The 115,343-nt window shown below is 66.2% G+C and carries 101 protein-coding genes and 1 riboswitch (2 of these 102 cut by a window edge); of the genes, 27 read left to right on the forward strand and 74 right to left on the reverse strand.

Translation table 11 applies throughout. The annotated features are described in order from the left end of the window. The 9 genes from hisI to hisD all read right to left on the reverse strand — a co-directional run. Positions 1-286 carry the 5' portion of a phosphoribosyl-AMP cyclohydrolase gene (gene hisI / locus RND64_RS12935; protein WP_331436077.1) on the reverse strand. 113 nt of this gene lie to the left of the window's left edge, so 286 of the gene's 399 nt are visible here — the first part of the coding sequence; the start codon lies at positions 284-286; its stop codon lies off the left edge, out of view. A 4-nt stretch (positions 287-290) separates the two neighbouring features. Next, the gene (gene hisF, locus RND64_RS12940; protein ID WP_267625419.1) at positions 291-1,091 is read right to left on the reverse strand and encodes an imidazole glycerol phosphate synthase subunit HisF; all 801 of its coding nucleotides are present in this window, start codon (positions 1,089-1,091) and stop codon (positions 291-293) included. Beyond that, the gene (locus RND64_RS12945) at positions 1,088-1,954 is read right to left on the reverse strand and encodes an inositol monophosphatase family protein (protein ID WP_331436078.1); all 867 of its coding nucleotides are present in this window, start codon (positions 1,952-1,954) and stop codon (positions 1,088-1,090) included. The genes hisF and RND64_RS12945 overlap by 4 nt, the downstream gene beginning before the upstream one ends. After that, positions 1,951-2,694 (reverse strand): bifunctional 1-(5-phosphoribosyl)-5-((5-phosphoribosylamino)methylideneamino)imidazole-4-carboxamide isomerase/phosphoribosylanthranilate isomerase PriA, encoded by a 744-nt coding sequence (gene priA, locus RND64_RS12950; protein WP_049698196.1) that lies wholly within the window; start codon positions 2,692-2,694, stop codon positions 1,951-1,953. The genes RND64_RS12945 and priA overlap by 4 nt, the downstream gene beginning before the upstream one ends. A 103-nt stretch (positions 2,695-2,797) precedes the next feature. After that, positions 2,798-3,064, reverse strand: coding sequence for a hypothetical protein (locus tag RND64_RS12955; protein WP_331436079.1), 267 nt, complete (start codon positions 3,062-3,064; stop codon positions 2,798-2,800). After that, positions 3,061-3,702, reverse strand: a complete 642-nt coding sequence (hisH, locus tag RND64_RS12960; RefSeq protein ID WP_049698198.1) for an imidazole glycerol phosphate synthase subunit HisH — start codon at positions 3,700-3,702, stop codon at positions 3,061-3,063. Before hisH ends, RND64_RS12955 begins: the two co-directional genes overlap by 4 nt. Continuing rightward, the gene (gene hisB / locus RND64_RS12965; protein ID WP_005208453.1) at positions 3,699-4,322 is read right to left on the reverse strand and encodes an imidazoleglycerol-phosphate dehydratase HisB; all 624 of its coding nucleotides are present in this window, start codon (positions 4,320-4,322) and stop codon (positions 3,699-3,701) included. Before hisB ends, hisH begins: the two co-directional genes overlap by 4 nt. Beyond that, on the reverse strand, positions 4,319-5,479 hold the full coding sequence (locus RND64_RS12970; protein WP_331436080.1) for a histidinol-phosphate transaminase: 1,161 nt from the start codon (positions 5,477-5,479) through the stop codon (positions 4,319-4,321). The genes hisB and RND64_RS12970 overlap by 4 nt, the downstream gene beginning before the upstream one ends. Continuing rightward, entirely contained in the window at positions 5,476-6,813 is a 1,338-nt protein-coding gene (gene hisD / locus RND64_RS12975; RefSeq protein ID WP_049698200.1) for a histidinol dehydrogenase, read from the reverse strand. Before hisD ends, RND64_RS12970 begins: the two co-directional genes overlap by 4 nt. A 241-nt stretch (positions 6,814-7,054) precedes the next feature. On the opposite strand from hisD, the gene RND64_RS12980 reads away from it, so the two are divergent. The 3 genes from RND64_RS12980 (at position 7,055) to RND64_RS12990 (ending at position 11,839) form a co-directional block, all read left to right on the forward strand. After that, positions 7,055-8,998 carry an HNH endonuclease signature motif containing protein gene (locus tag RND64_RS12980; protein ID WP_082943102.1) on the forward strand — a complete coding sequence of 648 codons (1,944 nt, stop codon included), beginning with the start codon at positions 7,055-7,057 and terminating at the stop codon, positions 8,996-8,998. 296 nt (positions 8,999-9,294) lie between these two features. Further along, complete coding sequence (locus RND64_RS12985; protein WP_049698562.1) at positions 9,295-9,792, forward strand: MarR family winged helix-turn-helix transcriptional regulator; 498 nt, start codon at positions 9,295-9,297, stop codon at positions 9,790-9,792. Positions 9,793-10,051: 259 nt separating this feature from the next. Further along, complete coding sequence (locus RND64_RS12990; protein ID WP_197494590.1) at positions 10,052-11,839, forward strand: MDR family MFS transporter; 1,788 nt, start codon at positions 10,052-10,054, stop codon at positions 11,837-11,839. 163 nt (positions 11,840-12,002) lie between these two features. On the opposite strand, the gene nadC is transcribed toward RND64_RS12990, so the two are convergent. Together nadC and nadA are read right to left on the reverse strand one after the other, a co-directional pair. After that, entirely contained in the window at positions 12,003-12,899 is an 897-nt protein-coding gene (nadC, locus tag RND64_RS12995; RefSeq protein WP_049698563.1) for a carboxylating nicotinate-nucleotide diphosphorylase, read from the reverse strand. A 4-nt stretch (positions 12,900-12,903) separates the two neighbouring features. After that, positions 12,904-13,962 (reverse strand): quinolinate synthase NadA, encoded by a 1,059-nt coding sequence (nadA, locus tag RND64_RS13000; RefSeq protein WP_049698564.1) that lies wholly within the window; start codon positions 13,960-13,962, stop codon positions 12,904-12,906. Between the two features lie 225 nt (positions 13,963-14,187). Between nadA and RND64_RS13005 the strand changes: the two genes are divergently transcribed. Together RND64_RS13005 and RND64_RS13010 are read left to right on the forward strand one after the other, a co-directional pair. Continuing rightward, positions 14,188-14,712 (forward strand): response regulator transcription factor, encoded by a 525-nt coding sequence (locus tag RND64_RS13005; RefSeq protein WP_049698202.1) that lies wholly within the window; start codon positions 14,188-14,190, stop codon positions 14,710-14,712. 97 nt (positions 14,713-14,809) lie between these two features. Then, positions 14,810-15,592, forward strand: a complete 783-nt coding sequence (locus RND64_RS13010) for an NUDIX hydrolase (protein ID WP_049698203.1) — start codon at positions 14,810-14,812, stop codon at positions 15,590-15,592. Here the strand turns inward: RND64_RS13010 and RND64_RS13015 are convergent. The 6 genes from RND64_RS13015 to RND64_RS13040 form a co-directional block, all read right to left on the reverse strand. Continuing rightward, positions 15,576-16,196 (reverse strand): DUF2567 domain-containing protein, encoded by a 621-nt coding sequence (locus RND64_RS13015; RefSeq protein ID WP_235434300.1) that lies wholly within the window; start codon positions 16,194-16,196, stop codon positions 15,576-15,578. The two genes, RND64_RS13010 and RND64_RS13015, sit on opposite strands and share 17 nt — an antisense overlap. Then, positions 16,193-16,468 (reverse strand): biotin synthase auxiliary protein BsaP, encoded by a 276-nt coding sequence (bsaP, locus tag RND64_RS13020; RefSeq protein WP_049698205.1) that lies wholly within the window; start codon positions 16,466-16,468, stop codon positions 16,193-16,195. Before bsaP ends, RND64_RS13015 begins: the two co-directional genes overlap by 4 nt. A gap of 156 nt (positions 16,469-16,624) precedes the next feature. Then, positions 16,625-17,683 carry a biotin synthase BioB gene (gene bioB, locus RND64_RS13025; protein ID WP_049698206.1) on the reverse strand — a complete coding sequence of 353 codons (1,059 nt, stop codon included), beginning with the start codon at positions 17,681-17,683 and terminating at the stop codon, positions 16,625-16,627. Next, complete coding sequence (bioD, locus tag RND64_RS13030) at positions 17,680-18,432, reverse strand: dethiobiotin synthase (RefSeq protein ID WP_049698207.1); 753 nt, start codon at positions 18,430-18,432, stop codon at positions 17,680-17,682. The genes bioB and bioD overlap by 4 nt, the downstream gene beginning before the upstream one ends. Further along, entirely contained in the window at positions 18,429-19,598 is a 1,170-nt protein-coding gene (locus RND64_RS13035) for an 8-amino-7-oxononanoate synthase (RefSeq protein ID WP_049698565.1), read from the reverse strand. The genes bioD and RND64_RS13035 overlap by 4 nt, the downstream gene beginning before the upstream one ends. 44 nt (positions 19,599-19,642) lie before the next feature. After that, positions 19,643-20,944 carry an adenosylmethionine--8-amino-7-oxononanoate transaminase gene (locus tag RND64_RS13040; protein ID WP_049698208.1) on the reverse strand — a complete coding sequence of 434 codons (1,302 nt, stop codon included), beginning with the start codon at positions 20,942-20,944 and terminating at the stop codon, positions 19,643-19,645. 134 nt (positions 20,945-21,078) lie between these two features. Here RND64_RS13040 and RND64_RS13045 point away from each other — a divergent pair, with 134 nt between their 5' ends. The 4 genes from RND64_RS13045 to treY all read left to right on the forward strand — a co-directional run bounded on the left by RND64_RS13045 (position 21,079) and on the right by treY (position 29,289). After that, on the forward strand, positions 21,079-21,642 hold the full coding sequence (locus tag RND64_RS13045) for a TetR family transcriptional regulator (RefSeq protein ID WP_049698209.1): 564 nt from the start codon (positions 21,079-21,081) through the stop codon (positions 21,640-21,642). Between the two features lie 200 nt (positions 21,643-21,842). Next, positions 21,843-24,044 carry an acyltransferase family protein gene (locus tag RND64_RS13050; protein ID WP_049698210.1) on the forward strand — a complete coding sequence of 734 codons (2,202 nt, stop codon included), beginning with the start codon at positions 21,843-21,845 and terminating at the stop codon, positions 24,042-24,044. A gap of 158 nt (positions 24,045-24,202) precedes the next feature. Beyond that, positions 24,203-26,869 carry a glycogen debranching protein GlgX gene (gene glgX, locus RND64_RS13055; protein WP_049698211.1) on the forward strand — a complete coding sequence of 889 codons (2,667 nt, stop codon included), beginning with the start codon at positions 24,203-24,205 and terminating at the stop codon, positions 26,867-26,869. Continuing rightward, positions 26,866-29,289 carry a malto-oligosyltrehalose synthase gene (treY, locus tag RND64_RS13060; RefSeq protein ID WP_049698212.1) on the forward strand — a complete coding sequence of 808 codons (2,424 nt, stop codon included), beginning with the start codon at positions 26,866-26,868 and terminating at the stop codon, positions 29,287-29,289. The genes glgX and treY overlap by 4 nt, the downstream gene beginning before the upstream one ends. Here the strand turns inward: treY and RND64_RS13065 are convergent. The 9 genes from RND64_RS13065 to RND64_RS13105 all read right to left on the reverse strand — a co-directional run bounded on the left by RND64_RS13065 (position 29,254) and on the right by RND64_RS13105 (position 38,991). After that, the gene (locus tag RND64_RS13065; protein WP_049698213.1) at positions 29,254-30,189 is read right to left on the reverse strand and encodes a hypothetical protein; all 936 of its coding nucleotides are present in this window, start codon (positions 30,187-30,189) and stop codon (positions 29,254-29,256) included. The two genes, treY and RND64_RS13065, sit on opposite strands and share 36 nt — an antisense overlap. 120 nt (positions 30,190-30,309) lie before the next feature. After that, positions 30,310-31,482 carry an MlaD family protein gene (locus RND64_RS13070; protein ID WP_049698214.1) on the reverse strand — a complete coding sequence of 391 codons (1,173 nt, stop codon included), beginning with the start codon at positions 31,480-31,482 and terminating at the stop codon, positions 30,310-30,312. Further along, the gene (locus RND64_RS13075) at positions 31,470-32,642 is read right to left on the reverse strand and encodes an MlaD family protein (RefSeq protein WP_414651968.1); all 1,173 of its coding nucleotides are present in this window, start codon (positions 32,640-32,642) and stop codon (positions 31,470-31,472) included. Before RND64_RS13075 ends, RND64_RS13070 begins: the two co-directional genes overlap by 13 nt. A 104-nt stretch (positions 32,643-32,746) precedes the next feature. Then, positions 32,747-33,880, reverse strand: a complete 1,134-nt coding sequence (locus tag RND64_RS13080) for an MCE family protein (protein ID WP_082938076.1) — start codon at positions 33,878-33,880, stop codon at positions 32,747-32,749. Further along, positions 33,874-34,854 (reverse strand): MCE family protein, encoded by a 981-nt coding sequence (locus tag RND64_RS13085; RefSeq protein ID WP_049698568.1) that lies wholly within the window; start codon positions 34,852-34,854, stop codon positions 33,874-33,876. The genes RND64_RS13080 and RND64_RS13085 overlap by 7 nt, the downstream gene beginning before the upstream one ends. Positions 34,855-34,862: 8 nt before the next feature. Further along, positions 34,863-35,897, reverse strand: a complete 1,035-nt coding sequence (locus tag RND64_RS13090; RefSeq protein ID WP_049698215.1) for an MCE family protein — start codon at positions 35,895-35,897, stop codon at positions 34,863-34,865. Further along, positions 35,894-37,243: an MlaD family protein gene (locus RND64_RS13095; RefSeq protein WP_049698216.1), complete on the reverse strand. Its 1,350-nt coding sequence runs from the start codon at positions 37,241-37,243 to the stop codon at positions 35,894-35,896. Before RND64_RS13095 ends, RND64_RS13090 begins: the two co-directional genes overlap by 4 nt. Positions 37,244-37,253: 10 nt before the next feature. Continuing rightward, positions 37,254-38,120: an MlaE family ABC transporter permease gene (locus RND64_RS13100; protein ID WP_049698217.1), complete on the reverse strand. Its 867-nt coding sequence runs from the start codon at positions 38,118-38,120 to the stop codon at positions 37,254-37,256. Between the two features lies 1 nt (position 38,121). After that, positions 38,122-38,991: an MlaE family ABC transporter permease gene (locus RND64_RS13105; protein ID WP_152930027.1), complete on the reverse strand. Its 870-nt coding sequence runs from the start codon at positions 38,989-38,991 to the stop codon at positions 38,122-38,124. Positions 38,992-39,207: 216 nt separating this feature from the next. On the opposite strand from RND64_RS13105, the gene treZ reads away from it, so the two are divergent. Then, positions 39,208-41,139: a malto-oligosyltrehalose trehalohydrolase gene (treZ, locus tag RND64_RS13110; protein ID WP_083444343.1), complete on the forward strand. Its 1,932-nt coding sequence runs from the start codon at positions 39,208-39,210 to the stop codon at positions 41,137-41,139. An 18-nt stretch (positions 41,140-41,157) separates the two neighbouring features. Here the strand turns inward: treZ and ilvA are convergent, their stop codons facing one another. Beyond that, entirely contained in the window at positions 41,158-42,561 is a 1,404-nt protein-coding gene (gene ilvA / locus RND64_RS13115; RefSeq protein WP_082938075.1) for a threonine ammonia-lyase IlvA, read from the reverse strand. 160 nt (positions 42,562-42,721) lie between these two features. Between ilvA and RND64_RS13120 the strand changes: the two genes are divergently transcribed. Beyond that, a complete protein-coding gene (locus RND64_RS13120; protein WP_049698219.1) occupies positions 42,722-43,729 on the forward strand; it encodes an SMP-30/gluconolactonase/LRE family protein in 1,008 nt (335 codons plus the stop codon). Here the strand turns inward: RND64_RS13120 and RND64_RS13125 are convergent. From RND64_RS13125 to lspA, 5 genes are all read right to left on the reverse strand, one after another. Further along, on the reverse strand, positions 43,690-43,968 hold the full coding sequence (locus RND64_RS13125; RefSeq protein ID WP_049698220.1) for a hypothetical protein: 279 nt from the start codon (positions 43,966-43,968) through the stop codon (positions 43,690-43,692). The genes RND64_RS13120 and RND64_RS13125 overlap by 40 nt on opposite strands. A 176-nt stretch (positions 43,969-44,144) precedes the next feature. Further along, entirely contained in the window at positions 44,145-45,824 is a 1,680-nt protein-coding gene (locus RND64_RS13130) for an NAD-binding protein (protein ID WP_049698221.1), read from the reverse strand. 22 nt (positions 45,825-45,846) lie between these two features. Further along, the gene (dnaE, locus tag RND64_RS13135; protein ID WP_082938074.1) at positions 45,847-49,392 is read right to left on the reverse strand and encodes a DNA polymerase III subunit alpha; all 3,546 of its coding nucleotides are present in this window, start codon (positions 49,390-49,392) and stop codon (positions 45,847-45,849) included. A gap of 224 nt (positions 49,393-49,616) precedes the next feature. Next, positions 49,617-50,543, reverse strand: coding sequence for an RluA family pseudouridine synthase (locus tag RND64_RS13140; protein ID WP_049698222.1), 927 nt, complete (start codon positions 50,541-50,543; stop codon positions 49,617-49,619). Then, complete coding sequence (lspA, locus tag RND64_RS13145) at positions 50,536-51,144, reverse strand: signal peptidase II (RefSeq protein WP_049698223.1); 609 nt, start codon at positions 51,142-51,144, stop codon at positions 50,536-50,538. The genes RND64_RS13140 and lspA overlap by 8 nt, the downstream gene beginning before the upstream one ends. A gap of 39 nt (positions 51,145-51,183) precedes the next feature. Here lspA and RND64_RS13150 point away from each other — a divergent pair, with 39 nt between their 5' ends. Continuing rightward, positions 51,184-52,173: a hypothetical protein gene (locus RND64_RS13150; RefSeq protein ID WP_197494585.1), complete on the forward strand. Its 990-nt coding sequence runs from the start codon at positions 51,184-51,186 to the stop codon at positions 52,171-52,173. 107 nt (positions 52,174-52,280) lie between these two features. On the opposite strand, the gene RND64_RS13155 is transcribed toward RND64_RS13150, so the two are convergent. Both RND64_RS13155 and RND64_RS13160 read right to left on the reverse strand, forming a co-directional pair. Then, complete coding sequence (locus RND64_RS13155; protein ID WP_049698224.1) at positions 52,281-52,817, reverse strand: hypothetical protein; 537 nt, start codon at positions 52,815-52,817, stop codon at positions 52,281-52,283. 116 nt (positions 52,818-52,933) lie between these two features. Then, positions 52,934-53,068, reverse strand: coding sequence for a hypothetical protein (locus RND64_RS13160; protein ID WP_268760660.1), 135 nt, complete (start codon positions 53,066-53,068; stop codon positions 52,934-52,936). Between the two features lie 23 nt (positions 53,069-53,091). Here RND64_RS13160 and RND64_RS13165 point away from each other — a divergent pair, with 23 nt between their 5' ends. Next, a complete protein-coding gene (locus RND64_RS13165; protein ID WP_049698225.1) occupies positions 53,092-54,042 on the forward strand; it encodes an asparaginase in 951 nt (316 codons plus the stop codon). Between the two features lie 18 nt (positions 54,043-54,060). On the opposite strand, the gene RND64_RS13170 is transcribed toward RND64_RS13165, so the two are convergent. Further along, positions 54,061-55,521, reverse strand: a complete 1,461-nt coding sequence (locus RND64_RS13170) for a DNA polymerase IV (protein ID WP_235434327.1) — start codon at positions 55,519-55,521, stop codon at positions 54,061-54,063. Positions 55,522-55,616: 95 nt separating this feature from the next. Then, the gene (locus tag RND64_RS13175) at positions 55,617-56,078 is read right to left on the reverse strand and encodes a nitroreductase/quinone reductase family protein (RefSeq protein WP_049698226.1); all 462 of its coding nucleotides are present in this window, start codon (positions 56,076-56,078) and stop codon (positions 55,617-55,619) included. A 116-nt stretch (positions 56,079-56,194) separates the two neighbouring features. Here RND64_RS13175 and RND64_RS13180 point away from each other — a divergent pair, with 116 nt between their 5' ends. After that, positions 56,195-56,911, forward strand: coding sequence for a TetR/AcrR family transcriptional regulator (locus RND64_RS13180; RefSeq protein WP_083444344.1), 717 nt, complete (start codon positions 56,195-56,197; stop codon positions 56,909-56,911). A gap of 23 nt (positions 56,912-56,934) precedes the next feature. Here the strand turns inward: RND64_RS13180 and ileS are convergent, their stop codons facing one another. From ileS to RND64_RS13290, 22 genes are all read right to left on the reverse strand, one after another. Then, entirely contained in the window at positions 56,935-60,123 is a 3,189-nt protein-coding gene (gene ileS / locus RND64_RS13185) for an isoleucine--tRNA ligase (protein WP_331436670.1), read from the reverse strand. Positions 60,124-60,585: 462 nt separating this feature from the next. After that, entirely contained in the window at positions 60,586-61,575 is a 990-nt protein-coding gene (locus RND64_RS13190) for a hypothetical protein (protein ID WP_049698228.1), read from the reverse strand. Positions 61,576-61,607: 32 nt separating this feature from the next. After that, entirely contained in the window at positions 61,608-62,459 is an 852-nt protein-coding gene (gene wag31, locus RND64_RS13195; RefSeq protein ID WP_049698575.1) for a DivIVA-like cell division protein Wag31, read from the reverse strand. 356 nt (positions 62,460-62,815) lie between these two features. After that, positions 62,816-63,142: a YggT family protein gene (locus RND64_RS13200; RefSeq protein ID WP_049698229.1), complete on the reverse strand. Its 327-nt coding sequence runs from the start codon at positions 63,140-63,142 to the stop codon at positions 62,816-62,818. Positions 63,143-63,277: 135 nt separating this feature from the next. Further along, on the reverse strand, positions 63,278-63,997 hold the full coding sequence (locus RND64_RS13205) for a cell division protein SepF (RefSeq protein ID WP_049698230.1): 720 nt from the start codon (positions 63,995-63,997) through the stop codon (positions 63,278-63,280). 94 nt (positions 63,998-64,091) lie between these two features. Then, complete coding sequence (locus RND64_RS13210) at positions 64,092-64,835, reverse strand: YggS family pyridoxal phosphate-dependent enzyme (RefSeq protein ID WP_049698231.1); 744 nt, start codon at positions 64,833-64,835, stop codon at positions 64,092-64,094. Next, a complete protein-coding gene (pgeF, locus tag RND64_RS13215; protein ID WP_235434301.1) occupies positions 64,835-65,572 on the reverse strand; it encodes a peptidoglycan editing factor PgeF in 738 nt (245 codons plus the stop codon). The genes RND64_RS13210 and pgeF overlap by 1 nt, the downstream gene beginning before the upstream one ends. 5 nt (positions 65,573-65,577) lie before the next feature. Next, entirely contained in the window at positions 65,578-66,750 is a 1,173-nt protein-coding gene (gene ftsZ, locus RND64_RS13220; protein WP_049698232.1) for a cell division protein FtsZ, read from the reverse strand. A 432-nt stretch (positions 66,751-67,182) separates the two neighbouring features. Beyond that, positions 67,183-67,848: a cell division protein FtsQ/DivIB gene (locus RND64_RS13225; RefSeq protein ID WP_200903222.1), complete on the reverse strand. Its 666-nt coding sequence runs from the start codon at positions 67,846-67,848 to the stop codon at positions 67,183-67,185. A 32-nt stretch (positions 67,849-67,880) separates the two neighbouring features. After that, a complete protein-coding gene (gene murC / locus RND64_RS13230) occupies positions 67,881-69,368 on the reverse strand; it encodes a UDP-N-acetylmuramate--L-alanine ligase (protein ID WP_049698577.1) in 1,488 nt (495 codons plus the stop codon). Between the two features lie 89 nt (positions 69,369-69,457). Then, the gene (gene murG / locus RND64_RS13235) at positions 69,458-70,795 is read right to left on the reverse strand and encodes an undecaprenyldiphospho-muramoylpentapeptide beta-N-acetylglucosaminyltransferase (RefSeq protein ID WP_049698234.1); all 1,338 of its coding nucleotides are present in this window, start codon (positions 70,793-70,795) and stop codon (positions 69,458-69,460) included. Positions 70,796-70,840: 45 nt separating this feature from the next. Beyond that, positions 70,841-72,658 carry a putative lipid II flippase FtsW gene (gene ftsW, locus RND64_RS13240; RefSeq protein ID WP_290723280.1) on the reverse strand — a complete coding sequence of 606 codons (1,818 nt, stop codon included), beginning with the start codon at positions 72,656-72,658 and terminating at the stop codon, positions 70,841-70,843. Then, positions 72,655-74,229, reverse strand: a complete 1,575-nt coding sequence (gene murD / locus RND64_RS13245) for a UDP-N-acetylmuramoyl-L-alanine--D-glutamate ligase (RefSeq protein WP_049698578.1) — start codon at positions 74,227-74,229, stop codon at positions 72,655-72,657. The genes ftsW and murD overlap by 4 nt, the downstream gene beginning before the upstream one ends. 5 nt (positions 74,230-74,234) lie before the next feature. Then, complete coding sequence (gene mraY / locus RND64_RS13250; protein WP_049698236.1) at positions 74,235-75,332, reverse strand: phospho-N-acetylmuramoyl-pentapeptide-transferase; 1,098 nt, start codon at positions 75,330-75,332, stop codon at positions 74,235-74,237. 82 nt (positions 75,333-75,414) lie between these two features. Then, entirely contained in the window at positions 75,415-75,828 is a 414-nt protein-coding gene (locus tag RND64_RS13255; protein WP_049698237.1) for a hypothetical protein, read from the reverse strand. 29 nt (positions 75,829-75,857) lie between these two features. Then, the gene (locus RND64_RS13260; protein WP_049698579.1) at positions 75,858-77,471 is read right to left on the reverse strand and encodes a UDP-N-acetylmuramoyl-L-alanyl-D-glutamate--2,6-diaminopimelate ligase; all 1,614 of its coding nucleotides are present in this window, start codon (positions 77,469-77,471) and stop codon (positions 75,858-75,860) included. A 145-nt stretch (positions 77,472-77,616) separates the two neighbouring features. After that, positions 77,617-79,551 (reverse strand): peptidoglycan D,D-transpeptidase FtsI family protein, encoded by a 1,935-nt coding sequence (locus RND64_RS13265; RefSeq protein ID WP_049698238.1) that lies wholly within the window; start codon positions 79,549-79,551, stop codon positions 77,617-77,619. A 21-nt stretch (positions 79,552-79,572) separates the two neighbouring features. Beyond that, entirely contained in the window at positions 79,573-80,490 is a 918-nt protein-coding gene (locus RND64_RS13270) for a hypothetical protein (protein WP_049698239.1), read from the reverse strand. Next, entirely contained in the window at positions 80,487-81,497 is a 1,011-nt protein-coding gene (rsmH, locus tag RND64_RS13275) for a 16S rRNA (cytosine(1402)-N(4))-methyltransferase RsmH (protein ID WP_049698240.1), read from the reverse strand. Before rsmH ends, RND64_RS13270 begins: the two co-directional genes overlap by 4 nt. A gap of 224 nt (positions 81,498-81,721) precedes the next feature. Further along, on the reverse strand, positions 81,722-82,165 hold the full coding sequence (gene mraZ, locus RND64_RS13280) for a division/cell wall cluster transcriptional repressor MraZ (protein ID WP_005176306.1): 444 nt from the start codon (positions 82,163-82,165) through the stop codon (positions 81,722-81,724). 657 nt (positions 82,166-82,822) lie between these two features. Further along, positions 82,823-83,212, reverse strand: a complete 390-nt coding sequence (locus RND64_RS13285; protein ID WP_049698241.1) for a DUF3040 domain-containing protein — start codon at positions 83,210-83,212, stop codon at positions 82,823-82,825. Between the two features lie 274 nt (positions 83,213-83,486). Continuing rightward, on the reverse strand, positions 83,487-84,005 hold the full coding sequence (locus RND64_RS13290; protein WP_049698242.1) for an SAV_6107 family HEPN domain-containing protein: 519 nt from the start codon (positions 84,003-84,005) through the stop codon (positions 83,487-83,489). Between the two features lie 358 nt (positions 84,006-84,363). On the opposite strand from RND64_RS13290, the gene RND64_RS13295 reads away from it, so the two are divergent. From RND64_RS13295 to RND64_RS13305, 3 genes are all read left to right on the forward strand, one after another. After that, positions 84,364-85,041, forward strand: coding sequence for a GNAT family N-acetyltransferase (locus RND64_RS13295; RefSeq protein ID WP_049698243.1), 678 nt, complete (start codon positions 84,364-84,366; stop codon positions 85,039-85,041). Between the two features lie 47 nt (positions 85,042-85,088). Continuing rightward, positions 85,089-86,666, forward strand: a complete 1,578-nt coding sequence (locus RND64_RS13300; protein ID WP_235434303.1) for a phytoene desaturase family protein — start codon at positions 85,089-85,091, stop codon at positions 86,664-86,666. Between the two features lie 107 nt (positions 86,667-86,773). Continuing rightward, entirely contained in the window at positions 86,774-87,769 is a 996-nt protein-coding gene (locus RND64_RS13305) for an LppM family (lipo)protein (protein ID WP_049698580.1), read from the forward strand. 36 nt (positions 87,770-87,805) lie between these two features. Here the strand turns inward: RND64_RS13305 and RND64_RS13310 are convergent, their stop codons facing one another. Further along, complete coding sequence (locus RND64_RS13310; protein ID WP_083444324.1) at positions 87,806-88,792, reverse strand: methylenetetrahydrofolate reductase; 987 nt, start codon at positions 88,790-88,792, stop codon at positions 87,806-87,808. Between RND64_RS13310 and RND64_RS13315 the strand changes: the two genes are divergently transcribed. Together RND64_RS13315 and RND64_RS13320 are read left to right on the forward strand one after the other, a co-directional pair. After that, positions 88,793-89,944 carry a polyprenyl synthetase family protein gene (locus RND64_RS13315; RefSeq protein ID WP_049698246.1) on the forward strand — a complete coding sequence of 384 codons (1,152 nt, stop codon included), beginning with the start codon at positions 88,793-88,795 and terminating at the stop codon, positions 89,942-89,944. Positions 89,945-89,946: 2 nt separating this feature from the next. Further along, on the forward strand, positions 89,947-91,482 hold the full coding sequence (locus RND64_RS13320) for an alpha-(1->6)-mannopyranosyltransferase A (RefSeq protein ID WP_152930029.1): 1,536 nt from the start codon (positions 89,947-89,949) through the stop codon (positions 91,480-91,482). Here the strand turns inward: RND64_RS13320 and RND64_RS13325 are convergent. Further along, positions 91,451-91,816 (reverse strand): Rv2175c family DNA-binding protein, encoded by a 366-nt coding sequence (locus RND64_RS13325; RefSeq protein WP_064864524.1) that lies wholly within the window; start codon positions 91,814-91,816, stop codon positions 91,451-91,453. The two genes, RND64_RS13320 and RND64_RS13325, sit on opposite strands and share 32 nt — an antisense overlap. 132 nt (positions 91,817-91,948) lie before the next feature. On the opposite strand from RND64_RS13325, the gene RND64_RS13330 reads away from it, so the two are divergent. Continuing rightward, the gene (locus RND64_RS13330) at positions 91,949-93,154 is read left to right on the forward strand and encodes a protein kinase domain-containing protein (protein ID WP_049698582.1); all 1,206 of its coding nucleotides are present in this window, start codon (positions 91,949-91,951) and stop codon (positions 93,152-93,154) included. A 52-nt stretch (positions 93,155-93,206) separates the two neighbouring features. On the opposite strand, the gene RND64_RS13335 is transcribed toward RND64_RS13330, so the two are convergent. After that, complete coding sequence (locus RND64_RS13335) at positions 93,207-94,628, reverse strand: class II 3-deoxy-7-phosphoheptulonate synthase (RefSeq protein ID WP_049698248.1); 1,422 nt, start codon at positions 94,626-94,628, stop codon at positions 93,207-93,209. Between the two features lie 72 nt (positions 94,629-94,700). Then, positions 94,701-95,192, reverse strand: a complete 492-nt coding sequence (locus RND64_RS13340) for a polyadenylate-specific 3'-exoribonuclease AS (RefSeq protein ID WP_049698583.1) — start codon at positions 95,190-95,192, stop codon at positions 94,701-94,703. Positions 95,193-95,278: 86 nt separating this feature from the next. Here RND64_RS13340 and RND64_RS13345 point away from each other — a divergent pair, with 86 nt between their 5' ends. Beyond that, the gene (locus RND64_RS13345) at positions 95,279-96,616 is read left to right on the forward strand and encodes a glycosyltransferase 87 family protein (RefSeq protein WP_049698249.1); all 1,338 of its coding nucleotides are present in this window, start codon (positions 95,279-95,281) and stop codon (positions 96,614-96,616) included. Between the two features lie 49 nt (positions 96,617-96,665). On the opposite strand, the gene RND64_RS13350 is transcribed toward RND64_RS13345, so the two are convergent. The 6 genes from RND64_RS13350 to RND64_RS13375 form a co-directional block, all read right to left on the reverse strand. Then, a complete protein-coding gene (locus RND64_RS13350) occupies positions 96,666-97,385 on the reverse strand; it encodes a lysophospholipid acyltransferase family protein (protein ID WP_049698250.1) in 720 nt (239 codons plus the stop codon). A gap of 163 nt (positions 97,386-97,548) precedes the next feature. Further along, a complete protein-coding gene (locus tag RND64_RS13355; protein WP_049698251.1) occupies positions 97,549-98,544 on the reverse strand; it encodes an ROK family protein in 996 nt (331 codons plus the stop codon). A gap of 16 nt (positions 98,545-98,560) precedes the next feature. Then, complete coding sequence (locus RND64_RS13360; RefSeq protein ID WP_083444345.1) at positions 98,561-99,037, reverse strand: hypothetical protein; 477 nt, start codon at positions 99,035-99,037, stop codon at positions 98,561-98,563. 79 nt (positions 99,038-99,116) lie between these two features. Beyond that, a complete protein-coding gene (locus RND64_RS13365) occupies positions 99,117-100,298 on the reverse strand; it encodes an ArsA-related P-loop ATPase (protein ID WP_049698252.1) in 1,182 nt (393 codons plus the stop codon). A gap of 20 nt (positions 100,299-100,318) precedes the next feature. Beyond that, positions 100,319-100,756 (reverse strand): SRPBCC family protein, encoded by a 438-nt coding sequence (locus tag RND64_RS13370; RefSeq protein WP_049698253.1) that lies wholly within the window; start codon positions 100,754-100,756, stop codon positions 100,319-100,321. Continuing rightward, positions 100,756-101,163: a hypothetical protein gene (locus tag RND64_RS13375; RefSeq protein WP_200903223.1), complete on the reverse strand. Its 408-nt coding sequence runs from the start codon at positions 101,161-101,163 to the stop codon at positions 100,756-100,758. The genes RND64_RS13370 and RND64_RS13375 overlap by 1 nt, the downstream gene beginning before the upstream one ends. Before the next feature lie 147 nt (positions 101,164-101,310). On the opposite strand from RND64_RS13375, the gene RND64_RS13380 reads away from it, so the two are divergent. Further along, complete coding sequence (locus tag RND64_RS13380) at positions 101,311-103,113, forward strand: AMP-dependent synthetase/ligase (RefSeq protein ID WP_049698585.1); 1,803 nt, start codon at positions 101,311-101,313, stop codon at positions 103,111-103,113. 48 nt (positions 103,114-103,161) lie between these two features. On the opposite strand, the gene RND64_RS13385 is transcribed toward RND64_RS13380, so the two are convergent. The 4 genes from RND64_RS13385 to RND64_RS13400 all read right to left on the reverse strand — a co-directional run bounded on the left by RND64_RS13385 (position 103,162) and on the right by RND64_RS13400 (position 107,749). Continuing rightward, entirely contained in the window at positions 103,162-104,280 is a 1,119-nt protein-coding gene (locus RND64_RS13385; RefSeq protein WP_049698255.1) for a glycosyltransferase family 4 protein, read from the reverse strand. Positions 104,281-104,292: 12 nt separating this feature from the next. Next, a complete protein-coding gene (locus RND64_RS13390) occupies positions 104,293-105,801 on the reverse strand; it encodes a peptidase MA family metallohydrolase (protein WP_049698256.1) in 1,509 nt (502 codons plus the stop codon). Positions 105,802-105,813: 12 nt separating this feature from the next. Then, positions 105,814-106,893 (reverse strand): C40 family peptidase, encoded by a 1,080-nt coding sequence (locus RND64_RS13395; protein WP_414652002.1) that lies wholly within the window; start codon positions 106,891-106,893, stop codon positions 105,814-105,816. 154 nt (positions 106,894-107,047) lie between these two features. After that, positions 107,048-107,749: a C40 family peptidase gene (locus tag RND64_RS13400; RefSeq protein ID WP_049698257.1), complete on the reverse strand. Its 702-nt coding sequence runs from the start codon at positions 107,747-107,749 to the stop codon at positions 107,048-107,050. Between the two features lie 15 nt (positions 107,750-107,764). After that, positions 107,765-107,949: riboswitch (cyclic di-AMP (ydaO/yuaA leader) on the reverse strand. A 658-nt stretch (positions 107,950-108,607) separates the two neighbouring features. Between RND64_RS13400 and RND64_RS13405 the strand changes: the two genes are divergently transcribed. Continuing rightward, on the forward strand, positions 108,608-110,416 hold the full coding sequence (locus tag RND64_RS13405) for a DEDD exonuclease domain-containing protein (protein ID WP_200903224.1): 1,809 nt from the start codon (positions 108,608-108,610) through the stop codon (positions 110,414-110,416). Continuing rightward, positions 110,413-110,691, forward strand: a complete 279-nt coding sequence (locus RND64_RS13410) for an Lrp/AsnC family transcriptional regulator (RefSeq protein WP_005176218.1) — start codon at positions 110,413-110,415, stop codon at positions 110,689-110,691. Before RND64_RS13405 ends, RND64_RS13410 begins: the two co-directional genes overlap by 4 nt. A gap of 19 nt (positions 110,692-110,710) precedes the next feature. Here RND64_RS13410 and trpD read toward each other — a convergent pair whose 3' ends face one another. Together trpD and RND64_RS13420 are read right to left on the reverse strand one after the other, a co-directional pair. After that, a complete protein-coding gene (gene trpD, locus RND64_RS13415) occupies positions 110,711-111,775 on the reverse strand; it encodes an anthranilate phosphoribosyltransferase (protein WP_049698588.1) in 1,065 nt (354 codons plus the stop codon). Positions 111,776-111,880: 105 nt separating this feature from the next. Beyond that, complete coding sequence (locus tag RND64_RS13420; protein WP_049698258.1) at positions 111,881-112,393, reverse strand: hypothetical protein; 513 nt, start codon at positions 112,391-112,393, stop codon at positions 111,881-111,883. Between the two features lie 159 nt (positions 112,394-112,552). Here RND64_RS13420 and ctaE point away from each other — a divergent pair, with 159 nt between their 5' ends. The 3 genes from ctaE to qcrA form a co-directional block, all read left to right on the forward strand. Continuing rightward, positions 112,553-113,167: an aa3-type cytochrome oxidase subunit III gene (gene ctaE / locus RND64_RS13425; protein WP_174273044.1), complete on the forward strand. Its 615-nt coding sequence runs from the start codon at positions 112,553-112,555 to the stop codon at positions 113,165-113,167. Between the two features lie 120 nt (positions 113,168-113,287). After that, the gene (gene qcrC, locus RND64_RS13430) at positions 113,288-114,256 is read left to right on the forward strand and encodes a cytochrome bc1 complex diheme cytochrome c subunit (RefSeq protein ID WP_049698259.1); all 969 of its coding nucleotides are present in this window, start codon (positions 113,288-113,290) and stop codon (positions 114,254-114,256) included. Next, positions 114,253-115,343, forward strand: partial view of a cytochrome bc1 complex Rieske iron-sulfur subunit gene (gene qcrA / locus RND64_RS13435; protein ID WP_049698260.1) — the 5' portion only. Its footprint extends 70 nt past the window's final position; 1,091 of the gene's 1,161 nt are visible here — the first part of the coding sequence; it begins with the start codon at positions 114,253-114,255; the stop codon falls past the right edge of the window. Before qcrC ends, qcrA begins: the two co-directional genes overlap by 4 nt.

Raw genomic sequence — 115,343 nt, forward strand, 5'->3', positions numbered from 1 at the left:
CGGCACCGACCTGGTCGACGACCAGCAGGATCGTGTCGCCGTCGCAATCGAGACGAGCGTCGTGCACGTATTGGGTGTGCCCGCTGGTGTCGCCCTTGACCCAGTACTCCTGGCGTGAGCGTGAGTAGTAGGTGGCTCGACGTGTGGCGAGCGTGCGCTCGAGTGCCGTGTCGTCCATCCACGCGACCATCAGGACCTGCCCGGTCGAGCGTTCTTGGGCGACCGCGGCGAAAAGCCCATCCGTGTTGCGCTTGAGCTGTGCGGTCAGTTCCGGCGCGAGTGCCATGCGATCAGACCTGCCCTTCTGTGTCGCGTTCGGTGCGTACGACGATGCCTTCTGCTGCCATCGCACCCTTGACCTCTGGGATCGTGAGCTCGCCGAAGTGGAACACCGATGCGGCGAGCACTGCGTCGGCTCCCGCCAGCACTGCGGGCGCGAAGTCTGCGGCCTTGCCTGCTCCACCACTGGCGATCACCGGGACGTCGACCACCGCGCGGACCGCGGCGAGCATCCGCAGATCGAAACCCTGCTTGGTGCCATCGGCGTCCATCGAGTTCAGCAGGATCTCGCCGACGCCGAGCTCCTGACCGCGCTGCGCCCACTCGACGGCGTCGATTCCGGTGCCCTTGCGTCCGCCGTGGGTGGTGACCTCCCACCCGGACGGCGTCGGCTCGGCGTCGTCGGGAACCGTTCGGGCATCGACCGAGAGCACGATGCATTGCGACCCATACCGCCGACTCATCTCGGCGAGCACCTCAGGGCGCGAGATCGCCGCGGTGTTGACGCTCACCTTGTCGGCGCCTGCGCGCAGCATCGCGTCCACGTCGTCGACTGTGCGGATGCCACCTCCGACGGTCAGCGGGATGAAGATCGCGTCGGCGGTGCGGTGCACCACGTCGATCATCGTGGCGCGTCCAGAACTAGACGCGGTGACGTCGAGGAAGGTCAACTCGTCTGCGCCCTCGGCGTCGTACCGGGCGGCCAGCTCGACGGGGTCGCCCGCGTCGCGGAGGTTCTGGAAATTGACGCCCTTGACGACCCGGCCGTCGTCCACATCGAGGCACGGGATCACGCGTGTTGCGAGGGTCATCGAGAAGTCCTGTCGTCTGTGCCGGGGCTGTCGGTGCTGGTGAAGTCGCCGCCGGACCACCCGCCGACGTCGTCGATCACGGCCATCAACTCGCGGTGCACGTCGGGCATCGCGGTCACCAGCGACGGTGACGACGCCGTCCACGGGTTCCCCGCGAGGTCGGTCGCCATCCCACCGGCGGCACGCACCAGGGCGGCCCCGGCGGCGTTGTCCCAGGCGTGTGCACCGAAAGCTATTGCGGCACCGAAGATTCCGGCAGCTACGTATGCCATGTCGACGCCTGTGCTGCCCGTCATACGCAGTCGGGCCGCTCGCACGCTCAGCGCTTCGAGCAGTTGAGCTCGTCGCACCCCCGGGTAGCGACCACCATGACTGACGTTGAACGGCCCGAACGCGACGGCTGTCTGGGCGAGCGTTGTCGGAGGGTGTGCGGCCATCGGAACGCCGTTGCGGTACAGCGGACCTCCCACGTAACCGGCGTAGCGGGTTCCGGTCAGCGGCAGCCACGTGAGACCGAGTACCGCCTCACCGTCGACGAGCAGTCCGAGCAGGATGCCGGTGAGCGGCATGCCCGTCGAAAAGTTGTACGTCCCGTCGACCGGATCGAGAACCCATACAGCGCCATCGGTCACCGGTGGTCCACCGAATTCTTCGCCGTGCACGTCGATTCCGGTCCGGTCGGTGAGTTGTTGTCGAATGCGTTGTTCGAGGTCGAGATCGACCTGGGTCGCGAAGTCGGTCGCGCCCTTCACGACGGCGCTCGGCGCGCCGAGCCCGGCGACGAACTCCCCGGAGACACCGTCGAGAATGCTGCCCGCAACCTCGAGGAGTGCGGGCAGATCCAGGCCGGAACCGGTTGTCACAGGTTACCGACCGCCGCCAAAGCGTCGGGCAGGGTGAATCGCCCCGCGTAGAGAGCCTTGCCGACGATCGCACCCTCGACGCCCTGGTCGGTGAGGCTCGCGATGGCGATGAGATCACCGAGAGCCGACACTCCACCCGATGCGACGACGGGTGCGTCGGTCGCCTTGGTGACCTCGGACAGCAGCTCGAGATTCGGCCCACCGAGCGTGCCGTCCTTGCTCACGTCGGTGACGACATAACGGGCGCAGCCGTCGCCGTCGAGTCGGGCGAGGACCTCCCACAGGTCGCCGCCGTCGGTGACCCATCCCCGACCACGCAGTCGATACGAGTCACCGTCTGCGACGACGTCGAGTCCGACAGCGATGCGGTCGCCGTAGTTGGCGATCGCACGCCTGCACCACTCAGGGTTTTCGAGTGCGGCCGTACCGAGATTGACGCGAGTGCAACCTGTCGCGAGTGCGGCCTCGAGGGACTCGTCGTCGCGGATTCCGCCGGACAACTCGACCTTCACGTCGAGCTCGCCCACCACACCGGCGAGCAGTTCGCGGTTGTTGCCCCGACCGAAAGCGGCGTCGAGGTCGACGAGGTGAATCCACTCGGCACCATCGCGTTGCCATGCCAGCGCGGCGTCGCGGGGCGAACCGTAGGCGGTTTCGGTGCCTGCCGCACCCCGGACGAGCCGAACGGCCTGTCCATCGGCAACATCGACAGCTGGTAGGAGTTCGAGGGTCTTCCCCATGACGTGAGGTCTTTCCTGTCTGTTGTTCTCGTACGGGTCTGTGTGTCTCGTACGGTCTGTTGTTCTCGGACTGGTCTTGCGGTGTTCGCGGCCGCGCGTCAGGTCAGGGGCTTGAGTTTCCGTCGTCGAGGGCGCGAACCTTGCGCTCGTAGTTACCGATGATCCGACGCGACATCCAGCCGATCGTCCCGATCATCGCGAGCACCACGAGCAGCGCAGCGACCAAGCCTGCGATCGGTGACCAGTGTGCCAGCGCCAGGATGATCGGAATGCCGATCACCAGCACGAGAACCCCAGAACCCAAGACGAGCGTCACGAACCGCCCGTAGGAGAAGTGTGGGCGCTCGGGCACACCGTCGGACCGGCTCATGCGATGCTCCCGACCCAGTTGCGCAGCAGTTCGGCGCCCGCGTCCCCCGACTTCTCCGGGTGGAACTGTGTGGCACTCAATGCGCCGTTCTCGACCGCCGCCAAAAAGCGGCTGCCGTGCTCGGCCCACGTCAGGGCCGGTGCGGCGAGTGGCGATCCGACGTTGTCCATCTCCCACGTCTGCGCCGCGTACGAGTGCACGAAGTAGAAGCGGGTTGCCGGGTCGATTCCCTTGAAGAGCGTCGAGTCGGTCGGGGCGTCGACGGTGTTCCACCCCATGTGCGGCAGCACTGGAGCGTCGAGCCGCGAGACCGTTCCCGGCCATTCGCCACATCCGTCGGCCTCGACACCGAATTCGACGCCGCGCTCGAACAGGATCTGCATGCCGACACAGATGCCGAGCACCGGGCGTCCGCCGGCGAGGCGTCGGCCGATGATCCGGTCGCCGTGGACCGCGCGCAACCCGTCCATGCAGGCCGCGAACGCACCGACGCCCGGCACGACCAGCCCGTCGGCTTCAAGCGCAGCGGTGAAGTCGCTGGTCACGGTGACGTCGGCGCCGGTGCGCTCCAGTGCGCGCTGCGCGGAACGTAGATTGCCCGAGCCGTAGTCGAGGACGACGATGTTCGTCGCACTCATAGAGCGCCCTTGGTGGATGGCACTCCACTGACTCTCGGATCGGCCTCGGTCGCCGCACGAAGCGCGCGGGCGACCGCCTTGAATTCGGCCTCGGTGATGTGGTGCTGATCGCGGCCGTAGAGCACGCGCACGTGCAGGGCGATACGCGCGTTGAGCGCGATGGACTCGAAGACGTGCCGGTTGATCACCGTCGAGTAGGGCACGCCGGGGTAGCCGCCGATGACGGCGGTCAACATGTGCTCGGGCTCGCCGGTGTGGACACAGTACGGACGGCCCGACACATCGACGACGGCGTGTGCGAGCGTCTCGTCCATCGGGATGTACGAGTCGCCGAAGCGTCGAATTCCCTTCTTGTCGCCGAGAGCCTGACCAAGTGCCTGACCGAGCACGATCGCGGTGTCTTCGATGGTGTGGTGTCCCTCGACCTCGACGTCGCCCTTCGCCTCGACGGTCAGGTCGAAGCTGCCGTGTGCGCCGAAGGCGGTCAACATGTGGTCGAAGAACGGGATGCCCGTCGAGATCGCTGTGACGCCGGTGCCGTCGAGGTTGAGTTCGACGACGATCGACGACTCCTTGGTCGTCCGTTCGACGCGTGCGATACGCGGTGCCGGGGTGGTCACTGTGACTTCTCCAGATCTGTGGTGGCGAGCTTCCGGCTGACGTCGAGGAACGCGTCGTTCTCGTCAGCCAATCCGATCGTGACACGGAGATGCGCGGGAATTCCGACGTCGCGGATCAACACGCCGTTGTCGAGGTAGCGCTGCCACGATGCCGGGGCGTCGGCGAAGCGTCCGAACAGTACGAAGTTGGCGTCGGAGTCGACGACGTCGAATCCCGCCTTCTCGAGCTCTGCGACGACGCGTTTGCGCTCGGCGATGATCTTCGCGACTCCGCCGAGCGTCTCGTCGGCGTGGCGCAGCGCCGCTCGCGCAGCGGCCTGCGTGAGCACGGACAGGTGATACGGCAGCCGCACCAGTTGCAGGGCGTCGACGATCGCGGGCGACGCCGCAAGGTAACCGAGCCGACCGCCCGCGAAGGCGAACGCCTTGCTCATCGTCCGGCTGACGACGACCTTTGTCGGGAACTCGTCGATCAACTCGACGGCGCTGCGCTGCTCGGAGAACTCCGCGTACGCCTCGTCGACGATCACGATGCCCGGCGCGGCGTCGACGATCGCCCGGAGACCGTCATTCGAGATCGACGCGCCCGTCGGGTTGTTGGGAGAGGTCACGAACACGATGTCGGGGCGTCGTGTGGAGATCTCGCCGACCGCGTAGTCGATGTCGAGAGAGAAATCGGCGCTGCGCTTGGCTTCGAGCCAGGTGGTGTCGGTGCCGTCCGAGATGATCGGATGCATCGAGTAGCTGGGCACGAAGCCCAGCGCCGCACGGCCGAGCCCGCCGAACGCCTGCAGGAGTTGCTGCAGAATCTCGTTGGAACCGTTTGCCGCCCAGACGTTTTCGACGCCGAGGTGGGTTCCGGTGGCGGCGCTGAGGTAGGCGGCGAGGTCGCTACGCAGCGCGACAGCGTCACGGTCCGGGTAACGGTGCAGCTCGGCCGCAGCGGCGCCGACCGATTCAGCGACGTCGGCGATCAGCTCCGGAGACGGCGGGTGCGGGTTCTCGTTGGTGTTGAGAACGACAGGAACCTTCAATTGCGGTGCGCCATAAGCGCTTTTGCCGCGCAGGTTGTCGCGGAGCGGAAGATCGTCGACGGTGATCCGAGCTCCGGGAATCTGGACTCCGGGTACTTGAGCGCCTGTAGCTGCGGGCGTCACTTTGCTGCCTCGGCGACAGCCCCCGAGAACCTGCGGGTGATCGCATTGCCGTGTGCCGGAAGGTCTTCGGCCTGCGCCAAGGTGACCACCTGGGCGGAGACGTCGCGCAGCGCCGCCTCGTCGTAGTCGATGACGTGCACGCCACGCAGGAAGGTCTGTACCGAGAGACCCGACGCGAACCGAGCCGAACCCGACGTCGGCAGAACGTGATTCGATCCCGCGCAATAGTCTCCGAGGCTGACCGGCGCGAAGTCGCCGACGAAGATCGCGCCGGCGTTGTGCACGCGATCGGCGACCTGCGCGGCGTCGCGCGTCTGGATCTCGAGGTGCTCTGCCGCGTAGGCGTCGACCACGGCAAGACCGGCCTCGACGTCGTCGACGAGCACGACACCCGACTGCTTGCCGCTGAGCGCCGTGGTGACCCGTTCACGGTGTTTGGTCTCGGCGATCTGGCGGTCGAGTTCTGCGTCGACGGCGTCGGCCAGGGCGACGCTGTCGGTCACGAGCACCGACGCCGCGAGGACGTCGTGCTCGGCCTGGCTGATGAGGTCTGCGGCGACGAAGGCCGGGTTTGCCGAATCGTCGGCGAGGATGGCGATCTCGGTGGGACCGGCCTCGGCATCGATGCCGACGAGTCCGCGACACAGGCGCTTGGCTGCCGTGACGTAGATGTTGCCGGGACCGGTGATGAGGTCGACCGGGTCGAGGACCGCACCGTCGGTATCCGTACCGCCATAGGTAAGGAGCGCGACGCCTTGCGCGCCACCGACGGCCCAGACCTCGTCGACGCCGAGAAGAGCGCACGCGGCGAGGATGGTCGGGTGTGGCCAACCGCCGAAGTCCTTCTGCGGGGGCGACGCAACGACGAGCGACCCGACGCCCGCCTCCTGCGCGGGAACGACGTTCATGATGACCGACGACGGGTAGACAGCATTGCCGCCGGGTACGTACAGGCCAACACGCCTGACGGGAATCCACTTTTCGCTGACGGCTCCCCCGTCGACGACCTGTGTGCGCGACGTCGTACGACGCTGATCGGCATGGACGAGCCGAGCGCGAGTGATCGACTCACGCAGCGCATCAGCGACGGCCGGATCGAGTTTCGCCAGGGCATCCGCGATCACATCGGCGGGAACCCGAACACTCGACGGACGAACGCCGTCGAACTTCTCGCCGTACTCGAGTGCTGCCTCGACGCCGCGATCGGCGATCGCATGCACCACCGGCGTCACCGTATCCAGCACGGCGTTGACGTCGGTGCCCCCACGGGGCAACGCGCGACGCAGCTCAGCGAGCGTCGGCGAGCTACCGCGCAGGTCGGTTCGGGCGAGCATGGGTGTCTCCTGATCGGTCGGGTTGATGTGTCCAGGATATGTGGCGGCACCACCGGTTTCCGAATGCGGTCTGTCAGGACCAACGCGGCAGTAAGGCGCGGAGGCAGTCGCATAGTCATCCAGCCTCGGTGACCCGATCACGATCCGTCGAAAGTTTCTTCGATTATTCCTGGACGGTGTCGGTATTGTCGGGTAATGTAGAACACATATTCGACACGACGCGGGGCGGGGGTGGCGGCACGTGAACAGCAACAGCAATCGCAACAACAGCGAGAATGGCCGTGCACCTTTGGCTTTGGCGACTGCTGCGGTGGGATCGGCGGATGCGGTGGTGGCGGAAAAGCTGTCACGGCTTGCCGCGGTGCTGGATGAGTTGGCTGCCGTCGATGTGTCGCTGGTATCCGATGCCGCGCTGGTCGAAGCCACCGTTGAGGCAGAACGGTTGGCGTTGCGGACCGCGGGTGCGGTCACCGATCGCTTGATTGTGGAGGCCTCCGACCGCGACCTACCCCGCGCGTCGGGTTTCCGCGACATCCGCAATTTCATTGGGCAGGGTCTGCACATCGGTGACCCCGCCGCGCGGCATCGGGTGATCGCGGCGACCGGCTCGTTCACCACGATCTGCGGCGACCGACTACCACCCGCATGCCCAACGTTGGCCGGCTATGTGGCGGAGGGTCGGGTCGCGGGCGCGCACGTGCGGGCGGTGTTGGAGGTTTTGGAGGCGATCCCCGGTGAGGTGTCGGCCGAGACGAAAGCGGCGGCCGAAGCACAGATGGCCGGCTACGCGGTCCAATTCACCCCTGCCGAGATCACCAATTTGGGTTCACGATTGTTGGCGCACCTGGATCCGGATGGGACGCTGACCACCTCGAAGGACCGTAAACGTCGACGTCGCCTGTGGGTGAACCGGCAGAACGCTCAGTTGATGTCGCGGTTGACTGCCGATTTGGATCCGATCGCCCGCGCCCGGCTCGACACGGTGCTCGATGCGTGGGCTAAACCGGGCATGAACAACCCGGACGACCCGGAGTCGCCGGTCGGGCCGATCACCATGGCGAATGCTGAACAGGTCGCGGCCGCGGCGCTACGTGATGAACGCTCACCCGCGCAACGCAACCACGACGCGTTCTCCGCACTCCTGCAGCAAGTACTTGAATCAGGGATGCTCGGCAACACCCATCGCGGATTACCGATCCAGGTGATCGTCACCACCAGCCTGCAGGAACTCGAAGAGCAGGCAGGGATCGCACAGACCACGTCCGGAACACTGCTCCCGATCAGCGATGTGATCGAAATGGCCGCCTCCACCGGGGCGAGCCAGTATTTGGCGGTGTTCGGTGAGCACACCAGCATCCCGCTGTATTTGGGTCGGTCGAAGCGGATCGCGTCACTCGGACAACGACTCGCCTCCTTTGCTTCGGCGGGCGGGAAGATGTGTTCGGCACCCGGCTGCAACCAGCCCGCATCACGGGTGCAGATGCATCACGCCGCCAAAGACTGGGCCGACGGTGGGTTGACCGATATCGACCAACTCGTCCCGGCGTGCGATGTGCACAACCGGAGAGTCGGCACAAAACCCGGGCAGTTCACCACCCGCATGATCACCGAAGGCCCCGACACCGGACGTGTCGCGTGGCGGCTCAACGCCAAGCCGGGTATGCCGGAGAATCCGGAACGCATCAACCGCATCGCCGACGTCAAAGCCGACTTCCACGACTACCTCGCCGCCGAACACACCAGCAACCAAGCCGCAGCGGCGGCACGAGCAACCGGGACAAGCACAGACGCGACGGTCACCGAGATCGGCGCGCGAGCCTCCAGCAGAGTGGGCGCCGAGAACGTCACAGACACGGCCAGCGACCAGATGGTGGTCGCGGACGCAGTGGGCGCCTGGATGGTGTCGCCGTCCTCAGTGCCGGACCCGCCGAGCACGCAGGTGGCACGTCAGACGCTCACCGGCGTCGAACTCGCGCTGGCGGATAGAATGCCTTCCGCAGATCCTCGGCGCCTCGGCAGGCGGGTCGACATCCGATGGAACCTCCCCAGGCCACTCGAACTCGACCCCGACCCGCCCACAGACCCCAACCCATCAACGGGCCCGGCCCCACCAGGCGGCCCCAACCGGCTCGGCGGCGTCGACCCGCCAGACAGCCTCGGCCCACCGCTGGCCGACGCCGCCTGACCACCGCCATCCCGGGCGAACTGTCGAATCCGGTTGCGCCGCAACCCGTCTACACCCCGCCACCACACACGGTGGCGGGGCAGACGTGGTTGCCTGAGGGACAGCCCGAACGGAGTGTGCAGACGTGCAGCCCCGGCAGGCCACGGCGCCAGGTCGTGCACGGCTGCCCTCGCCAGGATCTTCCGCACCCTCGCCGGCGCCCCCGATACGCCAAGTCGAATCATGAATCATGTTCAACTGCGCGGTAACCTGTGGCGCATCATCCGACGAACCGCGACGGACAGGATTCACCGCAGATGGGCGACGCTCGCTCCGACCACCCAGTGGACGCCGACGACGTATCCGATGACCCGATTACCGACCTGGAGACAGGTTTCGCTGACCTGATGCGGCAGGGACGGATTCGACTGCGCACCCGTGCTCGTGCGGTTGACCCCCACCTCGACCCGTCGAACTATCCCCTGATCGCGATGCTCGCCAGCGCCGACGGATCTCTGCCGGTATCAACACTCGTCGCGCAGCTCGGACTCGAGAAGTCGACTGTGAGCAGACAGATCGATGCCCTCGTGCGCCTCGGCCTGGCCGAGCGACACGCCGACCCGCATGATGCGCGCGCTCGACTGGTCTCCTTGACTCCTACCGGCCGCGCACGCGTAGATCACGTAGCCGATGCGGCGGTCGCAGACTGGCGGGCACGGTTGTCCGAATGGGACCCCGAGGACATCCGGACACTCACCCGGCTGCTCAATCGTCTCCTTGTCGACGACGCGGAGTTCGAACCCGACCTGACCTGATCGGCGGCGTGCCCCGGCGCCGACATCGCGGCGCTGACATAACGGCGCAACGCCGCGTCGAGAAACTCCGCCGGAGCCGGGAATACTCAAGATAGTTGCGCGTTACAACTATCAATGGTTATAGTTGCTTCACTCAACTAGTTGGTTGCGTGACGTGTCTGCAGCCAGCAATCGGCCGGCCATTGTCGCCGCGCCCCCGACATCCCTCTCCCGCTCGGCAGACCGTGCGGGATCAGCCACCACCTCAGGAGGTTCTCCCATGTCTCTAACCGCCACGCGGGAGGTTGCTTCCGCAGCGGGCGCACCGATGACCCATCGACAAAAGCTCGAAGCACTCGTCGGTTTGCTCCTCGGGATGTTCGTCGCGTTTCTCTCGTCGACGATCGTGTCCAACGCGCTCCCCGTCATCATCACCGACCTGCATGGAACGCAGGGTCAGTACACCTGGGTCGTCACGGCGACTCTCCTCGCATCCACGGCGACCACACCCATCTGGGGCAAGCTTTCCGACCTGGTGAGCAAGAAGATCCTGGTCCAGGCGTCGTTGGCGTTGTTCACCCTCGGCTCGGTGCTCGCCGGACTCTCACAGTCGGTCGGCATGCTGATCGGTTTCCGTGTCATCCAGGGCCTCGGACTCGGTGGCCTGCAGGCGCTGGTCGTCATCGTGATCGCATCCATGTTCAGCCCACGCGAACGCGGCCGCTATCAGGGTCCGATCGCAGCCGTGATGTCGCTCGCGACGGTCGCCGGCCCGCTGATCGGTGGCGTGATCGTCGACACCAGCTGGCTCGGTTGGCGCTGGACGTTCTACGTCTGTGTTCCGCTCGCGGTGATCGCATTGCTGGTCATCCAGCGCACGCTGAATCTTCCGACGGTCCGCAAGGACGTTCGCATCGACTACCTCGGCGCGTTCCTGATCGCGGCAGGCGTGAGCACACTGCTCATCTGGGTCACCCTCGCCGGTGACAGCTTCGCTTGGCTCTCGGGAATGACGTTCGGACTCGTCGCACTCGGAATCGTCCTCATCGCAGGTGCATTGTTCGTCGAATCACGCGCCAAGGACCCGATCATCCCGCTGCGGTTGTTCCGTGACCGCACGACGACTCTCGCCACAATGGCGAGCGTTGCAGTGGGTGTCGCACTGTTCGGTGGTGCCGTGTTCCTCGGTCAGTACTTCCAGATCGCCCGCGGCTACTCCCCCACGGCGGCAGGTCTGCTCACCCTTCCGATGATCATCGGCTCGATGCTCGCCGCAACGGTCTCGGGCGCCCTGATCACACGGTTCGGTCGGTGGAAGCGCTTCCTCGTCACCGGTGCTGCCCTGATGACAGCAGGCTTCTTCCTCCTGTCGACCATCGACGCCCATACCGACATGGTCGTCATCGGAGCGTTCCTGTTCATTCTCGGACTCGGCATGGGAATGACCATGCAGAACCTCGTGATGGCTGTGCAGAACAACGTCGGACCCGATGACCTCGGTTCAGCGACGTCGACGGTGACGTTCTTCCGCTCGCTCGGAGGCGCGGCAGGCGTGTCGGTTCTCGGTGCGGTGCTGGCAACCCACGTCACCGACCTGATCACCAAGGGTCTGGTGGCAGCGGGTGTCAATCCCGCTCAGACCGGCGGGTCGGGTGCAGGGCTCTCGAACCTCAAGGATCTGCCGGGACCGATCGCCGAGATCGTCCGCGGTTCCTACGGTGACGCAATCGCGCGCGTCTTCTTCATCGCCGGTGTGATGGCCGCGATCAGCTTCGTCGCGATCGTGTTCATCAAGGAGGTCGCACTCAAGACGCAGAGCTTCGACGAACAGCGGATGGCCGCTGTTCGTGAGGAAGTCATCGACGTCACCCCCGCCGCGTCGTTCGACGTAGCTCCGGTCACCGTGGACAGCGGACGGACCAGCGACAGCCACGCTAGCGACTCGGACGTGGACGACATCGACGAGGAGTTCGCGAAACTCGTCGACGGTCCGGAAGCCACTGCGCGCTCAACGGCCGCCGTCGGCGAAACCGACGCTCAGCCCGGACGTCACGAGCGCACGGAGTAACCGTCGAAACGATGTACGCGCACTAGCGCGCACTGATTCCAGACACACTGGTTCCAGACACACTGTGGCCCACAGCCTTTTCGCTGTGGGCCACAGTGCATCTCAGAACCGTTGCACCTCAGAACTGGTGCATCTCAAAACCGTTGCCTGCACGCCGCAGCGCTCAGAGAGGAATGTCGAGTCCGAGGTCGAGCGCGGTTACCGAATGCGTCAGCGCGCCGACGGCGAGGTAGTCGACGCCCGTGCGGGCGTAGTCGGCGGCCTGGTCCAGACTCAACCCGCCGGAGGACTCGAGTTTTGTCTCCGGCGACCTGTTGTTGCGGCGGGAGACGGCCATCTGGGTTGCCCAGAGTTCGAAGTTGTCGAGCAACACGAGTTGGGGTGCGAGGTCGAGCACCTCGTCGAGTTGATCGAGCGAGTCCACCTCGACCTCGACCGGCAGGTCGGGTGCCGCCGCACGCACAGCGCGGAGCGCCGCGCTCACCGATCCCGCGGCGGCAACGTGATTGTCTTTGATCAGCGCGGCGTCACCGAGCCCCATGCGGTGATTGACGCCGCCACCTGCGCGCACCGCATACTTCTGCAGATAGCGCATGCCCGGCAACGTCTTTCGTGAGTCGCGAATCTTCGCCGACGTTCCGTCGACGGCGTCGACCCACTGAGCTGTCGCGGTGGCGATCCCGGAGAGATGGCACGCGAGGTTGAGTGCCGTGCGCTCCGCGGTCAGCAGAGCGGCGGTCGGCGCATGCACCGCCAACACCACGTCTCCCGGTGCGACTCTCGTTCCGTCGGCAACCGCAGCGGTCACCTCGTACGCACCGGCACCGACGACCTCGTCGAGGACGGCAAGTACGACGGGAAGCCCGGCGACCACGCCGAGCGCACGGCTGACGATCTGCGCGTCGACCGTCGCGCCGGCAGGCACCGTCGACGCGGTCGTGATGTCGGGGCCGTAGCGGAGATCCTCGTCGAGCGCCGTCCGAATCAACGCCCGCACCTCGTCGGTGATCGCCAGGTCGAGTTCTCCGGCTGCCTCGCGCTGGCCGATGAACGCGCTCATCGACTCATTCACCCGAACCCGGATTGCCGATCGCGATCATCCGCTCGACGCTCTTGCGTGCGCGCTCGGCGACATCGTCAGCGACGAACACCTCGTCCTTACCCTCACGCAACGCACGCAACAGCGCAGCCGGCGTGATCATCTTCATGTACGGGCACGACGCGCGATCGTTGACCGCCTGGAAGTCGATACCTGGCGCGGCCTTACGTAGCTGGTGCAGCATGCCGATCTCCGTGGCGACGAGAACCTGCTTGGCACCGGTCTGCCGAGCAGCGTCGATCATTCCGCCGGTGGAAAGGATCTTCACGCGGTTGTCGGGCACCGCTCCCTCGCCCGCCAGATAGAGCGCCGACGTCGCGCACCCGCACTCGGGGTGGATGAAGAGGTCGGCGTCGGGGTGCGAGTTGGCCTTGGCGGTCAGCTCGTCACCGTTGATACCGGCGTGGACGTGGCATTCGCCGGCCCAGATGTGAATGTTGTCGCGGCCGGTCTCCCGCTTGACGTGCGCGCCGAGGAACTGGTCGGGCAGGAAGAGGACGTCGCGATCGGGATCGATCGACGCCACCACATCCACCGCGTTCGACGACGTACAGCAGATGTCGGTGAGGCCCTTCACCTCGGCGGTCGTGTTGACGTACGAGACCACGACAGCATCGGGGTACTCGACCTTCCACGCCCGCAGATCGTCGGCGGTGATCGAGTCGGCGAGCGAACATCCCGCCCTGGCGTCGGGGATCAGGACGCGCTTGTCGGGGCTGAGGATCTTCGCGGTCTCGGCCATGAAGTGGACGCCGCAGAACACGATTTCGTCGGAGTCGACCTCCGCCGCGATCCGGGAGAGCGCGAGCGAGTCGCCGACGTGATCTGCAACATCTTGAATCGCCGGTAACTCATAGTTGTGCGCGAGTATGGTCGCATTGCGCGCACGTGCTAGTCGACGAACCTCTTCTGCCCACGCCGCGGTCGGTTCCACTCCGGTGAATCCTGTGGGACCGTCTGTCCACACCGCGTCAATCAGACCAGGTTCGGTGACTGCTACCGAACGGTCGCTGGTGATACTCATGGGTCGCTCCTTCAGCCTGCGACCGGAGAACGCGGTTCGTGCTCCGAGACAGGTTTTCGACTGTCGGTCGAAAACACCTAGATCGTAGCACCATGCCCGGTGGGTACCGTCGGTCTCCAATTCGAGTAGCGCACTACGCGTTTCTGTGGTCGCCTGCGGCAATAGCGTCGAAGAGGTCAGCGACAACACCGCCACTGCTCGACAAGAATCACAGGAGATACCCCGATGACCTCCACGATTGGCCCCCGCGCCGGCCAAGGCACCCCTCCCACAACCCCCACCCCGATGGCCATCGCGCCCTCGATCCCCACGCGCAGATCATCGTTCTCCACTCCACTCGAAGCGGTCCGACGTCGCCAGGAAGCACTCGAAAGGCTGGCCGCGCGTCGAATCGTGACTCCGCCGCCCATGGCACCTTCGACCGCTGGACGCTCAGCCGACGTCGCCCATCTACGCCCTGTGGTGTCGGCCTCGGTGAGCCCCGGCGGGCAGTCCATCCCTCACGACGCCGAATTGAGCCACCCGCGCGTACCCCTGACCACTCGGGAGATCGAGGTGCTTCGGACGTGGCTCCTCACCGACTCCAAGTCAGTGGCGGCGTCGCGGTTGATGATCTCGGTGGGCACCGTCAACACGCACCTGGCACGCATTAGGACGAAGTACGCAGACGCCGGACGTCCGGCACGCACCAAGGCGTCGCTGGTTGCTCGCGCGATCCAGGATGGCCTGATCAGCCTCGACGAACTCTGAGAGGAGCGCGTCGCGGGTTCGTGCGTCGACCGCCTCGCGGGTTTCTGCGCGGAGCGCCTCGCGGTTGCCTCGCGGAGCGAGCCCTAGAATCGACCGCATGCCTGCGCCGATTCCCGCCAGTTCCGATGGCGCCGCCTCCCCGGAATCGGTCGCACAGGAAGCCGTCACACACGACGCGGGGCGCCCGACGTCCGAGTCGGCGGGAACTGCGGGCGTCGAGGTCCTGAGCGCGGTTTTCCAGGTACGACGCCCGACGCCGGACGTCGAACCGCAACTGTGCGTACTTCTGTGGCGGCAGCACGACGATGAGCCGTTCGCGCTTCCGGGTGGCGAGGTCGCGGCAGACGAGAGCCTGTCGGAAACCGCCCGGCGTCAGCTCGCCGACACGATGGATATCCGCAAGGTCGCCCACCTCGAACAGCTTTCGGTGTTCTCGGCACCTCATCGCACACCGGGTCGGCGGACGATCGCCTCGACGTACCTCGGCCTGGTTCCCACGGATGCGCCTGCACGCCTGCCCGACACCGCGGCATGGGAGCCGGTGGATTCCCTTGGCGTCCTGGCTCACGACCACGCCGACATCATCGCCGCGGCGCGTCGACGTCTCGCCGGGAAACTCTCATACACGAATATCGCGTTCGCGTTGGCGCCGTCTCGGTTCCCGATGTCGGAGCTGTCCGAAATCTATTGTGCCGCACTGGGTTACCCCGTCGACACGACCAACCTGCTGCGAATCCTCAGCCGGCGCGGCGTTGTCGTGGCCACCGGGACCGTCGGAAAAACGGGCCGTTCGGGTGGGCGCCCGCCCGCGCTCTACGCCTTCGCCGACAACGAGTTACGCGTCACCGACGAGTTCGCGACGCTCAAACCCCCACCGTGAGCGACTGATCTGCGTCGTCGGCGACGCCGTCGCCCACACCGAGGTCGGCGTCGCTGGTGGCGAGCGCACACACCAGATAGACGAGACTGACCGTCAACGGTGCACAGATGAGGAGAATCCACGGCGCCGAGAACCCGTTGCGCGTGGCGCCGTCGAGCACGAGGTCGGGAACCACACGGAAGGTCTGCCCCATCCCGACGTCGTGCGGGTCCGGGAAGTGCAGATGCGCGACCCAGGTGCCGATAGATCCCGCGATCACAGTGCCGATCACTGCGGTCACGAACGTCACGCCATAACCGACGAGGCCTCGCCAATACCGCGCGGCGAACCATGCGAGCGCCGCCGCGACCGCACCGTAGGCGAGCATCCAGAACGCGAAAACCGCGACACCGGCGAATTCCTCACCAAGCTGTTCCGACGGCACGGCTGCGCCCTGTGCAGTCACAGTCCCGGTCATCGCCGGGGTCGTGACCGCCCACGCCACACCGAACACGGCGCCGAGCAGCAGCACGACAGCGCCGACGACGACCAGCGGTGCAGGCGAGTGCTTGCGCCGAACCGACACCGGGTTGCCGGGCGTGCCCGGATAGACCTGGGCCATCATCGTCGACCGAGTTGCGACGAATCGACGACACCGTGGCGCGAACAACGTGCATCCCACCCGTCGGGACGCACCTGCACCACCATCCGCCTGCCGCACTGACCACAGAACCGAGGCGGCTCCAATCCGAGGCGCGCTGCCTGCGGCACCGCGTCGGCCGCCTGCAGGTCGAGTTCGATGCCGGTGTACACGCCGTACCGGCACGGCTCGTCGAGCGGACCGGGGATGTCGACGGGGCTTTTGGCACCCGGATCGACGGTGGGCGTCGGAGTCATCGGCGTCCTCTCAGCTCAAAGGTCATCGAATTCGAGTATGCACGCCGAGGCAAAACGGCCCGCTCGCACGCTCCCGGCGCCGAGCTGAAACGGCCCGCTCGCACGCTCCCGGCGCCGAGCTGAAGCGGCCCGCTCGCACGCTCCCGGCGCCGGGCCTCAGATGCTGTCGTTAAGAGCCTTGATCGGCATCGAGAGGTCGTCGAGGAGGTCGAGGTCGTCCTCAGCGGGCCTGCCGAGCGTGGTCAGGTAGTTGCCGACGATGACCGCGTTGATGCCGCCCAGGATGCCCTGCTTGGCGCCGAGGTCGCCCAGCGTGATCTCGCGGCCACCTGCGAAGCGCAGGATCGTGCGCGGAAGAGCGAGGCGGAACGCCGCCACAGCCTTGAGCGCCTCGGCGGCCGGCAGCACGTCGAGGTCACCGAACGGCGTCCCCGGGCGCGGATTGAGGAAGTTGAGCGGAACCTCGTCGGGTTCGAGGGCGGCCAGGTCAGCCGCGAACTCGGCGCGCTGTTCAAGACTCTCCCCCATTCCGAGAATGCCGCCACAGCACACCTCCATGCCCGCGTCGCGAACCATGCGCAGCGTGTCCCAGCGCTCCTCCCACGTGTGGGTGGTGACCACGTTCGGGAAATGACTGCGGGCCGTCTCGAGGTTGTGGTTGTAGCGGTGAACACCCATGTCCCGCAACTGATCCACCTGCTCCTGCGTCAGCATGCCGAGGCTGCAGGCGATCTGAATGTCGACCTCATTGCGAATGGCTTCGATTCCCGCGGCCACCTGCGACAGCAGTCGCTTGTCCGGTCCGCGCACGGCCGCGACGATGCAGAACTCCGTGGCGCCGGTCTTCGCAGTCTGCTTTGCGGCCTCGACCAACGACGGGATGTCGATCCACGCGCTGCGCACCGGCGATGCGAAAAGCCCTGACTGCGAACAGAAATGGCAGTCCTCCGGGCAGCCGCCGGTCTTGAGCGAAATGATGCCCTCGACCTCGACCTCCGGTCCGCACCACCTCATCCGGACGTCGTGGGCGACCTGCAGCAGTTCGGTGACGCGCTCGTCGGGAAGCCGCAGCACCTCGAGCACCTGGTCGCGGTCGAGTGGCTCGCCGCGTTCGAGGACCTGAGCGCGCGCGACGTCGAGGATGTCGGTCGACGACGCGCCCGACGCCTGCACGGTCGCGGCGTCGAGCGTCGGATCTACGGGTGCCTGTGTCATGCGTGAACTCCTTCGATGGGCTGAACGGCCGCGATGTTGTCGGGCGCGGAACGGGAACTGAGGTCTGCGACGAAGTCGGGATCGAACCAGGTGGGCGCCGCGGCCCGGAACTGATCGGGCTCAAGCTCCCCGACACCCTCGGGTATCACGCCGACGACGGGTACCCCAGTCAGCCGGGGCAGGTCGACGCGATTGCATCGCATGGCGAGGTCTGGATCGCGCGGCCACGAGCCGATCACAAGGCCTGCGGGACGAATTCCCCTCGCCCGCAATGCTTCGACGGTCAGCTCGGCATGATTGAGCGCGCCCAGGCCGGCCTGGACGACGACGACTGCTTCGGCTCCTACCGCGTCCGCGACGTCGAGCGCGGTGAGGTCGGGTGCGAGGCGCACCAGTACCCCGCCGGCTCCCTCGACGAGGGTCAACCGATGAGTCGAAACAAGATCGGTGACCGCCCCGACGACGGTCCAGAGATCCAGTGGGGCAAGACCTGCGCGCATCGCCGCGGTCTCCGGCGCCAGCGGCTCGGGGTAGCGCGCACACTCGACCACATCGACGACACCCGCGAGGTGGGCAACGGTCGCGAGGTCACCCGGCTCCCCTGGCTCGACGCCGGTCTGCGCGGGTTTACACACCGCGACGCCACTCGCCGACTCTCCCGCAACGCACGCGAGCGCAGCGGTGACGATCGTCTTACCGACGTCGGTCGAGGTACCGGTGATCAAGAGGGCACGTCCCGGGCGGGTCACCGTTCACCCCCGCCTTCGGCCAGCGCCCCGCCGATGACCTCGGCGGCGCGGTCGACGGTCGCGTCGTCGAGATCGGCTCTGACGGTCAGTCGCAGTCTCGACGTCCCCGGCGGGACCGACGGCGGTCGGAAACACCCGACCAACACTCCGCTGTCCCGACACCGTGCTGCGGCGTCGACCGCGGGCTGCGGGTCGCCGACGATGCGCGAGATCACCGCGGCGGCCGGGACCGGCGCACCGAGGCTGCGCGCCATTCGTGTCGCGTTGTGCCGCAATCGGTCTGGTAGCTCGGGCTGTGCACGCAGGACACCGAGCGCCGCACGCGCCGCACCGACCGCTGCCGGGTTGAGTCCGGTGTCGAAGATGAAGGTGCGCGCGACGTCGATGAGGTGCTCACGGACAGCAGAAGTCGCGAGCACCACGCCCCCCTGCGCGCCGAGCGACTTGGAGCACACGGTCGTGACGACGAGGTCGCGCGCGCCGGAGAGTCCTACTTCCGCGATCAGTCCCCGACCCCCCGGCCCGCGCACTCCGAGCGCGTGCGCTTCGTCGACAAGGAGCGCCGCCGAGTGCTCGCGCGCAACGCGATAGAGCTGCGCGACCGGCGCAGGCTCGCCGTCGACCGAGTAGACGGAATCGGTGACGACCAGTGCCCGCTCCTCGGGGCGATCGCGTAGCGCCGCTGCGACGGCGGCGACATCGCCACGGTCGACGACGACGACTCGCGCACGCGACAGTCGGCATCCGTCGATGAGTGACGCGTGGGTTCCGGTGTCGGACACGATGAGGTCGCCGCGGCCGACGAGCGCGGTGATGGCTCCGACGTTGGCGAGGTAGCCGGACGAAAAGCACAGTGCCGCATCAAAACCCATGAAGTCGGCGATGTCGTCCTCGAAGTCGACGTGCAACCGCGTGGTTCCCGCGACGAGGCGCGACGCCGTAGCCCCCGCCCCGAACTCATCCAGCGCGGCATGCGCACCTGCGAGCACTGCGGGGTGCGTCGAGAGTCCGAGGTAGTCGTTGGACGCCAGGTTGAGCATCGACGCTCCGGCCTCACGAACGAATGGGACACGGTGCAGCCCAGCCGAATCGCGCGCCGCGGCGGCGTCGGTGAGCCAGTCGAGCGCCGACGCGTCGTCGACCGTCGTGCCGGCCGCCCGCAGCATGTCGACCTCGCCGAACTCGGAGCCCAGTGTGGCGTGATCCGGTGTCATCGGGCACCTCCCGCGCCGACCAACTGTGCACACGACGCCGTTGTGGCCGCGGCGATTCCGGAGCAGATCGTCTCGACGTCGGAGTCGGTGCAGACGAACGGCGGCATCGTGTAGATCAGGTTGCGGAAGGGCCGCAACCAGACTCCGGCGTCGACGGCGGCATCCGTGGCCGCGGCGATGTCGACCTCGTCGTCGAGTTCGACGACGCCGATGGCCCCGAACGTGCGGACATCACGAACCCCGGCCACGTCGGTCAGTGGCGCGAGTCCTCGCGCGAGCAGGTCGGAGATGTCGGCGACGCGGCGTCGCCACGGACCGTCGAGCAGCAGTTCGGTGGAGGCGACCGCGACCGCACAGGCGAGCGGATTGGCCATGAACGTGGGACCGTGCGCCAATCCACCGGCCTCACCCGCACTGATCGTCTCGGCGATCGCTGTGGTGCACAGCGTCGCGGCCAACGTCAGGTAGCCGCCGGTCAGCGCCTTGCCGACACACATGATGTCGGGCGAGACGCGCGCGTGGTCGGCGGCGAACAGCTCGCCGGTGCGCCCGAATCCGGTGGCGATCTCGTCGAAGATCAAGAGCAGGTCGTGCTCATCGCAGATTCGACGCAGCTCGCCGAGATAGGCGGGGTCGTGGAAGCGCATACCGCCTGCGCCCTGCACAACGGGTTCGACGATGATCGCGGCGAGTTCGTCGCGGTGTGCAACGACAGCGGCCTCTATGGAGTCGACATAGTCGGCATCGAACTCCGCGGGCGGGGCAGGCACGAACACCTGGTCGGCCAGAATTCGACGCCACATCGCGTGCATCCCGCCCTCGGGATCGCAGACGCTCATCGGGGTGAAGGTGTCGCCGTGGTACCCACCGCGCCAGGTCAGCAGTCGCGTGCGTTCCGGCTTGCCACGGCTGCGCCAATACTGCAGCGCCATCTTCACCGCGACCTCGACCGACACCGAACCCGAATCGCAGAAGAACACCTTCTGCAGGGGTCCTGGTGTGATGTCGACGAGCAACTGCGCGAGCCGCGCGGCGGGCTCGTGGGTCAATCCGCCGAACATCACGTGGCTCATCGACTCCAGTTGATCGCGCGCCGCGGCGTCGAGGACCGGGTGGCGATAACCGTGGATGGCGGCCCACCACGAGCTCATTCCGTCGATGACCGCACCGCCGTCGGCGAGTGTGAGTCGCACACCGTCGGCGCCGCGGACGACACGCGGTTGCGTCGGAGACGGCATGGCGCCGTAGGGATGCCAGATGTGTGCTGCGTCGACGCGGCTGATGTCGGCTGCATCCATGTGGTGCGTCCCTCCTCGCCGGCTTAGAGTGGTCCTGGACACCGTTCAGGTCCAAACTCCTGGACACTGTACAGGCTCCTCCTGAACGCTGTACAGGTTGCGTCACGGCCGGACGGCCTGGATACCCTGACGCGGTGAGCAACAACCGCGCCGACGTCCTGCGCGCCGCGCGCGGCATCCTGACCGACTACAGCCTCGCCGACCTCTCGATGCGCAGGCTGGCAACTGAAGTCGGTGTCCGCCCCAACGCGTTGTACTGGCACTTTCCCAACAAGCAGTCGCTGCTGGCCGCGCTGGCCGACGACATCCTCGGCGACATCGACCCGTCGGACCCCGATCAGCCGTGGGACGCCAGACTCGCCGACATCGCGATCGGGATGCGGACGGCGCTGCTCGCTGTTCCCGACAGCGCGGAGGTGGTCTCGTCGGCGTGGGCCAGCGGACTCGCGACGAGAACGGTGTCCGACGACCTGACCGACGTCGCGCTCTCCGGGGGACTGAGCCCGCGCGACGCACATGGAGTCGCCACCGCGATATGCCAGCTCATCATCGGGCTGACGATCGAGGAACAGACGCGGGCCCAGATGGAACGGCTCGGGGTCACCGGCCCGTCGGGTCGCGACTTCGCAGCAGAATTCGACGACGCGCTCGGCGTACTACTCGACGGCGCTCGACACCGGGCGCGCGCCACTCACTGACCCGACGTCGTCGCGACACCCCTCTGCGTCGTCGCGACACCCCTCTGCTCAGTGTGTCGGACCCGCTGGAATGGGTTTTTCACAGTTGCGGCGGGTAGCCTCCTACGCGGAGTACGGCGGTTGTCGTCCACCGCGCGTGTGTGTGGATAGGTCGCCACCGACTCGTCCCAGCCCCCGACACGGAAGCAAGCACGACTGACGTGGCAGCCCCAACCCAAGTGGTGACGACCCCTAACCGGAACGAGCCCGTCCCACCGCTCCCCGCGTATCGCACCGATCTCGACGGCCTCCGCGGGATCGCGATCATGCTGGTTGCCTGCTTCCACATCTGGTTCGGCAGGGTGTCCGGCGGCGTCGATGTCTTCCTCGCACTGTCGGGTTACTTCTTCATCGGATCGCTGCTGCGTCACGCGATCAACAGCCAGACGTCGCACGTCACGTTCATCGAGGCGCTCAACCCGTGGCCGCGCCTCAAACGACTGCTGCGCCGACTCCTCCCGGCGCTGTTCACGGTCCTCATCGCGGTCGCGATCCTGACCGTCGTCATCCTTCCGCAGACCCGCTGGCTCAACATCGGGCGCGAGCTGCGTGCGTCGGCGCTGTACTACCAGAACTGGTATCTGGCGCTGAACTCGCAGGACTACCTCGCGGCGAGTTCCGCGAACAGTCCGCTGCAGCACATCTGGTCGATGTCGGTGCAGGGGCAGTTCTTCGTCGGCATGCTGTTCGCCGCGGTCATCGCGGCCGGAACGATCAAGCTGCTGTCGGCGATCATCCGACCGATCGCTGAGCCGAAGACGATCCGTCTTCTCGTCGGCCTCGCACTGTTGGCGGTCGCCGCTGTCTCGTTCTACTGGGCGCACATGCGGATGGGCGTCAATCAACAGTGGAACTACTACGACACCCTCTCGCGCCTGTGGGAGCCACTCGCCGGCGGTCTGCTCGCCATCTGGTTGCCGCGCTGGCACGTTCCCCGTTGGATCCGCAACGGTGCGGCGATCATCGCTCTCGGCCTGATCATCACCTGTGGGTGGTGGATCGACGGCGTCGACTCGTACCCGGGTCCGTGGGCACTGGTGCCCGTCGGTTCGACGCTCGTCATCATCTGGGCGGGAGCCACCGCACTCGAGCGTCCTCGGTCGAGGCATGAAGCGATCGATCAGTCGCAACCGGCGGTCAACCGTGCGCTGTCCAGCCGGGTACCGGTATGGCTCGGCACCATCGCGTACTCGCTGTACCTCTGGCATTGGCCACTGCTGATCTTCTATCTGACCTGGCGCGGCAAAGACCACGCCAACGTCATCGAGGGCATCGGGCTCCTCGCCGTGTCCATCGGTCTGGCCTGGCTGACCAAGCGCTACGTCGAGGATCCGCTGCGGGGCGGCGACCGCGCGAAGCTGGCCCGCGGCGACCGACAGGGACGTTCGCGTTGGCTCAGCTACACGTCGGTGGTGACGACCGTGCTGGTCGTCTTGTCGATCGGCGTCGCGGTCGGGGTCAATGCATGGGACCGGCACGTCGCGAACACCGTCGTCAACACAGCGAATCTCGACCCGCACTCCTACCCCGGCGCCCGCGCTCTGCTCAACGGCTGGCCGGTGCCCGCGCTCGATCCCCAACCGACACCGCTGGCAGTGCTCGGCGACTTCCCGGAGACCTCGACGCAGGGCTTCATGAGTTCGTTCGAGGACCCGGAGATCCACGTCGGCGTCTACGGCGACCCGACCGCGACGAGGACGATTGCCCTCGCGGGTGGCTCGCACGCCGAGTTCTGGATCACCGCGCTCGACGAGCTGGGCAAGCGCAACCACTTCAAGGTCACGACATACCTGAAGATGGGGTGCCCGCTGTCCACCGAGCTGGTGCCCAAGCAGCGGGGTGTGCCGTATCCGCAATGCCACGACTGGGTGCAGCGCGTGATGGCGAAGGTGATCGCCGACAAACCCGACGCGGTGTTCACCAACTCGACCCGTCCACGCGACTACAAGCCGGGCGACTGGATGCCCGACGACTACAAGCCGATCTTCACGCAGTTCATGGATGCGGGCATCCCCGTTCTCGGCATGCGCGACACACCGTGGCCAATGGGGCCGACGGGCGCCCTCGACACCCCGACGTGCCTGTCCGACGGCGGAACCGCATCCGAATGCGGCTCCGATCGGGCGCGGGTGCTCTCCCCGACCGATCCCGCAGCGCCGTTCGCCGACGGCAAGCCACTGTTCCATCCGCTCGACGTGTCGAACGGCATCTGCACCCCGACGGAATGCCCGGCAGTCGTGGGAAACATCATCGTCTACAAGGATTGGCATCATCTGAGCGCGACGTACGTGCGCAGTCTGACCGACGAGCTCGAACGCCAGATGACACAGGCCCTGCCCTGGACCGGTCCCAACCACCGCTGACGCGCCAGCCGCCGTCGGCTCAGCGACCTCCTCGCGGAGTACGCCGATGCAGACCGACCGTGGGGGTGTCGTCTAACGCACACGAGTGCGGCTTTTCCCCGAGATGAAGACGGCGCCTATCGCGACTAGGGTCATGGCATGACTGCGAAAAGGTGGGCATGACCGTACCGCCGACCGACGACACGGCACCTCACGAGCCGGCACCCGGCACCGATGCCCAGAGCGTCGGACAGACAGCCGACGCGACGACGGCCACTCCCCCGCGTACATCAGAGTCGACGCCGGGATCGCTGCCGCCGGACAGCCCCGAACAGGCTGACGCGCTCGTCGCTCCCGAGCCCGAGCCCATCCCGGTCTGGCCGGGTACGCCATATCCGCTCGGCGCAACGTATGACGGTGTGGGAACCAACTTTTCGCTGTTCTCCGAGGTCGCCGAGGCCGTCGACCTGTGTCTGATCGACAGGGACGGGCACGAGCGTCGCATTCGTCTCGACGAGGTCGACGGCTACTGCTGGCATTGCTATCTGCCGAACATCGGCCCAGGCCAGTTCTACGGATATCGCGTCCACGGCCCCTACGATCCGGCGAGCGGGTTGCGCTGCGACCCGTCGAAGCTGCTGCTCGACCCGTACGGCAAGGCATTTCACGGGGATTTCGACGGCGACGAGTCGTTGTTCTCCTATCCGATGGCGTCGTCCGAGTCCGACGACGATGGTGGTGAACCGCCCGTCGTCCCCGCCGAACAGTCGTTGCGCGCCACCGCCGACCCCGACTCCGACGACTACGAGACCTCGTCGGCCACCACTGCCGGCGCGCACAACCCCACCGCGGACACCGGAGCCTCGGCGTCCGAGGAATCGGCGACCGAGACCGCCAACGGAGACGCGGGCCCGTCGACAGGCGAGGCCGACGACCCCTCAGCTGACGCCGATAACACCGTCGAAGACACCGAGACCCCCGTCGAAGACGCCGACACCACCACCGACGACGCCGAAGTCCTCATCGAAGATGCCGACACGGAGACGATCTCGCCCGCCGAGGACGTGTCGGCCGACCGGTCGCCGTCGATGCCGCAACTCGATTCACTCGGTCACACGATGTTGTCCGTGGTCATCAACCCGTACTTCGACTGGCAGCACGACCGCGCGCCACGACGCCCCTATCACCAGACGGTCATCTACGAAGCGCATGTCAAAGGCATGACCGCGACCCATCCCGACATCCCGGAGCAGTTGCGTGGCACCTATGCCGGCCTTGCCCACCCGGTGATCATCGACCACCTCAAAGAGCTTGGCATCACGGCGATCGAACTCATGCCCGTGCACCAGTTCATGCAGGACTTCGTGCTGCGCGACAAGGGTTTACGCAATTACTGGGGCTACAACACGTTTGGTTTCTTCGCGCCGCACCTCGAGTACGCGTCCAATCCGGATCAGCCCGCCAGTGCCGTCACCGAGTTCAAGGCGATGGTACGTGCGTACCACACCGCAGGCATCGAGGTGATCCTCGACGTGGTCTACAACCACACCGCCGAGGGCAACCACCTCGGTCCGACCGTCTGCTTCCGCGGCATCGACAACGGCGCCTACTACCGACTCGTCGACGGTCAGCCCGAGATGTACATGGACTACACGGGCACCGGCAACAGCCTCAATGGACGCCATCCTCACACGCTGCAGCTCATCATGGACTCGCTGCGCTACTGGGTGCTCGAGATGCACGTCGACGGTTTCCGCTTCGACCTCGCGTCGACGCTCGCCCGCGAACTGCATGACGTCGACCGCCTGTCGGCCTTTTTCGATCTGGTGCAACAGGATCCGGTGGTCAGCCAGGTGAAGCTGATCGCCGAACCGTGGGATATCGGCGAGGGCGGCTATCAGGTCGGCAACTTCCCGCCGCTGTGGACAGAGTGGAACGGCAAGTATCGCGACACCGTGCGCGACTATTGGCGCGGTGAGCCTGCGACGTTGGGAGAGTTCGCCTCTCGGCTCACCGGTTCGTCGGATCTCTACGAGTCCACGGGCCGGCGACCGTCGGCGAGTATCAACTTCGTCATCGCGCACGACGGCTTCACGTTGCGAGACCTGGTGTCGTACAACGAGAAACACAACATGGCCAACGGTGAGGACAACCGTGACGGCGAGAGCCACAACCGGTCATGGAACTGCGGCGTCGAGGGTCCCACCGACGATCCGGAGGTGAACGAGCTCCGCGCGCGCCAACAGCGCAACATCCTCGCGACGATGTTTCTGTCGCAGGGCACCCCGATGCTGGCGCACGGTGATGAGATCGGTCGTACCCAGCAGGGCAACAACAACGTGTACTGCCAGGACTCGCCGCTGGCGTGGATGGATTGGTCTCTCGCCGACAAGAATTCGGACCTTCTCGCGTTCACCCGCAAGGCCATCGACCTGCGCACCAAGCATGCGGTGTTCCGACGTCGACGCTTCTTCGCGGGCAAGCCGATCCGATGGGGGGAGGACATGCTCGACATCGTGTGGCTGACGCCCTCGGGCGAGGCGATGACGACCGCCGACTGGGACAGCGGATTCGGCAAGAGCCTCGCAGTCTTCCTCAACGGCAACGGCATCGCGGAGAAGAACGAACGCGGTGAGGTCATCTCCGACAACAGCTTCATGATCTGCTTCAACGCACACTACGAGGACATCGAGTTCACGTTGGCCTCCGAACGGCTCGGCCACGAGTGGGAGGGCGTCTTGGACACCACACATCCGCAGGGCGACTCCCACATCGAGTCGGCGCCCTGCGGCAGCACGGTCACGATCGGCGCGCGTTCACTCCTCGTCTTGCGCACACTGGCATGACGACAAGCGATCGCCAACGCCCGATCGCCACATACCGGGTACAACTGACACCGGATTTCGACTTCGCCGCCACCATCGGCATCCTGGATCACCTTGTGGCGCTGGGCATCAGCCACATCTATCTGTCACCGATCGGGACCGCCATGCCCGGGTCGACGCACGGCTACGACTGGGTTCCACCACCCCAGGTGTCTGCCACACTCGGTGGCCTCGAGGGGCTCCGCGCACTCCGGATCGCGGCGTCCGAGCATGGCCTGGGAATCATCATCGACATCGTGCCCAACCACACCGGTGTCGCCGAGGTGATGCGCAACCCGTGGTTCGCCGATCTACTCCGGCGCGGCTCCGGATCGCGGTACGCGTCGTACTTCGACGTCGACTTCTCGTCGGAGAACGGTTGCGACGGCAAGATCGCGATCCCCGTGGTCGCCTCCGACGGCGACCTGTCGCCGCTGACCGTCGACTCGCACGGCGTTCTGCGCTATTACGACCACGAATTCCCTACCGCACCAGGAACTCTCGGCGGTAGCGCACAGGATGTGCATGCGCGCCAACACTATCGGCTGGTGCCGTGGGACAGCGGACTCATCGGCTACCGCAGATTCTTCACGGTCAACGAGCTCGCGGGCCTACGCCAAGAAGACCATGAGGTCTATCGCGCAACGCACACCTGGATCAACGAACTCTTCGACGCCGAGCTCATCGACGGCCTACGCGTCGACCATCCCGACGGACTCTGGCAACCGATGGCGTACCTCGACGAGTTGCGAAGCGACATCGGTCCCGACTCACTGCTGTACATCGAGAAGATCCTGGCGGCCGACGAACAACTCGAACCGACCTTGCCCGTCGAGGGGACGACCGGATACGACCAGATGCGGATCATCGACGCGGTGTTCACCGCACCGTCGGGAGTCGTCGAACTCGACGAGATCCACCTGCGCGTCACCGGCGTACCGGGTGACTCGCATTGGCTGCACACACAGGAGCGCGAACGCAAACTGCAGACGCTGCACGACAAGTTCGGCAGCGAACACCGCAGATTGGTCCGCGCGATCACTCACTCTGATCCCGACGCCGATTCGGACGCGGTCGCCGAAGCGACCGCAGAGCTGATCGCGGCACTACCCGTGTACCGCGCCGACTATCCGTCACTGCGTCCCCTACTGATCACCACCGCGACCGAGATAGCCGCGCGCAGAGCAGATCTCGCTGCTGCCATCGATACCGTGATCAGTGCGACAACGCACGACGGTGCCGCGAGTTCTCGGCTTGCACAGACCGGCGGTGCCGTGACGGCCAAGAGTATCGAGGACAGCCTCTTCTACCGGACAGCGCGACTCGTCTCGTCGCTCGAGGTGGGTAGCGACCCCGCCGACCCGACCATGAGCCTGCAGAACTTCCACAACCACAACGCGATTCGTGCGGCGCAATGGCCATTGGCCATGACGGCGACCAGCACGCACGACACCAAACGCGGTGAGGACGTGCGCGCTCGGATCGCGTTGCTCGCCCAGGTACCCGAACGGTGGTCGCTCCTCGTCGACGAGCTCTGGTCGAATTGGCCCCCGCCGGATGACCTCACCGGCTACTTCCTCTTGCAGAACATCATCGGCGTCTGGCCGATCGGTGATCCCCCCGGCAGCGCGACCGTCAGCGACGAACTCCGACAGCGCCTGTACGACTACGCGCGCAAGGCGACGCGGGAGGCCGAACTGCACACATCGTGGACCGACGTCAACGAGGAGTTCGAGGGCCAGATCGAAGCCTGGATCGACGAGATCACCAAAGGTGCTGCAGCCGAGTTGATCTCACGTTTTGTCTCGCGGATCGCCTCGGCGTGGGAGCAAGAGGCGCTCGCACGCAAGGCGATTGCGCTTCTGTGCCCCGGCGTACCGGACATCTACCAGGGCACCGAGTGGTGGGACGACTCGCTCGTCGATCCCGACAACCGCCGCCCCGTCGACTACGACCGTTCGCTCGATCACCCCAAGGCGCGGGTCGTGCGTGCGGCACTCGCGGTACGCGCAGCACGTCCGGCAGCATTTGATCGCGATAGCGGTTACCTACCGCTCTACGCCGACGGGCCGGGCGCCGACCACGCGATCGCGTTCGGACGCGTCGTCGACGAGGTGCCCGAGGTGATCGTCGTGACGGCCCGATTCACCCACAGCCTCATCGACGACGCGGCGCTGACCTTCCTCGACCTACCCTCGGGGACCTGGCGTGATGTGTTGTCGGACAAGGTCTATCGGGGCGTCGCAGACCTCGGGGAACTGCGTGCCGCGAACCCTGTGGCCATCCTGGTACGTGCAGGCGACGGTGACACCTCTGTGGCAACCGGCGCGGCGTCGGCGACTGGGGCCGACGTCGCCGCGGTTGGCTCAGCCGCCGGGAGCAGGAGCAGGGGCGGCGGGTGATGGTGCGGCCGGCGCGGGACTCTGCGAACCGCCCTGCGTATCGGCGGCCGGACCGCTCGCTCCCTGCTGCTGCCCCAAACCGGCCTGTGCCCCACTGAGTTTGGACACCTTCCAGGAACCGTCTTCCTTCACCAGGTTGAGCCAGACGAGCATCAGCTCCTTACCGCCGCTGGGCGCGATCGTGCTCGTGCCGGACACCTCGACGAGCACGGCGGTCGACGCACGATCGGCGTCGAACGACTCGACCGACACCGACTTGACCGTCGGAGTGGCCTTGACGTTGAGATCGCGCAGCGCCTTGGAGCCGTCAGTCTGCTCACGCTCGAGATTCTGTCTGAACTCTCCGGTACTCAGCGGCCCCAGCAGGGTCTTCATGTCGCCGACGGCGTCGGAATTCATCGTGCTGACGAGTTTGACCGTGAAGACCGACGATGCCGACTTCGCATCGTCGAAGGCAGCCAACTTCTGTTGGTCGCGGTAGTAGCCCCAACCGAGCAGTCCGACACCCACGATCAGCGCGACAACCACGATCCCTGCGAGCACCTTGAGAAGTCCCGCGGTGCTGATGGTGACGGAGACCTGGCGAGAACCCTTGCGCTCCTTCTTCTCCGGCTCTGCCGCGTCGCCTGATGCACTGCCCTCGGTCTTCTGAGCGGCAGTCTCCTGAGGGGTCCCGTCGGCGGCTGCGCTGGACCTGCGAGCCGCGGCACGCGCACTCTTCGTCCGAGGAGCCTGCCGCTCGGGGACATCGTCCGACGCTGCGGCATCTACCTTCTCGGCGCGTGTCTTACCGGTGCCGACTTCTTGCGCGTCGTCGGTGTCGACCTTGTCGGTGCTGTTGTCGTCGGAGTCGATCTTGTCGACGTTGTTGTCGTCGGTGCTGTTCTTGTCGGCTGTCATGTGCTTCCAGTTCAGTGTGCTCGCCCGCCCCGGGTGCGGGCGCGATGTGCGGCTTCGCGGGTGGATTCGGCCGTGGTCGTCACGGCGGCCACACCGTCGTATCCCGGCGGTAGACCAGTCCTATCCCAGCGGTACCGTCCGTGCGTTCGGGTCGGCTCCCAGTGCCGGTCCCGCGGTGTCGTCCCCGGGAGGTCGGGGCGCGTTGGCCGAACCTCGGATCTGCTGGTTCTTGTCTTCGGTGACACAGTACAGATTGGTCGGAATCACCGTTTCGAGCACCTTGGTCGGGCGGATCGGGGTGACCGCGTAGTTGCAGTAGGGCCGCGGGAAGATCGACGCCATGACCCACCACGCACCATCGTGGAACATGTCCTGACTGATGTAGGAGGCGTCGCGGATCGACGGCAGCAGGGTCGCCAGAGCGGGTGCGCGCAGTGCGCCCTGACGCGCGATGTCTGCGACCTGTTGGACCACCCCGGTCAACGGATCTCGGATCTGACTCAGTGAGCCGCTCAGGCTGGTGAGCTGGGCGGGTCCCTTGCCGAGCAACGTGTTGAGTTCTCCGTTCGCGGCAACGGCCGAGTTCACCACTGCACTCGCGCCCGACACCGCCGTCCCCAGGTCGGGCTGGACGTTGGCGGTCGTGGCGAGGATCGTACCGGTCTGCTGGATGAGTTTCGTGGTCTCGGGCAGCACCCGACGCAGGTCGGTGAAGACCGTGCCCGCGGCGTCGAAGAACACTCGGAGTTGATTGGTCTGCCCGGCCTCCGGAGTCAGCGCGGTGTCGAGACTCGACACTGTGGCACGGAGTTTCACGGGGTCTATCTGACTGATGACATTCAACGACGACTCGAGCAACGCCGGGAACGGCGCGGTGACGTGCGTCTGATTGACCTCGATCGTGTCGCCGTCGGTGAAATAGGGACCGCTGCTGGTTGTGGGCGTGAAGTCGACGTACTGCTCGCCCGCCGCCGACAAGCCCAATGCCGATACCAGGGAATTCCGGTTGATCTTGACGTCGTCGTCGATGGTGAGGTTGGCCTGCACCGACTGCGGTTGCACCCGAAGCGACTCGACCTTCCCGATGTTGACGCCGCGGAGCGTCACACGTGAACTGTCCTGTAGTCCACCGGAAATCGGGAAGTTGACCGTGAGGTGGTAGGAGCCCTGCCAGGGGCGCCAACTCAGCGCACCGAACCCGATGTAGGCGAGGCCGACCAGCATGACGACGACCAGCCCGATGTTGCCGAGCAGACTCGAGTGCTTTCGCAACCAGGTGATCATCCGCAGCATCCCTTCGTGCCGCTCAGTTGCGCAAGAACCCGGGTCAGCGTCTGCTCGAGCGACTGCCCACCAGCCTGGAGGTCTTGCAGTTCGGGCAGTCGGCTGGCCGAATCGAACCCGAATCCCGTTGTGAGCCAGTACAACTTTGCTGAACTCGCAACAGAATTGCCTCGAATTGTCTTGGCGAACTTCGGCGTCAGCTCACCCAGATTGCGCGACACCGGCCCGAGAATCGGTGGTATGTCGCGCAATTCGGCGGTCAGGGTTCGCAAACTCCCGACCAGCGAGACGAAGCTGTCGGAATTGCTGCCGAGGAAGTCATTCGTCGCATCGGTGACGCTGTTCGTCTTGTCGAGCGTCGACAAGATCAAGTTCATCTGGTCGTCGATGGTGTCGATCGCCGGGCCGAGCTTGTTGATGGCCGCCATGATCTGCGGTCGACCCGCGGCGAGATCCGCGGTCAGTACGGAGGTGTTGCGGAACGAACGGTCGACCTCGGCGGAGTTGGCGTTCAGTCTGCTGATCGCGGTGGTGAATTCCTTGATGGCGCCCTGCAGATTGCCGGGGCTGCTCGGTCCGCCCGCCACGGCAGCGCTCAGCTCGGTGACGATCTGCTGCAACGACCCCAGCGATCCCCCGTCGACCACTGCGGCCGCGGAGACGAGGATGTCCTCGACGGTCGCCGCAGCCGACGTCGGGCCGGTGAGCACCGTGCCGTCGGCAACAGAGGGACCCGATGCGTTCGCCGGAGGCATGAGAGCGACGAAGACATCACCGAGGGGCGTCGCCTGTCGCAGTTGTGCCCCGGTACCCGCGGGGATCTGCGCGTCGCCTGCGACCTTCATCTGCACGATCGCGGTGTAGTCGCGCACCGCGATGTCGCTGACCTCACCGACGTCGGTGCCGTTCAGTTTCACCTTCGCGCGGGTCGGCAGGTTCAATGCGTTGTCGAAGTGCGCGATGAGCGTCTTGCCGTCGCCGATCCCACCGGGAGCAGGTAGCGGGAGCTGTTCGACGGTGAGGCCGGGCATCGCACTGCAGCCGCACAGTCCGACGGTCGCCGCGACGATCAGCGTGAGGATCGCCGGGACACCACGACGCGCGTCGCGGCGTCGGCGCATTCCGTGCGTCCGACCCGACGGCGTTTGACCCATCTGCGTCCGACCCATCTGCATCCGAGTCATCCGGGTCCGACGCAGCGGCCACAGATGTTCCGCGATCGCGGCGCGCGAGATGGGCGATCGCGGTCTGCCCAGCGTGATCGTGTACTGCCTCATTTGCTCATCTCCAGCAGACTCGAGAACACACCGAGGTCTGGCCCGAAATCCTTGAGCTGACCGGTTCGGCAGCCGTTCTTCTGCAGGTTGATCGACTGGCAGAATTGGTTGAGCGCCTCACCGTCGATCAGCGACTTGTCAAGGAGCACCTGCAAGCGCCACGCGCGTTGCTCCGGCGACACGGTGTTGGCCAGGTTCTGGAACAGCAGCGGCGCGACGTCGACCGTCTCGACCACCTGACGCGAGTAATCGCTCAGATTGCGCACCAGCGCGCTCAGTCTGCCCGTCGAGTCGCTGATGGTCGTCGAGTTGTTGCCGAGGAACTGCGACGTGTTGAGCAACGTCTGATTGAGATCGTCGAGTGTCGCCGTCAGCCCAGGAGCTTGTTGCCCGAGCATTGACGCCACCTGAGTGATCGACGACGAGAACTGCTTCATCTTCGGGTAATTCGCGGTCAACGCGCCGGTGAGCTTCTGCGTGTTCTTGATGATCTGCGTGAGCTGATCTCCGTTGCCTGCGAAGACGTCTGTCGCAGAACCGAGTTGGTTGATGGCCTCGCGGATACGTTCGCCGTTTCCCGACGTCGTTCCCGACGTGATGTCGACCAGATCTGCGATCGGCCCTTCGCCTGCCGTGTCGGTACTCAACGACGACACCAGACGATCGACGGCGTCGAAGAGATCACCGACAGCTACCGGACTACGCCCCTCGTTCTTGAGGACCGCGCCGTCTGTCAGTTTCGGCCCACCGGAGTACGTCGGCGTCAACTCGATATGGCGCGTGGTGACGATCGAGGTGTTCACGATCGCAGGCGTCGCGTCGACCGGGACGGGGATGTTCTTGTCGATGCTGAAGGTCACCTTGACGCGATTGCCTTCTTGCTCAACGGAAGTCACCTGTCCGACTGGCATTCCGAGGACCGCGACGTCGTTGTCCTTGTACAGGCCTGCGACGTTGGCGAAGTAGGCGGTCACCTGGATCTGCGACCCGACGGCCACCTTCCAACTGGCCGGGACCAGTGAGCACCCGGAGAGAAGCGCGACAACCAGGACGGTCAGCGCGACGATGATCGTCGGCCTGCGCCAGCGCGGATGCGTGTTCACGTGTCGACTCGTTCCCATGCTCAGCACCCATCCACCACACGCGCGGTACACAGCCAGTTGTCGGGGAAGAGACCCCATGGGAGATATCCCCTGGAATGCGGGCCGTCGGCCATGATGTTGTTCAGCACGCGCGTGGTGACCGGGAGTATCTGCAAGAGCTTGCGCAGATTCTCCTGGTTTTTCTGGAGGCCCTGGCTGATCGTGTTGAGGTTGGCCAGGATCGGCGCGAAGCTGTCGCCGTTCTCGGCGGCGACAGCTCGCGTCTGATCGGTCAGCGCCGCAACGCCGTCGAGCAGTTTGGTCACCAAGGCCTCACGCGCGACGATCTTCTGAGCGAGTTGCCCGCCCTGACCGACGATGACCGCCAATTGCGTCTGGGTGTCGTTCACCACCGTGGTGACGGTGTTCGTGTCGGCGAGCAGTTGGGTGATCTGGTCTTTGCGGTTGGTGATGATCTTCGACATCTCGACCAGCGAGTCGATCGTCGGGCGAGCAAGTGCCGGCGCGTCGGAGAGCTGCGCATTGAGCGTCGTGATGCTCTGCGCCAACGCCTTGTCGTCGACACCGGCGATCACCGGGGTGCCCACTTCGAGGGTCTTCTGCAGGTCGTAGGGCACAGCGGTCTTGGCGATCCGACCGTCGGGCGCAGGTTGCGACGAATTGCCCAGTGACACATCGACGTAGCGCTGACCGAGCAGCGTCGACATCTTGATTTCGGCCGAGCCGTTTGACGTGACATCGACCTCGCGATCGACCTTCATGGTGACCTTGACGTGGTCACGCTCGAGCGAGGTGTCGGCCACCTCTCCGACGTCGATTCCCGCGACGCGCACCTTGTCGCCCGGCCGGATACCTCCCGCCTGCGCGAAATCGGCTGTGTACGACTTCTTTCCGATGTGCGCCTGCCCGATTCCCGTGACCAGCAGAATGAGCGCCACGATCACGGCGGCGCCGATGACGCCGTACCACGTACGACGGTGCCGGCGGAAGCTCCTTCGCATGCGCCCACTCATTGGCACACCGGTGAGTGTTTGGTGCCGCCGATTTTGTTGAGGATTCCCGGCGGGAGTAGGACATTGCCGATCGAGATGTCGAGATCGCATGCGTACACGTTCAGGTACGCCCCCTCCTGCATGGCCTTCGAGAGAAGAGCGAGGAACTTGGGCAGATCGATCACGGTCTGGTCGAGCGCCGCTCCCGCTGAGATCAGCCCATTCGTCGCGTACCTGGTGTTGTTCGCGGCCGCGGCCAGGTCGGTGCGTGACCGACCGAGAACATCGGCGAATCCTGCTGCGGTGCGCCCGACCTGGTCGACGGACTTGCCCAGCGCTGCCGAGTTCGCGTTGAGTTTCTCGATGAGCGACGCGACGCTGGTCACGACCCCGGTGAGCTGACTCTTCTGTACCGAGAGGTCGCGCATCACGCCGCTGAGGTTGTCGATGATCGCTCCGATCACGACGTCGCGGTTGGCCATGTCAGAGGCAAGTTTGCTGATCTGCGCAACGGTGGTGTTCAACGACACGGTGTCGCCCTGGAACGCCTGCACCAAGCCGTTCGACAGTGCGTTGACCTGCTCGGGCTGCAGCGTGTCGAACACCGGCTGGAATCCGGCCAACAACTTCGTGACGTCGAACGAATCCTGCGATGGCTGCTGCAACGTCGATCCGGGAGACAACGGCGCTTCGGACGCGGCGTCGGTGCGCGACAGCGCGAGGTAGCGCTGTCCGACGAGGTTCTGGTATCGAATTGCCGCCTGCGTGGTGGTGAACACCGGCTGGTCCTGTTGCACCTCGAACGTCACCTTGGCGCGTCCGTGGTCGAGATCGATCGACTGGACGCGTCCGACGCGAACCCCGGCCATACGCACGTCGTCGCCGGCGAGGAGCCCCGACGTGTCGTTGAAATAGGCCGAGAAATCCCGTGTCGGGCCCGGCACGGAACGCTCGAGCGTCGAATAGATGATGTAGGTCAACAATAGCGCGACCAGCGCGAAAATGGTGAAGCCTATCAACGGCTTTCGGATCGATCCCTCAACCGCGCTCATCGTCCTCCCCCAGTGCCGTTGCCGTCGCCGTCTCGTTCGAGTGACACCGACTGCACGAGCGGGCCGAGCATCAACGTGTCAGCCGCGCGCGGCGCGCGGTCGAGTGCCGTCGTCAGCGTCCGGTTGTCAGCGCTGGTCGTGACCGCACCCGCCGACGACCGGTCGGCATTCGATCCCTGCTGGTTCGACCCCTGCTGGTTCGATGCAGGCGCGACGAGCAGCGGTCCGGAACTGGTGGGGCCGGTACCTGTTCCCGGTCCGACGCATCCCGGACCACGCGCCTGGCCGTACGGCCCACCGTTGTAGACCGGGCAGTTGGCACGTGAGTAGTGCTGCAGCGCACCGAAACTGATGCCGATGTTGACCTGCACGAGGCCGTTGAGTCCGGTGAACACAGTGACCGCCTTGGCGGCCAGTTGATTCAGCGCGGTGAGCGCCTGCGGAAGCGAGTTCGGCTCGAGTGTCACCGCGCCGATCATCGTGTCCAAATCGGGAACCAACCGCTTGGCCACGTCGCCGTTGCGCGCGAACAGGGTCTGCGCCTGGTCGAGCGTGCCCGACGCCGCGGTGAGGAGCGCGGTGAGGTCACGTTGATGTGATGCGATGGTCATCGCGGGGATGATGCTGCGGCCCAGAGTATTCAGCAATTCGGGCGCCGACTTCGCCAGTCCGAGTACCGAATCGTTGAAGTTGTCGAACCCGGAGGGCGCCCCCGTGGGGAACTGCGCGTTGATGGATTCGAAATATGTCTTGAGTTCGCCGGAGAACATCCCGAACACCGCGCCACCGCCGCGAAGTGCGTCCGCGATGGTGCCGAGCACGGCCGCCAATTGTTCGGGAGGCACAGCCGTCAGCAGCGTCTGCAGATCGTTCTGCGCGTCCTGCAGTTTGATCGTCGCAAGTGACCGGTCGGCTGGAATGGTCGCGCCGTCGGAAAGACGTTCTTGTGCTGGTTGTTCCGGGGCGACGAACTCCACCGAGTTCACGCCGAACAGATTCGACGGCACGGTCCGCGCCGTCACATTGGCCGGAATCCCTTCGGCCTGTGCGGGATCGAGGTCGATGTCGACGACCTTGATCTGTTTGCCCCCCGCCCCCGTCTCGGTGGAGAGCTGCATGGTCTTGACCTCGCCGACGATCAGGCCGTTGTACCGAACGTCCGCGCTGTCGACGAGCCCGTCGCCGATGTCCTCCATCTCGGCGTGCACCCCGACGACCGAGTCGAACGCACCCTGATATCGCATGAACAGGACGACGAACATGATGGCGAGCACGACCACGAAGATCAGTCCGCGCAGGATGTACTGGCGTAGCGACGGGTTGCGTCCGTCGGTGGCGATGTTCATCGGTCTCCCCTCATCCCGATATCCGAACGCCCGACGACATGCCCCAGAAGACGAGCGTCATGATGAGGTTCGCGAAGACGATGACGATGATCGCGAGACGGATCGCGTGGCCCGCCGCAACGCCGACTCCCTCGGGTCCGCCCGACGCGAAATACCCGTAGTAGCACTGGATGAAGGTGGTCAGCAGCACGAAGATGATCACCTTGACGAACGAGAAGAACACGTCCTGCGAGCGGATGAACGAGTCGAAATAGGAGAGGTAGTCACCTGCCCCCTTGCCGCTCTGGAGCTGGAACATGACTTGGCACGCAATGTAGTTCGCGGCCAACGACACCGAGTAGAGCGGCACGATCGCGATCACGGCCGCGAGCATGCGCGTGGTCACGAGATACGGCATCGGCCGAATCGCGATCGACTCGAGGGCGTCGATCTCCTCACTGATCCGCATCGACCCCAGCTGTGCGGTGAACCGACATCCCGACTGCGCGGTGAACGCCGTAGCGGCGAGTAGTGGTCCTATCTCGCGGGTCGTCGCGAAGGCCGAGAGTCCGCCGGTCACCGGTGCCATGCCGAGCAGATTCAGCGCGGTGTAGCCCTCGATACCGACCGTCGCGCCACCCATGACACCGAGGATGAGCATCACCCCGACGGTTCCACCGCCGACGACGATCGCCCCATTGCCCCATGCGACGTCGGAGAGCAGACGCCACACTTCTTTGCGGTAGTGGACGAAGGTCAGCGGCACCGCACCGATCGACCGCACGAGGAACGTGACGAGATGCCCCATCCGGGCGAGCGCGTCGCGGGGTGCGGTGACGACCACCTTGCCCGCGTTGAGCGGACGCAGAACCGGTGCCACATACCGTGATGCAGTCACCTCACACCACCTTTGTCGGGACGAGGAGAGCGAACATCTGCGTGAGAATGACGTTCACCGTGAACAAGAGGAGGACCGAGTTGACGACGGCGGCGTTGACCGAATTCGCCACTCCCGCAGGCCCACCCTTGGTCGACAACCCGCGGTCGCACGCGACGATTGCCACGATCGCCCCGAATATGACCGACTTGATGAGCGCGAACGAGAGGTCGGAGACAGAGGCGAACGATGCGAAGGTTCCGGTATAGCTACCGGGTGTGCCGCCCTGGAAGTACACGTTGAACACGTAGCCGGTGATGAAGCCGACGAAGCACACGAAGCCGCACAGCAGGAAACTCACGACCATCGTCGCGAGGAGTCGCGGCGAGATGAGTCGTTCGATCGGGTTGACGCCCATCACCTTCATCGCATCGATCTCGTCGCGGATCGTCCGCGAGCCGAGGTCGGCGGCGATGGCAGAGCCGACGGCGCCCGCGAGCAATAGCGACGTCACCAGCGGTGCACCCTGGCGAATCACGCCCAGACCGGTTGCCGCGCCGGAGAACGACGTTGCTCCGATCTGTCCGGCGATGTTGCTCACCTGGATCGACACGATGACGCCGATCGGGATCGCGACGAGCAGCGTCGGCAAGACGGACGTGCTGGCCATGAACGCGCACTGACGGATGAACTCCGCGAACGGAAACCGCCTCTTGGCTATGTCGACGAAGAGGGTCCGGAACACCTCGACGAAAAGACCGAGTTGCCGCCCGAACGTGTCGAACGAGGCCACGACATGCTCGCGAAACCACACGGCAGCGCCATTATGACGGGACCTGATGGTCACGCCACGGTCTGGCGCCGTACTCTCCTGCTCCGCGGTTTCACTCATGCCCGACTCTCGATGACAACCACCCCTGCCCGTGCTGTGCGCACCTCCGGTGTCGCGTATGCCGGAGATCATGCCACTGTTGGCACCGCGCCAACAAGCTGTTTATCTTTACCGAACTAACTGCGCGGTAATATACATCGCCCGACCGACGGCATGTGCGATGGGTCACATGGCGGCGAGTCGGCGCTCACGCGCCAGCGGATCTACGGTTGGGCCATGGAGACCACCCCCGGACCCCGCAGCCCTCGCGACGCAGACACCATAGCGACAGGCGCCTCGAGGTCGGAGGAAAACGTTCACAGGAGTTCGCCACAGAGACGGTTCGACCCACCCCGTCTCATCGACGATGTCGAGGTGTGGGCCCCTGCCGCGAGTTCGGTCATTCTCGTGACCGACACACCGGACGCCGACGGCAGTCCGATGACGCCCGTGACCGACGCACCGGGCTGGTGGCGGGTCGACACTGTCGGCGGCGCGGGTTCCGGTGCGGCTTCGCAATCAGGTTCGGAGCCGCAGCGCCGCTACGGCTTCAGAATTTTCCGCGACGCCGCGACTTCGGACGACTCGAGCGCCGACGCCCCGGTGCGTCCGGACCCCAGGTCTGTCCGCCAGCCCGACGGCGTGCACGGTATGTCGGCGTTGCACGTCGTGGACGAATCGATCTGGACCGACGACGAGTGGCACGGACGGTCGGTTCTCGGCGCGATCATCTACGAGCTCCACGTCGGGACGTTCACTCCCGCAGGCACACTCGACTCGGCCATCGACAAACTCGACCACCTCATCGACCTCGGCGTCGACTTCGTCGAACTCATGCCGGTCAATGCGTTCAACGGCGACGTCGGATGGGGATACGACGGCGTCGACTGGTTCGCCGTCCAGGAATCCTACGGTGGCCCCGACGCGCTCGTGCGGTTCGTCGACGCATGCCATGCGCGCGGGATCGGAGTCGTTCTCGACGTCGTCTACAACCATCTCGGGCCGTCGGGAAACTATCTGCCGGAGTACGGGCCGTACCTCAGCGACGGCGCCACCTCGTGGGGCGCCGGACTCAACCTGGCCGGACCGGACTCCGACACCGTGCGCGACTACATCGTCTCCAACGCACTGCGGTGGCTACGCGACTTCCACATCGACGCACTGCGACTCGACGCCGTCCACGCCCTCAACGATCACCGGGCGGTACACATCCTCGAGGAGCTTGCCACCGAAACAGATTCTCTCGCAGCAGAACTCGGCAGACCGCTCTCACTCATCGCCGAGAGCGACCTCAACGACCCCCGTCTGGTCACACCGCGTGATCGTGGCGGCTTCGGGCTGACGGCGCAGTGGGACGACGACATCCACCACGCGATCCACACACTCATATCCGGGGAGCGGCAAGGCTACTACGCCGACTTCGGCAGCTACGAAGCGCTGGCAAAGGTGTTGCGGGGCGGCTTCTTTCACGACGGCACCTATTCGTCGTTTCGACGTCGACACCACGGCAGGCCGATACCGACCGACGAGATCGCGGCAGCGACCCTGCTCGCCTACACCTGCAACCACGACCAGATCGGCAACCGCGCCATCGGCGACCGACCGTCGGCCTACCTCGATCCCGGCCAACTCGCCATCAAAGCGGCACTGGTGCTCCTCTCCCCGTTCACCCCCATGCTGTTCATGGGTGAGGAGTGGGCAGCCAGTACCCCGTTCCAGTTCTTCACCTCGCACCCCGAGCCCGAGCTCGGCCGCGCAACCGCCGAGGGACGCAAGGCCGAATTCGCCGAGCACGGTTGGGACAGCGCCGAGATCCCCGATCCGCAATCGCCACAGACGTTTGCCGACTCGAAGCTCGACTGGAGCGAGCCCCGCACCGGAGTCCACGCGCGGGTGCTGGAGTTCTATCGAGCACTCATCGAGCTGCGCAAGACCCGAAACGCGTTCGCCGACAAGTCATTTGCCTCACTCGACGTCGAGTACGACGAGCAGGCCGGCTGGTTCGCGATGCACCGTGGCGACCAGAGCGTTGTCGCGGTGATCGGCGCAGAGCCGACCGACGTGCCGATCCGGCTCGAACCGGCGCTGAGCTGGTCCGACGTCGACATCACCGACGACGGTCTGCACAGCCCCGGCCACAACGTGGTCGTCGGCACCAGAGTTCGGTGACGGCCACGTCAGCCCGGTTCAGGTCAGGTAGTTGTACGCCGACGAACCCGGTTCGAGCCGCTCACAGTTGAGTCGGGAATGCGACATCCGCTCCATGAGGTCGGCGAGCCCCTCTGGTGAACCGAGTTCGATGCCGACGAGCGCCGCACCTGTCTCGCGGTTGTTGCGTTTGACGTATTCGAACACCGTGATGTCGTCGTCGGGACCGAGGACTTCATCGAGGAACCTGCGCAGTGCGCCTGGCTCCTGCGGGAAGTCGACGAGGAAGTAGTGCTTGAGTCCCTTGTGGACGAGGGACCGTTCGATGATCTCGTTGTACCGCGACACGTCGTTGTTGCCGCCGGAGATCAGGCAGACGACGTCGGCGTCGGCAGGCAGTGACAGTCTCGACAGCCCGGTGACGGCCAGCGCACCCGCGGGCTCGGCGATGATCCCCTCGTTCTGGTACAGGTCGAGCATCTCCGAACAGATCGCGCCCTCGTCGACGTGGGTGATGTGAGTGGTACCCGGCGTCACGACCAGCGGATCGTCGACGGATAGCACCGGCACGTGCGAAGTTCCGCCCTGCCGCGCGACCTGCCGTCGTACCTCGGGATGGTCGGCGACGGTCGCGCCCATCGAGGCGAGTACGCGGTGACCGAGTGCGCCGATCCGCTTGACCGCAGCACCGTCGACGAACGGGTCGATCGCGTCGAGCGTGACCGGCCCTCCCGCCACGAGCGCGGCGGACAGCGATGCCGCACCGTGTGGTTCGACGCCGATGATCGCGACGTCGTCGGATTTCGACCGCAGGTAGGTGGCGATGCCCGCCAGACAACCACCTCCGCCGACCGGAAGGACGACGACGTCGGGAACCCTGCCGAGCTGCTCGACGATTTCCACCGCACTGGTGCCCTGGCCGGCTGCGGTCCGCGGGTCGTCGAATGCGTGAATCCACGCGGCACCGGTCCGGATCACATCGTCCTGCGCAGCCGCCGCGGCAGCGTCGTAGGTGTCGCCGACCGCGATGAGTTCGACGAATTCGCCTCCGTGCCAACGGATACGGTCGCGTTTCTGCTTGGGCGTCGTGGTGGGTACGTAGATGCGCCCCGGCACCTTCATCGTGCGGCAGGCATAGGCGACGCCCTGCGCGTGGTTGCCCGCACTAGCCGCGACGACGCCCGGCGCGAGCTCGTCCTCGGACAACAGCGACATGGTGTTGTACGCGCCGCGGATCTTGTAGGACCGAACGGTTTGCAGGTCTTCGCGCTTCACATGGATACGAGCGCCGTACGCCTCCGAAATACGCGGTACGGCCTCGAGCGGGGTACGAGTGACCGCGGGCGAAATTCGCTCGACAGCCGCTTCGATCGCGTCGGCGGAGAGCTGCTGATCCGACGCTGTGGGCTGCGAATTGTCGATTCCGAGGTGTTGCGTACTCACCCTCTTATGGTCTCACCTCACGAAATCCCTCGTCGCGCGACCCGACCGACGTAGCATCGGTGGCGTCCACCCATTTCGCCGCGCGTCGTCGACACGCCGTCGTCCAGCACAGTGGCGACACCCTCACCGCATCGCGGCGGACGACAAGCAGGAGGTCGGCATGCTCCGACACCGCGTTCTGACACCATCCCTTCGGACGGCAACTCTGCGGCGGACCACCGCTCTTGCCACCGCCTGCGCAGCAGCCTGCGCGACGGTGATCGTCACCGCCGTCACAGGCACCGGTACCGCGGATGCCGCGGCGCCGTGTCCGGGTGGCGCCGCACCGGCACGGCTCGTCGGCACCGTCCCCGGAGCAGCGTTGGAGGGATTGACCGTCGATTCGCGCGGACGGCTCTACACCACCGACCTCGTGAGCGGTCGGGTGTTCCGACTCGATCGGCCCGGCGCGGGTGCCGTGCCGATAGCCAAGGTCCCCTCCGGTGGCGCAGGAGCACTCGCGTGGACCCCGGACGGCACGCTCCTCGTCGGCTACGGGTCGGACCCACGCGTGTTCCTCGGCGATGCGATCCGTCCCGGCGCGATTGCACGGCTCGACGTCAACAGCCTGGCCCTGCGCCCATGGGTCGGCGGCCTCTCCGCAGCCGACGGGATGGACGTGTCGGCACGTGGAAATGTGTACGCCACCAACGACTTCGGCAATTTGGTCGGACGCATCACGCCCACCGGGGCCGTCCAGGCCAACTGGGCTTCGATTCCGAGCGCGAACGGCGCCGTTCTCAATCGTGACGACAGCTTCCTGTACGTGTCGCGCACGTTCAGCAATCCGGGAGTCAGCCGGATCTCCACCGGCAATCCCCGTGTCGTGCAGAGTCTGTTGACGCTCGGCGGGGCGGACACGCTCGCAGCACCAGACGGATTGACACTCGACGCCGCCGACCGTCCGGTGGTTCCGTTCAACGCGAGTGGTCAGATCGTGCGGATCACCTCGCCCGGACGCTACTGCGTTCTCGCGAGCGGCCTACCGCTGTCGAGCGTGGTGTCTTACGGGCGTTCCGCGAGCGGCTTCTCGGCCGGACATCTGTACCGGGCGGGCTTCGACGGCCGGATCTTCGAGATCCCGAGTGGCTACTCGGCCGGATCGGTAGCGGCGTTCCCCGGCCGTTGAGCTGACTGGCGCGTGAGGCTCGCGGCGACGATCCACACGGCGACGCCTGCTGCCGCCGACGACCACGCGGCGATCTCGGGCGAACGGGTCACGACGAGGGCGATCAACGCGACCACGGTGGCCGCCACCGCGGCGTACAGCTTGTGGACGGGCCAGCTCACGCCGGCGATGTCGACGGTGTGGCCGTGACCGGTTGCGTGTCCGCGGTGAGCTCCGTTGGACTCGATCAGGACTGTCATCGGATACCTCGCAACGATTCGGCTGGCGGTTCGTCTACCCGTTCGGGTTGGCTTTGCGTCGAGTATAGACATACCCGCGAGAAAATGTTCGGTGAGCCGAAACCTTGCGGCCCGACATGCCTGGAACCACTGGTCAGCCGGTGTTCTCGCCCTCGTCATGTCCTCGTTCTTATCCGTCAGCGTCCGTCGCGCAGGGTGTCGAAGAGTTCGTGATAGGGCCCGACAAGATACGCGGTGTCTTCTGCGGCGAGGCGATCGTCGCGGCGGGGATGCACGATGGTGTCGGTGCCCCGGACGATGGCGATGATGCGTGTGCGCGTCGGCAGGTCGGCCATGGTCATGCCGTCGAGTGGGCTGCCTGCGCGGATGAACAATCCACCGACCATGAATGAGCGCTGTCCGACGGAGAATGTCGAGATCACCTGCAGGCCCAGGGCCGCCCCGATGAACCACGGCGCCGCGAGGTCGACGGTCGATCGGACGTTCTGGAATCCGAATCGATGCGCGACAGCCGTGCCGAGCGAATGGTCGTAGACGCGCATGACGACGGGGACCCCCGGTCGGCCGTCGACGCCGCGAGACCATCGTGCGCCGAGTAGTTCGCGGAGCACGATGCCGCTCTCGATGTTCACCATGTCGTCGTGGGTCAGCACTGCCACGGCCCGCGCCCGCGCGAGACCGGCGTCGTGCAGAGTGTCGCGGAGGGTCGCATCACCGAACACGACCGGAATGTCGAGTTCTGCTGCCGCACCGAGGTAACGGTTGTCGTCGTTGCGCTCGACGACCGCGACCGGGTGACCGAGCGCTACGAGGTCGGTCGCGACCCGGATACCGAATGAGCCGAGACCCACCACGATCACATGGCCCGACATCTGGCTCGCGCGCCGTCGTCCGGCCGATGTCTCGATACGACGCGACAGGAGCAGGTCGGCGATGAACGCCATGAGGATCGCCGTCGTGGTGATACCCGCGAACATCAACACGATCGCGAAGAGACGCAGCCACGTCGGCTGTCCGACGAAGCTGAAGTCGCCGTAGCCGACGGTCGCGATGGTTTCGGTGGAGAAGTAGAGGGCGTCGACGAAGCTCATTCCCGGTCGGTGGTAGGTGAAGCGCAGCAGCACCGTGGCGCCCAGCAACAGGGCAAACGAGACACCGAGTGCACGAAACAGGTTGGGATTCACGTCGTCTCGGAACGCACGGAGTCCGCCGAGTAGACGCATCGAGACGGGGCGGTAGCGTCGACGGTGCACACGCTCGGGATCGCCGTTGACTGCGATGCTCTGGTCCGACAACTCGTCGACGGTGCCGATCATTGCGACCCAGTCTCCCGCTGTCACAGCCAGATCGCGTCCGGGACAGGGAACCACCTCCCCCGGCTCGGCGCTGTGCTCACCGCGCAGCACGGCGACGGGAGCGAGATCGCCGTAGAGCTCGCGCAACGTGGCGTCGCGGGGCGCGTAGTCGCCCGCGACGAGGAAGTCGTTGCCCGCCACGGGAATCGGGTGTGTGGTGCGGCCCAAGCACGCCTCGACCACCGACGGACCCGCGAGTTCTGCAACATCGAGCACCGCCCCCGGACCGTTGCCGAGCGCGACCGCGTCGCGTAGGACACCGCTCGACAGGTTGGTCACGACGCGCACCTCGGCGCTGAGTTGACGTGTCAGAAGGGCGATCTCGAGGTTGAGCGCGTCGTCGGAACCCGCACAGACGACGGCCGCGGCGGTCTCGACGCCGACGTCCGGCAGTTCTGCCGGGTCGTGCAACGACACGATGGTCGCTCCCGCGAGCCGTAGTTCTTCGGTGATGCGCTCGGTGAGGGCGTCATCGCCGTGCACGATGATGTGGCCGGGCATTGATGGAGCGTACCCGCGTTGCTCAGCCCAGGCAGGTCGGCCCGAGTAGCGCCTTCAGGTCGCCCATCAACGCCGAACTGGGCGTGACGCGCAACGACTCGGTCAGCTTCAGCACCGTCGACCGCTCGTCGCTGACCAGCGTGACGTGCACGTCGGCCGGGCCCGGATGTCGGGTGAGCACCTGCTTGAGTGCCTGCACGCGGTCAGGTGTGCAGGCGCGAGCCGCAAGTGTCAGTGCGACCGGTTTGGTGGCCCCCGCGGCATTGAGATCGGGAACGGCGAGGTCGTTGGCGCTGATCATCATCGAGTCGTCGCGCATGTTGACGCGCGCCTTCACCAACACGATGTTGTCGGCGACGATGTCCATCCCGTACGTCTGGAACGCGCGCGGGAAGAAGTAGACCTCGACGCCACCGACCATGTCCTCGAGCGTGACGGCCGCCCACGGCTCGCCCTTCTTGTTCACCCTGCGGGTCACCGACGAGATGATGCCACCGATGGTGATCTGCGCGCCGTCGGAGATGTTGCCCTCGAGCAACTGCGTGATCGAGGTGTCGGTCTGGGCCGCGATCGCGTGCTCGACGCCGCTGAGCGGATGCCCGGACACGTAGAGCCCCAGCATCTCTCGTTCGAGTGCGAGCTTGTGTTTGGAATCCCACTCCTGGTCGGGCACCTTGACCGCGAACACCTCGGCCATGGTGTCGTCGGCACCGCCGCCTGCGTCGCCGAAGAGGTCGAACTGTCCGATCGCTTCGGCTTTTTTGGTGCCGATGACCGACTCGACCGCCTCGACATGGATCAGGAACAGGCCCTTACGGGGATGGTCGAGCGAATCGAATGCGCCCGCCTTCACCAACGACTCGGTGACCTTCTTGTTGCACGCCGTGACATCGATCTTGTTGAGGTAGTCGGAGAAACTGGTGAACTTCCCCTTCTCATCGCGCGCGGCGAGGATCGACGACACGACACCTGACCCGACGTTGCGGATCGCGGCGAGGCCGAAGCGGATGTCGGTTCCGACTGCGGCGAAGTTGTGCTGCGACTCGTTGACGTCCGGCGGGAGCACCGTGATGCCCAGCTTGCGGCAGTCGGCGAGATAGATGGCTGCTTTGTCTTTGTCGTCGCCGACGGAGGTGAGCAGCCCGGCCATGTATTCGGCCGGGTAGTTCGCCTTGAGGTAGGCGGTCCAGAAGGAGACCAGACCGTAGCCCGCCGCGTGCGACTTGTTGAACGCGTAGCCGGCGAAGGGCAACACCGTGTCCCACAGGGCGGTGATGGCGGCCTGGGAGAAGCCGTTGTTGCGCATCCCCTCTGCGAAGCCGTCGTAGGCCTCGTCGAGGATCTCCTTTTTCTTCTTACCCATCGCGCGGCGCAGCAGGTCTGCTTGGCCGAGCGAGTAGCCCGCCACCTTCTGAGCGATCTGCATGATCTGCTCTTGGTAGACGATCAGACCGTAGGTCTCGGCCAGAATTTCCTTGAGCGGCTCTTCGAGCTCGGGATGGATCGGCTTGATCTGCTGCAGCCCATTTTTACGCTTGGCGTAGTCGGTGTGCGCGTTCACGCCCATGGGTCCCGGGCGATACAGCGCGAGCACGGCGACGATGTCCTCGAAGCCGGTGGGCTGCATCATCTTCAGCAGTTCGCGCATCGCCGCGCCGTCGAGCTGGAACACACCGAGGGTGTCGCCCTTGGCGAGCAGCTCGTAGGTCTTGGTGTCTTCGAGCGGCAGGGTGTCGAGGTCGAGATCGATGCCACGGTTGAGCTTGATGTTCTCGAGCGCGTCGCCGATGACCGTCAGGTTGCGCAGTCCGAGGAAGTCCATCTTCAACAGACCGATGGCCTCACACGACGGGTAGTCCCAGCCGGTGATGATCGCGCCGTCCTGTGCGCGCTTCCACACCGGAATCGCGTCGGTCAGCGGTTCGGACGACATGATCACCGCACACGCGTGAACGCCCGCGTTACGGATCAGACCTTCGAGGCCGATCGCGGTGTCGTAGATCTTCTTGACGTCGGGATCGGTCTCGATGAGGGTGCGAACCTCTGTGGCCTCACCGAACCGCTCATGTTCGGGGTTCGTGATACCCCACACCGGGATGTCCTTGGCCATGATCGGCGGCGGCAACGCCTTGGTGATGCGGTCGGCGATGGCAAAGCCGGGCTGGCCGAACTGAACTCGCGCGGAGTCCTTGATCGCAGCCTTGGTCTTGATCGTTCCGAATGTGATGACCTGGGCGACCTTGTCGCTGCCCCACCGGTCGGTGGCGTAGCGAACCATCTCGCCGCGCCGACGGTCGTCGAAGTCGATATCGATATCGGGCATCGACACACGCTCGGGGTTGAGGAATCGCTCGAACAGCAGTCCGTGCGGGATCGGGTCGATGTTGGTGATCCCGAGCGCCCACGCGACCAGCGAGCCCGCCGCGGAACCACGGCCGGGGCCGACGCGGATACCCACCTCGTGGGCGTGCCGGATGAGGTCGCCGACCACGAGGAAGTAGGCGGGGAAACCCATCTGGATGATGACGTCGAGTTCGTAGTTGGCGCGACGCAGGTAGTCCTCCGGCACCTCGACGCCGGGGAAACGACGCTCGGCGAGACCGTTGGCGACCTCTTTGCGCAGCCACGTCTGCTGCGATTCGCCGTCGGGGACCGGGAAGATCGGCATACGGTCGCGGTGGGTGAAGACGTCGGCGTAGGACTGCACCCGCTCGCCGATCTCGAGGGTGTTGTCACAGGCCCCCGGGATGACCGAGTCCCACTGGGCTCGCATCTCGTCGGCGGACTTCAGGTAGTAGCCGTCACCGTCGAACTTGAATCGCGTCGGGTCGGTCAGGGTCTTACCGGTCTGCACACACAGCAGCGCCTCGTGGCTCGCGGCGTGGTCTTTGGTGACGTAGTGGCAGTCGTTGGTGACGATCGGCTTGATGCCGAGTTTGCGGCCGATGTCGAGCAGGCCGTCGCGGACCCGGCGTTCGATCTCGAGTCCGTGTTCCATCAGCTCGAGGTAGAAGTTCTCCTTACCGAAGATCTCCTGCCATTTGGCGGCGGCTTCGAGGGCTTCGCGGTCATGACCGAGGCGGAGACGGGTCTGGACCTCGCCGGACGGGCACCCTGTGGTGGCGATGATTCCCTCGGCGTGTTCGGTGATGAGGTCGGCATCCATTCGGGCCCACTTGCCGAGCTGGCCCTCGATGGACGCCAGCGACGACAGCTTGAACAGGTTACGCAGACCGGTCGCGTTCTCGGCGACCATCGTCATGTGGGTGTAGGCACCCGAACCCGAGACGTCGTCGCCCTTCTGATCGCGCGTACCCCACTGGATGCGTTTGGTGTTGAAACGCGACTCCGGTGCGATGTACGCCTCGATGCCGATGATCGGCTTGATCTCGTTCTTGATCGCGGTGTTGTAGAACTCACTCGCACCGAACATGTTGCCGTGGTCGGTCATCCCGATCGCGGTCATGCCCAGGCGTTTGGCCTCCGCGAACAGGGGCGACACCTTTGCTGCACCGTCGAGCATCGAATACTCGGTGTGGTTGTGCAGGTGGACAAACGAACCGGCCACGGATGCCTCTCACCTCGAAGGAACGTTCCGAACGGAACGTCGCTGAATGTCGTGTCTTGCTATGTGCGTGATCGATACCAATCTCAGGTCGAGCCCAGCCACTGGTCGATCCCAACCACTGTAGGACTCGCCTCTGACACTCACGAACATGCCGCGCCAGGCTGTGACAGATGAGGCGAGGATCCCGGAGTGTCGCCCGCGGCGTGTCGGCGCGGGCGACGAACTCAGGTCTCGCGCAGGACGTCCAGAGCGTGCTGAAGGTCGGCCGGATAGGGGCTGACGAACTCCACCCAACGCCCGTCGGCAGGGTGGGCGAACCCGAGCGAACGAGCATGCAGCCACTGGCGCTCGAGCCCGAGTCGCGCCGCCAACACAGGGTCGGCTCCGTAGGTCAGGTCACCGCAGCACGGGTGGTGCAGCGCGGAAAAGTGCACGCGAATCTGGTGCGTCCGTCCCGTTTCGAGGTGGATGTCGAGGAGCGACGCCGCGGCGAACATCTCGAGCGTGTCGTAGTGGGTGATGCTCGGCTTGCCGTTCGCGGTGACCGCGAACTTCCAGTCGGCTCCCCGATGACGTCCGATCGCCGCGTCGATGGTCCCGGTCGGCGGATCGAGGTGACCCTGCACCAGCGCGTGGTAGCCCTTGTCGACCTCGCGGTCGCGGAACGCGCGCTTGAGCAACGTGTATCCGTGCTCCGACGCCGCGACCACCATCAACCCCGACGTGCCGACGTCGAGGCGCGACACGATGCCCTGCCGTTCGGCCGCGCCGGAGGTCGAGATCCGGAAACCCGCGGCGTCCAACGCGCCGACGACGGTTGGCCCGCTCCACCCCAGCGACGGATGGGCCGCCACGCCGACGGGCTTGTCGACGACGATGATGTCGGAGTCGTGGTAGATCACCGACAGGTCTTCGACAGGTGTCGGCTCTACTCGCAGCGGCTCGTCCGGCTCGGGAAGCAACACGTCGAGCCAACTTCCGGCCGCGAGCTTGTGCGACTTGCCGACTGCGACGCCGTCGACGGTCACATCGCCCGCGTCGGCGAGATTGGCCACGACGGTCCGCGACAAGCCGAGGATGCGGGACACCCCGGCATCGAGGCGCATGCCCGCGATCCCGTCGGGAACCGGCATGGCACGCGATTCACGCATTCTCGGCCTCGACCTTCTCGGCGCGCCGAGCGGCGAAGCCGGAGCGCGAGCCGTCGTAGTCGTATCCGAGCAGCGACAGCACGACGAGCAGCACGGCACCGCAGACAACCGAGGAATCGGCGACGTTGAACACGGGCCACCAGCCGACCGAGATGAAGTCGACGACGTGCCCGCGCAGCGGTGCGGGGTCACGGAAGATGCGATCGATCAGGTTGCCGATGGCACCGCCGAGGACCAGACCGAGGCCGAGGACCCACCACCCCGAGCGGAGTCTGCGGCTGAACCGGATGATGACCACCACGACAGCGAGCGCGATCAGCGTCAATATCCAGGTATAGCCGGATGCCATGGAGAATGCCGCGCCGCTGTTTCGCACGAGCCGAAGCGTGACCGCATCACCGATGATGTGCACCGGTCGCTGCGGGTCGAGCAGCGCGACGACCAGCGACTTGGTGAGCACGTCGAGCGCGATCACCGTCAGGGCGATGCCCGCGAGCCAAGCCAGTACCGAGGTCGAGCTGCGCAGCATTCCGCCACGGTCGTTCTCGCTGGTGTCCTCGGCGTCGGAGAGGTTGTGCGTCTGGTCGGGTCGGTCATCCACCCCACCATCATCCCTGACACGTGCAATACGCTGACTGGCGTGTCCGATCCGACCCGTCGAACTGCCGAAGAACCACCCCCTCGACGCCGCTCGGTTCGCCGCCGGGTCACGCTCGGGTCGACCGCAGCAGCACTGGCGTGCGGGCTCCTGGTGTCGGCATGCGGCACCGACTCGGGTTCCGATGCCGAGTCGGGGCAGTCGCCGGGAGCCCCATCGGGCTGCACGACCACCTCGACCTCCGGTCAACGCGACGCCAATCTGATCCCCATCCCTCCCGCAGCGGTGACCGTCACATCCACGGGCAATCAACCACAACGGGTGGTCGGCGGCGCGCCCGACCGTTCGACGCCACAGCATTCAACGTTGTCGACGACGTCGTCTGTCACAGCGGCCGACGGCACGACCGAGCAGACCGTCGACATCCCGATCACCGCGACGTTCCACTGCACCGACAACACAGATCTCGAGATGACACTCGGCGCGTCGACCTCTCCCGACCCCACGTTGAACGACCAACTGAAAGCGGCCAGGGACGCCAAGGCGGGCGTAGCGCTCGGACCCGGCGCGGCGCCTGTCTCATTACGACTGATCCCCACGAAGGATTCGGGTTCGGAAGCGAGGAGCGCGATCGAGCAGTCGCTGGTTCAGGCGTTCCAGAACTCGATTCCCCTGCCCACAGAGCCGATCGGTGTGGGTGCGACGTGGCGAACCGAGCGGACCATCACGGCTGCGACCACACTCACCCAGACGATCACCGCGACGCTCAAGGCGTGGGACGGCAACCGCGTGACCATCGACTTCACCACCGAGGAATCACCGGTCAACTCGGTGTATGCGATTCCCGGCTCCGACACCACGCTGACCATCTCCCGCTACTCCTACACCGGCTCGGGGACCCTGGTCTCCGACGTGACCCGCGGTCTGCCGCTCAGCGGCTCCGGCACATACACAGGCGCGCGCGAACTGGTCGGAGCCGACCCTGCCAACCCGCTGCTCCAGAAGATCGGCTTCTCCTACACCTGGAAGTAAAGAGCTCCTCACACACACGAGAGCCCCTGTCCCGCGCGGGACAGGGGCTCTCGTTGTGGTGCAAGCGCGCGCTCAGGCGTGCACTTGAATCCAGGCGTGCACTTGAATCACTGGGTGCACATGGCGCTCTTGATGTTGTTGCCGGACAGGATCGGGCACACCGAGTCGCTCGCGAGCTTCCAACGTCCGTCCGCGTACACGATCTGGGCGTCGAGCTTGGTCGGCGGGTTGTCGGGGAGCTTCACCTGAACCTTCACCGTGGCCTTGTTCGGTCCGGCCGGGATCACCGGCGGGAAGATCTGGTAGGTGACGTCCTTGTTGTCCTCGCGTGCCTTGACGAGCTTGTCGAAGAGCTGCGGATCCTTCTCGGAACCCTGCACGAGTTCGGTCTTCTCCGAGTTCGGCACGTTCGGATCGAGAGCCTTGTCCAGCATCGCGTTCAGTGTCGCGACGCTCGGGCGGACGTTCGGATTGGTGACCCCGGCGTCGGCACCCGACGCGCCTGCCTCAGAGGTGGCTGCGGCACTGGTCGTCGTGGCGACCGTGGGGACGTCGTCGGAATCGTCGCTGCTGCTGCACGCCGCGAGGGACGTGGCGACTGCGGCAGCCATGATGGCGGCACCTACGAACTTAGGGAACTTCAAGGATCTTCCTCACATTCAACGTCGGCGATGATCGTGTTCGGCGGTGATTCGCGAGTCGTACGCGGTTCACGGCGACCGTCACAACGGTCGCCATATCCACCCCCGTGGCCACAAACTCACACCACTATGCCAAACACATCGACTCCACCCCACGACGCGTACCCGCCGAGATCGCCAGTTGTCGCGATCTCGATGAGCATTGCGGCGTCGTACGAGCAGTGCCGACGGGTGAAACGGTTGACGGCCGACATCGGTTCCAGGGACGCTGTCTGGCATGACGCAACCCCGAATCGCGCTGATCACCACGGGCGGAACGGTCGCAGCTCGCCAGAGCGCGGACGGGGCGGTGCCGGTCTTGAGCGCGTCCGAACTGCTTGCCCAGGCAACGACGCCCTCGGCGGTCACTCCCGTCATCGAGACCAACGACCTCATGTCGGTGGACAGCTCAGCGATCACGGTGACTCAGCAGGCGCAGGTGGTGCGGGCTGTCACAGCCACGCTTGCCGATCCCGACGTGACCGGGGTCGTCGTCACCCACGGCACCGACACGATGGAAGAGACGGCATTTCTGGCCGACCTCGTCTCCGACGACCCCCGCCCCATCGTGTTCACCGGTGCGCAGTACCCCGCCGACACCCCAGAGGCCGACGGGCCCGCGAACATCGCGGCGGCCATCGAGGTGGCAGCCGATCCGGATAGTCATGGACGAGGCGTCGTGCTTGCTTTGGGCGGACGCGTGCTGCCGGTTCGGGGAGCGTTCAAGGTCTCGACCACAGCGACCGAGGCCTTCGACACCGTGCACGCCGCGCTTCCACGCCCCCTCGTCGTCGACGCGCTGCCCGAACGCCTGGCCCGCGTGGATACCTACGCGTTATATCCCGGCGTCGCCGCGGGAATCATCGCCGCAGCCGTCGCGCAGCGTGCGTCGGGAATCGTGCTCGCGGCGACGGGTTCGGGCAACACCCATCCCGACATCACCGCCGAGGTCGTCGCCGCACGACGCGCGGGGGTCGCCGTCGTCGTCACGACACGCGTTCCCTACGGCCCTGTCGTCGCGACCTATGGCGGCGGCGGTGGAGCTGTCGACCTCGAACGCGCAGGCGCGGTGGTGTCCCGCTGGTTGCGCGCGCCACAGGCACGCATGGCGCTGATCGCGCTGCTGTCCACCGGGCACGACGCCGACGACGTCGCCGACTTCTTCCGCCGTTCCGAACCTGCCGCCTGACTGTCGTGGCCTGAGGGCTCAGCGCGGTACATCGGGCCACGCGAGACTGTCGAGTGGGTCACCGCGTCGCAACGCGTCATCGTCGGCTGAGAATGTGCGCGCGATGCCGGGTCCTGTTGCCCGCGTTTCGAATCGCACGGTCACCACGCCGTGCCCGCCCCCCTGCACCCAGCCGTGCCCGAACTCGGGGTGCACCACGTCGACGCCGGTCGTCGCCCAGCTTCCGCTGTCGGAGACATCAGATTCAGCACCGCTGCCGGAGACAGCAGATCCAGCGCCGCTGTCGGAGACGGCGGAGTGGGTGGTTTCGAAGCCGTCCGAGGGTGGAACCGTGTCGATGGCGATGGCGCCTTCACGATCTGGGGCTTCAAGATCTGGCGCTTCGAGATCTGCGTCGGTGATCGGCGCGAGGTCGGCTGTCGGTGCGATATCACCGTCGCCGAACAGTGCGTACTGCTCGACGGCCGACAGACCTGAGAAGCCCACCCCGACAAGGCGAATGGGGCCGACCTCTTGCGGATCGAGGGCAAGGCGACGGGCCATCGATGTGAGGGTGTCGAGATCGGTCGTCGCGGCGGGCAGCGTCGACGACCGGGTCAGGATCGACATGTCCGATCGCTTGAGTTTCAGCACGACGGTGCGCGCACCGCGTCCGTCGGAGAGGAGTCGACGATGCGCGTCCGCCGCCGACTTGTCGATCGCGGGTCGCAGGCCGGCAAGGTCGACGATGTCGCGTGCGAAGGTCGATTCGGCGCTGATCTGTTTGGCCGCGGCGCGTTCGGTGACGGGCCGGTCGTCGTGTCCGCGCGCGAGCATGTGCAGTGCGGGTCCGACGCTGGAACCGAGTACCGAGGCGACCTCGATGTCGGACATCGCGGCGAGGTCGCCGATCGTGTCAATACCGAGGCGCGCTAACCGTTCTCCGGAGACGGGCCCGATTCCCCAGAGTTTGCGGACCGGTAGTGCGTGGAGGAAGTCGAGTTGTCTGCTCGGCGGAATGACCATGACCCCATCGGGTTTGGCCATTCCCGAGGCGATCTTCGCGATCTGCTTGCCGCTGCCGACACCGACGGAGGCGGCCAACCCCACGCCCTCGAAGATGCGGGCACGGATCTCCTGCGCGAAGGCCTCGGCGTCGGCCGCGGTGGCACCGACGAGGTCGACGGGCTCTCCGAATGCCTCGTCGAATGACAACATCTCGATGACCGGCACCGCTTCACGCACGATGCCGAAGATCCTGCTGCTCACCACGCGATACACCGAGCCGCGTGGTGGAAGCACCACCGCCGACGCTCCGACGAGGCGTCGGGCCTGGTGCATCGGCATGGCCGAGTGCGCTCCGAATCGGCGTGCGGCGTAGCTGGCGCCCGCGACGACACCGCGGCCCCCTGTCCCACCGACGAGCACGGGGCGACCGGCGAGCGTCGGCCTCGTCAGCTGCTCCACCGAGGCGAAGAAGGCGTCCATGTCCAAGTGCATCACCCACCGGGTGCTGCGTTCCCCGTCTGCGGGCGAACCGGACACTGCTGACACACATCAAGACTAAGCAGGTCGATCGGGGCTTCTTCAGGGACTTACCCGGTAGTCGCCCTGCCGACGGCGAAGACCGGGATCGACGCCGCGTGTGTGTGCAGTTGTTCGTCGGATGGGTCGGTCGTCATGCCGTCGGGCAGGAATCGGCCGACCTCCCACCCCCAGCGCTTCAGATATGCGCGGATGATCGGACCGCGATCGGCGACGTCGACCTCGGCGAGCGTCACCGTTCTATCGTTGCGGCCACGACGCAGGTGCGCGGTCCGCGCGGCTCGGGCATTGCGGACCCACTGGGTGTTGCCGCGTACCGCCACGAGGTACTCGCGACCGTCGAACGCAATGGGATTCACCGGAATCCTCTGTGGTGCACCAGATTTTCGTCCGACGATGGTCAGCGTCTGCGCACCGGCGAGGTTGACCCCGCGGTCGGCGAGCCAGCGAACGACGGAATTGAAGACGCGGTCCGAGCGGCCGGGCGTGACGTGGTGTTGCGTTGAGTGCATGGCGGCTACTCCTCTACGTCGCAGATGAACTGAGAGCACCGCTCTCGATAATCGAGTGTGCGCCCTGAGTCGAGGAAATGCAAGAGCACCGCTCTCTGATCTGGCAGACTGTCGGCATGGGAACGGGAAAGACACGGGCCGACAATCGCGCGGCGATGGAGGCCGAGATCATGCGGCTTGGCCGCGAACACCTGCGCACGCAGGGCGCTGCCGGGCTGTCACTACGGGCGATCGCTCGCGACCTCGGCGTCGTTTCCTCCGCGGTCTACCGGTACGTTCCCAGCCGCGACGAGCTGTTGACCCTACTTCTGGTGGAGGGCTACAACGACCTCGCCGACACCGTCGACGCCGCCGCTGACGCTGACAATGACGCTGACCGCACAGACGGGGCCAGCGGATCGCGGAAGCGCTTGCGGCGCATGGCCATTGCGATGCGCGCGTGGGCAGTCGCCGACCCCGCGCGGTGGGCGCTGCTGTACGGCAGTCCGGTGCCCGGGTACTCGGCACCGGCCGAGCGTACGACGCTTCCCGGAACGCGCGTGGTCGGTCGACTCGTCGTCGAGCTGGCGGCCGCGCACCGGGACGGTGACGTGCGTGCGCAGCTGCCGCCGATCTCGCCGGAGGTCGCCGCCGACATGCGACAGATCCTCGACGAGTTCGGCGTCGACATGCCCGCAGAGGTCGTCGCCGCGGCGACAACCCTCTGGGCGACCATCATCGGCGGGATCAGCCTCGACGTCTTCGGACAGTACGGCGCCGACACCTTCACACATCCTGACGCGTTGTTCACCACGCAGGTCGACGCCGTCCTGTCGCTGCTGTTCGACGACTGACTGCCGCACCGACGAACTGCTGCTCAGCCCGCCTTGTTGACGTCTGCCGTCACCCCGTCGCCGAGTTCGATCGCACCCGCAGCCGAGTCGTCTGCCGATTCGACGACGAACGACGTCGCGAGCACCTCACCGGCAATCATGTAGGCGTGGCGTCGAGCCCATTCGAGTCGCTGCTCGGGCACCACGAAGCGCACCTCGATGCGATCCGACACGTCGAGCCCGAGATTGCGACGTGCCTCCTGGAGTTCACGCACGCGATCCTTCGCCCAACCCTCCGACTCGAGGTCTTCGGTGACGTTCGTATCGAGGACGACGAGTCCGCCCCCACCGGGGAGTTCGGCCGTCGAATCCGGTTCCTCCGCAACGAGTTTCCTGCTGTACTCGCCCGGTTCGAGGTCGATGCCGTCGGCCGACACGATCTCGCTACCGTCGTCGGCGGTCCGCACGCTCCAGTTCCCCGCCTTGACCGCCTTGATGACGCGCTGCACATCCTTGCCGAGGCGTGGTCCTGCGGCGCGCGCATTGACCGCGAGCTCGTAATGACCGTATTGATCTGCGTCAGTGGACAATTCCACGGACTTGACGTTCATTTCATCGGCGATCAGATCGGTGTAGGGCGCGAGGCGATCGGCGTTGGGCGACGCGACGGTCAACTGCGGCAACGGCAGTCGCACACGGAGCTTGTTGGCCTTGCGCACGCTCGACGCCGTCGAGCACACCGCTTGCACGTCGTCCATCGCCGCAACGAGGTCGGGGTCGCCAGGCAGTTCGTCACTCGTCGGCCAGTCGGTCAGGTGCACCGACCGCTCACCGGTCAGCCCACGCCAGATGGCTTCGGTCGCCAGCGGAAGCAGCGGTGCCGCAAGGCGACTCGCAACCTCCAGCACCGTGTACAGGGTGTCGAAAGCCTCCGGGTCCTCATCCTGGCCCGCCCAGAAACGTGCCCGCGAACGGCGCACATACCAATTGGTGAGCGACTCGACGAACTCGCGGAACGCATCACACGCCCCGGAGACGTCGTAGACGTCGAGGGCCTCGGTCATGGCGTCGCGCGTGACGGCGAGCTTCGCCAGGATGTACCGGTCGAGCACGTTCGACGAGTCGGTGCGCCACGTGGCGGGCCGGTCGGCGTAGAGCTGCAGGAAGCTGTAGGCATTCCACAACGGGAGCAGCGCCTGACGCACGCCCTCGCGGATTCCCTTCTCCGTCACCACGAGATTGCCGCCACGCAGGATCGGCGACGCCATCAGGAACCACCGCATCACATCGCTGCCATCGCGGTCGAACACCTCGTTGACGTCGGGATAGTTGCGCTTGGACTTCGACATCTTCTGGCCGTCGTCGCCGAGCACGATGCCGTGCGCCGCAACGGTTCTGAATGCCGGACGATCGAAGAGCGCAGTCGCGAGCACGTGCAGGTTGTAGAACCATCCACGGGTCTGACCGTTGTACTCGACGATGAAGTCGCCCGGATTGTGCGCAGGCTCCGAACCGTCACTCGCCCCGTCGAACCATTCCGAGTTCTCGAACGGATAGTGCACCTGGGCGTACGGCATCGAGCCCGACTCGAACCAGCAGTCGAGGACCTCGGGAACGCGACGCATCGTCGAATTTCCGGTCGGGTCATCGGGATTGGGCCGCGTCAGATCGTCGATGTAGGGGCGGTGCAAGTTGTTCGGGCGCACGCCGAAGTCGCGCTCGAGCTCATCGAGCGAGCCGTAGACGTCGGTGCGCGGGTACTCCGGGTCGTCGGAGACCCACACCGGGATCGGCGCGCCCCAGTAGCGATTACGACTGATGTTCCAGTCGCGTGCACCCTCGAGCCACTTGCCGAACTGGCCGTCGCGGATGTGTGCCGGCGACCAGGTGATCTGCTTGTTCAGCTCGATCATGCGGTCCTTGATCGGGTCGACCGCGACGAACCACGACGGAACGGCCATGTAGATCAACGGCTTTCCCGACCGCCACGAGTGCGGGTAGGAGTGTTCGATGGTCTCGTGCCGGACAACGCGCCCCTCGTGCCCGTCCGACGCAGCGAGAACGTGTGACCCGCCGGCCTTGAGGTCCTTGATGATCGGAGCGTTGGCGTCGAACACCATGAGGCCCTCATACGGCGGCACCTGCGAGGTGAATCGGCCACCGGCGTCGAGTGGTTGCACGACCTCGATGCCGTTGGCGGTCGAGAGCTCCATGTCCTCCTCACCGAAAGCCGGTGCGAGATGGACGATTCCGGTGCCGCTGTCGGTGGTGACGTAATCACCGAGCAAGACGCGGTGCGCGTTGGGATGCCCGACGAAGAAGTCGAACGGCGGTGTGTAGGCCAAACCCTCCAGGTCGCTGCCCTGATACGTGCCCAGCACCTCCGGGTCGACGATCTCCTTGGCGTAGCTGCCGAGCAAAGGCTCGGCAAGCAGATACTCACGACCGTCCGCCGCGCGCACATGCACGTAGGAGACATCGGGGTTGACGGCGATCGCGAGGTTCGACGGCAATGTCCAGGGTGTCGTCGTCCAGATCAGCGCGTTGACCCCGTCCAACGCCGACAATGGACCGTCGGAGTCGATGACAAGCGGCATGCTGACCGTGAGAGCGGGGTCTTGGCGCATGCGGTAGGCGTCGTCGAGCTTGGATTCCTGGTTGCTCAACGGTGTCTGCTCGTACCAGGAGTACGGCAGCACACGGTATCCCTGATAGATGAGTCCCTTGTCCCAGAGCCGCCTGAATGCCCACATCACCGACTCCATGAAGTCGATGTCGAGGGTCTTGTAGTCGTTGTCGAAGTCGACCCAGCGAGCCTGGCGGGTGACGTAGTCACGCCACTCTCCGGTGTAACGAAGCACAGAGTCGCGGCAGAAGTCGTTGAACTTCTCGACGCCCATCTTCTCGATCTCCGACTTGTCGGTGATTCCGAGTTGACGTTCGGCTTCGAGCTCTGCGGGCAGACCATGTGTGTCCCAGCCGAATCGACGCTCGACCTTCTTGCCGCGCATCGTCTGGTACCTCGGTACCAGATCCTTCACGTAACCGGTCAGCAGGTGACCGTAGTGGGGCAGGCCGTTGGCGAACGGCGGCCCGTCGTAGAAGACGAACTCGGGGGCGTCGGCTCTGTTGGCGATGGATGCGGCGAACGTGTCGTCGTTCTTCCAGTAGTCGAGCACGTTGAGCTCGACGTCGGGGAATGAAGGCGCACCACTACGTACGCCGCCGGTCATGTCGACGACCGGGTACACACGTGTTGCCGATTCTGACTGCTCGCTCACGCTGACTCCTCGTGCCTGGCTCGCACGTCCTCACCGGACGTGTGCATGTGCTCTTGGCACGGGGACGCACGACGTGTGCGCGGTACCACCCCGCTTGCACCGGATTACTCCGATGCCGCTCATGGCCATCTCGGATAGGCAGGCGAACAACGCCGGGATGTTCACACACCCAGAGTGCTCCAACACTGCCAACCGAATTGGCCTGCGGCTATGACGGGCCACTCCCGCCCGGTTCTACTGGGACGCTCACCGACTCACGCGATGCGTGACGAGAATCCGTTCTTCCGGGTGCTCCCCGGTGATGGCCGGATCAATGCGCTTTCAGTGTAGCGACCGAGGCAACCCGGCCACGAATCGACTGTTGACCGCCCGCAATCGACGCCGCAGGGGTCACTCGGGGTGGGTCGTTCCGGATCAGTCGAGCGGAGGACGCCAGTTGGGATCGAGCGGATCGAAACGCGCGGTTCCGCTCCCCTGCTCACGCTCGGGCTGTTCCCACGGCCGATCCGACGGCTTTCCGTCGTCGGACGGCGGTTGCTGTATCCCGCGCGGCTGCTCGCGATCTGACTGTCGAGGCGCCGTTCCGGAACGCTGGTCAGCGCCCGGCTGGCGCTGTGGTTCGTCGCCCTGCGGATACGGGCGCTGAGGATACGGACCCTGAGGATACGGGCGCTGCGAATACGGTTGCGGCGGGTAGCCCTGAGCGGATGGACCCTGAGGGGGCTGCTGCCTGTAGCCCTGCGCCGGCGGGCGCTGCTCCGAGCGAAACTGCGGCGGTCCTGCCTGCTCGCCGGACTGCGGCGGTGCCTGCTCGCCGGCCGCCGGTGGTCGGCGGAATCCGCCGGTTGCGGGATCGCCCCCGACGGCACGCAGATAGTCGTCGTAATTGCCCTCTCGCGAGGACGGCACAGACTTTGCCTCTGAGGGGGGTGCATCCGTGCCGCGCGTGTCTGCACTTGATGAACCGGCGCTTGGCGAATCAGCGCTGCGTGCATCGGCATCGGGGGCAACCGCACCAGATGCGTCGGGGCCTGATTCCGGATTCGATGTGACGTCGGAGCGTGGACCCGACCGCCCGCCGGGTTGAATCACGCCCTGCCACGACGACTGCGGAGGGGAATCGCGTCGGGCAGCGCCAGCGTCGAAGACGTCGCTTTCGGAGCGGTCGCTCTCAGCGACAGCGTCGCTGCGACGCCCCCGAGTGTCGGGTTCCTCGTCGACCTGATCATCGCCCGGGTCCCGATCATCTTTTCGGCCGGAGCCGATGATGTCGACGATCAGGAATCCCAGACCGATCAGACAGACAACGATGCATGCCACCGCGAGCCACACCGTTCCGGTGATCAACCCGACGATGAGCAGCACAAACCCCACCAGGGTGGCCGCGAGCGCCAGACTCAGCACGTCATCTGCCTAATGACTCCGCCGAAGGCCGATCAGCTCTGCGAGTAGCTGCTGAAGCCGCCGTTACCCGGGTCCGACGAGAAGGACTGATCGGGACGACCACTCTCGACCGGCGCCGCACTGCCGCGCTGCTGCAGCTCTTCGAGCTGGGATTCGAGGTAGGTCTTGAGGCGGGTCCGGTACTCGCGCTCGAACGTCTTGAGCTGTTCGATGCGACCCTCGAGAACGCCACGCTGCTGGTTGATGGTGCCCATGATTTCGCTGTGCTTGCGCTCGGCATCGCTCTGCAACGCCTCGGACCGCTCCTGTGCCTGGCGGAGCTGAGCTTCCGACCGGGTCTGCGAATCGGCGAGGATGGCCTCCGACCGCTGACGAGCGTCGGACAGCAGGGCGTCGGACTTCGTCTGGGCCTCGGAGACCATGGTGTCGGCACGCGAACGCGCATCCGCGAGAAGCGTATCGGCCTCTTGGCGTGCAGATCCGGTCAGACGGTCGGCGGTGTCCTGCGCGAGCGCGAGAACGCGAGCCGCGCGAACGTTGGAGTCGTCGTTGGCCAGCGGCGCAGGTGCGGCAGCAGCGACCGGCTGCTGCGGAGTCTGCACCTCGGTGGGCGCCGCGGCGAAAACCTGTGTGGAATCGTCGGCGGTCGACTGAGCGGTCGACGTGGAAGGCGTTGCGTCGCCGCTGCCTGCCTTTGCGTCGGCGAGCTCACCCTCGAGCTCTTCGACACGTTGTTTGAGGTCGCCGTTCTCCTCGATCAGACGAGCGAGCTCTGCTTCGACAAAGTCAAGGAACTGATCGACTTCGTCCTCGTTGTAGCCGCGCTTACCGATCGGCGGTTTGCTGAACGCGACGTTGTGCACATCAGCTGGTGTCAGCCGCATGTCGGTTCCCCTCATTGTCGTTAGAGCGTTGGGTCGTCTCGAGCTGGTGTCGTTCGAGCTTGGTCTTCAGTTGGGCGGGCAAGTCACAGCCTATGTGTACAGACTGTCACTCAATATTCATACCAGTCAAAATCCGTAACTGGCGTCTCATCCTGTCACATCTGAACCGCTTGTCGCATACGTTCGATGCCGTCCTGCAACTCAACAGTCACTCGATGATGACACTCAACGGTAGAACATTCGATCGTGTCGCGGCACCGAGACCACGCGCAACGGCCGATCAGACGACACGCCGGGAGCACCGTCACACCGGCCTGACGACGAGTGATCGCAGGTCACACGAGTGATCGGAAATCTCAGATGAGTCCGCTGGCGAGAGCATCCGATGCGGCACTGTTGGCGAGGCCTCGCATGACCGACATCAGGATGAGGACGACAATCATCACGATCATCAGCGACAGGTCGAGTCGGACGGGCCCGAGCGGGATCGGCGGCAGGACGCGTCGGAGCGCCTTGATCGGCGGGTCGGTGACCGTGAATACCGCCTCGATGATCACAACTGCGATACCCGTCGGCCGCCATTCACGCGCGAAGGTGCGCACCAATTCGATGACGAGGCGCGCAAGCAGCAGCAGCCAGTAGATGAACAGCACGTAGTAGAGGACTTCGAACAGAATCGCCACGAGTCAAGAGTGCCTGATATGTCGGGCACGCTGCACGCCAGGTACCGCTGACCTGGTGCGCGCGAGCAGAGGTGGAGGCCAACCGAGCTTCGGCGGGCGAACCGTGTTGCGATTCGCCCGCCGAATAAGCCGGTGTCAGCCGTGGTTGTAGAAGCCCGTCGCGGCGATCTTCTTGCGATCCTCCGCTGAGACGTCGATGTCAGCCGGTGAGAGGAGAAACACCTTCGTGGCGACTTTGTCGAACGAGCCACGCAGTGCGAACGCGAGGCCTGCTGCGAAGTCGACAAGGCGCTTCGCGTCGTCGTTGCTCATGTCGACGAGATCCATGATGACCGGATTTCCGTCACGGAACCGCTCGCCGATCGTGCGCGCTTCGCTGTAGTCGGCGGGGCGCAGCGTCGTGATCTTGTGGAGCGGACCGTCGGCGAATACCTGCTCGAGGTCAGGACTCGCAGAGGCCGCAACCGCGGCCGATCGGTGCGGTGCCGCACTCGACCGCTGGAGCGGCTCGAGGCGCGACACCGGGCGGGGCCGCTCGGCGGGCTCGGAGTGGCGCGGACCCGCGTAGGTGTAGTCGCCCTGGTACCCCTGCTCGTAGCCGGGTGCCGAATCGAAGCCCGGGCCGAAGCGTCGCTCGTCGTAGCCCGCGTCTACAGCGTCGCGATACCCGGGGTCGGCGTAGGAATCGCCGTAGCCGTCACGCAGCGGCGCCTCGCCGTAGTAGTCGTCGCGATACGCGCGCTCACGCGACGCCGACCGCACGGGACCCGGTCCGGGCTCGTCGAAGTAGTCGTCCTCGTACTCGCTCGGAGGCACCATGCCGAAATATGCCTTGAACTTCTGCATCGTGGTCATGTGAGGCCTCTCTGGTCATCCGACACCCGCGGCGGGTTCGCGAGTGTTGTCAGTGTGGAGTTTGTTCTCGTTGGTTCGCATGTGACCAATGTGACTAGTGAGAGATTAACGGGCGCGGACCCATGATTGCGGTACCGACACGCACGCATGTCGATCCATGTGCGACGGCACTTTCGAGATCGGACGACATACCCGCCGACAACCCGGTCGCCTGCGGGAATCTGGTCCGAAACCGTTCATGCGCCTGCGCGGTTCGCGCCATCCACTCGTCGACATCGCCGTCGAGCGGTGCAACGACCATCAGCCCGCGCAGTGCCAGCGAATCGCTTGCCTCGACCCTGTCAGCCAGCTCGGGAAGCTCGTCCTCGAGCGCACCACCCCTGGTCGGGTCAGCGTCGAGGCTCAGTTGCAGATAGATGCCGAGCGGCGTGCTCCGCTCACCGTCGTCGAGTGCGGACCGGCTCGCTGTCGCCAGGTGATCGATGAGCTTGTCGCGGTCGACCGAGTGCACCGCGCGCGCCCACCTGGCGACGGTGCGCGCCTTCTTGGTCTGGACCGAACCGATCATGTCGAATGCGACGTCGCCGAGGTCGCCGCCCGCTTCTGCGCGCAGTTCGTCGATCTTGCGACTCGCCTCGGGTTCCCGCGACTCGCCGAAACCCTTCTCGCCCAACGTGATCAATCGCGCGACATCAGCCGCAGGGAAGAACTTTGTGACGACGAGTAGCTCGACGTCACCTCGTCGTCGTCCAGCGGCGTCGACCGCGGCGTCGAGACGTGTACGCACAGCCGACAGCGACTGCGCCAGTTGAGCTGTGCGCTCTTCGGGTGCAGTCATCACGACGACTCCGGGCTCGGGTCGATCCAGATGACGGATGCGAGCCTGCCCGTGGGCGCACCGCGTCGGTGGCTGAAGAGGTGCGCGTCCTCGATCGTGCACCGCGGGTCCTCTGCCACCGCTGCCACACCCAGCGCGAGCAGTTGCCGACGCAGGCCGGCACGCAGATCCAGCCCGGGGGTGCGCTTGTCTGTCAGGCAGGCACTGCCCGGAAGATGCTCTTCGACGTCGCGCTGCATCGCAGCGGGGACCTCGTATTGGCGGCCACATGCGGCAGGGCCGAGAAATGCGCCGATCCGCTCGGGGCGCGCACCCAACGAGATCATGACGCGCAGCGTTTCCGGGACGATCCCGATGCGCGCTCCGACACGTCCGGCATGCACCCCGGCGATCACACCCGCCTCGTCGTCGCTCAGCAGTACCGGCACGCAGTCGGCGCTGAGTACCGCGAGCGCCAGGCCCGGCGTCGTCGTCACGAGCGCGTCGGTTGCCTCGACTGCGTGGCCGACCGGGGCGTCGACCACAGTCACGTTGCGACTGTGGATCTGTTCCATCCAGACAACGCGGTCGTCGGCGAGACCCAGCTGCGACGCGAGCCGAGTCCTGTTCGCGGCGACGGCATTCGGGTCGTCGCCGACGTGGTCGCCCAGATTGAACGTGTCGTACGGCGGTTGCGACACACCACCGTCCCGGGTGGTCACCACACGACGCACCCGGGGCGTGATCGGCACGCTCACGTTCGTCAGCGCTTCATGAACGACGGCACGTCGACGTCATCATCGTCGAGCGTGACGCTGTTGCGGCGGGGCGGCGAGGCCGGGCGATCGGCGAACGGGTCACCAGCGCCCTCCTGCGGCATCTGCCCGAAGAGCGGGTCGCTCTTCTCCGCGGGGTTCACGGTGCCTGCCTGGCCCGCTCCGACAGCCGTCTTGCCGACGGCCGAGGGGGCGTCGGTGCGCTTGCGCGGGGTACCGCCGTCGAATCCCGCGGCGATGACCGTGACGCGCACCTCGTCGCCGAGGTTGTCGTCGATGACCGTGCCGAAGATGATGTTGGCGTCCTCGTGTGCGGCCTCCTGGACCTGCGTCGCGGCGTTGTGGATCTCGAACAGACCCAGGTCGCTGCCACCGGCGATAGACATCAGCACACCGCGCGCACCCTCCATCGACGACTCGAGCAGCGGCGAGTTGATCGCTGCCTCGGCGGCCTTGCGCGCACGCTCCTCGCCGCGCGACGACCCGATGCCCATGAGCGCCGAACCCGCGTCACTCATGACGCCCTTGACGTCGGCGAAGTCGACGTTGATCAGGCCGGGCGTCGTGATCAGATCCGTGATGCCCTGCACGCCGTTGAGCAGCACCTCGTCGGCGCTACGGAACGCGTCCATGAGGCTGACCTGGGCGTCGCCCAACTGCAGGAGTCGGTCGTTGGGGATGACGATGAGCGTGTCGCAGGACTCACGCAGTGCGGTGATGCCGGCCTCGGCCTGTCCCCCGCGACGCTTGCCCTCGAAGCCGAACGGACGCGTCACGACGCCGACGGTCAGCGCACCCAGCTTGCGTGCGATCGACGCGACGACCGGCGCACCGCCGGTGCCGGTGCCGCCGCCCTCTCCCGCGGTCACGAACACCATGTCGGCGCCCTTGAGAAGCTCTTCGATCTCGTCGCGGGCGTCCTCGGCGGCGCGGCGGCCGACCTCGGGGTCGGCGCCTGCTCCGAGACCGCGCGTCGAATCACGGCCGACGTCGAGCTTGACGTCGGCATCGCTCATCAACAGCGCTTGCGCGTCGGTGTTGATGGCGATGAATTCAACGCCTTTGAGGCCCTGCTCGATCATTCGGTTGACGGCGTTCACGCCGCCGCCGCCGATGCCGACGACCTTGATCACGGCCAGGTAGTTGTGCGGTGGCGTCATGGCGCTCGCCTTCCTTATCGATCCAAAACCCTAAACCTGAACCATAGATTTAGAGTTATGTCAAGTGGTCTGTTGTCGAGAACGCTATGCACCCGTTGCCCCTGGAGCCAGCAGGCGGCGCGGCGTGTCGCTGTGTTTTTTGGCGCGGCTCGCTCGCGGGTGGGACTCGGTCGGGTGGGTGGGGTGATCTCGACAAGCTCGATCAGCGAGGGATGGGCTCGATCAGCGACGGATGGGCTCAAGCAGCGACGGATCGGCCCGATCGGCGAGAGACCGGCTCGATCAGCGAGGGGCCGGCTCGATCAGCGCGGGATCGGCTCGATCAGCGAGGGATGGGCTCGATCGGCGCGGAATCGGCTCGATCAACGCGGGATCGGCTCAAGCAGCGGAGGGGCCGCGGCGGCGAAGCCGACGCAGAAGGCTCGGCCTGCGCTACTTCACAGCCGGGAAGTCCGGGCTCGACACGTTGTACTCGGAGGCCTTGCGCGGCAGCAGGTATCCGAGGGTCCGCGCCTTCTCGTCGCCTCTGGCGGAATCGCCCCAGACGACCTTGCGGTTGCCCTTGAGCGTGAACTCGATGTCTACGGGTGAGGAGGCGTCGATCGCCGTCACCTGCTCCGAGATGTCGTCGGGTAGTCCCGCGGTTGCCTTCATGGCTGCGACGGTCGTCGGATCCGATGGTCCGGGGTTGGGCGTGGTGAACACCGGAAGCGCGGCGTACTCGCCGGGCAGTCCCCTGGTGGCGTAGGTCAGGTACGAGACGCCGGTGCGGTCGAGGATGTGCACCTTGTCGCCGTCGACGACCCTGGCGGTCGGCTGCCGCTCGACAACCGTTATCAGCAGCGACGACGGGTACTCACGCTGTACCCGCGCGGACTCGATCGACGGGATCGCCGCTATCCGCTGGGCGACGACACGGGTGTCGACCCGCAGCAGGGGCGTCCCCGACGCGACGTCGGCCGCATGGAGTATCTCGCCTGTCTGCACTCCCTTGGCACCCTCGACGGTGGTAGTGCGCACCGACATCAGCGGTGTGAAGAACGCGACGAGAACGAGTCCGACGACGACGATCACGACGGCCGCGACCCCGAGCAGCATGCGCGCTCCTCGACGTTCCGGCAGGAACCGGGTCACGACGCGCCCTCGCCTCCGTTGGTCGTGCGCGACGCTGCGCGGGCGTCGTCGAGTGCGGCGAGGATCTCGGGTCCCTGCATGGTGATGTCTCCGGCACCGAGGGTCAACACGATGTCGCCGGGCTGCGCGATCGTGGCGACCGCCCCGGCAAGCGTCGAGAGATCGGGGACGAACCGATGGCTCCCGGTGAGGCCGTCTGTGATGCTCCGACCACTCACACCCGGAATGGGCGCCTCACGTGCCCCGTAGACGTCCGCGACGATCACTTCGTCGGCCGCGTCGAGAGCGGAGGCGAACTCCTCCGCGAATTCTTCTGTGCGCGAATACAAGTGGGGTTGAAAGACGGCGATCACCCGACCCTGGTGACCACCTCGAGAGTGCTCGCCGGCACCTCGTGCCACCACACCGCGGGCTGCGGCGAGCACCGCGGCGACCTCGGTCGGGTGGTGCGCGTAGTCGTCGTATACCGCGACGCCTGCGGCACTCCCCTTGTATTCGAAGCGGCGTCGGACACCGCCGAATGCCTCGACCCCCACGACGACATCGGCCAGTTCACCGCCAGCGCACACCGCGCCGAGGATCGCGCCGAGGCTGTTGCGTGCCATGTGGATTCCCGGTGTCGTGAGAGTGATCGGGACCTCGATGGCGGTGTCGGCGACCGGCTGCGTGAACCTCACATCGGCCACCCCGCCACTCCCCTGCGGCGCCCACGAGAGCAGCGTGGCCGCCGGGATGACGTCCGGGATGGAGACCGTGTCGGCGTCGGTGCCGTACCCGAGCACCCGGACACCGCGCGCGGTCAGCTCGGAGGCGCGTCGCTGCGCGAGTGCCACGGTTCCCGGATCGTCGAGGCAGACGATGAGCGTGCCGCCCGGCCGGATCTTCTCGGTGAACTCGTCGAACACCGCGACATATGCTTCGACGCTGCCGAAGAAATCCAGATGGTCGACTTCGATGTTGGTGATCACCACGATGTCGGGGGTGTATTCGAGGAGCGACCCGTCGCTCTCGTCGGCCTCCGCGACGAATACGTCGCCGCTACCGTGATGGGCGTTGGTGCCCGACTCGTTGAGCTCGCCGCCGATCGCGAACGACGGATCGAGGCCAGCATGCTGCAGCGCGACGACGGCCATCGACGTCGTCGACGTCTTGCCGTGTGTTCCGGCGACGAGCAGCGTACGGTGGTCGGCCATAAGTCCTGCGAGGACGTGGGGCCGCAACAGAATCGGGATCCCACGCTCGCGTGCCGCGACGAGTTCCGGATTGGTCTTGGGTATTGCGGCGTGCGTCGTGACGACGACGGTCGGACCGCCGGGCAGCACATCCAGCGCGGCGGCGTCGTGACCGATCGTGATCTCGGCGCCGCGCGCACGCAGCGCGATGATTCCGCGACTGGTCTTGGCGTCCGATCCCGACACCTGACCACCTCGGGACAGCAGAATCCGCGCAAGCCCCGACATTCCTGCCCCGCCGATACCGACCATGTGGACTCGACGAAGCTCGTCCGGCAGCGGCGCGGCTCCCGGCTCGGGGTGTGAACGCTCGGGGTGTGGTGGGGTCACGTCGTCGATTGTCACCGCTCGCGGGCCGATTCCGCCGAACGAAACGCCGCCCCGTCATCGGGAGCGCCAGGTCCGCTCGTGCCCTCATCGCGAGCCGCTGGCTCGCGATCCTTGGTGGCGACCGGTGCGTCCGCAGCGACCTGCGGCTGCTCGCCGCGCTGCGCGGCCCGAGTCTTGCGCCCGAGCCGATGGGACGCAGCGAGGTCGAGGGCTGCTCGTGCCACAGCGTTCGCGGCGTCGCCGTGGCCGGTCCCCGATGCCGACGCCGACATTGCCCCGAGCCGATCGGGGTCACCGAGGAGTTCGGGGACCTTGGCCGCCACCCAGTCCGCGGTGACCTCGTCGTCGGCGACGAGCACCCCGCCGCCGGCTTCGACGACCGGCAGCGCGTTGAGTCGCTGCTCACCGTTGCCGTGCGGGAGGGGAACGTAGATGGCTGGGAGCCCGGTCGCCGACACCTCGGCAACCGTCATCGCACCAGACCGGCACATCACGAGATCGGCAGCCGCGTAGGCGAGGTCCATGCGCTTGAGGTAGCCGACGGCCCGATACGGCGGAGCGCCCTCGGGTGAGACCGGGTCGATCGTGTTCTTGGGTCCGTACGCGTGCAAGACTCCGATCCCGGCACGCCCCAGTGCATCAGCTGCGCCCGCGACCGCCTCGTTGAGTCGCTGCGCTCCCTGCGAACCGCCGAACACGAGCAGGGTCGGCGCATCCTCGTCGAGGCCGAAATAGTGGCGGGCCTTCGCACGCAGGCCCTTGCGGTCGAGGTCGGCGATCACGCCGCGCACCGGGATGCCGACCACCTCGGCGCCGTCGAGTCCCGAGCCGTCGACCGCGGCCATCACGACGTCGGCGAAGCGGGCGCCGACCTTGTTCGCGACACCGGCACTGGCGTTGGCCTCGTGGATCACGATCGGCAGCCGCCGACTCGGCCGCAGATGGGCCCTGGCCGCCAGGTAGGCGGGCATCGAGACGTAACCGCCGAATCCGACCACGACGTCGGCCTTCGCGTCGGCGAGGACTTTGCGTGTGGCCAGAACCGAGCGGAGCAGCCGCGTGGGTGTCTTCGCCAGCTCGATGCCGGGCTTACGCGGCAGCGGTACGGGCGGGATCAGCGCGAGGTCGTAGCCGCGTTCGGGAACGAGCGTCGTCTCGAGTCCTCGAGAGGTGCCCAAGGCGGTGATCCGAGCGGTCGGATCGAGTCTGTGCACGGCGTCCGCGACAGCGAGCGCCGGTTCGATGTGACCTGCGGTGCCACCACCGGCGACCACAACCGACAGCTTTCGGTCACTGCCTCCCGCAGCCCCCGGGTCGGTTGTCGTGACCCGTGTTTCGTCCGGACCCATTCGGTCTGCACTCCGTTCACATCTGTTCTGCTCGCAACGAGACGATCAGCGACCGCTGCCCGACCGCCGCGACCCACCCGACATCTTGTCAGTTCTCCCCGTGTGGCCCGAATAGCGCCCCGAGTCCGACCTCGATGTCCCGGCTGACCCGCTTCGTGCCGACCCCGGCACCGCCCTGGCTGTCGCACGACGGGCGGATTGGCTTGCACGGGCGGAGTCCGACGATCGTCGCGATGGGTTCCGGTGATCGTGTCCGCGGGCGTTGTCACGACGCTGATCGTGTGCGTCGTCACGACGCTGCCCACTGCCTGAATACCCGACACGGTAGTCGACGCGGACCGGACCCGACCGAGGCGCCCCGCGTCTGTCGACGGGTGGACTCGTCTCCGGTGCCACGCCGAAGAAGCGCTCGCCGATCGCCCGACGCCACGCAGGTACCCGAGTGCGAGGCACGGAACGTCGTGCCCCGGACGCGGCAGGTGCGCGACCATCGCGCGCGTCGAGGCGATTCCGCGCACTCTCGGCGCGACTCGGCTTGTAGGCCACGGGAGTCGGCAGTCGGAACCAGCGGCTGACGCGACTGCGCTGGCCGGTCGTCAAGGCCGCGACGGCCTCCGGCTCATGCCGCGCGGCATTGGCCAACAGGCCGAGCATCGCCAGCACCGTCAGAGTCGACGTGCCGCCTGCAGACAGCAACGGCAACTGGATTCCCGTCACGGGCAGCAGTCCGATGACGTATCCGATGTTGATGAAGGCCTGCGCGGTGATCAGAACCGTGATGGTCGAGGTCATCAACCGCAGGAACGGGTCAGTGCAGCGGTGCGCGATACGGAAGCCGGTGAACGCCAACACGACGAACAGGAAGACGACGAGCAGTCCACCGATCAACCCGAGTTCCTCGCCGATGATCGCGAAGATGAAGTCGTTGTGGGCGTTGGGCAGGTAGTTCCACTTGGCTCGGCTCTGACCGAGTCCGACGCCGAACACGCCTCCGTTGGCCAACGCGAACGTCGCCTGCCGCGCCTGATAGCCGGCACCTTGCGGATCGTCGATGCCGCCGAGGAAGCTCATCACGCGCTGCGACCGGTAGCTCTCGACGAGTGCCAGGACGACGGCGATGCCGATACCGGTGATGACGAAGGCCGCGAACACCTTGATCGGTAGGCCCGCGAACCAGAGCAGAGCACCGACGATGATCGCGATGGTGATCGTCGTCGAGAGGTTGGGCTCGAGGATGATCAACAGGCAGATCAGCAGGCCGACAGGCACGAGTGGCACGAGCAACTCGCGAAGTGACGCGTTGTCGCGTCGACGTGACGCGAGCAGATGCGCACCCCAGACACACAGCGCGACCTTGACCAGCTCCGACGGCTGCACCGATAGGCCGTTGATGTCGAACCAGCGCCGCGCGCCCTGGCTCAGGGTGCCGATACCCGGCACCAGGACGAGCGCCAACATGATCGTCGTGACCGCGATCATCGGGACCGCCATGCGGCGAAAGAACCGCACCGGCATGCGCAGCGTGAGGTAGAAGACGGCGGCACCGAGCACCACGAAGATGACCTGATTGGCAAACAAGCCGTACGCCGACCCGTCGGCGGAGTAGCCCTCCACCGACGACGCCGAGAGCACCATGATCAGACCGAACGACGTCATCAGCGCTGCCATCGTCAGGACCAGATGGTAAGACGCCAATGGGCGGCTCAGGAGATTGCGGACGCCCTCGACGAGCGTCGCGGGAATGGCGGCGGCATCGCTGCGTGAGCGGGGAGCTTTGGGCGCGGTACGTCGTTTCGACGCACGCGGGGAATCAGAGCCGGCGCTCTTCGCCTCGGTCGACGCGTCTTCTTGTGTCGCCGTCACGGCTGCGTCGCCCGGGGAGCACTCCCCGGCAACGAGCGCGCAGCGGCCGCGAAGGCATCACCGCGTCGTCCGTATCCGGGAAACATGTCCAGCGACGCCGCCGCAGGTGCCAGAAGCACTGCGTCGGGGCGCGGATCGTCGGCCGTGGCCAGCGTCCACGCCTCCGCGACGGCACGGTTCATCACCGCGGTCGCGAGGTCGTCGGAGTTCCCGGGGGCGTCGAATGGGGGTTGTCCCCCGCTCGACACCGGATCCGTTTCTGATCCGAGGGCGCGCTGTGCAATCACACCGCCATCGTCTCCTGTGAATACTGTGACTGTTGGGACTTTTGGGGCGTGTCGCGAAATCGCGTCGACAATGATCTCCCGGTCTCGCCCAATCGCGACAACTCCGGCCAGTCGATCCGCGGAGCCCGTGATCATGTCGTCGACCGACGCACCCTTCAACAGCCCGCCCGCGATGAGCACGACGCGACGGTGTGCACCGATCGCCGCCGCAGCAGCGTGCGGATTGGTGGCTTTCGAATCGTCGACGAAGTCGATGCCGTCGATCGTCACGACGACCTCGCCCCGATGTGCCGCGGGACGAAACGCGCTCAACGCCCGACCGATCGCCGACGGCGCGACGCCGATCGCCAGCGCCAACGCCGCGGCCGCCAGGGCGTCGGACACTCCCGACGGACCCGGGGGGTGAATCGCCGTCGCGGCGATCAGAGGTGTACCCCCGGACGCGCCGTCCTGTTCAGCTGTGAACGCCCGATCGACCAGCTCGCCATCGACGACGCCGAGCTCACCCGGTGCGGGTTCGCCGAGGGTGAACCCGACGCGCCGTCCCGGCACGGGGAGGCCCGCGGCGACGGCGTCGTCGAGGCCGACGACACCCACGTCGCCGTGCAGCGCGATCTGCTTGTCGGCCGCGTACGCGGCGAACGATCCGTGCCAGTCGAGGTGATCGTCGGCGATGTTGAGCACGACACCCGCATCGGGAGTGATCGACGGCGCCCAGTGAAGCTGGAACGACGACAACTCGGCGCACAGCACGTCGACCCTCGGTTGCGTCTGCATCGCGTCGAGCACCGGCAATCCGATGTTGCCGCACGCTGCGGCGTCGCGGCCGCTCTCGACGACGATGTCGGTCAGCATCGACGTCGTCGTGGTCTTTCCGTTGGTTCCGGTCACGACCAGCCAGGTGCGCGGAGCGCCGAGCAGCCCGGCACGGTCGACCCGCCACGCGAGCTCGACCTCGCCCCACACGGGGATCTCGTGCTCGGCTGCTGCGACCATCAGCGGATTGGTCGGCGCGAATCCGGGCGAAGCGATGACGAGGTCGGTCGTCGCCACCCAGGAGTCGTCGGCCAGGAGCTCGGCGATCGAGATGAGACGGGCTCCGGCGGTCCGCGCGGCATCGGCTCCGACGACACCGGTCGGCTCTACCTCACCGAATCTGTCGTCGGCGATCGTGACCTGAGCGTCGACACCGAGCAGGAATCGTGCCGCCGACATCCCGGCTGTGCCTGCGCCCGCGACGAGCACGCGCCTGCCGCGCAGATGCAGCTCCGACGATGAGGTCATCACGCTCAGCCGTTGACCGTGAGGAACTCGCCGTAGAACAGCGAGAGTCCCAGCGCACACGCAATGGCTGTGAGCAGCCAGAACCTGATGATCACCGTGGTCTCCGCCCAGCCACCGAGTTCGAAGTGGTGGTGGAAGGGCGCCATGCGGAACACACGACGACCCGTCGTCCGGAAGAACGCGATCTGGATGACGACCGACATGATCTCCGCGACGAACAGCGCGCCGATGACCACCGCGAGCAGTTCGGTGCGGGTGGTGATCGACAGTCCCGCGAGCAGACCGCCGAGAGCCAACGAACCCGTGTCGCCCATGAAGATCTTGGCCGGTGCCGCGTTCCACCAGAGGAACCCGAGGCACGCGCCGCCACCTGCGACGGCGATCAGCGCGAGGTCCAAGGGGTCGCGCACCTGGTAGCAGCCCCGAGGGATGTCGGCGGCAGGCTTGGCGCCTCCCGAGCAGGCGTTGACGAACTGGAAGAACGTCACCAACACGTAGGTTCCCAGCACCATGGCCATCGACCCGGCGGCGAGGCCGTCGAGACCGTCGGTGAAGTTGACGGCGTTCGACCACGCCGCGACGATCAGCCAGCAGAACACCACGAATGCGACCGAGACCATCGAGATCGCGTCGATGTCGCGGACGTAGGACAGGTGCGGACTCGCGGGTGTGTAACCCGAGTCGTTACGGAAGCCGAGGACGAGCACGCCGAACAGAATTGCCGCGAGGAACTGTCCGATCGACTTGGCGGTCTTGTTGAGCCCCAGATTCCGGTGCTTGCGGATCTTGATGAAGTCGTCGAGGAACCCGACGCCGCCGAGTGCGGTCGCGAGACCCAGAACGAGCAGCCCGGACGCCGTCGGCCCGTTGCCGTCGTGGGTGAACACTCCGACGATGTGCGCTCCGAAGTAGCCCGCCCACAGCGCGATCAGAATGGCCACTCCACCCATCGACGGGGTGCCGCGCTTGGTCTGGTGACTCTGCGGCCCCTCGACGCGAATCTCCTGTCCGAATCCCTGGCGGGAGAACACACGGATGAGCACCGGAGTGAGCAGGATCGACACCGCAACGGCGATCGCACCCGCAATGAGGATCTGGGTCACCGCAGCAGTCCTCCCTCAGTTCGCCCGACGGTCACTCGTCGCTCTCCTTGTTCCTGTCTCGTCATCTCCCCAGTCCCGCAGCTCATGTACCCGAACCCGCCAGATCGGCCAGCGCGGGATCGGTGCCCGCGACGAGCACCATGTCGTCGGGCGCCGGGCGCCAGTCGTCGGTGTCGAGCGTTGCTGCCGCGTCGTCGACCGTTGCGACCAACCGCGCCTCGTCGCCCCAGGAACCCTCCATCACGGCTCCCTGATGCAGCGCGCGGACCGCACGTGACTCTCCGACGCACAGGGTCTTGTCGACGGCGAGCCGAACGGCGAGTCGCCCCACCCTGTCATGCTCGACGACGCGCTCGTTCTCGGTCAGACCGTCGCGTGTACCCATGTCGCCGATGATCGCCCAGGTGCGCACACGTTCAGGTGAATCCCGTGCGCGCGACACCAGGTCGCGAATCGCGCGCGACACCGTCTCGACATCGGCAGGCACGATGACCATGTGTCGTTCCCCTTGGCCGCCATCGGGACTCACCGAGCTGCCCCAGACGTGTTCTCGACGACGCCCGCGAGGGCCTCGGCGACGACGTCCCTGTCGTCGAACGGATGCTTCACGCCGTCGATCTCCTGGCCTGCCTCGTGGCCCTTACCGGCCACCAAGACGATGTCGCCGGGCCGCGCCCACGCGATAGCGGCCTCGATCGCACCACGGCGGTCGCCGACCTCCCTGATCTCGACACCCGCTCGACGCTCCGCATCCGGCACGGCCTGTGCACCGGCGAGGACAGCGGCGCGGATCGCTGCCGGGTCCTCGGTCCGTGGGTTGTCGTCGGTGATCACGACGAGGTCTGCGCGGCGCGCGGCCACCTCGCCCATCAGCGGCCGCTTGGCCGTGTCTCTGTCGCCGCCTGCGCCGATGACGACGGCGACACGTCCGCGCGCCTGCTCGTCGAGAGTTGTCAGCACGGCTTCGAGCGCCCCCGGCTTGTGCGCGTAGTCGACGATGGCAAGGAAGTCCTGCCCCCGATCGATGCGCTGCAGCCGACCGGGAACCGACACGTCGGCGATCGCTGCGGTCGCCGTCGTGACGGGCACACCGGCCGCGACCACGACCGCGACCGCGAGTGTCGCGTTGGCGACGTTGTAGCGGCCGGGCAGCCTGAGCGTGAGATCGTGACCGATCCCGGCGGCGTCGGCGATCTCGACGCGCTGTGAGCCGTCGGACTCGATCGTCGACGGTCCGGCATGCCACTCGGCCGGGACGTCGGTCGTCGAGACAGTGATCGGCGCGATGCCCTTACCGCGGCGCGCGACGTCGAGCATGCGTCGACCCCATTCGTCGTCGACGCACACCACCGAACGCACCGCCCGCGTCGGTGATCCCGCCGCGAACAGGAGTGCCTTGGCCTCGAAGTAGTCGCGCATCGTCGGATGGAAGTCGAGGTGATCCTGCGACAGATTGGTGAACGCACCGATCGAGAAATGGGCTCCGTCGACGCGGCCGAGCGCCAGCGCGTGACTCGACACCTCCATGACCACGACGTCGACGCCGCGTTCGAGCATCGCGGCGAGCAATGCCTGCAGGGTCGGGGCCTCGGGTGTCGTCAGTGAACTCGCCTGAGCGACACCGTCGACGCGGGTTTCCACCGTGCCGATCAATCCGACGGTGTGACCGGCAGCCATCAACGCGGCCTCGACCATGTATGCCGTTGTCGTCTTGCCCGACGTGCCGGTGATGCCGATCAGCTTGAGGCGCTGCGACGGGTTGCCGTAGATCCGTGAGCTCACGCCGCCGAGAATCGACCGCGGGTCGGCGTGCACGAGTACCGCGCACGCGGCGTCGGGCGGGAGCACCCGTCCGAGCTCTGCGCGGCCCGCCGCGTCGGTGAGGATCGCCGTCGCGCCACGCTCGACGGCCTCGGCAGCAAACCTGGCGCCGTGCGTGCGGCCGCCCGGCAGCGCTGCGAACAGGTCGCCCGCGACGATGTCCTGCGCACGCAGCGACACCCCGGAGACGGCGGCATCGGCAGGCACCGTCCCGATCAGGTCGAGTCGTGCGCCGGTGGCGGTCGAGAGCACGGAGACGGCCGTGGGTTCGACGTGAGTTGGTCTGTTCAGTCCTGCGGACCGGCGATTCGACGCCATGATGCGATCGCCTCCCTCAGCAGTGGTATCGGTGTCGCGTGTTCGCGCCGGTGCGGCTCGAACCCGGGGATGTGCGGATGCGCGCTCTCCGGAACGCACTCACGATACCGTCAGGACAATTCGTGACGGCGCGCCCACCGGCAAATCAGCGCGCCTCGAGCTTGATCCACGGCGTAGGCGTGGGAGACAGCGGCACTTGCTGGCGCTGCAGAATCCACGAGGCGATCGTCCCGAACAGCGGCGCCGCCGACTGTCCGCCGCTGCCGTCGGAGCTTCGCTTGGGGTTGTCGAGCATGATGCCCACCACGAAGCGCGGGTTGTCGGCAGGAGCGATGCCTGCGAACGTGATGTTGTAGCTCGAGTTCGAGTAGCACCCGCACGCCGGGTCGACCTGCTGCGCTGTACCCGTCTTGCCCGACATCTGATAGCCCGAGACCGCACCCTTGTAGCCCGTTCCCGACTGCACGCCCATCGGGTCCTCCTGGAAGACCCCGCGGAACATGTCGCGAACCGTACGCGCGGTCTGCGGACTGACCACTCGGACACCAGCGGGCCGGTCAGCATCCTCGACGTTGCCGCCGTCGCGCTGCTCCGACTCGAGGATGCGCGGTGGCACACGGAGACCGTCGTTGGCGATCGCCTGATACATCGCGGTCATCTGCAGGAGCGACATCGAGAGGCCCTGCCCGATGGGCAGATTGGCAAACGAACCACCCGACCACTGACTCAGCGCGGGAACCGCTCCACCGCTCTCTGCCGGAAGGCCGACGCCGGTCCGCTGCCCGAGCCCGAAGCGCTTCACCATGTCGGCGAACCGTTGCTCACCGACACGCTTGGCCAGCATCAGCGTTCCGACGTTGGACGACTTACTGAAGATGCCCGCCGTCGTGTACGGCTCGACGCCGTGCGACCACGCGTCGTTGACGGTGACTCCGGCCATGTTGATACTGCCCGGCACCTGCAACACCTCGTCCGGCCTGGTCAGCCCGTATTCGACGGCGGCGGAGGCAGCGACGATCTTGTTCACCGACCCCGGTTCGAACGGCGAGGTGACCGCCGGGTTGCCCAGGTCGGATTTGGTCTGTTCCGACAGCGGCTTGGATGCGTTGAACGTTCCGTCGTTGGCCATCGCGAGCACCTCGCCGGTCTTCGCGTCGAGCACGACCGCCGACGCCGACTTCGCGCCGGACGCCTGCTTGGCCTTGTTGACCTCGCTCTGCACGAACCACTGGATGTCTGAGTCGAGCGTCAGTTTCACCGTGGCGCCATTGATGGCCGGGTGCACGTTGCGGGTGCTACCCGGGATCACCGCGCCGTCGGAGCCGCGGTCGTACGTCTTCGATCCGTCGGTCCCCGCGAGTACCGAATCCATCGACGCCTCGAGACCGATCAACCCGTTTCCGTCGTAGTTGACGTCGCCGACGACGTTGGCCGCCAGCGAGCCACCCGGATAGAGACGGATCGCCTGCGGGTCGGCGCCCACCTCGGGATAGTCGGCGACGATCCGTGCCGCGACCTCGGGACTGACCGATCGCGCGAGATACACGAACCCGTCGTCGCTCGTCAGCTTCTTGTGCAGATCGTCGGAACTGATCGATCCGCCGAGCGCCGACGACACACCGTCGGCGATCTCCTTGAGCCTCTTGTCCACATCGGGGTACTCGGGGTTCTTCTTGTGCTCGGCCTCGATCGACTTGCGAACTGCCTTGGGCAGGAACGTGAGTGAACGCGCCTCGTCGGTGTACGCGAGGGGGCGCCCGTTGCGGTCGAGGATGGCCCCACGCTTGGCCGTCAGCACCTGGGTGTACTCGCGTTGCTGCGCCGCCTCCGCCGAGATCGACGACGCCTCGATGGTGTGCACGACGATCATCCGGATCGCCACCGCCAACACCACGAGGAGAATCACGACTCCTACAGCGCGACTACGGAATTCAAAGGTGCGGGGACCTCGACCCCGTCCGCCTCCGCGGCCACCGGTACCCGACCCTCCGCCCGCAGGTGCTGGGCGTCGCCCTGACCGGGGCTGCGCAGTGGGCGGGTCGAAACGCTCACCGATCCGCTGAAAACTGGCGCGTGTCATGGTTGTCAATTGTCCACTGCCCTAACGGGCTCCCGCCGAATTTGCGCTCGGCGGGTTGCCATTCGTCTGAGCCGAGGGTGCAACATTCGGATTGGGTGCGGCAGCGGCCCCCGGCGCCGGAGCGTCAGCGCGCGCGGGAGCATCGGCGCGTGCCGGGGCGTCGCCGCCCTGGTTCTGGGTCGGCGTGGTGTTGGTTCCAGGAGCCGTATTGTTGTTCGGCGCTGGCGAATTGGATGAGCCGGCGCCGGACGAGTTGCTATCGCCGGACCTGGCCGCATCACCGGACGGGGCGGCACTCGAGTCCGATGCGTCCGCACCCCCGAGGCCCATCGAATCACTGACCTTGCTCTTGTCGATCTTGCTGGTGGGATCGGGCTTGTCGTCGGGGTTGATCGTCCCCATCGGCTTGCCGGATGCGGGCTCGGGATCGCCGAGCACCTTGGGCTTACCATTGGCGCCGACAACCATCCGGGCCGGATTCTGAACCGGGATCATCCCCAATTTCGCTGCCTTGTCGGACAATTCGGGCGCCGAGTCACCCGACTCGTAGCTGCGCTTGAGACTGTCGCGGCGGTCGACGAGCGACTGGTTGACCTTGCGCTCGATTCCGAGTCGGTAGGAATCCTGCGCGGCCTTCGTCGACAGCCAGAGACTCAACCCGAGACCCACGACGAGCAGCGCGAGAACGGGCACCACGAACGGAACCGACCGCGCACGAGTGAACAGCGAGACACGTCGGACGGCCGAATCGCGCTCACCGCGCGTCCGCGTAGAGCCCTGCGCCACAACGCGATTGCGACGGCGATCGAGCGCACGTTGGGCTGCTCGCGAGCGGTTGGCACGCTCGGATTCGAGATTCTCCCGACGCGGACGACGGGTTGGCGTTGTGGTGGCTGCACCTGCGCTGTCGGCGACGGTGCGGTCGTCGAGCACTGTCATGACCGATTCCTCTCGACACGTTCGATGGCGCGGACCCGTACCGGGGCAGACCGCGGATTCTCGGCGAGCTCGGCCTCGCCTGCCTGCTCGGCACCTCGGGTGACGAGTCTGAATTTGGGTGCGGTTCCCGGCAGTTCGACCGGAAGGCCGGGTGGCGACGTCGAAGTGGTACGAGACGCGAACTCGCGCTTGACAATTCGGTCTTCGAGCGACTGATAACTCATCACCACCACGCGTCCACCCACCGCGAGCGCATCGAGCGCTGCGGGCAACGCGAGACGTAGGGCGTCGAGTTCGTGATTGACCTCGATCCGCAGCGCCTGGAACGTGCGCTTCGCGGGATGCCCACCGGTCCGACGTGTGGCCGCAGGAATTGCGGCATAAAGCAATTCGACGAGCCGCCCACTCGTTGTGAAGGGTTCGGTCTCACGGGCCCGGAGAACGGCTGACGCGATCTTGCCTGCGAAGCGTTCTTCTCCGTATTCCGACAGCACCCGTGCGAGGTCGCCGTGCGAGTACGTGTTGAGCACGTCTGCCGCGGTCAGGTCGTCGTCCGGATTCATCCGCATGTCCAGCGGGGCGTCGACGGCGTAGGCGAATCCACGATCGGCGCGGTCGAGTTGCATCGACGACACACCGAGATCGAAGAGCGCGCCGTCGATGTGGTCGACGCCTGCCTCGGCGAGGACGTCGTCGATGCCGTCGAATCGAGACTGGTGAAACGAGATCCGGTCGCCGAAGCGGGCGAGGCGATCACGTGCGATGTTCAACGCCGACTCGTCACGGTCGATGCCGATCACACGCGCGTCGGGGAATTCGGTGAGTATGAGTTCGCTGTGGCCGCCGGCGCCCAACGTCGCGTCGACGAACACCGGACGGTCGGTTTCCGAGTGGTCGGCACCAGAGTGGGTCAAGTCCGGTGCGAGAAGTTCGGTGATCCGCCGTGCCATGACGGGCACGTGGCCGAATTCTCCGGAACGACGTTCGTCGTCGTGTGGCGCGTTCACCGAATCACCTCCCGACGCGTGCTGTCTGCACGCCCCGACCCGTTGCGGCCACGCACACTCATCTTGAATCCCTGGCACCGACACCGGTCCGTGCGAAGAGTCTCGCCGGGTGAAGCGGGGTCCCGGTCCGGTCGCGCACCTGGCGTTGGGGAAGTACGCCAGGGTCGTTCCGGACCGGGGCCTCGATCCACCCGAAGCCCTGTCCATCGTGTGCCATTCCTCGGCTACAAGACCGCGTTCAATGCGGCCGAGTTGGCTGCCGAGAAGTTCTCCTCGTGCTCGTTCTGGTACTCGCGCCACTTCTGCGCGTCCCAGATCTCCAGGTGATCGAAACTGCCGAACACCACGCACTCCTTGGTCAGCTCCGCGTACTCCCGATGGTCGGGAGACAAGCTGATCCGACCCTGCCCATCCGGGCGCTGCTCCTCGGTGCTGGCGAAGAAGTAGCGCTGAAAGGCTCGTGCCTGCGGATCGTTACGGGATGCCTCCACAATTCGGGCGGCGATCTCGTCGAACTCCTCGGCTCGAAACACCGACAGGCTGTGGTCTTGGCCTTTTGTGACCATCACGCCTCCTGCCAGTGCGTCGCGGAACTTGGCGGGCAATGTCAGTCGCCCTTTGTCGTCCAACTTGGGTGTGTAGGTGCCGACAAATCGAACTGACGACATGTCGACACCTCCTGCCCCCTGAGCGATCCGTTCCGGTTCGTCTCACCCAGTGCTGCCACAGTACCCCACTTTCCACCACTTTCCACCCCTTCCACCCCCTGAAGTCGCTATCAACAACTATTGCTGCAGGTCAACGCAGAGAAACGCGGTGGTGGATGACACCACGCGCCGCGTGTCCCAGCCCGCCATTCGTGTGTCCAGAAGGACGAAACAGCATCAAAGTGACTGATGGGAGCCAGTTTTGTGCCCGGGTGGGGAGATGTGGGGAAGGCGGTGGGGCGCTGTGGGGACCGCGGTGGGGCGGCGTGGGGAATCAGGGGCCGCACAGCTGGCGGCGGCGTCGCGGGAGCTCCGGAGTGGGAGGTTCGATCAGGCAGACCCGAGCGGATGGGTGCATTGCCCACCAGAAGGCAGGGTTAGAGGTGAGGTGGCCGGCGGGGGCCGGTGCGGACACGGCGTGCTCACCCGCATACGACAACAGGGCAACACATTGGTGCGATGTGTTGCCCTGCTGTTTGTGAGATCTGACTATCTCAAGGAGTGGTGGAGGCGTGAATGTGTGTCTTATCGAAGGCCGTGGGTGCTGCAGCACACACATCCTTCGATACGACACACAATGTGGCCGAAGGGAGACGCCTGATCAATCAGGCGCCTGGGTCACTCCTGGTCGAAGCGGCGGTTGAACCGTTCTTCCATGCGCTCGGTGAACTTGCGCTTGCCTGCCGGCCGCGCGGGGGCCTCGGCGGGTGCCGAATTCTCGGGACCCGAGCGGCCACCGCCCCACAGAGCGAGGAGGCCTGCGCCGAACATCACGAGAAATCCGATGAGGCTGACGACGGGAAGCCCGGCGACGCTGAGGCCCACCAATGGGCCGACGACGAGCAGCACAAGACCCACGACGAAGACCGCCGCCGCCTGAAGACGACGACGACCCGACGACCGGCCAAGCCGCCGACGCTTCACGCTGGACGCGAACTTCGGGTCCTCGGCGTAAAGAGCACTTTCGATCTGTTCGAGCATGCGCTGCTCGTGCTCCGAGAGTGGCACCGACCCTCCTTACTACGTTGCCGATTCACACATCAACGAGATTGTGGCGACCGCGGACGCCAGTCTCGTGACATGTGTTCGCGGCTCACTGCTTCCATGATACGAGGTGATTGCAAGCGCGACCACCATAACCACCCGACCGTCACATCGAAGCCGCCAATAGCGACAATTCGGGTCCTGTGATCACGTCGGGTGAAACGACCGCCGATCACAACCGCCGTACGGGCGCCTTCGGCCGCGAAGCGCGAACCGCAGGCGCGGACGAACCGATGAATCAGGCGATGTGGTCGTAGCCGTAGTCGGACCGGTCGACCGCTTGGTGCGCAAGCTTTCCCTGTTCGTAGGCGACGATGATGTCTTCGACGGCGTCGAGAAACGACAACACACGGGAGCGGAGCGCCACGACCGTCGCACCCTCGACGGAGCGACGCAGGCCTGACTCGATCTCCATGCGCACAGACGACATCCGGGCAAACGCTTCGGCGAACTCTGCCAGATCAGGAACGGCCGACGAGATCCGCGACCACGCATTTGGGGACACGCGTCGAGATGCGCGCTTCGCGGGTGGTTCGTACACCGCGAGTGCCGCTCCTGCCGCCCGCAGCGCCGCCAAGTAGTACTGGCGGAACCGTTCGGCGTCGTCTGGCACGCCGTCGGCATTCTCGACCAGGATCTCTGCGCGATCGAGGAGGTCGCGAGCACGCACGACGACCATCGGGTCGATCTCCGGACGCACCACTGCACCTCGCCGTGCGTGACGCACTGTGCCGCGCGTCGGCCTATGGACTGCCATCTCGCGCTCCCTTCGGTGTTGCGTCCGCTCGACACCCGAGCGGCTTTCACGTTCCTGTGTGACCAAGTCGTTCCTGTGTGACCAAGTCCCGGTACGGTCCGGCGATGCACGCTTCCCTCGTCCGTCGCCGGACCGCCCAGACTGTCGTGGGTGACGCAGAACGGCTTGCGGAGGCACGTTCATCGAACACCCGTTCGACATATTCAATATAGCTAGAACGGCGACACTCTTCAAGAGGAGATGTGGCCCCATTCCCGACAGCAGAAGCGTAGAACTCGGTACCGACATTCCCGATCGGCTGCGGCCTGCCAGGAACGCGACGCGCGCGGCGGACTGCGGGAGGAAGGACAACGAGCAGTTGGCGACCCGACTCGTTCGGTTGACCGGCCAGGACTCCCCGGCCTGGCTCGACGCTGCCCTGAATGTCTACGTGACCGCGATGGACTACCCGCGTGGCACCGAGCACCACCGGGTTCCGCTCTGGCGCGAACACATCGCACGACGCGGGTGGACCGCATACGCGGCGCTGACGGCCGTCTCCCCCGACATCCGGCTCGACCCCGACGCGGAGCGTCGACGAATCGGCCCTCCGGTGTCGCCGTCCGGGCACGAGATCATGGTCGGCATCGCCTACGGCTATCGCGGCGCCGACGACCAGTGGTGGAATCACCAGCTCAGAACCGGTCTCCGACTGTCCGGCTGCGACCGCGACACCATCGAACGCATCGCAACCAACTACTTCGAACTCACCGAACTCCACGTCCACCCGACCGCTCAGGGCCACGGCATCGGCGAATGGTTGCTGACCGCGCTGCTGAGCGACCGTCAAGAAGACCACGTCCTACTGTCCACCCCGGAGATTCCCGCCGAACGAAATCGGGCGTGGTCCCTCTACCGCAGGATGGGCTTCGACGATGTGCTGCGCCACTTCACCTTCACCGGCGACCCACGACCCTTCGCTTTCCTCGGTCGACGACTCCCGCTCGACGCGGCTACCGAACCTCTCACAGGTACGCCACCAGCGGCGGCGCGGTGAGCCGCCGAGGCGGCTCAGGCCATAAGCCCCGGCACGACGCCGTTGTCGTGGGTGCAGGTCACAACGGCCTCATCGCGGCCGCCTACCTCGCCCGCGCGGGACGTTCTGTGCTCGTCGTGGAACGCGACGACATCCCGGGCGGCGCCGTTTCGACCGTCGAACGCTTTCCGGGCTATCGAGTCGATCGCGGATCGTCGGCGCATCTGATGATCCGACACTCCCCGATCATCGACGAGCTCGAACTTTCCGCGCACGGTCTGCGCTATATCGACTGCGACCCTTGGGGTTTCGCACCCGCGACGCAGGACGGACCACCGTTGGTGTTCCGCACCGACCTCGACGCGACCTGCGCGTCGATCGCCGCCGCGTGCTCAGACGCCGACGCGGACGCCTACCGACGATTCGTCGACGTGTGGGGTCCGCGGTCGCGGGCTGTGCTCGACGCGTTCAACTCGCCGGCAACGCTCCCCCGGTTCGGACGGGCATTCACCGGTATCGGAAACACCGCCCACACCGCCCGTACCGGGTTCATCGGTAGACGTGCGGGGTCGCTCATGTCGGCGACCCAGGAACTGATGATGTCCGGCGACGCCCTCCTCGATCGCTGGTTCACCTCCGAACGACTCAAAGCGGCTCTCGCCTGGTTCGGCGCGCAATCGGGTCCGCCGATGAACGCGCCGGGTACCGCACCCATGGTCGGGTTCGCGGCACTCATGCATCGGATTCCCCCTGGCAGGGCGGTCGGCGGCAGCGGCGCGCTCACCGAATCCCTCCTGCATCGCCTCGACGCCGACGGCGCACAGGTACTCACCGGATCGCCCGCGACGTCGATCAGCCGCTGTGGCGATCATTGGTGCGTTCAGACCGGCGAGGACAGCCACTGCACCGACCAGGTGATCGCCGCCTGCCACATAATCGCGACACTCGACATGCTCGACGCCGGGCGAGCTGCCCCACCAGCGGAGATCGATCGGTGGCGGCGCGAGATCGACATCGGCTCCGGCATCGGGATGGCAGTCCGGCTCGGCACACGCGCACTCCCCGCCTACCGCGACCTGCCGTCGGACCTTCCACCGCACGGCGTGCATTCGGCGCTGGGACTCCTCGTCACCGATCGTGCACAGCTTCGTCGCGCGTACACCGCGGCCTCGGTCGGCGAATTACCACCGCGCCCACCGTGCGTTGTGATGAGTTTCTCGGCGATCGACCCGACACTTGCTCCCGCACAACGACATTCGATCACCGTATGGTCGCAGTGGCATCCCCGACAGTTGCGCGAAGGACAGTGGTCGACGGCCGGCTCGGTCGCCGTGGACGAGATCCTCACCGAAGTCGATCGCCACGCACCGGGGTTCAGTGCGTCGGTCGACCATCGTTATGTACAGACGCCGGCCGATCTGGAATCCGAACTCGGGCTGGTCGGCGGCAACATCATGCACGTCGAGATGACGATCGACCAGATGTTCGTCTATCGGCCGCACCCCGACCTGGCCGGGCACCGTGTGCCCGGGGCAGCAGGACTCTTCCTCGCCGGGGCGTCGACGCATCCCGGCGGTGGGGTGACCGGTGCCAGCGGGCGGATCGCAGGGCAGCTCGCGATCGCGGCGAGCCGACGGCGTCGCTGACGCTCCCATCCGGCACCCCGCATCCGACACTCCCCATCCGACACTCCCCGCCTGACACACGCCGCAGGGTGTGCGAGGCGACGGTGCCCTTCTGGCACGATGAGCACGTGCAACCGGCTACCACGCGACGCCCGACCGATCCGACGCGCAGACGTTCCGCGCGAACCGCGGTCGCGTCGGTGTTGATCCTGCTCACGGCCATTCCTCTGCTGTCGGGGTGTCTGACCCGCTCGACCACCGTCGGCGACCGGTATGCCGGCACGGTCATCGTCGCCACCTCGCCGGACAATCCCAGCGGCGCGCCACGACTCGACATTCCCGAATCGATGCGCAACAACGTGTCGACCTCCGACTACCGCGAAGGCCCCAACACGGGTGGGGGCGACTCGGCGAACCCGTCGGCTTCACCGTCTCCGGGCGCCCCGTCCGCAAGCGCCCCATCCGCAGGCGCACCGTCGACCGGGACACAGCCGGGAACCACAGGGCAGGGCGCCAGCCGGGTCGGTACCAGGGCGACGTTCTCCGATCTGACCGCCGGTCAGCTCAGTCAGCTCGGCGACATCGTCGCCAACGCGTTCGGCGACACGTCGATGACGATGGAGCTGAACGCCAAGCGCAGCGGCGACGTCGTGCGCTTCCGCGGCAGTGCAGATCTCAACGGACTCGAGGAACGCGACTACCTCAAGTTCACCCTGGCGTTCGCTGGTCCGATCACCGCGAGCAACGTGGCGAAGCAGGATTCGGAGACCTCGGTCACGTGGACACCCGAACCGGGCAAGGTCACCGAGTTCATCGCCGATGCGACATACCCCGACCCCGCGACCGCGGCGTTCACCGGATGGACGTGGCTCCTCGTGATCGTGTGCCTGCTCGTCGTCGCGCTCGTCATCTGGTTGGCGTACTCGCACCGCGACACGAGCCCTCGCCCCGGGCGGCCGCGGCCGGTGCGTCGAAGCGCACCCGTCCAAAAGGCAACGGCACCGAAGACGACAACTCCGAAGGCAAGCGCACAGCCTTCGACTACCGCACCTGCCGCGCACGCAGAATCCGCGACGACGACGTCGGGCGGCGAGAAGCCGGAGAGCACAGGCTCCGCCGGCTAGGCCTCCCAGCGGGGCAGTTGCGCCGGCCGGCGCTGGTTAGTTCGACGAGACGAGCGGCAGGGCGTCGGAGGTGTCGACGCCGAGCCGGTCGAGTACCTCGCAGGTGGCCTTGGCGAAGTTGAGGCTGATGAAGTGCAGCCCGGGGACGCCCTCGGCGATGAGATGCTGCGACATCTCGGTGGCGATGTCGATTCCGACCGCGCGCACCGCTGCCCTGTCTTCCTGTTCACCGGAACCCGCGGCGGCGATCAACCGTCGCTCGACGCTCTCGGGCAGGACCGAGCCTGACAGCTCGACCATCCGTCGGACCGAGGCAAGCGACGTGATCGGCATGATCTCGGGGATGATCGGCTTGGCACCCTGCTCGGCGTCGGCAGCAGCGACGCGGTCGCGCAGGCGGAGGTAAAAGTCGACGTCGAAGAACAGTTGGGTGACCGAGTACTCGGCGCCTGCGCGGAGCTTGCTCACCAGTACGCGGGTGTCGTGGTCGAGATCGGGAGCGCGGTGGTGGCCTTCGGGGAAGGAAGCCACACCGACGTGGAACTGGCCGAGTCCACCGATCAGGTCGACGAGTTCTTCGGCGTACGAGACGCCCTCGGGATGCTTGACCCACTCACCGAGCGGATCTCCTGGCGGATCACCGCGTAGCGCAAGGATATTGGTGATGCCCTTATCCGCGTACGCGCCGACCAGCGAGCGCAGTTCGGCGATCGAGTGGTTCACCGCGGTGAGATGAGCGACCGGCACCAGCGTCGTCTCGGTCGCGAGTTGCCCCGCGATGCGCACGGTGCGATCGCGGGTGCTGCCACCCGCGCCGTACGTCAGTGACACGAACGCGGGATTGAGCCGCTCGAAGACACGCACCGCACGCCACAGGCGTGCTTCGCCCTCGGCATCTTTCGGTGGAAGGAACTCGACGGAGAAGGGCACCTGTCCCGGATGCGGCGCAGACAGACGTTCGACGACGGACGGCACCGGGGCGGATGAATTCACCGGACCAGTGTACGGGCTAGCCTGTGACACGTGACCTCGACCGCTCCCGTCCCCACGCGCCTCGCCGAGGTTCCCGGCGCAGTCGAATCCGTGCTGCGCGACTTCCTCGGTACCGCTGTGTCAACAGCCGCCGCCATTTCGCCGGTCGTCGGGTCGTCGGCGCAGGTCGTCGCCGATTTCGTGCTGTCGGGCGGCAAGCGCATCCGGCCCGTCTTCGCGTACGCGGGGTGGCAGGCGGGCCGCAGCGACGCCAACGGTGTCCCGACCGGCCTCACCGACGCCGACGCACTGCGGATCAGTGCCGCCCTCGAACTCGTGCAGGGGTGCGCGCTCATTCACGACGACATCATCGACGCCTCCGACACGCGGCGCGGCAGACCAACGGTGCACCGGGTGTTCGAGCGCGGCCATCGCGACGCCGGATGGCGCGGCGACGCGGCTGAACACGGCGTCGCGTCGGCTGTTCTGGCAGGCGATTTCGCGCTCGCATGGGCCGACGACCTTGTCCACGGGTACGCCCCGGCGACCGTGTCGCCCGCGGGAAGGCCTCTGACGGGTCCGCAAGTCGCGCCCCTGCCACCGGGAGTGATCGCGACATGGGCGGCCATGCGTACCGAGGTCCTCGGCGGTCAGGTCCTCGACATCGTCAACGAGGTCAGTGGCGAGGAATCGACGGAGGCCGCCTATCGGGTGATGGAGTTCAAGACGGCTGCGTACACGGTCGCGCGTCCACTCGAGCTCGGTGCCCGCGCCGCGGGTGCCTCCGAGGAACTCGTCGACCAACTACGTTCGGTCGGCCACGATCTCGGCATCGCGTTCCAGTTGCAGGACGATCTTCTCGGCGTGTTCGGTGATCCGGTCCGAACCGGCAAGCCTTCGGGCGACGACCTCGTCGCAGGTAAGCGGACAGCACTTCTCGCGCTCGGACTGTCCCGCGCCGACGCGGACGATCCCGCACTCGGCGACACGTTGCGTTCGGTCATAGGGACCGAACTGTCGGCAGACGAATTGGCCACTGCGCGTGGCATTCTGACCGATGTGGGCGCCGTCGCCGACGTCGAGCGGACGATCGACACGCTGCTCGACTCCGCCGTCACCACCCTCGAGAGCACCGACATCGACGATGCCGTGTACACCGACCTCGTTGCCGTCGCGCGTCGTATGGCGCATCGCGACGCCTGAGCGTGGGCACCGACGTGACGGTGGCCGCAGACGCGCGTGTGGACCGCGGATCGTTGACGACGCGGCGTACCCTCATCGCCGGTCTGATCGGCTCGATCATGGTGTCGCTCGGCGGTTTCGGCATCGCAGACATCCCCCGCAACCACCCGATACTGACCGACACCGGACTGAGCTGGCTCACCTACGGACACGGTAAATCGCTGTGCAGCATCACATTCTGGGTCGGCGTGACGCTCATGGTGATCGCATGGATACGCCTTGGGCGCATCCTGTGCGACCGCACGCGTGATCACAGCGGGCTCCACCTGGGCAGGTGGGTGCTGGCGTGGGCCGCACCGTTGATGGTGACCGTGCCGCTCTACAGTCGCGACGTCTACGCCTACCTCGGCCAGGGCGCCCTGTTCGGGGCGGGCTTCTCGCCGTACGCCGACGGCCCGGCCCACAATCCGGGACCACTCGTCGACAGCATGGCGCAGGTCTGGGCGTCGACCACTGCGCCCTACGGTCCGCTCTTCGTGTGGGTGACACACCTTGTCGTCGCCGTGACCGGTGATCACGTCATCCTGGGTGTGCTCGCCATGCGACTGGTCCTGCTGCCGGGACTCCTGTTGTCGCTCTGGGCAATTCCGCGACTCGCCCGCCACTTCGGGGCGTCGGCCGCCGCCGGGCTGTGGCTCGTGCTGTTCAACCCGCTCGTCCTGATCCACCTGGTGGGCGGACCGCACGTCGAGCTGCTCATGATGGGTGTGTTGTCCGCGGGGATGGCGTTGGTCGTCACCGGGCGACACGTCGGCGGGCTCGTGCTGCTCGGCTGTGCGGTCTCGATCAAGATCACCGCCGGGATCGCGGTCCCCTTCGTGCTGTGGATCTGGTTGGCGCACATTCGACAACGGCGCCAGGTGGGCGCGCGCGACGTGGCTCTCGTGCTCGCCGCGATCGTGGGCATCACCGTTGCGGTGTTCGCGGCGTGGACCGCGCTCGTCGGGCTCGGCCTGGGTTGGCTCACTGGTTTGGGCTGGGCGGATCGGATCGTGAATTGGTTTACGCTGCCGACGGTTGTCGCCCACCTCGTGACGCTCGTCGCCGCGCCGTTCACTCCGCTCAACCTGCAGACCGTCCTGCCGATCACCCGGCTCATCGGCGAAGCGCTTCTCGCGGTCATCCTCGTCGTGTTGTGGTGGCGGCAGCGGCATTCCGAGCGAGACGCGATGGCGGGCATCGTGCTCGCCATGCTGGCCGTCGTGATCCTCGAACCGTCGACGCTCCCCTGGTACTACACCTGGGTGCTGTGTCTGGCCGTCGCGTTCACACTGCCGACGTGGGTGCGCGCACTCGTCGTCGGCATCTCGACGTTCATGCTGATCGTCTTTCAGCCCGACGACTCGATCTTGTTCTACAAACTGCCCGAGACACTGTTGGCGCTGGCGCTCGGTGGCCTCGCGGCCGCGTCGGTGATGCGGACCGATCCGCTGCGGATCGGCGCTCTCGGCCGTCGGATGTGGGGTGTCAGAACGCCTGTGCCTGCGCGCGACGGATGACTTCGCGGGCCGAGTGGGTGTGCAGCGCGTCTGCGGGTGTCAGGCCGAGGTCGTCCTGTTCGGTGAACAGCCACGCCATGATCTCGTCGCGCGTGTAACCGCCGTCGAACAATACGTCGACGAGTCCGGTGAAATGTTTCGCGATGCCTTCGTCGTCGAAGAACACGCGCGGCACCGCGGGCTGACCGTCACGCGAGATCGCCAGCAGGTGATGATCCCGGATGAGATTGCGCACCTTGTTCGTCGAGACATGCAGGCGTGCTGCGACGTCGTCGAGTGAATAGGTGGCGGTGTCGGCGGGGAGGGTGTCGGTCGAGAGGGGCAGAGAACTCACCCGCCTGAGATTACCGTTTCGCCGCGCATGCCGACAGGCGGTTGTCACGCTGTGCACAACTCGTCATTCGGGTACACGCCACGGCGTCCAGGTATGGGCCGGCGGTCGGTGGTGCCGGGTAGATTCGACGTCGTGAACAGCCCGGCCGACACCCTGCTCGGTGCGGTCCTCGAGGACCGCTATCGTCTCGATGCGCCCATCGCGCGCGGCGGGATGTCGGCGGTCTATCTCGGCGCCGATCTGCGGTTGGGTCGCGACGTCGCGGTCAAGGTGATGGATCGACGCTACTCGGGCGACCCACAATTCGTGCGCCGCTTCGAGTTCGAGGCGCGTGCGGTCGCAGGCCTCAAACATCCGGGCCTGGTCGCGGTCTACGACCAAGGCATCGACGAGGGCACCGCGTTTCTCGTGATGGAACTCGTCGAAGGCGGGAGCCTGCGCGAGTTGCTGCGCGAGCGGGGACCCATGCCGCCGCACGCGGTCGTCGCTGTCGCCGATCCCGTCCTCGGCGGTCTCGGCACCGCGCACCGAGCAGGACTCGTCCATCGCGACATCAAGCCCGAGAACGTCCTGATCTCCGATGCGGGCGAGGTCAAGGTCGCCGACTTCGGCCTGGTGCGCGCGGTCGCGGAAGCGGGTGTCACCTCGGCGAGCGTCATCCTGGGCACCGCGGCGTACCTGTCGCCCGAGCAGGTCGAATCCGCCGACGCCGACGCCAGGAGCGACGTCTACTCCATGGGCGTCATGATGTTCGAATTACTCACCGGCAGAACGCCTTTCCACGGCGACTCGCCACTTGCACTCGCCTACCAACGACTCTCCTACGACGTCCCGGCCCCCGGCGATGTCATCGACGGCGTGCCCGAGGAGATCGACGAGGTGATCCTGCGCGCCACCGAACGTCGGCCGCGCGACCGCTACGTCGACGCCTTCGAGATGCGCGACGCGCTGCTCGCCGCTGCCGACGATCTCGACCTGCCGCCGTTCACCGTTCCCGCACCGCGCCGCTCGGCCGAGCGGGAGACGATGGTCCGGATGCGCGCCGCACAGGCCGCCGCGGCGCGCCCACAGCCGCGTCCGGTGGCACCCCGCGCTGTCCCCGCAACGGCACAGCAACCGGTCGCGGCGTCGCTCGTCGCGCCTCCGCAGCCGACGACAGCACCACCCGCGACGACCAAGCGTCCCACGGTGATTCCCGATCGACCGGCCGACGACACGCCCACCCACGACCCGGGGCGCGGAAGGTTGCAGGCGCTGATCTGGCTGACCGTCGTCCTGCTGGTGGCAGCGGGCGTCGGCTCGGTCGGCTGGTGGCTCGGCGCCCTGATCGTCGGCTGAACTGATCGTCGGCTCAACCGATCGCCAGCTGACCGGCCCGGTGCCGAGATGCTCAGCCGCGCAGCATCTCCGCGACGAGGAATGCCAGTTCCAGCGACTGCTGGGTGTTCAGCCGCGGGTCGCATGCGGTCTCGTATCGGCCGGACAGGTCGAGATCGGAAATGTCTTGCGCGCCACCGAGACACTCGGTCACGTTCTCTCCGGTGAGCTCGACGTGGATACCACCCGGGTGCGTACCGAGCGCGTGATGCACCTCGAAGAAGCCCTGCACCTCGTCGACGACGCGGTCGAAGTGCCGTGTCTTGTACCCGGTCGGCGAGGTGTGGGTGTTCCCGTGCATCGGATCGGACTGCCAGATCACCTTGTGGCCGGTCGCCTCCACCGCGCTCACGATCGGCGGCAGCACCTCGCGCACCTTCGAGTTACCCATGCGGGCAACGAAGGTCAACCGTCCGGGACGGTTGTGCGGATCGAGCCGTTGGACGTACTCGACGGCCTGCTCGGGTGTCGTCGTCGGTCCGATCTTGACCCCGATGGGGTTACGGATGAGCTCGGCGAACGCGATGTGCGCACCGTCGAGTTGGCGTGTGCGCTCACCGATCCAGAGGAAGTGCGCGGAAAGGTCGTAGAGCACCTTCTCGTCGAGTTCGGACCCGTTGGCACCGGACTCGTCGAGATCGGGATTGTCGGCCAGGCGCAGCATCGCGCGTTCGTAGTCGAGCACGAGCGCTTCGTGCGAGGCGAAGATCGCGGCGGACTTCAGGCTCGAATCGGTGACGCCACAGGCGTCCATGAACTTCAGGCCGCGGTCGATCTCGCCTGCGAGGGCCTCGTACCGCGCACCGGCGGGTGACGTACGGACGAACTCGCGATTCCAGTCGTGCACGCGACGCAGGTCTGCTTCGGCACCGGTCAGTGCGCGCACCAGGTTCATCGCTGCCGACGCATTGGCGTACGCGCGGACCAGGCGAGACGGATCGTGCACTCGTGCCGCTTCGACGGGTGGGAATCCGTTGACCATGTCGCCGCGGTAGGACGTCAGGCCGAGCGCGTCGACGTCGGCAGAGCGCGGCTTGGCGTACTGCCCCGCGATGCGGGCCACCTTCACGACCGGAAGGCTGGCGCCGTAGGTCAGCACGACGGCCATCTGCAGCAGGGTGCGGATGTTGCCCTTGATGTGCGGTTCGGTGTTGTCGGCGAACGTCTCCGCGCAGTCGCCGCCCTGCAGCAGAAAGGCGCGTCCCTCGGCGACGTCGGCGAGCTGAGAGGACAGAGCCTCGACCTCTGCCGGCATGCAGATCGGCGGCACGCTCTCGAGCACCGTGCGCATCCGGTGGGCGTCCTCGGGATCCCAACTCGGCTGCTGGAGTGCCGGCCTGCTCATGGCGTCGGCAAAGCGTGCCTGCAGGTCGCCGGGAAGCGGGGGCAGTTCGGGAAGTTCGTCGATCGGAACGTCTACGGTCCAGTTCACCACCCCACCAGGGTAGTAGGCGTCTACGACGACCCCGCAGCTCGGCCCCGTACCGTCTCCGACGCCCACCCCGCCTCAGGCACGCGAACCGCCCGCGCGCTCGATGGCCTCCCACTTGCGCAGGTTGTGTCGAGCATCACTGAGGGCGTCGTGAGCATCGTCGGGCGCCGGCGGCAGAGGTGGGCGACCGGCGGCCTCCCAGTGCTGTTTGAGCTCGCGCGTGAAGCGCGGAACAGCGCGGGGCAGTTCGGTCATCGGACCCCACAACTGACAGAGAACAACGTGGTCATAGGCCCCTACCCACGCCCACAGCTCTATGTCGTTGCCCTTTTCCGTCAGGAACTCCAGCAGGCCGTCGCGGATCTGCGACCGCGACTTCCACAGCGGCGACGAGGGTGAGGGAAGCTTGGGCAGGACGTTGGCGCGCACCCAACTACCGGCGCGCCCGGGGTCGAACTCGGTCGACACCGCATAATATTCACGACCGTCCTCTGCGACGACACCGATCGATATGAGATCGATCGTGCGGCCGTCCTCGATAAACTCCGAGTCGTAGAAGAAACGCATACCGCCAAGTATTCGCCACCGAATGCGCACACCGACACCCGACCGACCCACATGCCCCCGCTGCGGGGCCTACACAAAGGCCATCGATGCCCACATTCTGCAGCGCCGCGGACACTCGGCTCCGTCGGTGGGTTCCGACGCGGTTGACGCGCGCGCTCATCGTCATCGTGTTCGCGACGTCGTCGCTGCTCCAGATGATCGGTGTGCCTTTCACCAGCAGTTTCGGTACCAGAACGCGCATCGACCTCGACGTCTATCGGCTGGGGGCGCAGATCTGGCAGCAGGGCCAGAGCCTCTACGCCGACGGCTCGATGCCGTTCACCAGCGACGGCATCTGGCTTCCGTTCACCTACCCGCCGTTCGCCGCGATGACGTTCGTGCCGCTGGGTGCGATGACACTCACCATCGCGGGCGTCGTGATGTCACTGCTCACGATCGGACTCCTCGTCGTCGTCGTGCACATCGTGTTGACGGTGCTTTCCGTCGGGCGCATCGGCAACCGGTGGTGGCTCGCTCTTCTGGTCTCCACTGCCGCGCTCTGGCTCAATCCGATGTGGATGACGCTCGGCTTCGGTCAGATCAACGTGATCCTCATGGCGATGATCGTCGTCGACGTCTTCCTCGTCGGGCGGGGGCGTCGCCGCGCGCTCGGGCCTCTGCAGGGTGTTCTGGTGGGACTCGCGGCGGCGATCAAGCTGACCCCGCTCGTCTTCATCGTGCTGTTCGCATCGGCTCGGCGCTGGCGGGCGGTCGTCACCGCTGCCGCGACTTTCGTCGCCGCAGCCGCCCTGGCATGGATCTGGATGCCGTCGGATTCGTGGGGGTACTGGACACACACCTTGTTCCACACCACGCGCATCGGTGATCCGTCGGGCCGGATCAACCAGAACCTCAACGCGATGTGGATTCGGCTCCTCCCCGAGGCGAGCGCCGCGCAGCTCGCGTGGGTGCTCAGTTCACTCGTGGCAACGGCACTGGCGGGCGCCGCGTTGTTCGCATGCAAGCCCGTCGCGGCATTCGGCCGGGGCGCGGGTCGGACCGGACGCGTCAATGCCCTCCTGGCGACCTGCGTCGTCGCGGTCTGGGGACTTCTCGTCTCGCCGACATCGTGGGCACACCACTGGGTGTGGTCGATTCCGCTGATCCTGACGAGCCTTGTGGTCGCCGCGCGCACCGACTCGCGGCGCGCGTACGTCGCCTACAACGCGATCGCCGTCAGCGGCATCCTGATCTTCGCCGTCGGCCCGTACCAGTTCCTGCCGATGGTTGCCCGACACTGGACCGTATTCGACCACATCGTCGGAAACGCGTTCTCGCTGTGGGGAATCGCCGCTTTGATCGTGATCTGGCTGCTTCCGTTCTCCCCCGCGCGTGCCGCCACACGAGCAGCCGATCAACCGCTCGCCGAGATCCGATCTGCCTGAGCGGTAATTCCCGCGCAGCGCCGGCGCCCGAACTGACAGCCGATATGAGTCAGGCGGCCGAGGCCTCGCCCGGCCGCGCGGGCTGCTGGGCGTCGGGCTTCTTCTCCTTGAGCGAGGCGGCGTAGATGTCGACGTACTGCTGACCCGAGAGCTGCATCAGCTCGTACATGATCTCGTCGGTCACGGCACGCTCGATGAAGCGGTTGCCCTGCATGCCTTCGTAGCGGGCGAAGTTCAGCGGCTTGCCGATCTTCACCTTGACCCTGGTCGGGCGCGGCAGCACGGTTCCGGGCGGGTTGAAGGTATTGGTGCCGATCATGGCGACGGGGATCACCGGCACCCCGGTGTCGAGCGCGACTCGGGCGAGTCCCGTCTTGCCCTTGTAGAGGTTGCCGTCGGGCGACCTGGTGCCCTCCGGGTACATGCCCATCAGGTTGCCTGTCTCGAGCTGGCGCCGCGCGGCCTTGAGCGCATCGGCGGCCGCCTCCGCACCGGTCCGGTCGATCGGGATCTGACCGACGGCGGTGTAGAACCACGCCTGGAAGCGACCCTTGATACCGGTGCCGTTGAAGTACTCCGCCTTGGCGAGGAAGTAGATCCGACGCGGCACCATCAGCGGCAGGAAGAAGCTGTCCATCACGGCAAGGTGGTTGCTGGCGAGAATCGCCGGTCCGCGTTCGGGGAGGTTCTCGAGGCCTTCGACCTCAGGACGGCCGAGCACCCGCAGGAGCGGTCCGAGGAGAACGTACTTGAACAGGTAGTACCACATTTGAGACTCACTCCATCATCGCCGCGTCGCCACTTGGTGAAGTCGTCGCCGGACAGAGCACCGAGAGAACTCGAAGAGGGGCGAGTTTCCCGGTGAGCCGACGGGACGTTGTGAGATGACTCTACTCAAGCGCCCAGACCCGCGTGGGCCATAGGGCGTGCTCTCAGTGTGCCGTCGACCACCCTGCGTCGCCGAGCGCCAGGCCTTCGGACCGTAGTGCCGCGCGCGCCACCTCTGCGGCGCCGATGACGCCCGCGCTCTCGCCGAGCTGCGTGCCTCGAATCCGCGCGAGCTGTCGGTGCCCCGAGCCGGTGATCAATCTTGCGTAGTGCTCACGCGCCTCGTCGAGGAACAGTCCCGACGCCGCGCCGACGCCGCCTGCGAGCACGATCAGGTCGGGGTCGAAGATGTCGGCGATCATCGCCAGCCCCTGACCGAGTGACGCCGCGAAAGCGGCGAACGCGGCGATCGCGACCGCGTCACCGTCGGCTGCGGCACCCGCGACACGACGCCCCGTCAGCGACCCGGGATCGGCTGCGACGTCGGCGGCGAGCTGGCTTCTCCCCCAATCGCCATCGGCAAGCAATTCGACGACGGTGTCGACCAAAGCCGTTCCGCTGCAATATCTTTCCCAGCATCCACGCTTGCCGCATGAGCACGGCCGACCGTCGGGGACGACCGTCAGATGTCCGAGTTCCGGGGCTACACCGAAACTGCCGCGATAGATCTCGCCCTCGATGAGCAATCCGGCACCGATACCGGTCCCGATGGCCAAGACCAGCGAGTTGTGTCCGCGCGCCGCAGCGCCGAATCGGAACTCGGCGACGGCCGCGGCGTTGGCGTCGTGCTCGGTGACCACGGGCAGACCGATGCGCGCACTCATCTCTTCTGCGACACGTGCCTCACGCCACGGCAGGTGCGGCGCGAACCGGACGACCTGCCGATCGGGGGTCAGAAAGCCCGCCACCGCGAGGCCGACGGCGCGCGCCGCCCACCGTGAGGTGAGTTCGCCGACGAGCCGATCGAGGCAGTGCTCGAGGGCCAGCGCCGTGCCCGGCGTCGCGGCCCGCAGGGTGTCGAGCATCCGTCCGCGTTCGTCGACCACGGAGGCGCGCACACTCGTGCCGCCGATGTCGATGCCGATCGTCAACTCGCCCATTACTTCTCAGTTCTCATCACGTCTGAGTGTCGCCATCGAGGTGCCTGCGGTCAACGAAGGGATCGGCGCGGTGCTCGCGCGTCGCCCGGTGTGGCGTCGACGTGCCGATTCGGACCGCGATCGGTTGGTACTGCGCGGTCGGCGGGGTGTGCGCGGCCGGAGTCGCGCGTAGCGCGTTCGCGACGGCCTCCAGCACCGCGATGAGTGCGGCTATCAGCCGGGGGATGAGGTCGCCGATCTCGGCGACGAGTGAACTGATCTCGCCCGCGACGTCGCCGAATGCCTGGTGGCGCGCGCCCGTTCCCCGGGCTGCCCCGGCCGACGCCGACTGCCCCCCTCCGCCGATGATGGCGGCGAGCTGGTCGATCTGCGCTGCGATGCCCAGGACGAAGTCGCGGACAGGGTCACCGACGGGGTCTCCGGTGAACGCGTCGTCGCGGTCTCCTGGCGTCTCCCGTCCCCCCGACGGATTGCCACGGTCGTCGCTGCTCATGTCGGGCGGCTGGTCCTTTGCTGGTGGCGGGCCCCGGTACTGGCCCGGGGACATGTGCACCGAAACGCTACCCGCAACCTCACCGTCGAGGCCATACCGCTGGGTCGGGACGGAACCGGATGCGCACCTGTTGGCCATCCCAGTCGGCGTCGTCGACGACGCATCGCCGCAACACCGAAGGCAACGGCAGGCAGTGGCGTAGACCGTCGACGGTGACGAGGAGGTCGTCGCCCGAGCGTCCGAGCATGAACCGACCAGGATCGGGAAGCGTTTGCGGCCAGGACAATTCGTACGTGGTGTCGAGGCCGTCCGCCTCGTCGCCGACAACCGACAGCGCCGACGAGCCGTGCGCGCGACCCGACGGCGCGAGCAGCGTCACCCCGAGCTTCTTCAGTCGTGCCGGCCGTTCCAGCGGCGTGTCGAGCGCCGCGACACCACGAATGTCGACGCCGGGCGCGATGTCGATCTCGTCGGGCACGAGCTCCCGACGGCCCGATTCGGCGGTGGCGTCGTCGAGGTAGATGGTGCGCAGCGGGAGTCCGAGCAGGTCGATGGACGCGAGCTGATGCGGCAACAATCGGGCTCCGCGATACCCGCTGCCGACCACGAGGTGCGCCGCTGTGGTGTCCGCGTCACGCAGTAGCTCGGCGACGTCGGCACAGTCCCGGTCGATGGTGTCGACCGCGGTGGTCAGTTGTGCGACCGCCGGACGGTCGGCCGCGGCTGCGAGCCTGCGATGCCTCGGCCATAGCCGGTCAAGAGAGTGCCGAAGCGTCGACGGCGCGTCGAGCAATTGGTACGGATCTCCCATTCCGGACAGGTCGACGACGATGCGCTGCCACTGACCGCTGACCGCCTCGTCGCGAATCCGCCGCAGCAACAAGGCATCCTCGACGCCGGGCAGCGATGTCACCTCCGCCTGGTCGATCCCTGCGAGGGTGTCGACGAAGGGCAGTGTGATCTTGGAGCGTCGCACGGTATCGGCGAGGAGTTCGGCGAACAGCGCCCACGACGTCGTGGCCGACGTGAGCCGCTCGAGGCAGAGCAGGTGCAGATGCGACGACACCGCGACGGCGTCGTTGGGCGAGCGGAACACACCGAGAATGTCGGGGACCGGCGAGCAGCGGTCGACCGTGACCAGGAGGGTGTGCCGATCGGCGGCGAGCGGTGAGCGCACCTCGGGCCTGCGTGCGCGGGGTCGGCTGACCGCGCCCGCGGCCGCGACCGCGGTCACCCCGGATCCCCCCGGACCGAAGACGATGTGAATAGGCGTCAGGTCGATCAGCCTTCGACCCTCTTCTTCAGATCGTTGAGCGCGGCGTCGGTGATCGCTTTCTCGGCACGTCGCTTGAGCTGTCCGATCATCGGAACCTGCAGGTCGACCATCAACTCGTAGGTGACCTTGGTCGAGCCGGGGACCTGTCTACTGAGCACGTACCGGCCACGCTGATCCTTCTGCAGATCACTCGACACCAGAACCCACGAGACCTCGTCGCCGCCTGCACCCCACGTGTAGCGCAGCACGTAGGTGTCCTGGAGCACGCCGGCGTCGAGGAGGAAACGCACCTCCGACGCCCTGCCCGCCGAGTCGCGCTCGGTGACCTCGACCTCCCGCGCTGCGGTGACCCACTCCGGGTAGTGCTCGAAGTCGGAAATGACAGCCATCACCTCTGCGGCGTCGGCGTTGATGACGATCGAACGCTCGGTATGGTCGGCCATCAGCTCGCCACGCTTTCACTGATCGCGGGATCGCCTGGGGCGCGGCCCGATTCGAGAAGATCCTTGATCTCGAACGTCACCCGTTTCCCGATCACGCGGTAACGATGGTTGAGGCCGGCCACGTCGGCTCCTGCCGAATCACCGGTGGGTTCTGCATGAAGGAAATAGTGCAGTACGAACCCGTCGAGCACCGGCTCGCACCAGAATTCCATCGTTCCTCTCACCGGACCGTCGACCCGCCAGCGCATACCCGCGGCACCGCGATCCTCAGCCACCTCTGTGCGCAGATCGGGCCACCAGGATCGCCATCGTCCGCGATCACCCACCACGGCAGCCACCAACTCGGGTGCCGCAGCGACGAATGTCTCATCCGCCACCTGAATGCTCGTCACGCCTCTTAGCTTCACATACTCGCGACGGGAGCGGATAGACCCCTCATACGTGACACAACTCCGGCGCGGTTGTGGGTGGCCAAAAGTCCGGGGATACGATTGACCGCGAGTGTCTGATGCCAACGATGGCGAAAGGTCGTCGATTAACAAATGAGTGCCGCGATGAATGAGTACAGCGTCCCCGCCGATTTCACGATCGAGGAGGACGAGAACTGTACTGACATCTTGTTCGGTCTCGCCGAGCGCACTCCCGCCTCGACGGTGTTTCGGCGCGAGGAAGGCGGCGAGTGGCTTCCGGTGCGGGCAGACGACGCCGTCAAGCAGATCACGGCCATCGCCAAGGGCTTGATCGCCTCCGGTGTGGCTCCCGGCGACCGCGTCGCGGTCCTGTCCCGCACGCGCCTCGAGTGGATCCTGGTGGATTTCGCAATCTGGTGCGCAGGCGCGACGACCGTTCCGATCTATGACTCGTCGTCGTCGGGTCAGATCGACTGGATCATGCGGGATTCCGGCGCCTCCGCCATCATCGTCGAAGACGACGGACATCGCTCGGAGTTCGAGGCGGTCGGCGATCTGCCCACAGCCGTCCAGGTGTTCCAGATCGATCCGAAGGCCGGCCCCGGTGCCGTCGAACTCCTCATCGAGGCGGGCAAGGACGTCTCCGACGACGAGATCGCCAAGCGGCGTGCATCTCTCAAGTCGAGCGACCCGGCGACGCTCATCTACACCTCGGGAACCACCGGCCGCCCCAAGGGGTGCGAGCTGACGCACTCCAACATGCTCTCGGAGATTCGCGGCGTTCTGCAGGGCAACCTGAGCACCCTGCTCGCGCCGGGCAAGCGACTGCTGATGTTCCTGCCTCTCGCGCACGTCCTTGCGCACGCGATCACCCTCGTCGCTATCGAGGCGCGGGTCGAGGTCGGTTTCACCGGCGACACCAAGAACATCGTCGCCACTTTCGGGCAGTTCAAGCCGTCGCTGATTCTCTCGGTCCCCCGTGTCTTCGAGAAGGTGTACAACTCGGCCCGCCAATCGGCCGCCGACGGCGGCAAGGGCAAGATCTTCGACGCCGCGAGCGCCACCGCGATCGAGTACTCGGAGAAGTCGGAGCAGGGCAGTGTCCCGCTACTGCTCAAGGTGAAGCACGCCGTCTTCGACCGCCTCGTGTACAGCAAGCTGCGCACGGCGCTCGGTGGGCAGTGCGAGCTCGCCATCTCCGGCGGCGCGCCGCTCGGTGCAATGCTCGGGCACTTCTTCAACGGAGTCGGTATCCCCGTCTACGAGGGATACGGACTGACCGAGACCACCGCGGCCTTCAGCGTGAACACCCCGGGTGAGATCAAGATCGGGACCGTCGGAAAGCCCGTGGCGGGCAACACCGTTCGCATCGGCGAGGACGGCGAGGTGCTGCTGAGCGGCGGCGTGGTCTTCCACGGTTACTGGAACAACCCGGAAGCCACGGCACAGGCGCTCGAAGACGGCTGGTTCCACACCGGCGACCTCGGCAACATCGATTCCGAGGGCTTCATCACCATCACCGGCCGTAAGAAGGAACTGATCGTGACCGCCGGCGGCAAGAACGTCTCGCCGTCAGGTCTCGAGGATGTACTGCGCTCCGCCCCGCTGGTGTCGCAGGCAGTCGTCGTCGGCGATCAGAAGCCGTTCATCTCGGCGCTCATCACCATCGACCCCGAAGCCTTCCCCGGTTGGAAGGAGCGGATGGGCCTGCCATCCGACGCCGACGTCTCATCCCTCATCAACGACCCCAAGCTGCGCGCCGAAGTTCAAGCCGCCGTCGACGAGGCGAACAAGACGGTCTCGCACGCAGAGGCGATCAAGAAGTTCCGCATCCTGCCGTCCGACTTTTCCGAGGAGACCGGCGAGATGACTCCGACCCTGAAGGTCAAGCGCAACGTGGTCGTCGACAAATTCGCCGACGACATCGACGCGCTCTACACCAAGTAGAAGCGCACCCGGCTCGAGATCACGCAGACCGACATCGCGCAGGCGCGCCTACAGCAGTTGCTGTAGGCGCGCTGCCATATGTCGCCACTGCCATCTGCCTTCGGCGACAACGCGCCCGTTGGCGCCCATCGCGGCAGACGCCGAACGATCGGCGAGCATCGCCAGTGCGGCCAACGCGATCGCCGGGACATCGCGGCCGTCGACAACGGTGCCCGTCTCCCCCTCGACGACGGTTTCGGGCGCGCCGCCGGAACGTCCCGCGATGACGGGCACACCCGTTGCCGACGCCTCGAGGTAGACGATTCCGAATCCCTCGACGTCGAGGCCGCCGCCGCGTGTGCGCGCAGGCATGGCGAAGACGTCGGCGATGTTGTGGTAAGCCGGAAGATCTTCTGCCGGAACAGAACCGGTGAAGATCACGTGATCGGCCACCCCCTCCTCGCGGGCGAGGCGGTGCAGTGTGTCGGCGTACGGTCCACCACCGACGATGACCAGCACCACGTCGGGCATCTCTTTGCGGATCAACGGCAGGGCACGAATGAGCATGTCCTGCCCCTTGCGTGGCACCAATCGCGACAGGCACAGGATGGTCGGGGCGTCGCCGAGCCCCAATCGTGCGCGAAACTCTTCGCGGGCAACAGGATTCGGAGCGAAACGATCAGTGTCGACGCCGGGCGGGAGGTACTCGAGCGCGGCAGCGCGTCCGAAGGCCGAAGCGAAGCGATTCCGGGTGTACCTACTCACGTAGGTGATCGCGTCGGTGTGATTTCCGATGTGGCGCAGCACTTGTCGGGCGCCCGGCAGCATCGACCACCCCACCTCGTGGCCGTGAGTGCAGGCGATGACGCGCTGCGCGCCCGCCCTTCGCATCGCGGGTGCCATCACCGCGAGCGGCGCGGCGGCACCGAACCACACGGTCTCGATACCCTCGCTACGGATGATCTCGGCGGCGCGACGCGCAACGAATGGCGTGGGCAACATCAATGTCGTCCGATGCCGATGGACGCGATACGGTTGTCGCGCATCGAATTCCACGCTGCCCTTCCATCGGGGCGCGTAGACAACGATGTCCTCGGGCGGCAACCTGTCGACAAGATTCTGCAGATACGACTGAATCCCACCAGCCCGCGGCGGAAAGTCGTTGGTCACCAACAGGGTTCGACGCACGGACCGTACTCCTTATCCCGGAACCTGTTCCGCGAGCCATCTGCGCCAGTCGGCAATCAGACGGTTGCGATCGACACCGAGAGCAGTTGCGATCGCGTTGTCCTGCCTGCCGACATCTCCCGACGCCGCCACCCCGCGATAGAGGGCCTTCAGACGTGTTTCACCGTAGCGGTCGGCGACGTAGGCCGCGAGCGCCCACGCGGACTGGTATGCGAGAGCCGACTTCTCTGTCGCCACACCGAAATCCTGATCCGACGGCAGCGCGTCGGGACTCTGCCCGGCGCGCACCTGCGCGGCGAGATCCGGTGCGGCGTCGTCGAGGCGCACGTAGGTTCCCTTGCGGCCGACATACTCGGCAACACCCTCGGTGATCCACAGCGGCGCATCCTTCGCGGTCACCGAGCGCGCCGCGACGTGGGTGAGTTCGTGCCGCAGGACCACCGCAAGCGCAGGCGCGGGTAGGTCGTTGGCAGACGGAGCAAGGACGACGCGCTGACCGATCACCGTGTCACCCTCGACGCGATCGAACACGGTCGCTGCAGCGGCGGCAGAGGTATCGGTCGCAGAACTGTGCGCTATCGCGGAAAACTCGTCCGGTGTCGCCGTTGCGACCACGACGGCGCGTCGCGGCCACTCCGAACCCCAGAAGGCGGTGACGGCCGATACCGCCTGACGCAGCGAGCTTCGCGTCCGATCCACGGTGACGTCGGTACCCGGATACGACACCACCGTCGACGGCCCTCCCCCGGTGAGTACGTCCGTGGCCTCGAGACCCGGCAGGTCCCAGAGCTGGGTTGCCGGGGCGTCGTCACCGAGAAGCGTTGCGTCGCCGACCAATTTCCACCCATCGCCGTATCGCGCCACCACAAGTTCGCGATCAAGCGCGACCGTCGGCTCGTCGACTCCCGGCGTATTGGCGCCGCCGAGCGCATACCGCAGCTGCACCGGCGCGACCCACGAGTCGGTGCTGCCCTGCGATTCGAGTCGAGCAGCAACCTCTTCGGGCACCTGGGTCTCGGCGCCCTGCGTCGACGCGAGTTGGTAGCCGAACTCCTTGAGCTTCAGTGTGGTTCCGCGCGCGGGCACAGTCGTGCTCGGTGAGGACGGCGACGGCGAGGATGGCGACTGCGAGTTCGCCGACGGCGAGTTCGCCGACGGCGGCGACCCTGCGGCCGAGGACGCGGTGGAGGTGCCCGTTCCGGAGAGATCCCGTCCGGACAGATTCTGGGCCGCGACGGTCAGGGAGTCGCGGAACGTCGGGGGCGTCGACGCGTCGAGGAGCGAGTCGAGGCGAGCGCGATCGCCATCCGTCACGGCGCGGGTGAGGTCGTCGAGGAGTTGCGCGACGCCCTCCGACCGCTCCTGCAGATAGACGTTGGGATTCGTGGTCGTCGTCGTGACAGACGACGAGGGTGCCTGCCGCGGTTGATTATCCGACGAGCAGGCCGACGCACCCACTGCGAGTGTCGCGGCAGCGAGAAGCACACATGCGACGCGCGCGGCCGAGGCCTCAGCGTGCACGCTGTCCGCGCATCAGGCGTATCGCCGCGCGGCCGCGAACGGCCCGGCCTGGTCGATCGGTACCACCTTGACGGGCACACCGAATGTCGACGCGTGGATCACGTAACCGTCGCCGACGTACATGCCGACGTGGTGGGCGTCCGGGTAGTAGATGATCAGGTCGCCGGGCTGCAGATTGCCGCGGTCGACAGCCGTTCCCGAACCCATCTGCGCCTCGCTCGAGCGCGGAAGCGTCTTGCCCGCCTGTTGGTAGGCCCACACCATCAGCCCGGAGCAGTCGAATGAGTCGGGTCCGGTGGCACCCCAGACGTAGGGATCTCCGATGCGGGTCAGCGCAGCCTGCACGGCCGCGAGAGCGGCGGACGTACCCTTCGGCACGGCTCGGGGGTCGAAATCGAATTTGGGGCCGCGAAGTGCGCCGAGTTGCTTGCCGGTCATCGACTCGTACACGGCACGCACCTGAACCGCCTGGAGCTGCAGGTTGGCCTGCTTGGCCTGGAGGTCGCCGCGTACGCGCTCGGCGGCCGACACGGCGGTCGTCGCCTCCGCGGCGGTGCGATCGGCCTTCGCCTTCGCTGCGGCCATCTGGGCACGAGCCTTCTTGAGACCCTTGAGATCTGCCGACGCCTGGCGCGAGATCACCTCGAGGCCCGACATCTGGTCGAGCAACGACTGCGGTGAGTCGCTGACGAGCACCGCGTAGAGACGGTTGACCCGGGCACCCTTGTAGCTGGCGCGGACAATCGTGTCGACGCGCTTCTGGTACGAGCCCAGCGTCTTCCGCGAGGTCTCGAGGCCCTTCTGGGCCTCGGTCGAGTCTTTACGGGCAGCGGTCACGATGCCGCGCTGCTTGTCGTACTCGATCTGGGCGTTGTGCATCGCTTCCGACGACTTCTCGGCGTCGGTGCTCAGCTTCTTGTACTGAGTGAGGAGTTGGTCGGGTGTGCGCGTCGGTTCGGCGCTCGACGGACCCGCTATCGCCATCGAGAAGACTTGTGCGACAGCGACGATCATCGCCGTCACGACAACGACGAATGCCGCTCGCGATCGATGCGCCATTGCCTGCGATCCCGCAACCACTTCTGTGTTCACTCCCCTCACCACATGCAGCGACCGGCCTCCACGTGGCAGACCGGTGCACCGCGCTCCACCCTAACGTGAGCGTTGCGGCGGCTACTGCCGGTCGGGCGGATCACGCGTCAACGCGTGATCCGCCCGCCGTCACGAACTCTGTCGATCTCGTCGCTCAGTAGCGACGGATACCGACCAAGCTCCAATTCTTCACGACGTCCTTCTTCACGGGGACGCCGTAGGTCGATGCGTGGATGAACTGTCCGTTGCCGATGTAGAGGCCAACGTGTCCGCCACCGTTGAACACCAGGATGTCGCCGGGCTTCGCGTTCGCCAGCGAGGCGACCGCGGTGCCACCGCCGAGCTGTCCGTAGCTGTCGCGCGGAATCGTCAGACCTGCCTGACGGAAGGCCCAACTGGTGAGGCCGGAGCAATCGAAGGCGTTGGGTCCGGAAGCACCGTACGAGTAGGGGGCGCCGATCTTGGTCTCAGCGGCGCGCACGGCCTTCTCGCCTGCGGTCTGCGTCGGGGCGAGCAGCGGAGCTCCGCCACGCGGCCGAAGTTGCTGTGGGATCTGGTTGTCGCTGATACCCGGAAGCGTGAACTTGCCGACGTTGGGGATCTCGACTGTGGCGTCGGGCGACTTCGCGACATCCTGCTTCTTGACGACCGGCGCCTTCTGCTGCTGGAACTGTGCCGGAATCTGCTTGGTGTCGACGCCGGGAAGTTCGAACGTGCCGACGTTGGGCACGGTGACCGGCGCGGCCAGAGCGGGACCAGCGACAGCGGCAAGCGAGCCGAACGTGATCGACCCGGCGATTACCGCCTTCTTTGCGACCTTGCCGCGGTCGGGCTGTTCCAAACGATGTTTGGCCACGAAGGGTGTTCTCCTTTGTTCTCCCTCTACCGCCGACCGGGTTAGCTGTCGGATTCGGGCCGGAAGAAATGGCCCTACGCGCATGCGATTCGAGTGCGAACACCCGGATCGAGAGCGCGATTCACCCCCATTCGGAAAGCTCCGAAAAAATGAGTGGTTCCCCGGTACGCCGAGACTCGTAGCCTCGGCGATTGAGCGGTGACCCCTGCGAACCTCTCCTGTTGGAGCGGGACGCTTCGCAAAGGTCTCGGAAAGGTTACGAAACCGGATGCGTGTCTGTCCACTAACCGACAAACAGCGTGTTCGACCTCCGCACCCTAACCAGCACGCAATGTCGGTGATTCGGACGACGAACCGGCCGCTTGAACTGCGCAGATGCTTGCTCTTGCAGATCGTGCATCGGCGTTGGAGGCCATTGCAGCACCCGTGAATGTATCTATGGCGGCGTGGATCTCGGCGTCGTTATCTCGGGTACCGGTGGGCCACCCTCGTCGCCACCCGGCGCTGGCATCCTGGCTGTTCAGCGGGCCGAAAAGCACTGTCATCACACAGCCGTCGCAGGCGTGTTCACGACCGGGGCAGGTGCTGCAATCGATGTCCATGATGTGATCTCCGTCTCAGTGGTGTGAAATCCTCGGGATGCGCATGTCGTCGGGAGGCTTCCCCTCCTCCCGGCGGCGACGCGCACCACTGCCTCCTTCTCACCGCGAGACTAGGCACCCCCACCGACAAGTCCGGCCGACCGAGTCCCGGAGGCCCGGCACCCGAAAGCAGCTGGCGGCGAATCGCCACATCCGGAACACGCGCCTCACCAGCAACGAATCAGCGGTGTCGGTGGTTCGAACTATTGTTCGCGACGTGACATCCAGTGGCGATCAGCTCTCGTTCTCAGACCTCGCGAGCGCCGACCTCGAGAGCACTCTCGACAACGAGTTCTCTGATCGGTCCCTGTTCGACACCACGCTCGTCGTCGTCGACCTCGAGACAACCGGCGGCAGTGCCACCAACGACCGCATCACCGAGATCGGCGCGGTGAAGATTCGTGGCGGCGAGGTACTCGGCGAGTTCGCGACACTCGTCGATCCGGGACTTCCGATTCCACCGCAGATCGTCGCGCTCACCGGGATCACCGAGGCGATGGTCTACGACGCGCCACGCATCGACGAGGTCTTGCCGTCGTTCATCGAGTTCGCGCGCGGATCGATTCTCGTCGCCCACAACGCCCGGTTCGACATGTCGTTCCTGCGGCAGAACGCGCTGCGCCTGCACCTGCAGTGGCCGTTCAGTGCAACGCTGTGCACGGTCACCATGGCAAGACGCATCCTCGGACGCGACGAGGCGCCGACGGTCCGCCTGTCGGCACTGGCCGATCTGTTCGACGTCACCGTCCGCCCGACGCACCGCGCTCTCGACGATGCCCGCGCGACCGTCGAGGTCTTTCACCACCTTCTCGAACGCGTCGGGAATCAGGGCGTACAGAGCTATCGCGAACTCACCCGCTACCTGCCACGCACCGATCCGCGGCTGCGCGCAAAGCGGCACCTGGCCGACCGCATCCCCGCGCGTCCCGGCGTCTACCTGTTCCGCGGCCCCAGCGACGAGGTCCTCTACGTCGGCACGGCATCGGATCTGCGTCGACGCGTGAGGTCCTATTTCTCCGGAGCCGATCCCCGACGCAGGATCGGCGAGATGGTGATGCTCGCCGAACGCGTCGACCACGTCGAATGCGCGCACGCACTCGAGGCGGGAGTTCGGGAGCTCCGATTGCTCGCCGCGCACGCCCCGGCGTACAACCGACGCTCGACGCAACCCCACCGCGGCTGGTGGGTGACCCTGAGCAACGAACGTTTCGCCCGTCTGCGTGTGGCCCGCACGCCGGGAGAGATAAGCATCGGGCCGATCGGTAAGCGCACCACGGCGACCGCGATCGCCGACCTCATCGCACACGCCGCAGGACTGCGAACCTGCACGACCCGCCTCGGCGCGACCGCCACCCATCATTGGTGTCGCCTCCCAGACGACGGCGGTCGGGTCGTCGGAGGCTGTGCTGCCGCCTCGACACGCCCTCAGACACTCCCCGACTACCTGCCATCGGTCACGTCCGTCGTCGATCTGATACTCGGACGATCCGACACCATCCTGGAGCGGCTCTCGCAGCGACTCGACGTCGTCTCCGACGCCCAGATGTACGAGACCGCCGCGCGCCACCGCGACCGGATGGCCGCGACCATCGATCAGCTCGCGCGGTGTCAGCGTCTGAGTTCCCTCTGCGCGATAGCCGAGCTGGTGGTCGCACGCTCGGACGGGGCCGGCGGGTGGGAGTTGGCGGTCATTCGGCACGGACGGCTCGCTGCGGCGGGAACAGCGCCACGCGGACACGCGCCGATGCCGGTGGTCGCAGAGCTGGTCGCGGCGGCCGAGACAGTGCTGCCCGACGACACCCCACTCCGGGGCGCCTCCCCGGAAGAGGCAGGTCTGCTCTACCGCTGGGTGTCCGACCCCGGCTCCCGCATCGTCGACTCCAGCGACGCGCTGGCCACACCCGTCGGTTCGGCGCAGCGCTGGCTGGAGTGGTCACAGACCGCCCACGATGCGCGTGACATCCGCACGCCGCGTCACCGGTCACGCCCGCGCGCCGATGGTGGCCGACTACGCTTGCCCGCATGATCACCGCCATCGTCCTGATCGACGCCGACGTCCACCAGATCCCCGAGACGGCACAGGCCGTTGCCGATATCCCGGGCGTCGAAGAGGTCTACTCGTGTGCGGGCGATGTCGATCTGATCGCGAAGATCCGCGTACGCGACCACGAGCAGATCGCCGAGGTGGTCACCGGCAAGATCAATCGGCTGCCGGGAGTACGGCACAGCGCGACCCACATCGCGTTCCGCAGCTATTCGTCGAGCGCCGTCGAGGGTGGTTTCTCCATCGGCGAGGAGTGATCCTCGCCCGGCAACCGGCCTACTTGTTGGCGAGCTCTCCGCTGACCTGGGCCCACCGGTCGAGCAGCCGCGCGGCTGCGCCCGAATCGATCGACTCCGCGGCGCGCTCGGTCGCCGCCGCGAACGCCGCGGTGAGTCCCGCGTTGTCGGTCGCGGACGTCTGCTCGTTGGCGACGAGTGCACCCGCAGCGTTGAGGAGCACAGCGTCGCGCACCGGGCCGGACTTTCCCGACAGCAGTTCCCGCGCGATGGCGGCGTTCACCGTCGCATCTCCGCCCTGCAGCGCCGAGAGGTCGACGTAGTCGATTCCCAGATCACGCGGATCGATCGTCAATTCGGTGACGGTGCCGTCGACCACCTGCCACACAGACGACGTCGTGGTCGTCGTGAGTTCGTCCAGACCGTCATCGCCGCGCACCACAAGGACAGAACTGCCCCGCTCGGCGAACGCACGCGCGAGAACAGGCGCGAGATCGCCGAACGCGCACCCGATCAATCCCGCGCGCGGGTTCGCCGGGTTCGTCAGCGGGCCGAGCACATTGAACACAGTCGGGATGCCGATCTGCTGTCGTGCGGGAGCGGTGAACCGGAACGCAGGGTGAAACACCGGGGCGAAGCAGAATCCGATGCCGATCTTATCGATACACGCGGCGACTTCCGCGGCACCGAGCGAGATCGTCACGCCCAGGGCCTCCAACACGTCGGCACCGCCACTCTTCGACGACGCAGCCCGATTGCCATGCTTGACCACGGGCACGCCAGCCGCGGCGACGACGATCGACGTCATCGTCGAGATGTTCACGGTGTGCGAGCGGTCGCCTCCCGTTCCGACGATGTCGATCGCCGCACGGTCGGTGTCGACGAGGGTGGCGTGGTCGAGCATCGCCTGCGACAGGCCTGCGAGTTCGGCAGGCGCTGCGCCCTTCATCTTCACGCCGACGCCGAATGCGGCGATCTGCGCCGACGTCGCGCTGTCGGTCATGACCTCGTCCATCGCCCATCGCGCCTGGTCGACGGTCAGGTCGATTCCGTCGGTGACGGATCCGAGGATCTGCGGCCAGGTGTAGCTCTGCTCGCTGCTCACCCCATGCACCTTAGTTGACCTGCGCACACGATCTGCTCGCGGTCGTACCGCACGATGTGCCACGCGCGCGCGACGCGGTGATCTCTGCGCGCGCGGCGCGGCGATTCATCGCGGCCGCTGGACGATCTGCCACCCCACCGCGACACCTGAGTGCCTCGACGCCAGGCTCGCCATTCGTGAGCGCTCCTGCGACAAGTGCAGTGCGTCGACGAGCTGCACGCGCGCCAGAACCACAGGTGCCAGCCCCTCCGGGATCGCGAACCGATCGGCCACGACATCGACGGGTATCGCCTCGTACTCGTCGAGCGCGGCCAGGCCAACCGCGGCCTCGACACCATCGTCCGGAAGCGCCAGCACGTGCCGCACGACTGCCTGATCGGCCGGACGCAACGTCGAGGCGTCGAGGATCGACGAGCTCGACGCCGCCTCGTCGTCGGACTCACCGACCACGACGACGTCGCGGTCGGTCACCGTCAGCACGTCGCGAGGCGCGGCTCGACCGCCGATCATCGCTCGCCGCAACGTTTCCCAGCGGCGCGGCACCATCGGCCTGCCGTTGAGGTCGAACTGTCGGCCGTCGTGCCGCGACCCTGGATCGTCGTGGTCGGAGGTACCCATGGAGTTGAGCAAAGCACGGCGCTCACCGCTCGGTCCACCGGTACCCTGACACGCCGAAAGGCACCTCCGACCGGCGCCTACCAGCGGGAAGAGAAATAGTTCCCACGAATATCCGACCCGAGTGGTCAGGGCGTACTACGAACCGTCATACTTCAATCTGTGACTAGCGCTGTAGGTACCTCGGGAACAGCCATCACCTCGCGCGTGCACTCGCTCAACCGCCCCAACATGGTGAGTGTCGGCACGATTGTGTGGCTGTCCAGTGAGCTGATGTTCTTCGCTGGACTTTTTGCGATGTATTTCGTCGCACGCGCCAATGCCGGCCCTGCCGGCTGGCCGCCGGAGCCCACCGAACTGAACCTGAAATTGGCCATCCCGGTCACCACCGTCCTCATCTTGTCGTCGGTGACCTGCCAGATGGGCGTGTTCGCCGCCGAGCGAGGCGACGTCTTCGGGTTGCGTCGCTGGTACATCCTCACGTTCGTGATGGGCGCCTTCTTCGTCTGCGGCCAGGCCTACGAGTACTACCACCTGGTCGCGGAGGGCACGACCCTCTCGTCGAGCGCCTACGGCTCGGTCTTCTACATGGCGACCGGCTTCCACGGCCTGCACGTGATCGGTGGTCTCGTCGCCTTCATCTTCCTGTTGGTCCGCACCAAGCTCGCCAAGTTCACTCCGAACCAGGCGACTGCTGCGATCGTCGTGTCCTACTACTGGCACTTCGTCGACATCGTGTGGATCGCCCTGTTCGTCACCATCTACTTCATCCGATGACTGCCCTTCATCCGATGACACCGATCGCAACGAATAACTGAGACATGAGGCGAGAGTGGCTCCTCGGAACCGCGTTCCCGCCAACAGCTGAGAAGTCCGTCCGCTAGTAGAGAGACCACGATGAGTTCATCTCCACCGCGACCGTCGGATAGCCCTTCCGACGTCGGTCAGGTCGACACAGTCACCTCGAGCACAAAGCCGAGCGCCGCGAAGAAGTCCCGCTCGCGTCGTAAGCTGCGCCGCCGCGCCAGTGGCGCTTTGCTACTGCTCGCCGGCCTGATGATGGCAGGCGTGCTCGCGTCGTTGCTGTCCCCCAAGCCTCAGGTCGCCGTCGCGGACACCAGCGACGCCGCGCTGATCCAGGACGGCAAGAAGCTCTACGAGAGCTCGTGCATCACCTGCCACGGTGCCAATCTGCAGGGTGTGGCCGACCGCGGCCCATCCCTGATCGGTGTCGGCGACGCGGCTGTCTACTTCCAGGTTTCGACCGGCCGCATGCCCGCCGCGCGCGGTGAGGCTCAGGCCCAGCGCAAGCCACCGAAGTTCGACACCGCACAGATCGATCAGCTCGGCGCCTACATCCAGTCGCAGGGTGGCGGCCCTCGCCCGCTGTTCGAGAAGAACCCGGACGGCACCCGCAAGACCGAGAAGGTCATGCAGCGCCAGGCCGACGGTTCGATGAAGGAAGTCGTCCTGCCGGTCGTCGCCCAGGAGTCGCTGCGTGGCGAGAACCTCGGTCGCGGTAGCGAACTGTTCCGTCTGAACTGCGCGTCATGCCACAACTTCACCGGACGTGGCGGTGCGCTGTCGTCGGGTAAGTACGCGCCGACGCTCGACCACGTCAAGGAACAGCAGATCTACACGGCGATGCTCACCGGACCGCAGAACATGCCGAAGTTCTCCAATCGCCAGCTGTCGCTGGACGAGAAGAAGGACATCATCGGCTTCATCAAGTACGTCACCGAATCCAAGCCCCAGGGCGGTCTGAGCCTCGGCGGCTTCGGCCCGGTCAGTGAGGGCATGGTGATGTGGTTTGTCGGAGTTGTGGCGGTCGTCGCCGCCGCGATGTGGATGGGATCACGAACATGAGCACCACGGACAAGGACACGCCGTCCGCCGATGAGCTTGACCAGATGACCAACGATGACCTGGTCAAGCTCGGTACCAACCTCGACGGCGTCGAGATCATCCATCGGGGTGAGCGATTTCCCGAGCCCGGCACGAAGGCCGAGAAGCGCGCAGAACGACAGATCGCCATCTGGCTGGTCATCGCGGGCATCTCCGCGCTGGCCTGCTTCGTGATCTTCCTGTGGAACCACTGGGAGTTCGCGCTGCCGGGGACCTCCGACTACTGGCGCTACACCCTCAACACACCGTTGCTGGGTGTGACGTTCGGTCTGTCGATCCTGTCGATCGGTGTGGCCCTCGTCCTGATCACGAAGAAGTTCATCCCGTCCGAGATCGCGGTTCAGGACCGTCACGACGGTCCGGGATCGACCGAGGTCGACAAGAAGACCATCGTCGCCGAACTCGTCGACTCGGGAACGAAGTCGACACTCGGCCGTCGCAAGATGCTGATCGGCTCCGGGCTGTTCGCTTTCGGTGCGCTCGCACTCACCGGCGTCGTCGCAGGCCTGGGTGGATTCATCAAGAATCCGTGGGCCAAGCGCGAGGACGCACCGCTGTGGCACACCGGTTGGTCACCGATCTACAACCCCAAATCGCAGCCCAACGAGACCGTCTTCCTTCGTCGCGACACCGGTAACCCGCACCAGGTCGCCCTGGTGCGGCCCGAGGACCTCGACGCCGGCGGCATGGAGACCGTGTTCCCGTGGCGCGTCTCCGACGGCTACGGCGAGACCGAGGAGTCGCGCGAGAAGCTGATCTGGGGTCTGCGCTACGTCTCCAACCCCGTCATGCTGATCCGCCTGCGCCCCGAGGACGCAGCCCGGTCGATCAAGCGCAAGGGCCAGGAGAGCTTCAACTACGGCGACTACTTCGCCTACACCAAGGTCTGCAGCCACCTCGGTTGCCCGACCTCGCTGTACGAGCAGCGGACCAACCGCATCCTCTGCCCGTGCCATCAGTCGCAGTTCGACGCGCTCGAGTACGCCAAGCCGGTATTCGGTCCGGCCGCGCGTGCTCTGGCGCAGCTGCCGCTGACGGTCAATGATCA

This window comes from Gordonia sp. w5E2 (assembly GCF_036540975.1).
GTDB classification, from domain to species: Bacteria; Actinomycetota; Actinomycetes; order Mycobacteriales; family Mycobacteriaceae; genus Gordonia; species Gordonia jacobaea.

Coding starts and splice junctions, on each gene's coding strand:
- RND64_RS13125 (WP_049698220.1), bottom strand. CDS start 43,968: ATGACAGTCCTGATCGAGTCCAACGGAGCTCACCGCGGACACGCAACC.
- RND64_RS13085 (WP_049698568.1), bottom strand. CDS start 34,854: ATGCGAAGGAGCTTCCGCCGGCACCGTCGTACGTGGTACGGCGTCATC.
- RND64_RS12990 (WP_197494590.1), top strand. CDS start 10,052: ATGTCTCTAACCGCCACGCGGGAGGTTGCTTCCGCAGCGGGCGCACCG.
- RND64_RS13255 (WP_049698237.1), bottom strand. CDS start 75,828: ATGGTCATCGTGCCTGCCGATGTCGAGACGGTGTCGCGCGCGATTCGC.
- RND64_RS13360 (WP_083444345.1), bottom strand. CDS start 99,037: ATGAGCAGCGACGACCGTGGCAATCCGTCGGGGGGACGGGAGACGCCA.
- RND64_RS13225 (WP_200903222.1), bottom strand. CDS start 67,848: ATGCTGCTCGGGGTCGCGGCCGTCGTGATCGTCGTCGTCGGACTCGTT.
- RND64_RS13355 (WP_049698251.1), bottom strand. CDS start 98,544: ATGGGCGAGTTGACGATCGGCATCGACATCGGCGGCACGAGTGTGCGC.
- hisH (WP_049698198.1), bottom strand. CDS start 3,702: ATGAGTGCGACGAACATCGTCGTCCTCGACTACGGCTCGGGCAATCTA.
- RND64_RS13120 (WP_049698219.1), top strand. CDS start 42,722: ATGCTCCGACACCGCGTTCTGACACCATCCCTTCGGACGGCAACTCTG.
- priA (WP_049698196.1), bottom strand. CDS start 2,694: ATGGGGAAGACCCTCGAACTCCTACCAGCTGTCGATGTTGCCGATGGA.
- mraZ (WP_005176306.1), bottom strand. CDS start 82,165: ATGTCGTCAGTTCGATTTGTCGGCACCTACACACCCAAGTTGGACGAC.
- RND64_RS13380 (WP_049698585.1), top strand. CDS start 101,311: ATGAATGAGTACAGCGTCCCCGCCGATTTCACGATCGAGGAGGACGAG.
- RND64_RS13370 (WP_049698253.1), bottom strand. CDS start 100,756: ATGGCCGACCATACCGAGCGTTCGATCGTCATCAACGCCGACGCCGCA.
- RND64_RS13095 (WP_049698216.1), bottom strand. CDS start 37,243: ATGAACATCGCCACCGACGGACGCAACCCGTCGCTACGCCAGTACATC.
- RND64_RS13130 (WP_049698221.1), bottom strand. CDS start 45,824: ATGCCCGGCCACATCATCGTGCACGGCGATGACGCCCTCACCGAGCGC.
- wag31 (WP_049698575.1), bottom strand. CDS start 62,459: ATGCGGCTGACACCAGCTGATGTGCACAACGTCGCGTTCAGCAAACCG.
- treY (WP_049698212.1), top strand. CDS start 26,866: ATGACGACAAGCGATCGCCAACGCCCGATCGCCACATACCGGGTACAA.
- RND64_RS13270 (WP_049698239.1), bottom strand. CDS start 80,490: ATGACAGTGCTCGACGACCGCACCGTCGCCGACAGCGCAGGTGCAGCC.
- RND64_RS13075 (WP_414651968.1), bottom strand. CDS start 32,642: ATGGGTCGGACGCAGATGGGTCAAACGCCGTCGGGTCGGACGCACGGA.
- RND64_RS13180 (WP_083444344.1), top strand. CDS start 56,195: ATGGGAACGGGAAAGACACGGGCCGACAATCGCGCGGCGATGGAGGCC.
- RND64_RS13340 (WP_049698583.1), bottom strand. CDS start 95,192: ATGCGTTTCTTCTACGACTCGGAGTTTATCGAGGACGGCCGCACGATC.
- nadC (WP_049698563.1), bottom strand. CDS start 12,899: ATGAGCGCGTTCATCGGCCAGCGCGAGGCAGCCGGAGAACTCGACCTG.
- glgX (WP_049698211.1), top strand. CDS start 24,203: ATGACCGTACCGCCGACCGACGACACGGCACCTCACGAGCCGGCACCC.
- RND64_RS13015 (WP_235434300.1), bottom strand. CDS start 16,196: ATGATGGCCCAGGTCTATCCGGGCACGCCCGGCAACCCGGTGTCGGTT.
- RND64_RS13005 (WP_049698202.1), top strand. CDS start 14,188: ATGACCTCCACGATTGGCCCCCGCGCCGGCCAAGGCACCCCTCCCACA.
- RND64_RS12955 (WP_331436079.1), bottom strand. CDS start 3,064: ATGAGCCGGTCCGACGGTGTGCCCGAGCGCCCACACTTCTCCTACGGG.
- hisF (WP_267625419.1), bottom strand. CDS start 1,091: ATGACCCTCGCAACACGCGTGATCCCGTGCCTCGATGTGGACGACGGC.
- RND64_RS13070 (WP_049698214.1), bottom strand. CDS start 31,482: ATGCTGCGGATGATCACCTGGTTGCGAAAGCACTCGAGTCTGCTCGGC.
- RND64_RS13040 (WP_049698208.1), bottom strand. CDS start 20,944: ATGGATGCAGCCGACATCAGCCGCGTCGACGCAGCACACATCTGGCAT.
- RND64_RS13210 (WP_049698231.1), bottom strand. CDS start 64,835: ATGACTGCACCCGAAGAGCGCACAGCTCAACTGGCGCAGTCGCTGTCG.
- RND64_RS13170 (WP_235434327.1), bottom strand. CDS start 55,521: ATGCACTTGGACATGGACGCCTTCTTCGCCTCGGTGGAGCAGCTGACG.
- RND64_RS13290 (WP_049698242.1), bottom strand. CDS start 84,005: ATGGCAGTCCATAGGCCGACGCGCGGCACAGTGCGTCACGCACGGCGA.
- treZ (WP_083444343.1), top strand. CDS start 39,208: ATGGAGACCACCCCCGGACCCCGCAGCCCTCGCGACGCAGACACCATA.
- RND64_RS13345 (WP_049698249.1), top strand. CDS start 95,279: ATGCCCACATTCTGCAGCGCCGCGGACACTCGGCTCCGTCGGTGGGTT.
- bioB (WP_049698206.1), bottom strand. CDS start 17,683: ATGACACAGGCACCCGTAGATCCGACGCTCGACGCCGCGACCGTGCAG.
- nadA (WP_049698564.1), bottom strand. CDS start 13,962: ATGAGTATCACCAGCGACCGTTCGGTAGCAGTCACCGAACCTGGTCTG.
- RND64_RS13105 (WP_152930027.1), bottom strand. CDS start 38,991: ATGAGTGAAACCGCGGAGCAGGAGAGTACGGCGCCAGACCGTGGCGTG.
- RND64_RS13140 (WP_049698222.1), bottom strand. CDS start 50,543: ATGCGTGAATCGCGTGCCATGCCGGTTCCCGACGGGATCGCGGGCATG.
- RND64_RS13090 (WP_049698215.1), bottom strand. CDS start 35,897: ATGAGCGCGGTTGAGGGATCGATCCGAAAGCCGTTGATAGGCTTCACC.
- RND64_RS13010 (WP_049698203.1), top strand. CDS start 14,810: ATGCCTGCGCCGATTCCCGCCAGTTCCGATGGCGCCGCCTCCCCGGAA.
- RND64_RS13035 (WP_049698565.1), bottom strand. CDS start 19,598: ATGCTGCGGGCGGCCGGCACGACGGTCGACGACGCGTCGGCGCTCGAC.
- qcrC (WP_049698259.1), top strand. CDS start 113,288: ATGAGTTCATCTCCACCGCGACCGTCGGATAGCCCTTCCGACGTCGGT.
- ileS (WP_331436670.1), bottom strand. CDS start 60,123: ATGACCGGCGGCGTACGTAGTGGTGCGCCTTCATTCCCCGACGTCGAG.
- RND64_RS13165 (WP_049698225.1), top strand. CDS start 53,092: ATGACGCAACCCCGAATCGCGCTGATCACCACGGGCGGAACGGTCGCA.
- RND64_RS13265 (WP_049698238.1), bottom strand. CDS start 79,551: ATGACACGCGCCAGTTTTCAGCGGATCGGTGAGCGTTTCGACCCGCCC.
- bsaP (WP_049698205.1), bottom strand. CDS start 16,468: ATGACTCCGACGCCCACCGTCGATCCGGGTGCCAAAAGCCCCGTCGAC.
- murG (WP_049698234.1), bottom strand. CDS start 70,795: ATGGGTCCGGACGAAACACGGGTCACGACAACCGACCCGGGGGCTGCG.
- hisD (WP_049698200.1), bottom strand. CDS start 6,813: ATGCTCGCCCGAACCGACCTGCGCGGTAGCTCGCCGACGCTCGCTGAG.
- RND64_RS13205 (WP_049698230.1), bottom strand. CDS start 63,997: ATGACCACGATGCAGAAGTTCAAGGCATATTTCGGCATGGTGCCTCCG.
- ftsZ (WP_049698232.1), bottom strand. CDS start 66,750: ATGACGCCACCGCACAACTACCTGGCCGTGATCAAGGTCGTCGGCATC.
- murD (WP_049698578.1), bottom strand. CDS start 74,229: ATGACCTCATCGTCGGAGCTGCATCTGCGCGGCAGGCGCGTGCTCGTC.
- RND64_RS13175 (WP_049698226.1), bottom strand. CDS start 56,078: ATGCACTCAACGCAACACCACGTCACGCCCGGCCGCTCGGACCGCGTC.
- RND64_RS13420 (WP_049698258.1), bottom strand. CDS start 112,393: ATGGGTACCTCCGACCACGACGATCCAGGGTCGCGGCACGACGGCCGA.
- RND64_RS12985 (WP_049698562.1), top strand. CDS start 9,295: ATGGGCGACGCTCGCTCCGACCACCCAGTGGACGCCGACGACGTATCC.
- RND64_RS13160 (WP_268760660.1), bottom strand. CDS start 53,068: ATGTCGGCCGTCAACCGTTTCACCCGTCGGCACTGCTCGTACGACGCC.
- RND64_RS13350 (WP_049698250.1), bottom strand. CDS start 97,385: ATGTGGTACTACCTGTTCAAGTACGTTCTCCTCGGACCGCTCCTGCGG.
- RND64_RS13410 (WP_005176218.1), top strand. CDS start 110,413: ATGATCACCGCCATCGTCCTGATCGACGCCGACGTCCACCAGATCCCC.
- murC (WP_049698577.1), bottom strand. CDS start 69,368: ATGGTCGGTATCGGCGGGGCAGGAATGTCGGGGCTTGCGCGGATTCTG.
- RND64_RS13065 (WP_049698213.1), bottom strand. CDS start 30,189: ATGACAGCCGACAAGAACAGCACCGACGACAACAACGTCGACAAGATC.
- RND64_RS13260 (WP_049698579.1), bottom strand. CDS start 77,471: ATGGCGTCGAATCGCCGGTCCGCAGGACTGAACAGACCAACTCACGTC.